Source organism: Streptomyces sp. NBC_00872 (assembly GCF_045161915.1).
In the GTDB taxonomy this organism is placed as follows: Bacteria; Actinomycetota; Actinomycetes; order Streptomycetales; family Streptomycetaceae; genus Streptomyces.
The window spans coordinates 8,801,974-8,917,075 of the sequence record NZ_CP108806.1 but is presented as its reverse complement, the minus strand read 5'-3'; the positions used below and the strand labels follow the sequence as shown (position 1 = coordinate 8,917,075).

Below are 115,102 nucleotides of genomic sequence, written 5' to 3'. Positions count from 1 at the left end.
TCCTTTGGGGGTTCATCCACAGTCAGGCAGTTCTCTGCGACCGTCGCGGCTGGGAAACTGCTGTCAGCAAGAGCAAGAGCAGGGGAAGTTCGACTGTCCGCGGCTCAGAACAAGTGCTCGGAGACGGGTACGTAGGCAACGGCCGTGGTGATGGCGTTTTCGATGTAGGCACGGCCGTCCGCGTCTTCTTCTTTGCTGGCTTGCGCGGTGAGGGCGGGTACGGTGCGGGGATCGTTGGCCCAGCAGGTGCTCAGCAAGTGGGTGGCTGTCAGCCGGACGACACGGTGGGGTGAGTGCTGTAGCTGTTCAAGGCATGGTCGAAGCAGGCGTGCGACGCGTCTTCCAGGACGCGGCGGCGAAGGGCCGCTGCGCGCGTGTGGGGTGTGGGCTGTGTCGGCCAGTAATGAGCGAGGCAGTTACGGGCGGCTGCACGGGAATTGTTGTTGGGGCCGGTGACGGGCCGTGTTTCGACGAACGAGCGCACGTCCCCGTTGTGCTTCCACTGCCGGCTCAAGCTCTCAAGAGCCGCCGCGCGGCACTGTTCATCCCGGTCTCCGATGGCGCTGCGCTGAAGAACGCGCAGCAGGGCTGTGTCGTTCTGGCCGATGTGGACAAGCCTTTGCAGCAGCAGCAGCACGCGACGCAGAGTCGTACTGGGGTCACGGGACAGGCGGGTGACCATGAAGTCGCGGGCTTCTGCGTTATCGCTGTGGTGGAGACGTAACTCGACGAGCACCGCGGCCCGTGTACTGGTGCCAGGATCTTCGGAGCCCCATGTGCGGATCACCGCGCGGGCGTCTGGAGAACACCGGGGTGAAGTTCATGCCCGGCACCCGCGACGGCCTGATGGTCAACGGTGGCGGCTTCCAGGGCAAGACCGAGACCGCGTGCTCTGCCGCGGCGATCTTCGAGGACCTGCGGCGCATTGTCCACCGGCAGGTCCTCCCGGACCAGCTCCAACTCCATGGAACTCGTGATGTTTTCGTCCCGGTCGCCTACTGCCGACTACCGGTGCGAGCGACCTCGAAGGCATTGTGCAAAACCATCCTGGACATCTACGGCGACCCCCACCCCAAGAACCTGGACGACCTCATCCACTCGGTCCGAGACGCCGTCAGGGACCACAACACCACCGCCTTGCTCATCGAGGATGTGAACAGGCTCCGGCTCCACTGCGGCGACGACGAGGACACTCTGGACCTGATCCGCGAGCTGATGGGCCAGAACATGACGCTGGTGCTGATCGGCGTCGACTTCACGCATTCGGGACTCCTGCGCGGCGCTTACATCGACTCGCGCACCAAGCAGTGGATTTTCCCCGACGTCAAACGCGGCAAGAGCCACAACGAGGCGGCCTCCACCTAGACCGAGCGGCGCTTCGACCCGTTCGACTACACCACCCCGATGGGGATCGCCGACTTCCTGGACCACCTTGCCGGGATTGAGGACCAACTGCGGCTATTCCGCTCCTTCGACGGGATGCTCGCCACGGGCGAGATGCCCGGGTACCTGTTCCGGCGCACACACGGCATCGTGGGCCTGCTGCGGCGGCTGATCGAGGACGGCTGCGCCGAGGCAATCACCAGCCGTAAGGAGAGGCTGACTTCGGAACTGCTGGCCCGGACCTCCATCCGCCTGGGCAACCTTGCCGACCTCGACCCCGAGGCTGGCGAGGTTCCCGAGATCCCCCAGAACGTTCAGCCGCCGAAGAAGCTCAGGCGGCGACGCAACACGGTCTTCGACGACCACGGCAAACAGCAGGCCGCCGATGGCTGAGCATCCCTAGCTCGCCCGGCCTCTGGGGCGGAGCCTGGATCCCCTGCCTGAGGAGTCCCTCGGCGGCTATCTGCTGCGGCCGGCCCACCCACCAGGTCTTCCCCCAGCATGACTGCCCGCAGCCGCACAACCTCCGACGAACGCTTCCCCACTTGATCGCCCAAGCAGCGGACAGCACCCTTCACCCAGCCCAGTGCCGATTCCCGGTCCCTGCCGAGAGCTCGAACACAGCCTTGCGCAAAAGCCGCAGAGCCCGCCCCTGCGGAGCCCGCCTGGACCAGTCCGACCACGCCGGACAACCTCACCCCATCGCCAGCATGCTCAAAGCCCAGCGACAACTACTCGACCTCATCAGCCCCGACCGGTCCGCCGAGGAATCCTCCTCCCGCTTCACCGACCTGCGCGTGCTCACCTCCTTCCTGAGTACCACCTGGTCGGCCAGCAGGGACATGATCGCCCCCAGCGTCCACGATGCAGTCGCCGAACACGTCCTGGACCTCGACGAGGAAGAGGCACTCGACACGCGACAGGTCATCGAGGGCCCCGATTGCGGCGGCCTGGCTGCTGACCGCCGCCTCCGCCCTGCTCGACGCCCCCGACCTCGAAGAAGAACTGGCCTTGCACGCGAGAGATCCGGGAACGGAAGCCCCAGCAGAACCCCCTGGACCCAGGTCCTCGACCGGCACAGGTCCTCGTGCTCGGAGAGGATGAGAGAGCCGGCCGCGCCGAGCACCCGCTCCTACCGACGCGTCAGCCCCCGTGGGCTCAGAATCTCCGACCGCATTGACGGCTACCGCCCTGAGCACGTTGTCGCATTCCTGGAACAGGACTGGTTCGAGAAGCACTTGGCACCGCTTGGGCTCGGCCTCTACGTCAAGCCCATGTGCCGCTCGGGGCCGTCCTCCTCGTCCAGTGGGGAGGTGGCGGAACCATGGGTGACGCGGCCGACTTCCTCGGCATCGACCCCAAAGGCGGCCAATACAGCACGACAACCGGGCTCCACCGGTGGCTCCACGACCACGGGTCGACGGACTTTCACCAGGGCCCTGCGCAACCTGGCCCGCGACCTGGACACTGCCGCCGCCCCGATCAACTACCGCAGGCGCCGAGAGGCACTCCACCGCTGGGCTCTGACCCCCGACACCTGGCAAGAGATCACCGACCGCCTACCACACGTCCCCGGCCACATCCAGCCCAACGTGGACGACCGAAAGCGCCAAGAGGCATCCGCATTCATCTGGACGCAGGTCACACACGGCGAGCCCCTCTTCGAGCCGCGCACGATCGAGGAAGAACAGCACGAAACACTGCGCAGAACGTGGCTCGACCAGCGCAGCAGCACCTGGGCCAAACTTGCCCGACCAGGCCGGATCCACCACTTCACAGCACTACGCGGACTCCTACTCCAGCACGGCGACACCCTCATCAAGAAAATCGATTCCAGTACCAGCCGGTCCTCCGACTAGAAACCGCCCTCTCCGTCAGCAGCGCACAGCCGCACTCGGTGACGCTGAAGATCGACCTCGGCGACCCTCACTGTGATCAGCTCGCCTTCGTCAACAAGTCGATCGGAGGTCTCACCTGGCTCGTCGGTCAACTCCGAGAGGTGAAGGAACCCCTCAACCCCTGGGGCGAGTTGCACGAACACACCGAAGGGAATGATCTTGGTGATCGGCCCGGTGAGAACCCGGCCGATCTGATCCGCAAACCGAATGAGCGGATCTTCCCGCAGAGCCTTCAACGAGAGCGTGACCTGCCCGGAGCGCGTCTCGGCAATGATCACCTCAGCGGTGATCCGATGTCCTGGTGCGACGACTTCGGAGGGGTGGTTCATCCGAGTCCACGTCAGGTCCGGCACTCGGATGAAGCCGGTGCACAGACCGTCCGGTTCGCCGTCGAGATGAACAAAGACCCCGAAGTTATGAACCTCCGAGACCGTCCCAGTGACGATCTGCCTTCGTTCAATCGAGAGGAGAAATGACCGCAAGGCCGGAATCTCACAAGCCCTGGCGGAGAGGTGAAGCTGACCTTCACGCCAGCGCCCGATCTCTTCGGCGCTGATCTCCTGCCCGAGCTCGAACAGCTCGGACGGATTATCCATCCGACGCATCGACGCCTCGTACAGAGGAATCCGACCGATCTCAGCTTCCTCCCCTTCGGCGTCCATGAGCTGCACCAGGACATCCACCCCGTCGAACCCGATGACCTTCACTTTTCTCACGGGGCCCGGCTGGAGCTGGTTGATCAAGGACTTCAGGCGAGGATCACGGGCTGGCTCAGGCACGAAGCGGGAGCCTAGTCGGAGCCGACCTGCCGCGCTTCCCCTGGCCTCAAGATGTTCAACCAGTCGTTCGCCGAACGATCGAGGACGCTTCACCAACGGCCGCCAGCACTTGCAGCGGCCATTCCGGATCCGCCTGGCCAATGGCCAAGCCGATCCATCGCTCCGAGTTCGGCAAGCGCCACACCTGCACGCTGCTGGCAACACCACACAGGAAGTCGAGCGGCTCGCGAGCCCCGACCTCTGGGCCGAGGTCGTCGAACCCGAGATACGGTCCCAGATCAACCGCCTCCGGAGCACCCCAGCGTCCCGCGAGGATGTCAGTCAGAGCTGCGACGCCGGCTTCCAGCTCTCGTTCCGCAGCCTCGACAGCCTCAGTGCTTCGATCCTCCCAGAAGTCCGGGCTCTCTCGGAGTATGACCAGGTGGAACCCAGGCCCGCTCCAGCTCCTGCCCGTTCCCGGCCTTCCTTCTTCCCCAGGGAAGGGCAGCGCGCTCAAGGTGTCGATGATCGACAACTGCTCAGTTGTCGATTCCGCTGACGGGTACACTGGGGCAGCATGGCCGGAGCCTAGTAGGGCTGGTCAGGTTGATCTCGCCGTGGGTATGTCGCGGTGACAGGTGGGGCAGGCGCCGGTCCAGATGGCGAGGAGGAACTGCATGTCGTGGACGACCTGGTAGAGGGTCGGGCTGGCGCCGTTTCTTTGGGGGCCAGGACCAGCCGCTGGACTGTGCAGAAGGCGTGGGCTGCGGAGACGAGGGTGACGTGGTGGTGCCAGCCGTTCCCAGTGCGGCCCTCGAAGTGGGCTAGGGCCTGTTTCATCTCACGGTAGTGGTGCTCGATCCGCCGACGGAGCTTGGCCGGCCGCACGAGCGTGGTGAGCGGGGTGTCGTCGGGCAGATTGGAGAGCCAGAACTGGACCGGCCCCGGCTCGGTGGCGGGCCACTCGGCCGGCAGCACCTCGTGCAGCCGGTGCCGGACACCTGCCTCGTTCCAGTCCCGCAGCCGTCTGCAGCAGGTCATGCCCGAGCCGAAACCGAGCTCCTGGGGCAAATGTTCCCATTGGATGCCGGTGTGCAGCACGAAGAGGATCCCGCGCAGCACCTGCCGGTCCGGTATCGGCCTGCAGCCCGGGTACCTGAACCGTCGCTCCCTCTTCGGCAACAGCGGCTCGATCCGCTCCCACATGTCATCCGACACGATCCACGGTGAAGCCCCCATGGTTTGGACAACCCAAGCCGCCTTCCTCGGCCCCGCCGCCACCCTCTGCTGCTACAAACGACTCATCAAACTCACCACATAGGACACGGCCTTACTGATCGTTTCAGAATGAGTTGAGTCGTAAGTCTTGTGCCCGGTGATCTTCGTGGGCAGGGTGTCCGCGTGCGTGCTGATCTTGTTCCAGATGACCTGTGGGAGCGCGTAGCTCCGCTGCTGCCACCTGCTCCTGCGCGGCGCCGCCGCTACCCCGGGCGACTGCGCGTTCCCGACCGGACGGCACTCGCCGGGATCATGTACGTACTGCGGACCGGAGTCGCATGGCGTGATGTCCCGGCCGAAACGGTGGGCTGCTCAGGGGTGACGGCCTGGCGTCGGCTTCGGGACCGGACCGAGGCCGGCGTCTGGCCGCGCCTGCACGCGGCCTTGCTGGCCGAGCTGCGCCGCGCCGACCTTCTGGACGTGGATCACTGCGCTGTTGACGGCTCGCATGTCCGGGCACTCAAAGGGGGGATCACGTCGGCCCCTCGCCGGTCGACCGCGCCCGTCCTGGTTCCAAGCACCACCTGATAGTTGACCGGCACGGAACCCCGCTCGCCGTCACCCTCACCGGCGGCAACCGCCACGACGTCACCCAGCTCCTGCCGCTGCTCGATGCGGTTCCGCCGATCCGGGGGCTGCGAGGGCGACCTCGCCGTAAGCCGCGGCACTTGTATGCCGACCGGGGCTACGACTTCGACAAGTACCGCCGCCTGCTGTGGAAGCGCGGCATCAGACCGATGATCGCCCGACGTGGCGTGGCCCACGGTTCGGGGCTCGGCAAGGTCCGTTGGGTGGTAGAGCGAGCCTTTGCTTGGCTGCACCAGTTCAAACGGCTCCGGATCCGCTACGAACGACGCGCCGACCTCCATCAGGGCCTGCTCGAACTGGCCTGAAGCCTCATCTGCCTCCGTCGTCTGCGCACCGTACGGTGAACGAGTGGTCAGACGAGGGTGATCGGATTGGTGAGTGCGGCGACGTCCCCGTTGGGATGGCGGACCTCGATGCGGACGAACATTGACTCCTCCGCCGTCGTGTCCCACTGCACCCCACCTGCCCCGTCGCCGGGGAGAGATGCCCGGTGGACCTTTCCTCGATCGGTGTGGAAGCTGACAGTGCCCACCGGCACGCCTCGCACTGCTGCCTGCACTTCGACCTGCCTACCATGAGTTGTGAGCTTTTCTCCCACCCCGGCAAGGTGACCATCGGCATGGGCAGTGAACGTCACTTTCACGTCCGTCGACTCGGCGATCCAACTGCGGCCGGCACGGATTCCGGCGAGGATCGCCTCGGTGTTCAGGTCCTGGGCGAAGACCATGGTGTGAGGGATGCCGATCTGCCCTTCCAGGTGGGTGTCGCTGTTGCCCATCGCCGGCCGCCACGATCCCGTGTGAATGTCCGCTGCGAGGCTCCGCCCCCACTCCGCCAAGGCGGCCTCGTTGTCGGCGTTCCAAGGTCGGTCCGAAGTCCACAGTCCGTTCCAGACCTCCACCACGTCGAAGCCCCGGAAGGGGAACATGAAGTCGCCCGACGGATAGGGCGCATGCGGGTGTGCGGCCACGCACAGCCCTCCGACTTGATGGACCTGGTGTAGGCACTGATCGATCAACCCGTCCCTGACCTGGTGGTTCCAGTCGATGACATCGCCGGGTTTGATGCCGAGCGCGAGCCAGTGCCCGGTCTTCGTGGTCACTTCCTCACCGAGAATGATCAAGAAGTCATCGGCGGCCAGATGCCCCCACACACCGGATTCCGCAGCTGAGTTGTGCTCCGTCGTCGCCATGAAGTCGAGCCCGGCAGCGCGCCCCCGAACGGCCAACTCTTCAGGAGTGAGTTCCCCGTCCGAGTGGACCGAGTGGACATGGCAGTCCCCGCGGTACCAGGCCGCCCCGCGTCCGACCGCCCGCGTCGGCGGGAAACTCAAGTTCGACAAGGTTCTCCCCCAAAGTCCTGTCGAGCCAACGCGCAACCAGAGCTACCAGTTCCGCCGCACCACTGAGCGCCGTCTCAGCCGAGAGGTCAGATCGCATTCTGAAACGATCAGTTAGTGCATTCCATCGAGTACTTCGTCAGTCGAGAGCACGGCATGGGCGAAGAAGCGGTAGTTGATGATCGCTGCCTGATAGCCGTCGCCCCAGACCGAGTGTCGGGGTCCAGCTGTCGCATGACCACGGCGACCTCGAATCCCTCCTCGATGAGGTGACGCATATGGGACTCGACACACATGTTCGCCAGCATCCCGCCAAGAATAATTCTTTGCATTCCCCGCTTGCGTAGTTGCAGTACCAAGTCGTTGGTTTCCGGCCCGAATACCTTGTGCGGGCTGGCGACCACCGTTCTTCCGTCTTCAATATAGGGCTTGAAGCGGTCCAGCCGGTCGGCCCCGGAGTTTCGGAAACCCGTCAGATCGAGCTGTCCTGCCCGTGCGAACGTGTGAGTCTCTAGCTCGCTTGTCTCGAGCGGTCCATCCATTCGCCATCCGTTGTCGGTCGGGTAGAAATAGTGGGGCGATATGAAGACCTCGTATCCGTCCGCCTTCGCCACCTCGAAGATTCTCTCCATATTCTCGACGGTCCTGTTCTCTGTGACGCTCGCTCCTACCGCATCCCAGTTTGCTCCGTCCTCGCTCAACACGTCGTTCTGCGGGTCAATGAACACAACCGCCGTGTCGATCTTCTTGAGTTCCACCTGACGCTCCTCACGCGATAACAGACCACTGGCGTGATAGATATTGGCTACAGTGGATGTCCTTCCGAAGCAAATTCCAGTCCGGTGGCACGAGCTCTCTCCCTGAGCCGCGTGTGCCGTGTGCGGATTGCTTCGGCCAAGCGGCATCACTCGAGTGCCGTGCTCACCTTCGGGGTATGTGCCCTGAGGAAGCGTTGGCCCGGTCATTCGGCCCACTGTTCCAGCTTGCCCCATCGCGGGGCGTTCTGCATCGGTGAACTGCTGCACCTCGGTCGCCGTCCCTGCGGGGCCGTCGGTGGTCTGCATGGCGTGACACTCTGCACAGGTGCGCGGAGTGCTCGGTTTCTGGCCGAAGGAAGAAGAGAGTCTGCTCAGCGCCGAACTTTTGCCTCTTCGAACGTGTTAACTGCAACCAAGGAGCAATGCCGAGCACCGACCTCTGGTTCGACATCGGTCACGACGCCGCCGATTTGAGGTCGGCCTGCTGGCGCAACGTATACGACGAGATCACAGATATCCAGGGGGATGGTCCCGCTACGAGCACACGAAAGGGCCGCGTCACTGCGGACGCTCGCCGACTATTCGATGACCCGATCGGTACTCGGGCTCGGATTACACCGGGAGCGTCAACCGTTACGCCAATGGCGCGGACGACGCGGACCTGGCCGGCAGCGCGGTCGGTGACGGCAGGGTGAATGCGGTCGACTTCTCCTGCTGAGATCCGCCGCCCCGGGCGGCTTGCACCGGACCCGGGGGCGGGGATCGCCGAGCGCCTGATGGGTGTGGTGCTCGGAAGCGCTCAGGAGCGGGACCTGGACGTGTGGGACGAGGTGTACGGGAGGACCTCGGGCACCCTGCACGGCCGTCGGCGCGGACCCGGCCCGCGCCGAGGACGCGGGCGCCGAGGTTACGCCCTCGTGCTGCAGCGCCTCGTGGAGGCCGACCCGGCAGCCTGGACCGCCGAGGCCCCCGGGTGCTCGCTGCCCTGGCCCGGCCGGCGCTCGGCGCGTTCTATCTCGCCGCGGTGCCGCGGTGCCTTCCCCGCCGGTCCGGTCCCGGCCGTCCTCGCCGCACTCACGCTGCGCCGCACTCTGCCCCGCCCTGCGGCCGGCCAACAGCCCTCCACCGCGGTGGTGTTCGCCGACCGGGCGGTGTTCGACCTGCTCAGGGTCGTGTGGCGCACCGGCGCCGACCTGGTCGGCGACACGCCGGGCCGTCCTGGACCACCTGCGCACCCTCGCCGAGCCCCTCACCCGCCCCGTCGGCCTGCCACCGCCTGCGGACAGTCCGTACGCGCCCGTCCCCGCCTGTGCAGACGCCAGCCCCACTGGCGCCCCACTGGCGACGGTGTGGACGGGAAGGAGGAGTCGGCCGCTGACCTGCCGGACACCCACCCGGCAGTACGCGCGCTGGGCTGCCTGCTCGAGTACGCGGTCAGCCAGGCCCCACGGACGGCGAGATGCCCGGCGTCGTCCTTCACCTGGGCGCCGGCGTCCTGGCCGCCCGCCCCGGCGACGAGGCGGGCGCCACCGAGATTGGCGCGCGGCTGCCGGTCCTGCAACGCCGCGCCACCGCCTTCACCGCCGCCCACCCCGAGCTGTACGCCCTCGACCCCCTACCGGCCTCCCCGGCCGTCGCGTGGCTGCACCAACTCGTAAGGGCCGACAGCTTGCGACGCAAGCTATGAAGCTGCCTGGCCCCTGGCAACAGGAAGCTGCTGCCCGCGCATTGTCCGGCACTGACCAAGACGTTCTGGACTACCCGTGCACCCGCTGGAAAGAGGCCAATCCGAGCGATATCCGTCAGCTGGCCGTCAGCCTCAGCACCCAGAGCCCGTTCGAATCCGTCCGTACTGCGGCCACCGAAGTTCTCGTCGGCAGCCCGGAAGGGATCGAAGCCTTCTTCACTACCGGCCAATACGAAGCTGGCAACATAGAAATTCGAGTCGAGGTCGCTCACCTGGCCACAGTGGGCGACACCTACGTCAGTGAGGCCGCAACGGCCGCTCCCTAAAGACGAAACCCCCAAGGCACTCGCCACGTTCCTGCAAGTCGGGTAGTACGGCGGGCAGCTTCAGGATGAACGGATTCTCACCGCTCGGCTGGCCACCGAGGGAGGACCGGAGCTCAAGTCCGCTGCCATGATCGCATTGGCCGGCCCCGCCGAACTCATCCAGGAGTTCATCGCCGCCAGCCAGTACATGGCGCAGCGCAAGGACGACCTCGCCACCACCCATAACCATCATCTCCAAGGCCTTCTGGCCGAAGGATCGATGATCGCGGCCAAGGCCAACGAGCACGCCTGGCGTGCCGCCGAAGCCGCTGCCAAGGCTGTAAACGCAGCGGCGGAAGCGGCAGAGGCCTCCGGCAAGGCACAGAAGTCTGCTCGGCAGGCAACAGAGCACGCTGCTGCCGCTGATGCCTCCGCCGACGCCGCCGAGGACAGCGTCGCCAAAGCGGCAGCCTCTGCCGTCACCGCACGGGCCGCCGCCAAACGGGCCGATGCGGATGCCGAAGCCGCCGAAGACTCCTCAGCCAACGCAGAATTTTCCGCCGCTTACGCCCGCGAATCGGCGAGAAAGGCGGACAGAGCAGAGGACGCTGCTCACGCCTCCGCAGTTGCCGCGGGTAAGAGTGCACAGGAAGTCGAGGCTGAGGCCAGCGCAGCCTGGGAACGGACGCGCGATATCTCGGAAGCAGAGCTGGAAGAAGCGTGCCGGCAGGCGGAGGAGGACCGCAAGGCGCAAGAGGGCGCACGGAAGAAGACATACGTTCCAGGTCGGTTCTTTCCGACGCCTTGCGAGCTGCTCATGTTCCGGTGGATCTACGACGCCTCGCAACCCGGCACCACCGCACACGCCGTGGTGTGGGAAATAACCGGCCTCGCCGACATCGAAAAGTGCATTGCAGATCCTGCAACCACAGACTGTGCGATGGCTGCCCTCAGCCTGGTCCCGTTGGGCAAGCTCAAAACTTCTCACAAAGATCGACGACCGCCCGGGCCGGTATCCAAAGGAATCTTGGTGGAAAACAGGCTCCACCCTTAGCATCAGATGCCTGGCCACCACGGTCTGGGCCACACGGTCGGCGACTGCGGGAATGCCGAGCATTCTCATGCCGCCGCCATGAGGCTTTGGAATCTCCACCGCACGCACGGGAGGGGGGAAGTATGAGCCCGATGACATCCGGTTCCAGACCTTGTAGAGGTTGTTCTTCAGGTCCTTCTCGAAGTCGTCGATGCTCTGCCCATCCACTCCGTGTGCGCCCTTGTTCGCTCTGACTTCCTCCCACGCCTCCTTGACTTCCCACTTCGAGATATCGAACGGTTTGACTGGTGACTTCAACTGGTCCATCGGACTCCTCCCGGATAGCTCCGGTTGATACGACACACTCAGTCACGAACGACCCGGTCCCTTCGCTCCACCCCCGTTACAGGGGCTTCACCACTACTACGGACCGGTCCGCCGGCATGTCCCGCCTCGGTACTCAACCCCTCACGGTTTCGGCCGCTTGGAGCTCTCCCTGTCGCCCGCCCAGAAAGGCGGACAGTGTCGGGACATGCCTTCTCCTGTTCCGTGCGAAAGCAGCAGACTGGGCTCACGTCACCTGCATGCCGGACACCACCTGGCCAATAGACGGGCACCCGCCAGGCTTATCCCGGAGCTGGGTATACACCCCGGTTTTGATGCCATCTGAAGGTCTTACGACACGTCAGCGGTAAATCGTTTGCACTCGTCTTCCCAGTCCCCACCTGACACCTCTTGGATGCCTTTTCCTCATCGCTCACCACGACGGTCTTCAGCCAACGCAGCATGAGGCGGTTTGAAGCCTCCCCCCGCAGGGCGACTTCGAAGGGCCACACCTTCATCTCTCGCACAGCATCGCTTCTGGGAGCTGCCCTACAAACAGATCCCTTTCGCGTTCAGGACACAAACACCCAAAGCCTTCCCCAATGCCTGACGCGCCGGGGTAGCGGCCTCCGTCGGGTCGGACGAGCCTGCCGACGGGGGCCGGACCAGTACCGGCCGCCCGGGGCGAAGGACAGTGGGCCGCGCACCGGACGGTGTGCGGCCCTGGGCGGGATCAGACGTCGATGTTCGACCCCTGGGGAATGAAGTTGAGCACGATGTCACTCAGGCGGACGTTCTTGCCCCAATCGAAGGCGTACTTCTCGAACGCGCGGCCGGTGATTCCTCTCTTGAGGCCGTTCGTGATCAGCCAGACCGTGGCCGTGGCCGTGGCCAGGATGGCGCCCTCCGACAGGGGACCGCCGTCGGTGATGCTCTCGATGTCGATCACATGCTGCACGCCCTCGTAGGAGTTGAACAGGTTGAGGAACGTGGCCCCGCTGGGGATCGCCCGGCGCTTGCCATCGATGACGACGTAGATCGTGGCGCCGGTGACCGACTTGATGCGGTAGCCGTTGAGTTCCGGCCGGTCGGCCACCGCGGCCGTCGTCGCTCGGACAGGCGCTTCGGCGGCGCTCGCCGTGAGCGACGCTCCGACTCCGAGCGGGACGGCGAGTATCAGGCTGACCGCGCCGAGTAGTACGCGTCGGCCGAGGCTGCTGGGCAGCGCCAGGCCCCGAAGTCGTCCGTCTCGTCGCCCGCCGCGTACTGGAGGCGGTAGCGGCCCACGCCATCTCCGAGCCGTGGCCGCCGGGGCCGGACGCCGGCCGATTCCGGCAAACCGGTTAGGCAGCGGTCGGACCGGGCCGGCAACGGGGGTTACGGCGGGGCTGCCGAACACCGCGGACACCGCTGCGGCCGTACCCGGCGGCCGCTAGTGCCGCATCAGGCAACGTTTGCCCTGTTTACGACCTCGCGTAGGCGTTCGTCGGTGGCGTGCTTGTTCCGCCGGATGATGTATCGGCGGATCATGCTGCCCTGCTCCCTGTGGCTGGCATGGTCGGTGCCGTCGAGGGTGAAGTAGCGCAGGGCGGTGAACTGGGCTTCGATGCGGTTGAGCCAAGAGGAGTTCGTCGGGGTGTAGGCGATCTCGACGTTGTTCGCGTCAGCCCAGGTGGCAACCCGCTGGCAGCGTTTCGTGGTCAGGTGCGGGGAGTAGTTGTCGCAGACGATGGCGATCCTTACCGTCGCGGGATGGAGGCTGCGCAGGTAGCGGCAGAATTCCAGGAACTTGGAACGGTTCTTGGTCTTCTTGATGTGGCCGTAGAGCTGGTCTTTGCCCAGGTCGTAGGCCGCGAACAGGTGGCGGACGCCGTGCGGGCGGGTGTAGGTGGCCCGCCGTCTGGGCCTGGGGTCCCGGTCGGGGTCCTTGTGCCGGCCGCTGCGTTCGGCCCACTGGCGTCCGGGGTGCGGCTGGAGGTTGAGCGGGCCGAACTCGTCCATGCAGTAGATGACCTCGGGCTCGCCCGGCTCGGGTACGACCTCACGGTCGGCGATGGCGTAGAGGTGCTCGACGCGGGCCTTCTTCGCGGTGTAGTCGGGGTCGTTGGAGGTTTTCCAGGTCTTCACGCTTTGAAAGGTGACGCCTTCCTCGCGGAGCAGGATGCGCAGGCCCTCGTGGCTGATGTCGTCGACCACCCCCTCGGCGACCAGGAAGTCGGCCAGCTTGACCAGGCTCCAGGTCGAAAACGGCAGGCTGTGCTCGGTCGGCCTGGACTTGGCGATCTTCTTGATCTCCCTGCGCTCGGGCAGGGTGAAAGTCTTCGGCCGTCCGCCCTTGTACTTCGGGTAGAGCGATGCGAAGCCGTCGGTGTTGAAGTTGTGGATGACATCCCGGACTCGGTCCGCACTGGTGAACGTGACCTCGGCGATCTTCGCCACGGCCATGCCCTGCGCGGACAGCAGCACCATCTGGGCCCGGCGCCAGGTCACAACCGACCCGGTGCCGCGGCGGATGATCCGCAGCAACCGCCGGCCCTCGTCATCATCAATCTCACGAATTCGTACCCGCTCGGCCATGCGCACAGCCTGCCAGCGTCCTGGACCCTGGCTGCTGGTATCCCGGCCGTGTCACACCATTCGGCGTTTCCTCAGCTCAGCGAGCCAACCCCGTACTTGCTCGTCGTCGTGCAGGTAGCCGCCGCCCTCATCCGCGGGCAGGTCAATTCCACACAGGAGGTTCAGCGCCCACCACGAGAGGTCGTCCCAAGCAAGCCGGTCGTCGGCCACCCACCGCGCAGCCCAGCGGTCAGCCTCATCCCTCGTCAGCCGACCCTCGATGAGCGACGCGAAGCAATCCTCAACCTCATCAAGCGTCGGCTGGTGCCCTGCATCCATGTCCTGACCGTACAGGCAGGGCAAACGTTGCCTGATGCGGCACTAGGTGTATTGATCACGAGCGTTGTTGACACTGGCCGGGCTTGATCATGGCGAAGACCTCCGGTGTGGTGGAGCTGTCTAGGACTGCACCACACGGAGGTCTTCGTGTCCCACCGTAATGCCCGGCTGACCGTTCATGGCAGGCGGCTGCTGGTCGAACGCGTCTGCGCAGGCCGCCCGGTCGCCCATGTGGCGGCCGAGATGGGTATCTCGCGCGCCACGGCCCACAAGTGGATCCGCCGTTGGCGGGCCGAGGGCGACCAGGGCCTGCACGACCGGTCCAGCCGGCCCAGGACGACACCGCACCGCACCCCGCAGGAGACGGAAGCCCGGGTGTGCAGGCTGCGCCGGGAACGCAAACTCGGTCCCGCCCGCCTCGGCCCGGCCCTGGGCCTGCCCGCCTCGACCGTCCACCGCATCCTGACCCGACACGGCCTGAACCGCCTGGCACTCCTGGACCGGCCCACCGGCCAGGTCATCCGCCGCTACGAACGCGACAGGCCCGGCGAACTGGTCCACGTCGACGTCAAGAAACTCGGCCGGATTCCCGACGGAGGCGGCCACAGGGTCCTGGGCCGCCAGGCCGGCCGCGCCACCCGCGCCGGCATGGGCTACGACTACGTCCACTCCGCCGTCGACGACCACAGCCGGCTCGCCTACAGCGAAATCCACGACGACGAGAAGGCCGCCACCTGCGCCGCCTTTCTCCGCCGGGCGGCAGCCTTCTTCCACACCGCGGGCATCGACCGGATCGAACGCGTCCTGACCGACAACGCCTGGCCCTACCGCAAGAGCTTTGCCTCGCAGCAGGCGCTCGCCGACCTCGGTGCGGCCGGCAAGCTCACCCGCGCCTACCGGCCCCAGACCAACGGCAAGGTCGAACGCTTCAACCGCACCCTGCTCGACGAATGGGCCTACATCCGGCCCTACACCAGCAACCACGAGCGAACCCAGGCCCTGACAGACTTCCTCCACACCTACAACCACCACCGCTGCCACACCGCACTCGGAGGCCACCCACCCATCACCCGAGTCAACAACCCTGCGGATCAATACATCTAGGCCCTGTCCGGGCGGTCTTCGTGGACCCGGACGGGACCTAGAGGTCGATCAGCGCTCGCCGGTCGCCGCGACCGTGCCGCAGTTGCTCAGCGCCCCGAAACCGTAGAACGCGGTGACGGCGGGGTTGCGGCAGAGCCGCGAACTCGCCCCGACGAAGGCGGCGTTGATGTCCGTGTTCACGAGGCGTGCGGTGTCTACGACGACGTAGACCAGATGGATGTAGGGGAAGTGGGTGTTGAACGTGCCCTGACCGGTGATGGGCGCCACACCGTCCACCGGCGCGAGCACGACTCTGCCACGGGTGTCCGTTTGCACCCCGTTCATCTGGGCGATGTAGCTGGAGATCGAGAACGGCACGATGTGACCGGCGGCGGTCAGCACCGTGCCGTTGTTCTCGGGGACGGGGCCGCCGACACAGGCGCCGAGCTGGGCCTCGCTGATACCCAGCGTCGAGAGCCACTCGCTCCGGGTGGCCGAGCCCGGCTGCGGCAGCAGCGGGTTCACCCTGATGCCGGCCACCTGGGTGGTCTGGCACGTGTAGATCTGCCGAAGCCCCGTCAGCGTGAGGGGCTGACCTCTGAGCGGGCTGTCGCCGCAGACGGCCGCGGTCACCCCCTCCGCGCCGAACTGGATCCAGCTGAGATCCTGTGTGGAGGTGTCGAGGGGCCCGCGGGTGACCCCGGCGAAGTCCAGGCAGCCCGCTTTGGTGTCGATTGCCCTGCGCAGGGCGTCAATGCCGGCCGAGGACCCGTTCGGGCGGGCAATCTGGCAGTTGGCTGGACGGGGCTCGATGATCGGCGAACCGCTCGACCCGTAGCAGGCGAAGTTCCCCTGGCCGAGGGCATCGAGCACGGGCGTGACCCTGTCCGCGCAGACCCCGACGATCGGGGGGTAAGTCCCGGTCGGCGGGTCGGCCTGGGCCGGCGCGGCGATGGTCAGGCCCAGGCCCAGAGCCAGGCCCAGGGCCATGCCCAGGGCCATAGTGAACGCCACTCCGGCCGCCTTCGTCACGCGTCCGACGTTCCTCAGGAAGTTCACGTGGTGCCTCCTTGTCTTGGGGTGCGCCGAAGTCGTGGGGCACTGCGCGGCTGACGCGGTGCGTACGGTGTTGAAACCCCCGCGTGACGTCGGAACGCACCAGGCGAAAACACGTGCCCCACGACCTTTCAGGGGCGCGGCCTACAGGCGCGGAAGCGAATGTGGCCGAGGCGCGGCCGAGGCGGCAATTCCGTCCGATGAGAGCGACGACGTGGCCGACCGCGCTCCCGTGGCACCACTCTGATGAGACTGCACGGCTGGCGTCGGTCGCGCTGGATCCGTACACGCCGGTAATCGTCCGAATCAATGGGCTTGGCCCTTGACCACGATCGTGGTCAAGGGCCAACCCCGTACCTGCATGGCCACGACAGCGGGCCGACGCCCGGCCGGGCTCAGCGCTCACCGCTCACCGCTCAGTACTCCGTGCTTAGCGCTCAGCGCTCAGCGCTCAGCGCTTGGACACGAAGACGTGCGCGGCTGTCTGCGTGGGGAGTTCGGCGGCCTTCCCGCCGCTGCCGACCATCACACCGCCGGGCGACGACGTCACGCTCACGACCGCGCCGGGCCGCACCCCGGCGCGCCGCAGGGTGTACATCAACTGCGGGTCGGTCTGGATCAGCTCCCCGATGCGCCGTACGACCGCGCTCGCGCCGTTCGGCACGGGCTTTAGCTCGCTGAGGCTGACCATGCTCCCGTCGGGGAACGCATCCACGGTGTCCACGGTGCTCTTCCCGCCGAGTTCCTCCAGGCCCGGGATGGGGTTGCCGTAGGGCGACTGAGTCGGGTGCCGCAGCAGTTCCAGGACGCGGCGTTCGACGGCCTCGCTCATCACATGCTCCCAGCGGCAGGCTTCGGCGTGGACCTGCTCCCATTCCAGCCCGATCACGTCGACGAGCAGGCACTCCGCGAGCCGGTGCTTGCGCATCACACGCGTGGCGATCCGCCGGCCCTCCCCCGTCAGCTCCAGGTGCCGGTCGCCGGCGACGCGCAGCAGGCCGTCGCGCTCCATGCGGGCGACGGTCTGGCTGACGGTCGGGCCGCTCTGGTCCAGGCGCTCGGCGATGCGGGCGCGCATGGGGACCACGCCTTCCTCCTCAAGCTCCAGGACGGTGCGTAGATACATCTCCGTGGTGTCGATGAGTCCGGACATGATGAGTCCGGACATGCTGTTCGTCGTCAGGCAGGGGTTTCGGCGGTGGCGGTCAGGACCGCACGGCCGAGGATGTGGCCGGCCATGGTGAAGCCGAGGACGGCCGGGGTGGCGTCGGTCTGGACGCCGATGGACTCGACGTCGAGGGCGTGTACCACGACGAAGTAGCGGTGCGGGCCGTGTCCGGCGGGCGGGGCGGCGCCTATGAAGCGGGCGGCGCGGGCGTCGTTGGGCAGTTGGAAGGCGCCCTCGGGCAGGGCAGAGCCGCTGTCGTCGCCCGCGCCCTCAGGCAGTTCGGTGACGGTGGCGGGGATGTCGGCGACCGCCCAGTGCCAGAACCCGGACCCGGTGGGGGCGTCGGGGTCGTAGACGGTGACGGCGTAGCTCTTGGTGCCCTCCGGTGCGTCGCTCCAGGACAGCTGCGGGGAGACGTCCTTCCCGCCGGGGACACCGGACAGGCCGGAGAGTTGCTCGGGCGACCAGGCGGCGCCGTCGGTGATGGTGGTGCTGGTAACGGTGAAGGAGGCCGCCTCGGGGAGGCGGGCGAAGGGGTCGTTGGCGCTCATCGCGTCGTTCCTTTCAGGCCGTGCTGCGGGGTGGCGGTGATACGGCCGACGGAGGGCCGCGCGGCATCGCGTAGAGGCACCGTCGCCGCCTTTCAACGCCAGTAGATCGACCATAACATGGATAATCGATTATTTGCTGGATCATCTATGCTGAGGACATGACTCAGACGGTCCGCACCTCGACCTCGCCGGCGAAGCAGATGCTCTCCGAGCAGATCTACGCACACCTGCGGAACGCGATCATGCGCGGGGACTTCGCCCCCGGTGACGCCCTCAAACCGCAGGACCTCGCCAGGGAACAGGGCGTGAGCCTGGCCGTCGTGCGCGAGGCGCTCGTGCGGTTGGCCGGCGAGGGCCTCGCCGACCGGCTGCCCAACCGCGGCTTCACCGTCCCGGCCTTCTCCGACCGCCGCTGGCAGGAGATCGCGGAGGCACGCCGGACCGTCGAACCGGTCATGCTGCGCATGTCCATCGAGCGCGGCGACCTCGACTGGGAGGCCCGCGTACGCGCCACCCACCACCGTCTGACCCGCACCCCGGTGTACGTGCCGGAGGAGGGCGAGCACTACAGCGGCGCATGGTCCGAAGCTCACCGGGTCTTCCACCGCACCCTGTTGGAGGGGGGCGGCAACCCCGTCCTGCTGGAGACCTTCGACCGGATGTGGACCGCGAGCGAGCTGGCTCGCCGCTGGTCGGCGCAGCGCAACCCCGACCGCGACGGCATCGACGAACACCGCCGACTGGAGGAGGCGGCGCTGGCCCGCGACGCCGACACCGCGGCCGAGGTACTGGCCCAGCACCTCACCCTGACCGCAGCCGGACTGACCGGCTGCACCCATCACGAACCCACGAGGAAAGCCTGACGCGCCTCGCCGGCCTGCCCGTCGACCGCGGCCCCGGCCCGCGCCGCACACCGCCAGGGCTGCCAGGACCGCCTCCAGCCGACCGTCGGTTCCGAGGTGACGAGGTGACGGGGGGCGAGGTGGCGAGGTGGCGAGGTGGCGAGGTGACGACCAGGTCGGCCGCTGCCCGGCGGCAGGCGCCCGGGGCGGCAGCTGCTCTACGGCGGCCGAGGGCCACGAGTGCCACGCCGACGTCGGGTCACGCCAACGTCGGTGAGCCGGACGGCAGGGGCGCCGTTGGTGCCGCCTCCGGTCATGGCGACAGCGCGGCCGACATGCTGGAACGCCTGGACAACACGGACCTTGCACGCGGGGGCGCCACGGGCCACGGCGCCGACGTGCGGCAGGAGTTCGTCGAAAGGGCGTCGAAGGCGTCGTCACCCCGCTGTTGATGTCTTCAGCGCCCCGCGCGGTCGAGGGCGGCGACCTCGCGTACGGCCTCGGCGACGGCCGGGTAGTCCTTCTTCAGGATCGCACCGTGGTTGCTGGCAACCTTCGCGCTGAGCTGTATGTTCGGCTTGCGCCCGAACACCGGATCGAGACCTTTGCGAATGAGCTCTTGCTCATCCCCCTTGCTTCCGAAGGACGCCCCCGAAGCCAGTACATACCGCACGGGGACGGTGATGTTGTCCAGAACGGGGCCCAGCTCGCGCTCGCGGGCGAGCTTGCCGACCTCGATGTTGCTGTTCGCCATCTGTTCGGCGGTCATCCGCGGGGTCAGGCCCGTCGGGCACAGCAGCGGCATGAACCAGCCCATCCGCCGGAAAAGCTTCCGGATCCGCTGCTCAAGAGCCTCGTCCAGCCAGTCGTACGGCTGCGCGCCGTCGACCAGGACCGCGCCCACGGTACGGTCCGGATTCCGACCGGCCCAGTGTGCTCCGACGAACGCTCCGTAGGACCAGCCCACCACCAGTGCCCGGTCCACACCCCTGGCCGCGAGAACGGCGTCGACGTCCCGGACGGCCGCCTCGAAGGAATAGTCCGCCGAACGCTTCGACTTCTTGCCGCGGGCCCGCTCGTCGTACGTGATGTGCCGCCAATCCGTCCCCAGTTCGGCGATGACCCGCCGCCAGTACCCCTGAGTGGCGAACTGGCCGTTGAGGTAGACCACCGGGATACCGGGACCGCCGGTGTCGGTGACCGCCAGGGCCGTATCGTCAACCGGCACCATGCCGGTCCACTTCGATTCGGTCGAAGAAGTGCTGTTCTTCGTCATGCGTTCCCCCCTGGTCGCGTTGGGCGTCTTGTACGACTTCCCCAGGCCCTGCACGCGGACCGCAGGCCCTGGACCTGATGGGCCGCGGTGGTGTCACTCGCAGTACACCCGCATCTGGTTCTCGGGGTCGTCCATGTCGATGGCGATGTCGTCGAGGTGCTCGATGAGCTCCTCCAGGTGCTGCGGCTTGAGCTCGTTGAGGTCGATGGGAATCCCTGCCTTGCCCAGCTCCGCGTTGATCTTGGTGAGCGCCTGCGGAGGGATGAGGGTCGTGAGCCGGACCCCGGCGCGCAGCAGTTGCAGTGGGACACGGACGTTGAGCCGGAACTGCCCGTCGCCGCCGGAATCGTCCGCCGCGTTCATCACCACGCGCAGGTACTTGGGGCGGGATTTCGGGCGGGACGCGGGTCCCGGTCCCGGCGGCGACTCGGGCTGTACTCGTTCGAGGGCGTCGATCAGCCGCTCGGCCTCGTCCGCGGTGATCTTGCCCTCGGCCAGCATCTGCAGGATCTGGCGGCGCTGCTCGTTCATGGGTTCTCCTTGCTCTGATTCATCTGACGGCTTTGATTTATCTGACGGCTCTGATTCACCTGATGGCTCTGATTCATCTGACGCTGACCAGCACGGCCGTACGGCCCTGTTCGAACTCGAACCGGGTGCCGGGCAGCGCCCACAGCACCTGCCCTACGCCGCGCAGCGCGCCCACCGGGCTGACCCGGGTGGCGAGGCATGCGACCACGCCGCCCAGCACGGCGAGCAGCAGCAGCGGCGACAGCACCAGCACCACCGGCAGGACCGGGACGTACAGCCGCCGTCGGCGGCCGTCGGCGCGGCGGTGGCGTACCGTCACCAGCTGCGGGATCACCGGAACCCCTCCAGCTCGGCCAGCGCCTCCTGGGCGTTGATCTCCCCACGCCGCAGGCGGTCGACGACTTCGGTGGCGCCGGTGGGTGCCGGGTCGGTGTCGACGAAGTCGAGTTGCCCGGCGATCCGGTTCAGCCGGGACTTGACCGTCGGGTAGCTCACCCCGAAGATCCGCTCCATCTCCTTGATCGAACCGTGCGACCGCACGAACGCGGCAACGAACACCTGGTCGTCGACGCCGAGCTGAGCCAACTGCGGCGGCTCGAACCGGCCCTCGATCGCGACGTCGCTGTCCGCGAGGCGGACCCGCTCGACCACGAACGGCTGTCCGCGCGTCAGATCCGTCAGTTCCTGCCAGTCCACGCTCGGCTCCCTTACTCTCGGCGATGCGCCCGCCATTCATTTGTATCTTGATTTTCTTAAGACCACAACGCGCGAACCTTAATTTTTTCAAGTTGATCTTCAGTGATCAAGACTGTGACCTCCGTCGTCTGCGATCCACCATGTCCCCGTGGCGGCCGGCAACGCAGTCGTCCCATCCGGCAGGGCCGTACGGGCGGGGGCGTCGGCCTCGGACCCGATGAGACGGCAGTCGTACGGCCGACGGGCGGTCAGGCCAGGAGTAACGGGGCCGCGCCCACAAGAGCATCGTGCTACCGATCCCGCTTGACCTGAAGCTCGATTGAGGTCTTAACGTCACGGCGTGTTGATCACCGACTGATGACAGGGGAAGACCTCTTGATCCTCGTGACCGGAGCCACCGGAAATATCGGAAGTACCCTCTTGCAAGAGCTCCAGGCGTTCGGCGCCGGACCGTTGAGGGGTCTCACCCGTGACATCGCACGGGCCGCGTTCCCGGAAGGGGTCGAAGCCGTTGCGGGTGACTTCGCTGACACAGCGTCGCTGAAGCCCGCGTTGGAGGGGGTCCGCTCACTGTTTCTTGTGTCACGCATCGGTTCGGACGCCGAGATCATCGAGGCGGCCCGGCGGGCGGGCGTGAAACACGTGGTGCTGGTCTCGTCCATTACGGTTCAGACCCATCCGCACCTGGGCCCCGCCGGCGAGAACCTGACTGTCGAGCAGCTGCTCAAGGAGAGCGGCATGACGTGGACGATCCTGCGGCCGACGCAGTTCGCCTCGAACACCCTGTGGTGGGCGGGAACGATCCGCGAGCAGGAAACGGTCCGCGTGCCCTATGCGGACATCGGCCTCCCCACGATCCACCCCGCGGACATCGCATCGGTGGCCCGGGTGGCACTGACCGAGTCCGGTCACGAAGGGCGGACCTATGCGCTGACCGGTCCGGAGCGGATCACGGCCCGGCGGCAGATCGAGACCATCGCGACGGTACTGGGGCGAGAAGTGCCGTTCGCCGAGATCAGCCGCCAGGAAGCCCATCGTCAGATGGCCGTCTTCCTGGGCGACGAAGCCGCAGACGCGGTGCTCGATCTGACGGGAGGCGACGTCAACGACGAGCTGCTCACGGTGCACGACACCGTTCCCCAGATCATCGGCGCCCCGGCCAGGACGTTTCGGCAATGGGCCTCGGAGAACGCCACCGCCTTCCGCTGAGCCGCCCAATCCTGAGCACGTTCATCCTGCCCCGACAGCGTGACGGCCGGCCGTCGGGGCAGGGGGTGGGGCAGAGATCAGCCAATCTCGGCGGGGCCGGCCTCACCGTTGAGGACGTTCATCCGTACGCGGTCGGGGAGCCAAGGGCCGCACTCCGACATCCGGTCGTACGGCGTGGGCGTCGGCGTCGGCGTCGGCGTCGGCGTCGGCGTCGTACGACAGCGACGTCAGGCGTTCACCGTCGCAGGAGGCCGAACGGGATTCCTCGCCACAGCGCGCGTACGTCGGAGGTACCGTCGTCGGTCACGTAGTCGCCCGGAACGGCCCAGGCCTTCACGGGGGTGGTATCAGCGGTGACCGGAGGCCATCCCGGGTCACCGCAGGCCGCGAAGTCGGCCCATGCGCGAAGCATTCGGCGCGACAGCGCACGGTCCTGCTCGTCGGGGGTGCCATCGGGGGTGCCACCGATGAGGAAGGCGGCGCCCTCCGCGTCCAGGTTGCCGAACGCGAACGGTATGTCGGCGGTGTGCCACGGCCTGGCCTCGCCGCCCGGAGTCTTGCGTCTGCGGGCGAAACGGGAGAGATACGCTCGTCCGCCGGCGCTCGCGTGGTACTCGGCGAGCCGACTGCCGTACTCGCCGAACCGCGCGTCGCCGAAGAGCGCGAGGTATCGGTCAAGCACCGGAGCGTCGGGCGTCAGCGCGCGGTAACCGGCGGCCAAACGGGCGGGGAGACCGAGAGCGTTGACGAAGTCCACGAGTTCCGGCTCCGAGGTGACCTCCCGCACGCCTCCGATCTCGTGCAGGAACCAGTACTCCTCCAGGGTGTGGCACACCAGGAGGTCCACGTCGCGGGAAGCACCGGCAGCGAGCGCGCGGAGCGGATCCACGGGCAGCACATCACCGCCGACGACAGGCTGGAAGACCACCGGATCGTACGCCTGGACCGCCACCACGGGATCGTCCGCGCACTGTCCGGCGACCCTGTCGGAGGCGGCGACCAGTCGCCCCGGCGAGGCGGAGAGCAGCCCGTCGCCCGTCGGGGCGACACCCGCCTCGGCCGCGATCCTCGATGCGATCGCCGCGGCGACCTCGACGGTGAAGAAGGCGTTGGGCGCGCTGTGGGTGATGGCCCTCCGGAACAACCCGCGCGCCTCTTCCATGGCCATCAGACAGGCGACGGATCCCGCTCCGGCGGAGTGCCCCGCGACCGTGACTCTGTCGGGGTCTCCGCCGAACACGGCGATGTTCTCCCGAACCCAGCGCAGAGCGGCGACCTGGTCGAGCAGTCCGCGGTTGTCGGGGAAACCCGGCACATGGCCGAAGCCCTCGAAGCCGACCCGGTAATTGCAGCTGACCACGACCACTCCGGCACGGGCCAGCGCGGCGCCGTCGAAGTCGGGCTGCGCGGAGGAGCCGAAAGTGTAGGCGCCGCCGTGGATCCAGAACAGCACCGGCAGCGGGCCGCCGTCCCGTCGCTCCTGTACCCACACGTTGACGGTGAGGATGTCCTCGTCCCCGGGGCGCCACACCGGTGAGCCGGGCAGCACGGCCGACTGCGGCGCGACGGGCCCGAAGTTCCCGCAGTCACGCGTCGCGCTCGGGTCGGCGACAGGCCGCGGCCGGCGGAAGCGTTGGGAGCCGAAAGGCAGAGCCGCGTACGGGATACCGAGCACAGCTGTGACGCCGTCGACCGATCGCCTGCCGCGTAGCCGGCCACTCGTCGTCCGGAAAACCGACCTCGCCCGTGACTTGTCCCCCATACGTCACAAGCCTCGCACAGCCTCCCGCGGCGCAGAGCCGTCGCCCAACGCGGCGCGGCGCGGTGCCAGGGCACGCGAGCCGAGCCAGACCCAAACGAGAGACCCTAGGCTTTACTGGCGAGCAGTTGGATCTCCCGGAACTGCCGTCGGTCCGTTGGCTGAGGCTCGCGAACCATCCGTCCCACCTCGGCCAACCCGAACTCGCGCAGCATCGTGGCGAGATGATCAGGCCACCACCGATAGGCCGGCGCGACTGTGTGATCGAAGACCTGCGTCGGATGGGACGGACCGGCGCTTGCGGAGAAGCCGACCAGAAGGTGGCCGCCAGGTGCCAGCACACGGTGGAACTCCGCAAGGACGACGGGGAGTTCTCGCGGCGGAGTGTGGATGATGGACCAACGTGAGAGTACGCCGCCCAGTTCACCGTCAGCGATGTTCAACGCGGCCATCGAGCCCACGTCGAACCGCAGGCCCGGGTAAGCCTGTCGAGCCAGCTTGATCATCTCAGGAGAGGCATCGACACCGAACGCCGTCAGCCCCAGCTCGTCCAGATAAGCGGTGACATGACCTGGCCCACACCCCAGGTCAGCGACCTGGCCTCCCCCGTCACCACTCGCGCTGACGACCTCGGCGAAGCCACCCAGGATCGCGCGGTCCAGGGGTCTGTCACCCAGCGAGTCGCGGAACAGTTGTGCATAGGTGGGGGCAGCGGCGTCGTAAGCCTCGCGGGTGGCACTGAGGGCATCGTGTTCGACCATGCTCGCGAGAGTAGTTCCTGCCCCCGAGTAACCGTCCGTCGATCCGGCCAGGACGTTCGAAGACGCGGCGGCGTTCAGCGCGGAATCACCCAGCCCGGCACCCAGGTCCCGGCAGCGTCGTGGCCGGTCGCTGTGGCGGCGAGGTGGGCGCGGAGGGTGGCCAGCGCTGGGTGGGGGTTGTCGCGGTGCCAGAGGAGCGAGTGCGGGTAGACGGAGGTCGGGTCGGTCACCGGGATGCGGCGCAGGCCGTGGCCGGCGGGCCAGACGAGGCGGGTGTGCTCGCCCATGAAGGTGGCCAGGGCCGGGGTGTCGGCGATGGTGTCGAGGAGCGCGTCGGAGCCGAAGTTGGGGCCGGTCGCCTCGATGGTGAGGCCGAACTCGGCGACGAGGTCGTCGTAGTAGGCGGCCCACTCGGTACCGGGGATGATGCCGGGCATCCAGATCCGGTGCCCGGCGAGCTGAGCGAGGGGCACCGACCGGGCGCCCGCCAGCGCGTGGGCGGGGCCGGTGAGGAGCTGGAGCGGCTCGTCGAGCACCCGGACGGACTCGATGTCCGTGGGAAGGGGCCGGCCGGGCACGGCGACGGCGCGGAAGGACGCGTCGATCGCACCGGACCGGATGGCGGCGACGGCCGTCTCGATGTCGAACAGCATCACCACGTCCAGGTCGATCCCGGGGTGTGCGCGGTGGAAGCCTCGCAGCAGTCCCGCCGCCGCGCCGCGCGAGGCGATCACATCGACACGCAGCGGACGCCGGCCGGCGCGCACGGACGCGACCGCGCGCTCGGCGACGCGCAGCAGCTCGCGCGCGTGGGGCAGGAACGCCTGTCCGTCGATGGTGAGTTCGGCGCCGCGCGCGGTGCGGGTGAACAACCGCACACCGAGATTGCGCTCCAGCGCGGCGATGCGTTTGGAGACGGCTTGCTGCGTGACCGCCAGCTCGGCGGCGGCCTCCTGGAACTGCCCCGCGTCTGCGGCGGCGACGAAGGTCCGGACGGTGTCGAGGTCCATATCGAAACCCTATGGGTACAACCGTTGGTTGTGGCCAGGCGGTCCTTCGGTTGTTTGATCCCAGCGTGGGGTGCTCGCTTTGATGCTTCCGATCGCGGATCGGTTGTGCGGGTGAGTGGCGAGGGGGGCGGCGGGCATGAGGAGCGGGCACCGGCTGGGAGAGCTGCTCGGCCATCGGCTGGGACATCGGCTGGGGCATCGGCTCGGAGAGTTGCTCGGACATCGGCTGGGGCGGCGGTTCGGGTGGCTCTGGGGCGCGTACGGGACCAGCGCGCTCGGCACGTGGCTCGCCTTCGGCGCGTTCCCGCTGATCGCCATCCAGGTGCTGCACGCCGGACCCGCCGAGGTCGCCGCGCTCTCCTCCGTGGGGGCCGCGGTGGGTGCGGCCGTGGCGGTGCCGCTCGGCCCCTGGGTGGAGTTCCGCCGCAAGCGGCCGGTGCTGATCACGATGGACCTGACGCGGTTCGCGGCGCTGCTGACGATCCCCGTCGCATTCGCGCTCGGCGTGCTCACCTTCCTTCAGCTCCTGCTGGTCTCGGTCGTCGTCGCGGCGGCCGACATCACCTTCCGCGCCGCCTCCGGCGCGTATCTGAAGACGCTGCTGCCGGCCGAGGACCTGCTCGTCGCCAACGCCCGGTTCGAGTCCACGGCCTGGACGACCACGATCATCGGACCACCGCTGGGCGGCGCGGCGATCGGGCTCCTCGGTCCGGTGGCGACGGTGGTGGCCGACGCGGTCAGCTACCTGCTCTCGGCTCTGGGTATCCGCGCGATGGGCGGGCACGAGCCGCGGCCCGAGCGCCGGGAGGCCGCGCGCGTACGGGCCGGGGACCTGCTCGACGGCTGGCGGTACATCCTCGCCGACGCGGCGCTGCGTCCGCTGTTCTTCAACACCGCCTTGTTCAACGGCCTGGTGATGGCCGCCTCGCCGCTGCTGGCCGTCCTGATGCTCGGCCGACTCGGCTTCGCACCGTGGCAGTACGGTCTCGCCTTCGCCGCGCCCTCGATCGGCGGGCTGCTCGGTTCGCGGCTGGCCGGGCCGCTCGTCACCCGGTTCGGGCAGCACCAGGTCCTGGTCGTGACCGGGGCGCTGCGCGCGATCTGGCCCGTCGGCCTGGCCTTCCTGGGGCCGGGCACCGGAGGGCTGCTGCTGGTGATGGGCGTCGAGTTCGGGCTCATCTTCTGCTGCGGGATCTTCAACCCCGTCCACGCCACCTACCACCTCGAACGCACCGCGAGCGACCGGGTCACCCGTACGTTGTCCGCCTGGGCGGTGACGACCAAGGCCTCGACCGCGCTCCTGACGGCTGTCTGGGGCGTGCTGGGCGGCCTGCTCGGCCCGCGTACGGCCATCGGCCTCGCCGGTGTGCTCCTGCTGGCGACCCCACTGCTGCTCCCCCGCCGCGCGACGGCGCATCCCTCCGAACCGGAACCGGCACCGACCCGCATCTGACGGGCCGCCGGGGGGCGCCGTAGCGGAGGTCATGGCGGGCATGACCCGGCGTGGACATGACCCGGTATGGAGGCCGGTTGTCCAAAACTCGCCTGCCGGGAGGCGTCCCATCGAGCTCATGTGTTCGCCGCGTGATACCCCAGCTCCGCGTGATACCCCAGCTCATGGGGTCAGCGGTTCCAGATAGCCGACTTCGAATCTGTCCGCCACGACCACCGCCGTGACCTCACCTGTGTCGTCGCGTCCCACCCAGACCGGGTGGACGCCGTCTCCGCCCAGCATGAAGGTGACCAGCTCGGCCCCGGTGGCGTCATCGGTGACCTTGATGTAGCCCTCGTCGGTGTCGTGGACGTCTTCGCCGCCGCCGACGGTGAGGGCCCGCATGTAGCGGCTGCCCAGTTCGGTTCGAGCGGTGGAGTCGACGAAGCATCCGGTGGCGGAGTCGACGCCGAAGCCGAAGTACTCGCCGTCACGCAGCAACCTCACGTCCTCGCCCGGCGGGACCGCCATGGTCCAGTTGGCAGTCCGCTTCTCGCTCACCAGCAGACGCACGGCATAGGTGTCGCGGACAGTGAAGCGGTCACCGAACATTTCGTCTTCGTAGCTGGCGCCAGTCTCCTGCACCGGGTAGACGCCGGGCGGAACTTCGATCACCAGTGGGTCGCGCTCGGCGCCGTTGGGCAGATAGGAGGGGTCACTGACCGACAACTGTCCGGTGGGCAAGGCGATGTCGGTCACCGTTCGAACCTGCTCGATGGTGAGCGGCTCCGACCGGTGCCGGTGCGCGAACCTGGATCCGGGACTGAACAACTCGTCAGGCCAGGGCGCGGCCGCCGGCACCGGTGGCCGCCAGCCGAAAGGCTCCGCCGCACCAGTGGTCGGCCGCAGCGCGATGTCTGAAGTCTCCTCGACGAGCTTGAACGTTCCCCGCGACCCGAACTGGGGTGCTGTCAGCAGGCTCTCCCAGCAACCGAATTTCGGAACCGGCAGCCACCACAGGTCGCGCGGCAGGTCGACCAGAGTGTGCGTTGAGCCGCCGAGCCTGCCACGCGGGTACAGGCCCTGGCTGTTCTTCCCGTCCGGGTACAGATCGATGGTCCGTTTCCAGGTCTCGTCCGCGAGATCTGGGAGATCAGGGAGATCAGGGAGATCCTGCTGCTCGTATCGCCACTCGGCCAGATGGCGCAGGAACAGCCGCCCCGGCTCCAGCCTGCGCAGGTCGGCTTCGAACACTCGGCGGCCCAGGGAGTCGAACCGCCAGATTCCCAGGTAGTGCTCGGTCCAGGCGACATGCAGCACAGCGACAGGAAGCCCCTGCCCGAGGGCGGCGAGCACGACGGCGTACGGCTCGCCCGCCGCGTCTCGGCGAGCGGCTTCCTCTCGAGAGATCGGGCGGACTGTCGAACGCTTCGAGGAGTCCCATCCGTCGCCGTAGAACGCCTCGACGAGCACGTCGCTCCGCACTTCGGTCATCACTGCCTCCCACTACGCCGTCCGCTCCGTGGATCACCCTAGTGACCGCCTCCGACAGAGGGTCTGCCGTAGGCGAGCCGGGCAGGACACCCCGATGGCGGAGGGCGAGGCCTGGCTCCGTTCGTGATCTGCCGGGGCAGTGCCTAGTGGGTCCCCGGTTCCGGCTTCCGGTCACCGGTACCGGTTCTGGTTCTGGTACCGGTTCTGGTTCTGGACGCCTCCGTGAGCACCTCCCCGGCCGCCGTCCGCACGTACAGCACCGACCGCCCGGCCCGCCGCCGCTCCACCAGCCCCGCGTCCAGCAGCACCCGCAGATGCCTGCCCACCGACCCCAGCACCTGCCCGGTCACGGCGACCAGCTGGGTCGTGCTCATGGGAGTCCCGAGCAGCATCAGCAGTCCGGCCCGCGAGGACCCGATGAGCGCCCCGAGCCCGGCCGGGGCGGGCCGCCGGTCGTGGTCCTCGGCGAGCACCCCGAGACACGGGTAGACGACGGCGTACCGCTCCCGTCCCTCCCACGACACCCACCCGTTCTTCGGCGTCACCGGCATGAACAGCAGCTCGGCCCCGGCGGCGATCTTCCGCGGCGGATACGCGTTCACGTTGACCTGGAACCGGCTCTCCCCGAGCCAACGCGTCCCCGGTTGCAGGGAGTCCAGCACGGCCGCCCAGCCGCCCTGGCTCACCCGCGCGGTCCGCGCGGCCATGTCGGCCTCCAAGACGCGCCGCCGACGCTCCCAGTACGGCCGTACGGTCTCCTCCCAGACATACGTCAGAAGCGCGGTCGCCCGCTCGGGCAGGTCGTCCCGCTCCAGGGCGGCGGGGAGCGGGCCCCGGAGGCATACGCGGAGGTTGGCCCGCGCCTCCTCGGGTCCGGTCGCCCGCACCCGGGCCACGGTCTCCTCGAAGCTCTCCCCCTCGCACGAGGTGGGGCAGAAGAAGTCGGCGATCCAGGAGGTGCCGAGCGCCACCCGCGCGACCAGCGCGGCCACCGGGTCGGCCGCGAGGCGCGCGCGGTAGCCGGACAGGTGCGCCCGCAGCCAGGCCTCCTCGCCCGGATGGGCACCGGTCCCCGCGTGCAGCAGCTTCAGGCTCGCGAAGGTCTCGGCGAACGGCGAGAGCACGAACCGGCTGCGGGCGAGGGTGTCGGTGTCGATCTGCCACAAGCCCATGGGTACGACCTTCGGGTACGACCTTTCGCGTGTCGGCGAAACAATACACAAGGCCACCGGCCCGCTCCGAGACTCCTACGCATGCGCAGCTACCGAACCCTGTTCCGCACCCCGGAGTTCACCCCGTTCCTGTTCTCCTTCGCCACTGTCGCCGCGGCCCAGACGATCGGCGGTCTGGCCCTCGGCACGCTGGTCTTCCGGGCCACCGGCTCGCCGTTCCTGTCGGCGGTGAGCATGTTCGGCCCGCAGCTGGCGCAGTTGCTGGGCGGCGCGTTCCTGCTCTCGGGCGCCGACCGCCTGCCCCCGCGCGCCCTCCTGTCCGCCCTCGCCCTCGCCTTCGCGGCCGGCACGGCGGTGCTGGCGCTGCCCGGCCTGCCCGTCTGGGCGGTCTTCGCCGTCGTACTCCTCCAGGGCCTGGTCGCGTCGCTGGGCGGAGGCGTGCGCGGGGGACTGCTGAACGAGATCCTGACCAAGGACGGCTACGTCCTGGGCCGTTCGGTGTACAACATGCTCTGGGGCCTGACGCAGATGGCCGGTTTCGCGACGGGCGGCGCACTGCTGGCGCACCTGTCCCCACGGACCTGTCTGCTCCTGGCGGCCGCGCTGTACGTGATGTCGGCCCTCGTCACCCGCCTGGGCCTCACGGCCCGCCCGCCGCGCTCCTCCGGCCGCCCGTCCTTCTCGGCGACCTGGCGCACCAACGCCCTCCTGTGGTCCTCACGCCCCCGCCGTCTGACGTACCTGGGTCTGTGGATCCCCAACGGCCTGATCGTCGGCAGCGATTCGCTCTACGTCTCGTACGCCCCCGATTCCGCCGGCACGCTGTACGCGTTCGGGGCACTGGGCATGTTCGTGGGTGACATGGCGGTGGGCCGCCTGGTACCGCCCGCGTCGCGCCCCCGTCTCGCGACCCCGCTGCGCCTGCTGCTGGCGGTTCCCTATCTGTTCTTCGTCCTGCGGCCGGGAGTTGCGCTGTCGGCCGTGGCCGTCACCGTCGCCTCCGTCGGCTTCGCCGCGAGCCTGGTCCTGCAGGAACGCCTGATGTCCCTCACCCCTGACGACCTCGCGGGCCAAGCCCTCGGTCTGCACGCCACCGGTATGGCCGCCATGCAGGGCGTAGGCGCTGTCCTCGCGGGCACGCTGGCCCAACTGACGTCCCCGGCCACGGCGATGACGCTGATCGCGGCCGGATCGGTCACCGTGACCCTGACCCTCGCGGCGCTGGGAAGGCACGACGAACGACAGCGGGCCGCCCCCGGCACGCACCCGGGCGCCCCCGGCACGCACCCGGACGTCCCCGGCACTCACCCGGGCGTCCTGTCGGAACCCACCACCACGGACTAGCCTCGGGCTTCATGAGGCAAACTGTCCGACAGGTGGCCAGCTCCGCAGAAAGCGTCTCTGACCAGCGAGAACGAGAATTTTCCAGATCCTTGTTCCCGCCCCGTCGGAGGCACTTTAACCACGTGACGCGCGGCGCCCGATCGTCGATAATCCACGCGTGGCCACCATGAACATCGACAGGAATGAACGCGGCCCGTCCCCCCGCTTCTCCGTGACCGCGCTGACCGCGCTGACCGGACGTACCTTCGGCGCGATCCCGCCAACTGCGCTGGTACTGCTCGGCATCGTCAGCGTTCAGGTGGGCTCGGCGTTGGCCAAGAGCCTGTTCAGCGCGGTGGGCAGCTTCGGGACAGTCGCGTTACGACTGTTCTTCGCGGCGGCGGTGCTGATGCTGTTGTGGCGGCCGTCACTGCGCATGGATCGTCGCACGTGGACGGTAGTGCTCAGCTACGGCGTGATTCTCGGCGCGATGAACCTGTGCTTCTACGAGGCGCTGGCCCGGCTCCCGCTGGGGATCGCGGTAACCATCGAGTTCCTCGGGCCGCTGACAGTGGCCCTGGCCGGGTCGAGACGATGGCTGGACGCTTTCTGGGCCGTGCTCGCGGCAGGCGGTGTGGTCCTGCTGCTGGAGGGACGCGGCGACCTCAACCTTGTCGGTTTTCTGTTCGCCCTCGCCGCGGGAACGTGCTGGGGCCTGTACATCCTGGTCGGCGCGGCGCTGGGCCGCCACACCACGGAAGGCAACGGTCTGGCTCTGGGAATGGCCGTCGCGGCACTGGTGGCCGTGCCATTCGGTGTGGCCGACAGCGGAACGGCGCTGATTCAGCCGTGGGTCCTGGTCGCGGGGCTGGGCGTGGCACTGTTGTCGTCGGTGATCCCGTACTCGCTGGATCTGGAGGCACTGCGCAGGATCCCACCGCGCGTGTTCGGCATCCTGATGAGCCTCGAACCAGCAATGGCGGCACTCATCGGTCTCATAGTGCTCCAGGAGTCACTGCACTGGTCGCAGTGGATCGCGGTGCTGTGCGTGGTGGCGGCATCGGTGGGCGCCACACGCGGCGCCCGCGCGGACGTCTGACCTCGGGCTTCATGAGTCGGGCCGTCCGACAGATGGTCCCCCGCGCCGCTCCGACGGGTCGACGCTTCAGCGGGTCGACGGGTCGGCAGGTTGACGCTTCGGCGGGTCGGCAGGTCGGCGGGTCGGCGCTCCGACGGGTGGCAACAGCGAGGTGGCAATGGATCAACAGCGAGTGACAACAGACAGAGTGGCTGCTGCGTCTCCCGGACGGCACCCCACGGTCCACCAGCAATTCGCGGTTCCTGAAGACGTGCGGTCGGTTCAGGATCTTTCACCTCGTGTGAGACGGCGAGTCGTCAGAGGGCGATATGAAAGTTGATGTCTGATTCGTGACTGGGTTGAGTGAGGCTGGCGGGTCGGGTGTCCGCGTGAGGGGTCAGGGGCGCCACGATCTGGCAGCCGGTAGGCAGATCAGGGATGGACGGGACGCGCCACGTCGCCGAAAACGCCGCGGAGCACCCGGATGAAGGCCGCCACCGCGACCGGTACCGTCACGAGGCCGTCCAGCATCAGGACTGCGGACACAAGCCCCCTGAGGAGGAGGAGCCTGCCGTCTCCCGCGTCCTCCTCGGCACCCGCGGCCCTCCCCATGAGCCAGAGGAAGTTCGCGATCACGGTCCCCGTCAACAGGAGCCAGAAGCACCCGATGGCCACATTCCAGCTCCGGGTGACGGCCACCGGATACTGCTCAAGCCGGGCGCGGAAGTACTGCAGCACGATCAGCATGACGATGAGGAGCAGTGTCAACGGCAGCCGCCATCCGTCGTCCGTCATCGCCCACTCGGTCAGGTCCTTCCAGCCCCCCAGCTCCAGCGAACTACTCGTGTGATCATGAGCGATCGCCTTCAGGCTGGACCCAGTCACCAGCAGAACGGTCGCGGGCGCCAGTCCGAACAGGCTCAGCAGCGGGTGGCTCAGCGGTCCGCGCCGCACCCACGGGTTCACCCACACTTGTTGCCGTGGCCCGGGATGAGCCGGCACGGCCCTCGGTCCTGCCGGGCGGGGCTGTGCGGGTGGCTGGTACGCGGGAGGCGCGTACGAGCGCGGTGTGGCGGAGCCCGACAGGTACGCGCTCCGCCCGGATGGGGGCGGGATGGACGAGGGCTGGGCGGACGACGGCGGAGTCCAGGGCCGGGAACCGGAGTCGGCCTCGGTGATCACTGCTGTACTAGGCGGTGGCCCGCCGCCTGTCCCCGCCCTTGTGGCGTCGTCCTCAGCCTCGACGCTGAGGAGCTGCTCTGCTTTCCGGGCGATCGCCAGGACAAGAGGGCCGGGCAGCCAGGGCTCGTCTGTACGGTGTTCCTCTGCCCGGGCCAGCAGGTCTTCTGGAGAGGGACGGTCCGCCGGCCCCTTGGCCAGACAGTCGCCCACCACTGCGGCGTAGTCCTCCGGCATGCCGTTCAGGTTCGGTTCATCGTGGACAGCCCGGTACAGCAGTTCCGGTGGCGAGCCGTTCCCAAACGGGCCGCTCCCCAAGGCCGCAAAGGTCAGCACCGCCCCGAGCGAGAAGATGTCACTCGCGGGGCCCACCTGCTCCCCATGTGCCTGTTCTGGTGACATGTAGCCGGCGGAACCCACCACCGAGCCTGTTGCGGTGAAGGCCGTGTCGTCGGCTGCCCGGGCGATCCCGAAATCGATCAGCAACGGCCCGTCCGAGGACAACAGAACGTTCGTCGGCTTGAGATCGCGGTGTACCAGAGCGCACCCATGCACCGTGCTCAGGGCTCGGGCCAGCCCGGCAAGCAGCCGCCAAAGGGACGGCTCGGGTAGCGGTCCGTGGTCGTGGACGGCTTCGGCGAGGGACGGACCTGGAACATAGGCGGAGGCCAGCCACGGAATCGGGGCATCCGCGGCGGCGGCCAGCACCGGCACCGTTCCTGGCCCGGAGACCTCCCGGGACACACGGACCTCCCGCGCGAACCTTTCCCTGAAGCCCGGCGCACTGGCCATTCCCGCATGCACCATCTTGACCGCCACCGTCTGACCGCCCGGCGACCGGCCGAGGTACACCCGCCCCATGCCGCCCTCACCAAGGCGGTACAGCAGCCGGTACGCACCTACCCGCCGCGGATCCTCAGCCGTCAGCGACTGCACCCAACACCCCCACTTAATAGTGCACTTGGACGGTCAGAGAATCTTGGCAGTTGCGGGCCCATGCGGCCACAGGTACACAGCCGCCTGTGCGAGGCGTCGCGGTACCAGGCGCCGAATTTCCAACGCGCTGCACCTGCCCGCCGCCCGCCGCAAGCTCCGCTTCCAGCTCTCACGCCTCGACTACGGGTCTATCAAGAATTAGGCTCTTCCAAGATTTTCGTAGCTGGTGATCACGTCAACTTGCCTGTGCTATCGGCTGGTTGGAGCGGGGCTGGGTGAACATGTCCCGGATCCGGAGTGAGTCTGGTCAGTGTGAGCCCGTCGAGGTGTTGTGGCACCATCCCCGTTGTGGATGACCGTACGGATGACGTGGACTGGTCCGGCCTCTTCCATGCCTCGGGCCCCGCCGGCGACACGCCGCGGCATCTGGCAGCTCTCCTCGGCGACGATGCGGAGGCTTTCGTCGACGGGTACTCACACCTGTGGTCGGAGACGCTTCGCCGCGAGGGCAAGGCCTGGCCTGCGACGGCGCCCACCGCGATGCTTGTCGCCGAGCTACTGGACAATCCGCTGCTGGGGCCGGATGATCCCTCGCTGCCCGACGCCATGCTCGCCTATCTGTACCAGATCGGCGTCGCCGCCGACTTCGGAGACCGGGCTGCGGAGATCCGTGCTCGGGTCAAGGACCGCACACCGGAGCTGCGGGCCTGGACTGCCGAGTACGTGTCGACCGATGCGGATGGCAGGGCCCGGATGTGGCGGGACGGCACGGGTCTGGGTGAACTCGTCCTCGATCAGGCGGCGCTCGCCTGCTTCGACCTGGTTCCCGCGCTCCTGTGGCGAACACTGCCGCACCTCGCGTCGGAACGTGCCAGGCGCAGGACCTGCGCCGCCGCAGCTGTCGGGTCACTGGCGCGGCATCCCGCGGCCTCCGCGCAACGTCCGGAGCTGCTGAAACTGTTGACGTCGATGGCCCGGGCCGCCGATTCCTCGCACGACCTGGCGACGATTGTGATCGCCATTGGCCACCTCGACGGCGACACGCGCCCCTGGCTGGCTGACCCGCATGCAGGCGTTCGGGCCTGCGCGGCCCTGGCGCCCAACCTTGCCGGCGACGACGCAGCGGACCAGGTGCTGATGGAACTGGCGCGGTCGCCGCAAGCCTTCGGCAAGTCCTTTGGCGACCTGGCTCCACCCCTGCAGCTCCAGTCCAAGTCGTACCAGGACCTGCTCACAGGGCGACGCGCGAGCTGATGCCCGGTGCCCGGGACGGGGGTTACGGTCGCGGCAGGGTGAACAGCCCCTGCTCGGTCTCGGCCAGGATTCCCCGCTCGGCGAGCCGCTTGAGCTTCAGGCGGACGTTGTTGATGCTGTTGGGCGCGCGATCTCCACGCCCATCGCCTCACACACCGCCCGCGCCCGCAGCGGGGCATTGGCCGCGGCGAAGACCGCCATGATCTGCTGGTAGGCCGGATGGTCCGGCAGTTTCGCGGCCGGCGGCTCGGACGGGGGTGGATCGGGCAGTTCCAGCAGTGTCTTGCGGGTGTCCCGGATCTCCTCGGCGGCTGTGTCGAACCCGTCCAACAATGCTGTCAGCTCCGCGATCTTCTCCCGAGCCGCCTCAGCCTGCGCGGCGATCTCACGCTCCCGCTCCTCCAGCCGAACAAGTACCGCCCCCAAAGTCAGCTCTCCACCGGTCATGCTCCACGCCAGGCAGGGGTGGAGGGGCCGGTCAGCATCCTCGACACCGGTCGCTTATCGCCCAGTACACCCTGGACTCGGCCGAGGCGGTCCGGTGCTCGTAGTCGCGCACCAGCCGGCGGTGCAGCATCAAGATCCCGTTCGTTTGCTCCACGATCCACCGCTTGGACTGCGGGACGAACCCGACATCGGCCGGGTTCCGCGCGACGACTTCGACCTCGATGCCCACCTGCTGCCCGTGGTCCACGACGGTCTTCTTGAACCCCTGGTCCACAAGGGCCTTCGTCACGGTGCCGGTGTTCGCTGCGACCTTGTCGAGCAGGACGGTGCCGAAGGCGTTGTCGTGGACGGAGGCGGCGAGCACCACCACCGCGATCACCAGGCCCAGGACGTCGACGGCAAGGCCCCGCTTGCGACCAGGCACCTTCTTGTTCGCGTCTCGTCCGGTCGTGCCGGCCGGGACCCCCGCGGCGGCGTGCAGGCTCTGGGTGTCGAGCACCACCAGGCTGGGGTCGGCTAATCGGCCCCTCTTCTCCCGGACCTGCCAGCGCAGCAGGTCGTGGATGGTCTGGTCGGTGCCGTCGTCGCGCCATTTGTAGAAGTAGTACTTCACCGCGCCGGCGGGCGGCAGGTCGTGAGGGAGGTAGTCCCACTGGCAACCGGTCCGGGACTGCGGGACTGGTAGAGCAGGGCGTTGACGATCTCCCGCATGTCGTAGTTGCCCTGGTGGCCGCTGACTGAGGGGTGCCGGGCCTTCCACGAGGTCACCACGGGCTTGATCAGGGCCCGGCGCTCGTCGGATAAGTCGCTCTTGTAGGACTGGCGGTCGCTCACGGGTGACACTCCAGCGCTCCCGAGCCTCCCGAGCAGCGGAGATGCCGCGATGCCACACGTTCCAGCGACGACAGATGCGACATCACGTCACATACCACCCGCTCAGTGTGACGGCGGTCCAGGCAGCGGAAGATCCCCAGCTCAGCGTAGGTAAAGCCAGCAGTGCGGGAGGCCGCTGTCCTGAGTGGCCACTGCCCGGTGTTGTGTCTAGCGTTGGGGTGTGGCAGTCCGGGCCCGCGGCCTGGAGGGCATTGCGGAGCCGCAGCGGCTCGGCCCCTCGGCTTGCCCGGGATGTCACGCGGAAGCACCATACGCTCGGGGAATTCCCCGGAGGTCGACATGCCCCCCACCCACCACCGCACGGCGACAATCGGCGGCCAGCAGGTGTTCTACCGTGAAGCCGGTCCCGCCGACGCGCCGGTCATCCTGCTCCTGCACGGATTCCCCAGCAGTTCCCATATGTTCCGCCACCTCATCCCCGCACTCGCCGACCGCTATCACGTGATCGCCACCGATCACATCGGATACGGCGAGTCGTCCATGCCCAAGCCCGACGAGTTCGCGTACACCTTCGACAACCTGGCCAAGATCACCGCCGGCCTGCTCGACAAGCTAGGGATCAGCCGTTTCTCGATCTACGTCCACGACTACGGAGCCCCCATCGGCTGGCGACTGGCCCTCAACCCCGCCTACGACGTCACCGCGATCATCACCCAGAGCGGCAACGCCTACATGGAAGGCTTCGCCCAACCCTTCTGGGACGACCTGTTCGCCTACGCCTCCTCTCCGGGACCGGACACCGAACGCGGCGCACGAGCGAAATTCAGCGCCGAGACCACCCGCTGGCAGTACGAGAACGGAGCCGAAGACACCAGTCTGGTCAGCCCGGACAACTGGCGGCACGACCAGGCCCTGCTGGACCGGCCCGGCAACGACGAGGTCCAGTTGGCGCTCTTCCGGAACTACCCGAGCAACATCGACGGCTACCCCCAGCTCCAGGAGTACTTCCGCACCAGCCAGGTGCCCACACTCGCGGTCTGGGGCGAGCGGGACGAGATCTTCGGGCCGGACGGCGCCCGAGCCTTCTCCCGCGACCTCCCCGACGCGGAAGTCCACCTCCTGCCCGCAGGCCACTTCGCCCTGGAGACACATCTCGACGCGATCAGCGGCTACATCCACGGATTCCTCGGCCGCGTCCTCACCTGAGAGCGCAGCAGGGGTTCAGGCCTGAAGGAGGCCGCCGCGCTGTGAGCGCGCGCCCCCGGACGAGTCATGACAGCCGTACGGTTCGGCGAGACGCTCGGCGGAAAGCGGAAAGTCGAGAACACCACAGACCACCGCGGAGCCCGGTCGCGTGGGCCGGGCCGGGCCGGGCCCGCGCCGTGCGGTGGCGTGGCCGTACGACGGCGGCCGTACCAGCAGGCGGCCGGTGTCCCAAGTACGGGAAGATCAGGGGCTGTCGCCGGACCAGTCCCAGCGGGCCGGGTCGCCGGGGCGCGAATCGTACAACGCACGCCCCGTCGGCGCGGAGGTGCCCGAGTTCTGTCTGGAAGGAGGCGCTAGTGTCGATCTCGTCCGGCGTCCAGCCGATGAGGTCAAGGAGCAGGCCGTCCCAGTGGCCCGCCGACCAGTTCGGCGTAGGCACGGCCGGATCGCGGCGCAGGGTCGGGATCGGCGTCAGGGTCCGTAGCAGTCGTCCTTGTCGAAACTGAGATCCCAAGTGATCAGGCCCTTGGCGCACCAGTCCGAGTCCGCCGCCGTATAGGGTCGATCAACTGTCGCCACGTCCAGGTCGGTGGCTGACCCGCCATCCTGCCGAACGGCAGCAACCCCTCAAGCCGAGCCCGCTGACTGGCCGTCAGATCATCCCGTCCCACGAGACATGACCATCCACAACCGTGATCAACTTTCGCGGCAGATCAGTTCCGTTGATCCGGGCATATTCGAGCAAGGTCACCCCCAGGTGATGATCTGGACTGGCCGCCGGCCTGGGAAATGGCATTGTTTCCCAGCCCAAGGGCCAGTCCCCCTCGCGGTGCTCTGAGTGGGCGGTTCGTGAGTCTTTGAGTGGTTCTGCTGTCGCCTGATGGTGTGGCAGCGGGGCGGAATCTGCCGGTCCGCGGTTGTTGATCTGGTGATGTGTTCGGGTGAGTGAACGCAAGCCGTATCCGAGTGACTTATCGGACGAGCAGTGGTCGTTGATCGAGCCGGTGATCACCGCGTGGAAGGGCCGGCACCGCTCGGTCAGCGGCCACCAGGGCGCGTACGACATGCGGGAGATCGTGAACGCGATCCTCTACCAGGGGCGGACCGGCTGCCAGTGGGCCTATCTCCCGCACGACCTGCCGCAGAAGAGCGCGACGTACTACTACTTCGCCGCCTGGCGGGACGACGGGACCGACCAGGTCATCCATGAACTCCTGCGCTGCCAGGTCCGCGAACGCGCCCGACGATTAGAGGACCCGACCTTGGTGGTGCTGGACACCCAGAGTGTCCATGTGGCCGCCGGGGTCCCCGTCTCCACGAGTGGCCATGATCCGGCCAAGCGGGTGCCCGGCCGCAAGCGGGGCCTTGCCGTGGACGTCCTCGGCCTGGTCATCGCGGTCGTCGTCCTCGCTGCGAACACCCACGACAACGCCGCGGGAAATCTCCTGCTGGACCAGGTCGCCGAGCACGCCGGCGGAAGTGTCCGCAAAGCCCTGGTCGACCAGGGCTTCAAGAACCAGGTCGTCGCGCACGGCGCCGGCCTGGGGATCGACGTCGAGATCGTCCAACGCAACCCGCAGGTCAAGGGGTTCGTGCCGCAGCCGAAGCGGTGGAGGGTCGAGCAGACCTACGGGATCCTGATACTGCACCGGCGCCTGGTCCGCGACTACGAGCACCGCCCGTCCTCCTCCGTCTCCCGCGTCTACTGGGCGATGACCCACGTCATGACCCGGCGCCTCACCGGCGCGAACGCCCCCACCTGGCGCGAGACGGCGGCGGTGGCGGCGTGAACCTCCGGCCCCTGCTCGATGCCCTGGACCTGCAGGAAGACGCCGCCCGGGCCCTGGCCGACGACCTTCGTGCGCAGATCGACGGCCTGCAGACCCGGTTGCGGGAGGCCGAGATGCACCTGGAGCACCTCGCGATCACCCGCAAGACCGTCACCAGCCTTGCCGACCGGCTCCCGGCCGTCGCGCCGGACCTGCCCGAGCATCCGGACTACCCCCGCATCCTTGCCGCCTTCAACCACACGACCGGGCCGCTACGGGCCAAGGACGTCTGCGAAGCCCTCGGCCACGAACTGCTGCCGAAGAACGTCGAAGGCACCCGCGCCAAACTGAAACGCCTGGTCAAACTCGGCATCCTCACCGAGGCCGACACCGGCAACTTCGCTCGAAAGCAATAGCCGACCGAACCTCCACCAGCGTCCTTGCTCCCACCTCAGCCAGAAAAGGACATCACCTTACGAACCGCCCACTGAGGCCTCGACCTCCAGGCGACGGGGAACCCGCCGGGCCCACCACCCAGCCCCGTCCTCAGGTCAGCCAGGCCAGGGAACTGTGGCCTGGCGATATCGCTCGTCGATGCGGTCGAGTTCGGGCTGTCTGATCGACTGGACGCGCAGGGGCAGCAGCGGCCAGATCCTCGCGAGGGCGCTTCGGCACCAGATGCTGTTGTGGAACTCGGGTGCGCAGTCCGAGTAGCCTTCCTGTTCCAGCTCCGCAACGATGTCGCTCCACTGTTCGAGCAGAGAGTTGAGCGTGGGCTGCTGTCCGCCGGCCCGGGGGCGAGCGACGGCGGTGATGGCTGCACGTACTGCGTCGTATTCTTCGGCGCTCAGAACGACCGCGTCCGGGTGATCGTCTGCTGGGTTCATGCGTCGACTTTCTCTGAACTTACGCGGAGAGGTGATCAAGTCAGGGGTGTCGTCGCTCGCGGTTGAGTTCGTGGTACGCACGGAAGTCGCAGAAGTGCAGACCGTCGTTCGCTGCGCCAGACTCGATTTCCTGCAGGGGCTGGCCTACGTCGATTCCCCGCGTCGCCCCGGCCCTGGCCATGCTCCCGCTTGGGCCCGCCGTTTCTGATTGGAGTGCGGATCTGCCGCTCCACGGGGCAGACGCGAGGAGACGGCCCCGTAGAGCGGCCGCGATCAACACGATCGATCAACACGAACAAATGAACGGAGGACTTGTCATGGACTGGCGTCACAACGCGATCTGCCGGGAGGAAGACCCCGAGCTGTTCTTCCCTGTTGGCAATACGGGTCCGGCCCTCCTCCAGATCGAGGAAGCCAAGGCCGTCTGCCGCCGCTGCCCGGTCATGGAACAGTGCCTTCAGTGGGCACTGGAGGCCGGGCAGAACGAGGGTGTCTGGGGAGGGCTGTCCGAGGACGAGCGGCGAGCGCTGAAGCGTCGTACAGCCCGCCGCCGTCAGACGGTTGCCGCCAACTGATTTTTCCGGTCTGCCCGTTGCCTGCTCAGCCCGTACCATTCCCTCCGGTACGGGCTGAGTCGCCCACGCCCAAAGAGCGCCCCGAGTCTCACTTCCGCCCCCGTCTGACTGGAGCACTGGGCGATTTCGCGCCCACCCCACAGCACCACCCCGCTGGTGTCCGAGACTGGAGCGCCGGGCCTTCTCGCGATCAGTGGTGCGGGTCTTTCACGGCTTCGATCGGGACGCCGTGCCTGCTCAGATACCGCCGTATGCGCATGTCCCAGGTGTAGCCGCTCAGAAACACCACGAAGCCCAAGGCGAGGCCGCCGCCAAGAATGACGATCTGTCCGTTACCACTGTGGAACGTCCAGATGGCCACCGCGGCACCCAGAACGGCCAGCACGATCCCCCAGATCATCCGTCCCCGCGCTTGGGCGAGATCTGATCTGATCTCCACCCGCAGAGCTGGGGTCATCGGATGCGGACCGTCCGGACCTTCATTTGACCACCGTCTCATCTGTCCCCCCTGGAGTGATGGCGAGGGGACAGTACACCCTGCGGCGGCCATGCTCCAGCGCGCTGACCGGCGATGGGACTTCCACCTTGCGGCCTGGACCGCTACGCCGCAGGGGCGCTTCTCTCCCCACTCATGGGGATCACCGACCGGTAGTCAACCGCCTCCCGGCAACGCTGGTTCGCCGCCGACCTGGCCGCCGGTCGACGCACCGTCAACGGCTGATCCAGCAGGACGACCGACTGGGAGAGCAGTGGCCTGGAGCCAAAACGACTCCCCGACTGGTCCACACTCCCGGCCGGTGGTGGTGAGCCGGATCTCACCCTCGCGCCAGCCGCGCAGCGGGCGCAGATCCCGGCGGCGGATGCGCCCCCGTCCGCGCCCCGCCTGCGCTCCGCCGTTACGGGCATATCGGCCGTAAAGGAACGTTCACGCAGGCCGCGGGGGCATCCAGGACACCTAGCTCGGGAAACCCTTGCCACGGGAAACCGACCTTCGGTTCCCCGGAAAGGCCACCATGGGCAAGTTCACCCCAATCACCGCACTCGTCCTCGCCCCCACGGCAGCCCTCGCTCTCTACGCCGGAACCACCGCTGCCGCAGCGGCGCCCGCCGCCCTGCCCACTCAGGCGAGCACCCCCTCGGCGACAGCACCCGCGACCACGGCCCAAAACGGCGCGGTACGGACAGTCACCGCGTTCTTCGACCAGTACAAGAGCGCGGTCGGGGGCACCAACCCCAGCACGAACCCGCGCGAGGTTCGCAACAAATTCCTCACCGCCCAACTCAACGCGCGGCTCGACGCATGGGCCGACGAACACTCCGCCGACCCCGTCTTCCGCGCCCAGAACATCCCGCGGGACCGGTCCGTCTCGCTCGAAGCAAGCAACCCCCGCACGACCACGGTGATCGTCACCCAGTACTGGCGCGGCAGCGATCCGACGAAGGTCCGCTACACCGTCCCCACCCCCGGTGGCAAGATCATCGATATCCAGGACGCGTAGAAACAACCCGAAGAACCCCGAAACCGGACCGGAACCACCCCACCCCTTCTTTCCCGCCCACCGTGCCGCCCGCCTTCTCACCGTATGAGGAGGCGGGCGCACGCAGGAGGTTGCGACAGCGTCGGCGTGGCCCAGCATGTCGGGCACGGCCACGTCGAAAGACGGGTTGCTCCAACGCAGTGGGACAGCGACAGCTGAGCCACGTTCGCCCGTACTCTGCCAAGCACTTCGAGCAGTACGCCGGCACCAGGTCGCGGCCGGCCAGGATTTGGCCGATGCCGAACGCCACCGTCTCGGCGCTCCCCTCCATCTGCTCGTTGAACTTCGTCTGCGCCGTGCCGGTCGCGCCCTTTCGCATACCGTCCCTGCACCTCACACCCAGAAACGGACAGCGAGCGTAAGCAGCCCAGAGACGCCTCACGGTGCCAACTCGTCAAGGCGTCTGGATGAGACCTCCGAACACCGCCCGGTTGTAGAGCCGGTGATGCCACTCGTTGCCATCCGGGTCCGGCTGAGTCGTCAGTACGGGGTTCGGTCCTGTCTCGATGAGATGCAGAAGTGTCCAGGCGGCGCCGTAGCAGTCGTCCGGACCAAAGCAAGGGACCAGCGCCTTGGCCTCCTCTGCCGTCACCGGCCCGCAAATCGCGTGGAGCTGTTCCACGCGCCTGTCGATCTCCTCTTCGCCGGCATCCACGTCAGGAAGCGGGCCGGTGTGAACGAATGCTTGGACCTCGGGTCTCATCTGCGAATCGTCAGCCACTGAGACCGGTCTCGGCAAGCGATCTGAGCACGTTACGCTGCCGCTTTCTCCATTGGGACGGATGAGGAAGGGAAGGCGACCAGTTCGTCGAAGAGCGTGTGCTGCTGCACGCAGCGACAGAGCTGTCCGAGTATCCGATTGAAGAGGTTGCGCGGGGCGGCCGCGTACCAGTCCCGGTGTTCGTCACGACGTCGCCGGCAGTGGTCCTTGACCCCGGGGGATCCATTTCGCAGCGCGTCGCCGGCCCGGACCGATGACGGTGCGACGGTACGCCGCCGCTTATCTATCCGTCGACGCTATTCACAGGCCTTTCCTCCGGCGTGTACATTCTCCCTGTCGTAGCGTCAACAGTCGCCGAATAGTATGTCTTCTCGGTCTTCAGCGCGAGAAGCCAGTTTACCCGCCATGAGCCATCTCTCTGCTGAGCAAGAAGTGCGGGCTCCATCCTTTCAAATTTTTCACCCTTCAGCGAGAAGTGTTCCTCCAGAGAATTCCAAGCCTCCTTTTCGGAGCGTTTCACAGGAGGCAATTCGGGGTCAGGGATGTTCCTCGTCATCAGATCGGTAAGTTTTCCGCTGGGCTCAATCAGAACGTCAAGCCTCATCGGGAGAAGAACCTTCCCATTCCACCTGCGCCAGCTCACCATCCAGCCGGAATCCTGGTCTTGGTCAACCGGCTCGACCGTGATTTCAGAATTATCCAGACCCCATGATGCGTGGCGCTCGGCGTACTTCGTTGCCATACGTTCGGCGTCTTCCTTCTTATCCGCCCTCGCCGGTATTCCATCCACCGAGTATCCATGGCCTTCCTCCACGCGGCTCGGGATCAGATTGACATTGAACTCCTCCTTTCCTGGCCACTTCAGCTCTGCCACCCCGTCGCCTCCGCTCCCAGTTCTAGCGAGGGAAGCCATAATGGTCCCTGCCTGGCCATCTTCGCCGGGCGTGAACTGCACCGAACCAACGGCATACTCGTTTCCAAATGTGTGTCGCACGGCGGAGGCAATAGCTTCTTCCTGAGCCTGCGACGCGCCTATATCGCTCACCGTACGTTCCACCACTCTCGGTGAAACAAACAGTCCCCATGCTCCGCCAAGGACAACTGCACCAAGACCTACTGCGACCATTGCTCCTCGCGTACTGCGGCCCGAAAGAGGTTGCTGATCCTTGCCCAGTCCATTGAGGGCAGCACCAATCAGCACTCCTACGACCACCCCGGCAGAGTTCGCCACCAGATCGGAGGTGTCGCAGAGTCGCCCGACGAGTGAAACAGTTCCCTGCATGGTCTCAATTCCCGCAGAAAGCAGGAGACCGAGACCCAGCGTCACCGCGGGACGCCGGGTTGCCATTACTCCGAACAGTCCGAAGGGAACGAACATTCCGGCATTGAGCCTGCCTTGAATTGTCCGGAACGGCTCCATGACGTCTTTGTTGACTACACATTCAGAAATTCCCGTTCCTCCTCCCGTCGTCCACATGGTCAGGGCCACCAGACTGACGACAGAAGACATCCAGCACGCATATGTAACTGGTCGCCGGCTTCGGGAACGTGCCATGCGGTAGGCGATCCACCCACCGAGAATGGTGAGCAGTAAGCCCACCACAATAAATCCTTCATGGCCGCGGAAGACTGCTGTGAGCAACGTTCTTCTCTCCAGTGTGCGGTGAGGGATCGCCGCACACTTACAGCGCGACGAGCCCCACGGTTCAACTTGTTAACTTATCGAGGTTTGGACATGGCGCGTGCCCAGCTGCGTGCCCTTCAAGAGCAGTCGACGCGGCAGCGCTGTGATGAGGGGCTCGGGTTGAGGGGTGAGCTGGCGCTCGGGGCTGTTGATGCCCAGCGGTTGCGCGCTCTCGTGCGCCCGTACGGGATCAGCGTGGAGGAATCTCGCTCGCCAGTTCCTCCACCAGGTCGCCGTTGGCCCCGCCGGTGACCTGCACGTGCCCGCCACAAACGGCCGGTACGCCCTGACCGGCCGGCCCGAAAATCTCGTGCTCTGCGAACGGCTGGTGAATGCCCCGCACCCCGGGACGCCTCGTGTTCGCATAGGGTGCCCGTCACCGCCGGTGAGGCCCCGGAGAGTTGACGGACCGGCCGCACGGGATTCTCTGTGCGGTCCGTCGCCGTGGCGGTTCGACGGTGTCACGGCAGGTCTTCCCATCGGCCGAGCAAGTCCGCGGCGGTGGCGACGGTCGCGACCGCGTCAGCGCGGGTCCAGTGCCCCCGTCCGTTTGACTTATCCGATCACCACCGCCGACTCTGCTGCGGGAAACCGCCGGTCTCGGCCGGGTGGAAGCCTGCCGATTCGAGGGCTCGGCGGGCCGTGAAGTCGTCCTCGTAGCCGGTGGCGAACCGCCCGAGGGTACTGATGAACAGCTCGCTCTCACCGAACTCGATCACGTGGTACGTCCCATCGCCCTGCTGGTTGTGCTCGCCACAGGAGACAGGGTGCTTCGGCGCGAGGCCCGCCGCGGTCAGCGCGCCTGTCGCCCGGCAGAGTTGCTCGTCCTGATCGGGGCGCGTGGGTGGCTCGGTGCAGAGGGCTTCGATACGCCACCGGGGATCGCTCTGTCGTTCGCAGCCGCTCGCGTACTCATGCACGATCGCGCTGCGAAGTTCCTCGTCCAGACCAGCTACCTCGACCCGGGGGGCGCCCCAGGGTGTCGTATATCGCCCGGGTCTCCGCCGCGTCGCCGGTGAGGCGATGCAGCGCGTACGCGGTCCAGAGCTTCGCCTCGGTCGTCGGTGCTTCATCGAGGTAGCCGCGGAGTCGGTGCGGATCCGACAGGAGAGACTGGGCCAGGTGCGCGACGCCACGATCGGGGTCCGCCAGTGCCCCGGTCACATCCGCTCCGGTGCGATGCCGCATCCGGAGGTGGAAGACGCGGTCCTCCGGCCGCGCGTCGCCGAGGTCAACCAGGACCACCTCCGAACCGTAACGCGTGACCAGCGCGTCCAGTCCGGCGCCGAAGCCACTGCGAGTCGGTCGGGCGGCGGACTGCCGGCCCTGGTTGTCGAGGTGGCAGCGGGCGGTCAGGCGTCAGGGTCGACTTCGGGGTGCGTGAACCGCACGGGCCTGCCCAGCGACCGGGCGTAGGCGATTTCGGCTCGGGTGCTGTCTCCGATGTAGTCGCCGACTACGAGCACCTCATCAGCGAGCCGGATCTTCGCCCGGTGCAGATCGTCGAGTCGAACCTTCAGCGCCTCGGCCTCGACAGGATCGGACCAGAGTTCGTGCGGCGACTTCATGTCACAGCCCGGTTTGACGACAATCTTTCCGGCTCTGGTCTCCCGCAGATCGACCTCGGTCATCTCGGTCATGAAGCGGGTGGAGCCGCAGATCACGACGATACGCGGGAGGCTCAACAGCTTCTTCGCGTCGGCGAGCTTCTCCTCGGGGGTGAGCAGTTGCGTGTATGACACTGGTTCCTCCTGGTGGTGTGGTCCAAGGGGTGCCTGCGGAGACGAGAACGAGGCTGTCCAAGAACGTTTTGTGACGAACGACGTGGACACCCTCGCGACAGCACTCTATGCAACGACCGACGACATGCTGAAGGAGCATCCCGACCTGGCGCCGTGGCGCCAGCCGGTCGGCATTACGCCCCGCCTGAGCGATGCCGAACTGGTCACCCCCGCCACGATGCAGGCCATACTCGGCTACACCTCCGAGGCCAAATGGCTCCGCCATGCCCGTGCCCACCTATGCCAAGGGCGAGGAAGCCCGATGCCGGAAGGGCGACCCACCCTCGTGCGCGGGGCAGGCAGGCCAGCAGCCACGCGCCGAGTGACGGGCGAAGGGTGACGGTCCAGTCCAGGCTGGATGTCACGCCGCCCCCGGCACCGACACTGGCACTGGCACTGGCACCAGCGCCGACAAAGCGCACCACCCCGCAGAGCGTGGTGCCGCACTGCGATCGTTGGGCGGCGAACTTCTCCGCAGACGACGAGCCTCAACGGGCTGATATCCGCCAGTGCCTACGCAGGACGCACAGCCACGGACGCCGCAGGCCCGACGAGTTCAAGCACGTGCTCGTAGCTGCCGCTGCCCCGGACGGTCGCCACCCGTAACGCGCCATCAGCTCCCAGGGAAAGGTTCCCACAAGGCCGCCCGGTCTGGGTCCGGCGGTGGCCCCCACACCAAGGCACGAAGGTCGAGCAGCCCTGGCTTCTCGCCCTCCGTCAACGACGGTGCCTCCAGCCGGTCCGCCATCTCCTCCAGATAGGTCGTCAGCGACTCATACCGCGGAGTGCGATCCCGGTACCGGTCCCAGTGGCAGATCCGTCCGGTCTCGGCATCCAAGAACAAGCCCGAGGAGTTGTCGTGGGCTCCGTAGGAGCAAATGGGGATCCAGGCAGGCCGCCAGGTCGGGTACTCCTCGTTGCCGTCTCTACGCTGGATGTCCGTCATCATCTCGTACACGGAGACCACCGCGTCGAAGTCCATCAGAGCCCAGTCGCCGAGCATGAACGAGGCCCATGGCACGTCGTACACCCCGGCGTGTTCGCACCACAGAGCCCTCAGCCCCGGGGGTATCCGCACACCGATCCTGTCTTGCATCCCGGTGATCTCCCCTCCGATCGCGCCCCGCCGCAGCGCGGCCAGCGTCCCTGGCGCGTGCCGAACGAGCCACGCCTCGATACGCTGCCACGCGTCGGCGACCTGTCGTGCTTCAACCGCCGCCCGCTGCGCCTCCATCAGGCCACGCCGTACCTCATCGTCCATGGTGGTCACCGTACCGATCGCTTGACCGGCTCCTGAGTTGGCTCCACTCCGGATCCGCCGCGAGGGGTGCCCCTATCTCTTTGGTCAAGGTGGATGGGCGCTGGTTCGGGCGTCTGAAACGATCTGCCTGCGCATGCTGATCGTTCGCGGTGTGTAGGGGCGGGGCCGCTTGTGCTTCGTGCCGGTCGCGGCGAGCGCCTCGGACCAGGTCCGGGAGCGGTAGCACGCCCCGTTGCCGGTCAGGACGCGGCGGATCGAGGGCGGCGATGTCCTCCGCAGTGCGGGCCGGGCTCGTAACCGGGCGCGAGGAACGGACTGGCAGGCCGTCCTCGCCGTGCGTTCGCCATCGGCCGTACCACTTCGCCAGGCAGCGTCGGGAGATCCCCGGCTTCCGCCGCGACGTGTGCGATCGGCCGTCCGGCGTCGATCCGCGTGCACAACCGCAGACGCCCCTCGGGGGTTAGCGGTGCGTTGCGGTGCCCCCTTTTGTTGGCGCCCCGGGGCTCGCCGGAGGCGTTCTCCGCAGGCGTTCAGCAGAGGCGTTCAGCAGAGGCGCCCGCGCGGGAGCCCTGGCATCCCCGGGCTCCCGCGCGGGCGGCTGCGTCTGGCGTCAACGAGCGAACTTCGCGATGGCCGCCGGGGTGACCGGGGTGAAGAAGTTGACGAGGTTGCCGTCGGGGTCGCGGAACAGCAGCGATCGATTGCCCCAGGGCATCGTGGTGGGCTCGTTGACGAAGTCGGTCAGGTTCCCGTGCACGCGGTCCACGTCGTCGACGAGGAACTCGATGATCACGCTGTGGTTGTCGGCCGGGCGAGCGGCGCCCGGCGCGAACAGCGGCACAGTGCGGGTGCTGCCGATGGCGAGGGTGGCGCCGGGGGTCTTGAGTTCGGCGAAATCCTCGGTGGCCCAGGCCGCCTGCACCCCGGTGGCCTTCTCGTAGAACTCGACGAGGCGCGTGATGTCGCCGGTGATGATCCGGATCGAGACGAAGTCCATGGTGTTCTCCCTAGATACGTGGAGCCGTTGCACTTCGCACGCTAGAACGAATAGAGGACAGAATCGGTCCAGTATTGTCGCTAGGCTCTGGGTATGTCTCGACCTACTGGCCGCGTGCTCACCCTCCTGGAGCTGCTGCAATCGGGGGGCATCCGGACGGTTGCCGAACTGGCCGACCGGCTCGGCGTCGACGGCCGCACCGTGCGGCGGTATGTGGACCATTTGATCGACCTCGACGTGCCTGTCGAGGCGGTGCGCGGCCGCTACGGTGGCTACCGGCTCGGCCCCGGCTACCGCTTGCCTCCGCTCATGCTCAGCAACGACGAGGCGCTCGCCGTACTCCTCGGCCTGGTCGCCGGCCGCCGAGCGGGGTTGATGACGACGGCGGACACGGCGGGCGAGACGGCTGCGGCCAAGATCCGCAGGGTGCTGCCCGAGCGCGTCGCCCGCCGACTCGACACGGTCCTGGAATCCCTCGCCTTCACGGCTTCGCCCGGCGAGTTCGCCACCCCCGACGCCGAGGTCCTGCTCACCGTCGCCGACGCGGTACGCCATCGCCGGCCGGTCTCCATCAGGTACACCAACCGCGACGGCCGGCGCAGCGAACGCAGGCTGCACCCGTACGGGATCGTCGCCCATTCGGGCCGGTGGTACGTCACGGGCACGGACCCCGAGATCGGCGAGGACCGGACCTTCCGGCTCGATCGCATCGCAGACGCGAGGACCTTGCCCGGCTCGTTCGAGGCGCCCGAGGGCCCCGGTCCGGCACAGCGCGTCCTGTCCGGGTTCGCCACGGCTGAGTACCGGCATCAGGTGACCTTGCGGATCCACGGGACGGCCGAGCAGATCCGCGCCCGGCTTCCCGCCGGCGTCGCGATCGTGGAAGAGTCCGTGCCCGCGGCGGGCGCGGATCCGGAGACCGAGCGCTGGCTGCGTGTCGAGCTGCGGGCGGAGCGGCTCGACTGGTTGCCTCCGGTACTCGCCTCGCTCGACCGGCCGTTTGTCGTCGAACGCCCAGATGAACTGCGCGCCCTCGGCATCGCGTTCGCCGACCGCCTCGCCGCCTACGCCCGCCAGGTCTGACAGCGGGGAACCAATGTCATGAGGCCCAAGACCTGGTGGCCGGGATCATGGGGTCGGTCCGGTGCGGCCCGAGTGGGCGAACCACTTCGTATCCGGCGCGGCAGCCGCGTCTACTTCCGGGAGACGGTGGGCAAGAAGGGCGAGCTGAAACCCGGACGGGGGGAAACCCGGCTCACCGCAGCCGACCTGGAGCTGGAGGCAAGGGCGGATGTCGAACGTCCGCGTGAACCGGCGAGAGCGAAACCCGCACACCGTGATCGGCGCCGAGAGAAGCATTGACCGTATCGGTGGTGTCAGCGGCTCGTCGTAGGGTCCTGCCAAAGGTCCCCAGCCCTTCGGAGTCCCTGTGCCACACCCTGCTCGACTCGTGACCACGCTCGCCGCCCCTTGGGCCTTCTCCGGAGCTGACGCCGCCCCCCGTCTGGAGTCCTGGCCCACGTCGCGGCTCCTCGTGCAGCAAGGGGACACGGAGCTGATCGTGCGGAAACTCACGCCGCGGGCCCCAATCTCGCCCGTCCGCTTTCCGGCGCCCTGGCCGCGCCGGTTCGGCTCATGCGCGGTGTCACCTGCCGCTGATCTGGCTGTCTTCGCAGGACCACACGCGCTCCGGGCCGTCGACCGGTCCGGAAACGTGTGCTGGGAACTGCGGCACCGCTGCTGGGCAGGCTGCGCGGGGCATACGGACTTCACCGAGTACGCGGACGACCGGGATCACCGATACACCGGCAGTGGCTCGACCGGCTTCTCCGCAGACGGGAAGATCGTGTGGGCCCATGTCAGAGGCCCCCTGGCGGGCGAGGCCCCGGAGCACGACCGCGGGGAAGAATGGCTGGTCATCGACGCCGGGGACGGCACGGTGCCGGCACGTACGCAGACACGGACGGCGGCGGCGGGTTCCGTCCACGTTCCCCACCCGGACCCCGGGCAGATGGGTCTGACCATCGGAGAGGGCCAGGACGGCTCCCCGCTGAGATGGGGACGGTGGGACGGCCACACTCTCACCGTCGACAGCTTCGACGACGAGGACCGTGTCCTGCTGGCGGTGAGCCCCAGCGGAGACCGCCTGCTCATCGTGACCCATGACCAGGCGCCGTCCACGACGGCCACGGGTTGCGGCCCGGTGGCTCGTTCGTCGCACGGTGCGAGGCAACGGAAGGGAAGCCGACCTGGCCCGGCTGGCGGCAAGCGATCTGATTGGGGCCATCGCGTCCAACGCTGGCTCACCCAGAGCATTGTCGCGATTGAACGCGCGGATCAGCTCGGGACAGCGACCCGAGCGCAGGCGCTGCGCTACGGGCGGGAGGGGGTTGTTCCGACCAACTGGTGTTCCCCTCCCGCCGGCAGTCCTCACGTCGGGACTCGGCCGCTTGTCAGGAGACCGTCGCCGGGGTGTCCCGCAGGGTGACGTTGGCGTGGCTCTCCTGGAAGCTCTGGTCTGAAACGAGGGTCAGCCGGGCCGTGGACTGGAACTCCGGCAGGGTGGTGGAGCCGCAGGAGACCATCGTGGTCTTGAGCTTGGCGATGGTCAGGGCGAGCCCTTCGTTGAGGTCGCCCGCGTAGGGGACGTAACCGTCCACGCCTTCCTCGAAGACCAGCCCCTGGCCTCCCTGGCCGTAGCGCTGCCAGTTGCGGGCCCGGTTCGAGCCCTCACCCCAGTACTCCTTCACGAAGCCGTCACGGGTGGGCAGCTTCGCGCCGGCCGCCTGGTCGAAGCGGGCGAAGTAACGCCCCATCATGACGAAGTCGGCCCCCATCGCCAGCGCCAGGGCCACGTGGTAGTCGTGCACCAGCCCGCCATCGGAGCAGATCGGCACGTACTCGCCGGTGCGTTCGCGGAAGGCGTCCCGGGCCGCCGCGACGTCCAGCACCGCGCTGGCCTGGCCGCGGCCGATGCCCTTCTGGTCCCGGGTGATGCAGATGGAGCCGCCGCCCACCCCGACCTTGACGAAGTCCGCTCCCGCCTCGGCGAGAAAGGTGAACGCCTCGCCGTCGACCACGTTGCCGCCGCCGACCGGGATCTCCGGATAGTGCTTCTTCACCCAGGACAGAGCCTGCGCCTGCCAGTCGCTGTAACCGTCGGACGAGTCGAAGCACAACGCGTCCGCGCCTGCCTCCAGCAGGGCCGGGACGCGCTCCTGATAGTCGTGGGTGTTGATACCCGCGCCCACACGCAGACGCTTGGCGGCGTCCACGACCTGGTTCGGGAAGCGCTTGTTGTCCGCGTAGTCCGAACGGAACACCAGATGCTGCAGGTGACCGTCGGTATCCAACACCGGGAGGCAGTCCAGCCGTTCGTCCCACAGCCGCGCGTTGGCTTCGGAAAGCGTGATGTCGGGCCCGGCATGGGCCAGGTCGGCGACAGCGGTCATCCGGCCGCTGACCGGTCCGTCCAGACCATGACGCTGGGGATGGAAGTCCCGGGAGGTCACCAGGCCGAGCAGGCGGCCGGTGGCGGTCCCGTCGTGGGTGACCGCGGCGGTGCTGTGACCGGTGCGGCGCATGACATCGCCCAGGAGGCCGAGGCTGTCGTCGGGGCGGACGTTGGTATCGCTGGTGACGAACCCGGCCTTGAAGTTCTTCACCTGGCGGACCGCCGCGGCCTGGTCCTGGATCGGCTGATTGTGGTGCAGGAAGCTGAAACCGCCGTTTCGCGCGAGTGCGATCGCGAGATCGGGCGTGCTGACGGCCTGCATGATCGCGGACGTGAACGGGGACCGCAGCTCGATCGCCGACGCCTCGCCCGCGATGTGCCGCACCAGGGGCGTGCGCAAGTCGACCGTCGCAGCAGAGCAGTTGGTCCGCGTCCGGTTCGGCAGGAGCAGAAACTCGTTGAACGTCCGTGAGACTTCGGCGATGATCTGTGCCACTCGTTCCTCCTGACCCGTCGGCCGGGGCCCGACTGCCCCGCCGCGAGGATCGCCCCCGTATCGCAGGGCCCGGGCAGGCAGAGATCAGCACGGCAGCCGTGGAGGTGCCACCAACTGCGGCAGAGCCCTGACCGGCCCGTGGATCGAACGGGGTGCGGTCGTGAGCTGGCACCCTATCGATCAACTCGGCCGCCGCACGAATCGTGGCCGTCACCGGCGGCCGGCACCCCCGGGGGGCTGCTTCAGGTGCTCGGCCCGGCGCCGCGGGTGCCCCCGTGTGGCGATTGAGCAGGCGCGTAGCGCGGACCACGTTCGCGACGCGGGCAGTTGGAGGTGTTGCGTTCCGAGACCGTCGATGTGATGCGTATCACTGCCTGGGTGCTTCGGGTCAGGCGTGCGCGATCATGATCGGAATGGACACTCGTTTCCTTGGCATCGCTGAGCTGGTCGAAGTCCCGTCCGTGGCGGTCGTGGTCGACGTCATGCGCGCTTTCACCGTGGCTGCCTGGGCCTTTGCCCAGGGGGCGGAAAAGATCGTTCTTGCTGAGTCGCTGGACGAAGCCCTGGCGCTCAAGGCCTCCCATCCGGATTGGGTGGCGCTCAAAGACGGTCCGCCCGCGTCCGGGTTCGACATGGTCAACTCGCCGGGCCTGCTGCGGTTTGTTGACCTTGGCGGACGGACCGTCGTGCAGAAGACCACGGCAGGCACGGTCGGCGCCCTTGCCGTCAAGGAGGCGTCGCTGGTGCTGTGCGCCGGCTTCGTGGTGGCGGAGGCAACGGCTCGGCTCTTGCGGACACACAGGAGTGACGGTGTCACGTTCGTAGTCACTGGCGACGACGGACAGGCCGATGAAGATCTGGCGTGCGCTCAGTACATCGCTCGGAGAGCGGCCGAGGCTGCGACGGATGCTGCTGAATTCCTCCGCCGCGCTGCCGCGTCACGCGCCGCCGCCGAGCTGGCGGAGGGTGTGCGTCAAGGAGTTCATCCTGATGACGTAGCACTCTGTCTTGAGCTCGACCGGTTCCCCTTTGCCATGGTGGCGACCTTGGAAGGCTCGCTCATGGTCCTGCGTCCGTGTGCCGTGCCTTCGCTGACCGAGGACGCCTCGATCTGATCGCTTCGGGCCGTGCGAGCCGGAGAGCCGAACGCCGCGGGCGGCAGTGAACACATCCCGCTGGCCGCCGATGAGTTCGGGGATCACGTCGTCGTCCGGCTGGAAGGTCCGCCACCAGCCACGGATCGCCCTCGGCCAGTGCGGCGGCCTCCTCAGCGGAGCCGGCCGGAGCTGGCCCCTGGTCATGGTCCAGGTCGCCAATCTCACCTGGCCTCGCAGCTCGACTCCTGCGGGCAGCTCTCTTCCGGTGACGGCTGAGGGGCCGGGTGAGAGAGTTGTCGGCACTTCCGGGTCGGAAGCGAGCGACGGCCTGGGCGTGACTGGCTGCGGTCAGCGCAGGCCTAGGCAGGCGAGCCAGCTGCGGTCGCCGCCGGTGGTGGTGAGGAGGGCGGCCAGGACGCCGTAGACGCTGGACAGCAGGCTGGTGGGCTGGGGGGCGGGGGTGTGGAGGTCTTCGTCGTGGGTGGCGAGGTAGGTGAGCAAGCGGGTGCGGAGGGCAGGGGCGGCCGGGTGGTGGGCGTGGCGGTGGAAGGCGTCGGCGATCAGGAGGACGCCCGCAGCCCCGTGGCACAGGCCGAGACGGTCGCCGATGTGGTCGCCGTAGAGGTGGTAGTCGGTGTCGTAGGCGTGGGCGAGGGTGGTGAACGCGTGGCCGGCCCAGGTGGCGGCGCCGGTGTCGCCGAGGACGGTCGCTGTCTCCCATAAGGCCCAGGCGATGCCGGGAGTGCCGTAGCACCAGGCCTGCCGGGCGCGTGCTCCGGGGATTGCGGGATGGGGCCAGGGGCCCGCGCCGTCCCAGGTGCGCAGGGAGCGCTGGTCGTCGAAGGCCTCCTGCCTGAACCAGTGCTGGAGGTGCCCGAGGGCGGATCGGGCGTGGTCGGGCACGGTGGTGGGGTCGTGTCGGTGAAGGCGGCGTACAGCGGCTGCCAGGGCGGTCATCACGCCGGCGGCGCCGTGTCCCATGCCGGTGTTGATGTGCCCGTGGAGCCATCCCAGCTGGGGATGGCCGGGGTAGTGGGCGCGCAGTCCGGCCAGAGTGTCGCTGTCGCACAGGTCGCTCAGGTGCTGGATGAGGGGCAGCAGGGCGCGGGGGTCGAGGGTGTCGTCGTCGGCCAGGGCCAGCAGGAGTCCTGCCGGGCCGGTGATGAGGTCGTAGTCGGGAAAGGTGACGTGCCCGTGGTGGCCGGGGTGGGGGTGGGTGAGGAGTCTGGTGCGCAGCCGTGTGGCGGGCGCGGCCAGTGCGGGGTGGAGGTGGGTGGCGTGCTGGAGACCCATGAGGGTGCCGGTCAGGCCGCCGTTGAACAGGCCTGGATGGTGGGGGCCCTTGCCCGCGGTGCGGGCCCACACGGCCGCGGCATGCACGGCACTCGCACGGGCGGCGCTCGCACAGGCGGTACTCGCACGGGCGGCGCTCGTGGCCGGGTCCGGTGTGGCGGTAATCAGCCGACACAGGAAGGGGATGGCGGGGTCGCCGGGTGTCTGCCGGGCGATGTCGCGTGGGGTGGGTGGGTGCGCGGCCCAGTGATCGAGGGCGTGGGTGGCCAGGTCCAGGGCACGGGCGTGCAGGTCGGCTTCGGCGAGCGCCGGGTGGGGGCTGGGCACGGGCGTTGTCCCTCACGGTGGGGAGCCGCCCGGCACGAGAGTCCGGGCGGCCGGTGGACAGGTGCCTGCTCAGCAGACGATGAGCGTACAGATGATGATGGTGCACAGGCCGCTGCACACCTGGGTCGCCATCTGGGCGTTGGGCAGTTCGGTGTCGGTGATCTGCGCCTCCAGATCGTCGATCAGGGTGTCGAGGTCGATGGCTTCGAGAGTGTCGGACATGGTCGCTTCCTTTCTCATGGGTGGGTGGTGTCCGCCCCGGGGACGCGCGTGTTGGTCACGGCGGGGACCCGGGGAGGTCTGGGCGGCCGATCAGGGCCGTATGAGCACGGGCGGCGAGGTCGCCGGGGGTGGTGTCGCAGGGCATGCGCAGCAGCAACTGGGCCGCCACCGCTGCCTCCACCACGGCCTGTTCCCGGCGCGCGGGGCCGCGCGGGCCGGGTGCGGAGGCGGCGTGGCGAGGATCGCGCAACGGAAGGTGGTCCGGGCCGGGCAGTGCCTCCTCGGCCCACAGGTCGTCGCCGTCGTGGTGGCAGAGCCGCTCGATGGCCTGAAGGGCGGGCAGGGCCGTCAGGTCGGTGGGGATCGGCTTGCCCGCGGGCCGGGAGCGGAGGAAGACGAAGCGGGGCATACCGGTACGGTGTCGCAGGGCGGCGAGTCGGCGTACCTTGACGGGTTCCGGGTCGGTCGCCTGCCACAGGGCCGCACGGGGAACGCGCCACCCGGCGGGGCTGATGACGAGGTGGCCGCCGAGGGTCAGCCTGGGAACCCGGGGGGCGTCGGGGAAGGCCGCGGCCAGGCCGTCCAGTTGGACGAGGTGGCGGGTGGCGGGGTGGCCGGCGGTCATCAGCAGCCGTAGCAACCTGTCGTAGGGCGGATGGGCGGTGCGCGTGGAGTGATGGATGGGGTAGACGCGCCGGCCTGCTGCTTCCGCGATGAGGTCGTCGCCGTGTCGGCGCAGGGTGATCTCCTCCAGCGGCAGGTGCCGGGCCTCACCGGCGCGCTGGGGGTCGGGCGAGCCGCTGAAGTAGAGGGCGATGCCGGCGTCGCCGGTGGACCAGCGGGTCAGACGGGGCCGTCGTACGGCGTTGGCCGCCTGCTCCGCGAGCGGGGGCAGGAGCACCTCGACGAACCTCGCCCCGCTCAGGTGCTCAAGCGTGGTAAGGAAGGCACGGTAGGCGTCGGCGTTGGGGTATCCGCCGTGCAGATCGCGCAGCGCGCCGACGAAGCGGGCGTCGAGCAGGCCGGCGGGAGAGGAAGACTCCAGGACTGCGAGCGGCCCCGGCGGGGGAAGCGGCCGTAACAGCAGGTCCGAGGGCCAACTGTCCACCAACGGGGCCACCGCGGGTGCGCCCACCCTGTCCAGCAGAGCCTCATCGATGTCGATGTGGTCCTGGCCGAGGCGAGAGGCGAGATGCGCGTGCAGCACGGCATACCCGGAGTCAGGGATACGCGGGGGGTGCCATCCGGTGTAACGGGCCGGCCCTGCGGGCGCCCGATCCGAAGGGGACGTGGAAGAGCGGGCAAGGAGGATGTCGAGGACACTGCGAGGTTCGCGGTCGATCAACGCGGCTTCCGCCACCCGCTGCCAGACAGGTTCGTCGCCGCCGCCGTCCAGCGATCGCAGACTGGTCAGACGGCGGGCAAGCCGCAGCCCTCCGGCGACGCGATCCATCCCGCCCGCGGGCACCTCTGCGCGCAACCGACGGTAGGAGTCGACAAACCCCTCCCCCATCCCCTCTTCCGTGCCCGTGCCCGTGCTCGTACGCGTCAACAGCACCGGCACCGGCACCGGCACCGACGCGTCAGGAGACGCGCCCGGCTCGCTCTCGCCGTGAGCCTGACCGGGCACCCGCCCGTTGGCAAGAGAGGCGACGACATTCGCCGCGAACCCACCCAAACCGTCGGGAAGGCGTGTCCATCCCTGCCACGACTCGCGGAGCCCGGCGGGCCCGGCGCATACCTGGAGAAGGCCGACGCGTAGAAGGTGAGCGAGAAAGCCGCGCAGCACGTCCGCGTCGAGCCGCCGCGGGAGAACGGCCGCCAACTCACCTTCGATCTCGTCCAGGGTGAGCGGTCCGTCGGCCAGCAGCCCCAAGGCCGCGTCAAGGATCCCGGTTCGCCGTAGCGTGATCCGCCGCAGCCGTGCGCCCGCCGGACCGCTCTCCACCACGTAGCACACGGCCTCGCCCTCGGGGGCGCTGATGAGCTGGTGCAGTGGCGTCAGAGCGATCACCGTGCACCCGCCGGCGGCCGTCAGGTCGGTGTCTCGCAGCGCACGCCACAGCGTGTGAACGTTCTGCGTCTGCCAAGCGGCTGCCTCCTCCAGGCGGACGGGCGGCCACGGCAACAGCCGCGGCACAGCGCGATCGGCACAATCAGCCCGCTCAGCGCAATCAGGGCGATCTGCGCAATCAGCGTGATCAGTGGTGTGCGTCTGTCCGATGACGGGGATGGCGGCGAGTTGTCCCACCCAGCCGCGTGGAGTGGTCTTGGCCGACGCCCTGGCCAACGCCCGCCACAGATAGCCGGTGGTCTTACGCATCCGCTTACCGCTCCACGGCTCACCGCCCGCGGCCTTCTGCTCCGCATCCACCAGCAGACGCGGCCAGGTACCCGTGACAAAGTCCGCCAGTACGGCATCGGCGGTACACACCCGCAGGAGCAGCCTGCCCACCCGCTCACGCTCGGCCTCCACTTCCCGCGCGAACTCCTCGTCCCCGCAGGTCAGGGAAGCGGCTCCGCTTGTCCATGCACGGAGCCGTTGGGCAAGAGAGGGGGCGACAGGTGCCACGGCCTGGCTGATGACGCTCTCGACGTCCGCCGGCACCCGGCCGCCGTGCAGACGGCGCCGCATCTCCAGCACCGCCCGGCGCTGCCCACCGGTAAGCCGTTCATCAGGCACCACATCGCGCCCCAGCTCCTGCGCCAGCTCACGAGCCAGCTCCGCCTTCTCCCCGGCTTCCTCCTCCAGCTGTGCCGCGCGCGCGAACAGCGCGGGATTTCCCGCCTGCGCCCACGCCTGCCACGGCATCCCGGCCGCCCTCACCAACGCCACCGATCCGACACGGCTGTGGCCTGTCAGATCAACGGCCGCGGCCGACTCAGATACGAGCGGCATCCCGGCTCCCTTCCGCGACCAGCGCCTCAGCGATCAAGCTCTGGCGGGCCCAGGAGACCAAGCCGCGATTCCAGTGGAAGACCGTGACGTAAGCGACGGCCTGCCGCGGCCCCAGCGGGACCGGCTGCTCCGCCGCCGCACCCGCCTCGAACCAGCCCGTACGCCAGCGCCGCGCCGCCTCCCCCACCGCCTCAAGGTGCCGTACCAGCGCCCCGACCCGCTCCGCCGGAAAAACGGCGAGCGCCTCGGCCCGGGGCATCACCCACTGGGCACGGATGCCCTCCGCGGCACGCTGTACCCGCGCGTCCGCCACCTGCTGTCCGCCCAGCCGACGACCGGTGTCCGACCGCACCGTCTCCCATACACCCCGGTGCTCCCAACCCGCGATCCCCAGCCCGGCGAACATCTCCCGCAGCACCAGCAGTGACCAGCGCCACCCCGCCACGGCGTGGGTGCCGGCATCGGTATCGGCATCGACATCGGCATCGGCCGTATCAACGTGGTGATCCAGCCAGGCCAGCGAGTCCAGCGTGAACAGGTCATGCGCGAACGGCATCGAACCCGGCCCGCCGAACAGGTAGGACTCCGGTTCGTAAACCGCACCCACCGGCGCCGCCCGCAGACCCGGAAGCCGCGACACCCGACGCCCCAACGCCTCCCGAGCCGCCTCCGCCCGGGTCTGAGACAGCTGGAACCGCACCCGCAGCCCCGGCTCCTTGTGCATGAAGAAGACGTTGCGCACCCCACCCTCGGCAAGGAACTCCCGCGCGGTCACCGCCAGATCGGCATACAGGTCACGGCGCTCGCCTTCCGCGGGACTGAGGTTGAACTGCACCCATCCCTCCCCGCGGCCGTAGGCACGCACCGCCGCGCGTCCCGCGGAATAGAAGACCCGCCTACGCTCCAGAACACGGCCGAAACCCCCGCCCCGGCAGCTCGGCAACCACGACAGCTCACGCACGCCGCCCACCTCCCTCCTCAGTTGAAGAAGCCGCAAACCCGTCGACCGCGACCATCGAGCGCGAGACCATCGACCGCGGGAACGTCGAACCGGCAGGCCCCGAGACCGTCTGAACCGACAGGCCCGGCAAGGACCTTGGATGACGAGCAGAGACGCAGCTCGGCGTCCGCGGTGGAACGTGCCGGTCAAAGGTCGCCGGTCGCCGGTGAACGGACGGGACTCCGTCCATCAATGCACACGCCGTAATCGACCGATTACTCAGAGCATCCCCGGAGTGGCAAGCTTGAACCTGCGGTCATCACTACGAGGTACCGGCGCACGGGTGTCAGAGCCCGCGCGTTCAGCGCTCATGAAGCGCGTTACCGGCGCGATCCGCATTCGCCCGCAGGTCCGTTCACTGATGATCCGTATCGGATTGCCGGTGATTTTTTGGCGCGAAAGTGTCGGTTTGGCGGACCGTGAACCGGGCGGGTAGGGCCCGACAACGCGGGCGCTGCTCCTGGCCGTGCTCCCGTTCGACGGCGGCACCGCGCGGGTGCGAGCGGTGGGCAGGACGGAAGCGCGGTCCCGCCCCGCTGTCGCAAGGTGCTCGGCATGGCACCGGTACTGCGACGCAAGGTGCTCGGCACGGCACCGGTACCGGTACTGGTACCGCGACTGCGCCTGCCCTGCCAGTCGGTCCCATGCCGATGCGGTCGGCTCCCGTAAAGGCGGGTGTCGGCGTAAAGGCGGGTGTCGGCGACCGTGACGGCCTGCTCGGTGCCCCGGGTGGTGAAGTCGCCGTAGACGAACTCACTGCCTCACTGCCGTGCTTGGCCGGCCGGTCGGCCATGGGGTCGTAGACGTACGGCTACAAGACCGGCGGACCTTGCTCGATGCGCCGCAGCACCGGTGTGAGCCGGTCGAGCGCCTCGCTGGTCTGGATCTGCCGCTCGTCCCACCAGGTGGCTCCCGCCTCCGCCAACGGGCCGATCAGATCGCGGGTCTTGGCGGCGTCGCCGCCCGGCGTGGCACCGCCGAGGACGATCTCGAAGGGGGTGCCGGACCGGTCCTCGCGCTGCTTGCGCAGGTATGCGACCAGGTCGCGGACCTGGTCGGCGGGCGGCACATGGCCGTGCCTGGCGTCGGTGAACAGCGGGACCGCGCCGTCCCAGCGGGCGGCCCGCCTCATCGGTGGGCGGTTCGGCCAGAAGCCGGCGACCCAGACCGGCGGCCGGGGGCGCTGCACCGTGGCGGGCAGCAGAGTCACGTCCCGTACCTGGTAGTGCCGCCCGTCGTGGTTCACCGGCTCACCCGACCAGTAACGCTGGAGCAGGTCCAGGCCCTCGTCCAGCCGCTCGGCCAGCACCTTCGGGTCCGTGGTGTCACCGAAACTCGCGTACTCGTCCTCGACGGGCCCGCCCAGCCCCGCCGCGAAGGTGACCCGCCCGCCGCTCACGGCGTCCAGGGTCGCCACCTGGCGGGCGAGCTGCTGCGGGCGCCGCCGCGCGACCGGGGTGACCAGTGTGCCCAGCCGGATTCGGGAGGTCGCCAGCGCGGCGGCGGTCAGCAGCATCCACGGGTCCCCGAAGGGCCTGCCCTGGTGCTTGCGATGCAGCACGTGATCCCAGACGAACAGCCCGTCCCACCCTGCCTGTTCCGCAGCCGTGGCCACCTTCGCCACGGTCCTGGGATCGGCGAAGTCGCCGAAGTTCGGAATGTTGACCGAGAAACGCATCCCCGCATCCTGCTGCACGGCACCGGGGCCGGCAACCGATTAAGGTCCTGTCCGGGTCCTGTCCGGTCACCTTTGTGCTTCGTGGACCAGGCCGGGGCCTCTGGTGGAGGGGGTACCTCCCGTGCCGTTCAGGCCACGGGGGAGCATCGCAAGGCGGAGAAGCGGGTGACGGGCAGCGCGGCCTCCGCAGGCGCGCCGCCCCGGTTCCCGGTCAGCTGGTGGCGAGAAGTTCGAGCGTATCGATCACGCGGTTCGAGAAGCCCCACTCGTTGTCGTACCAGGCGACCACCTTGATGTGGCGGCCGTCGACGCGGGTGAGAGCCGAGTCGAAGATCGACGAGGCGGGATTGCCCGTGATGTCGGACGACACGAGCGGGTCGTCCGAGTATTCGAGTACGCCCGCGAGCGACCCCTGAGCCGCGTCGCGGTACGCCGCCAGCACCTCCTCGCGCGTCACGTCACGAGCGACGGTCGTATTGAGTTCGACGATCGATCCCACCGGAACCGGCACGCGGATCGAGTCGCCCGACAGCTTGCCTTCGAGGTTCGGCAGCACGAGGCCGATCGCCTTGGCGGCGCCTGTCGTGGTCGGCACGATGTTGACCGCGGCCGCGCGGGCGCGGCGGGCGTCACGGTGCGGACCGTCCTGCAGGTTCTGTTCCTGCGTGTAGGCGTGCACCGTCGTCATGAAGCCGTGCTCGATGCCGGCAAGACCGTCGAGCACCGCGGCCAGCGGCGCGAGCGCGTTGGTCGTGCACGAGGCGTTCGAGACGATCGTGTGCCCGGCCGGGTCGTACGCGTCGGTGTTGACCCCGAACGCGAGTGTGACATCGGCGCCGTCGGCCGGCGCGCTGATGAGTACCCTGCCGGCGCCCGCGTCGATGTGGGCGCGGGCGGCCGTGGCCGAGGTGAAGCGGCCGGTCGCCTCCAGCACGATGTCGACGCCGAGCTCGGCCCACGGCAACTGCGCAGGTTCACGCTCGGCGAGGACGGTGATGCGACGGCCGTCGACGACGAGGGCGTCGCCGTCGACAGTCACCGGGCGGCCGAGCCGGCCCGCCGTGGTGTCGTAGGCGAGCAGCCGCGCGAGGGTGGCGGGCTCCGTGAGGTCGTTGACGGCGACGACCTCCAGGTCGCTGTCGCGTTCGAGCAGCGCGCGCAGCACATTGCGTCCGATACGGCCGAATCCGTTGATGGCGATGCGAGTCATGAGTGGTGTCCCTTCGTGTTCGCCGTCAGACTCTCGCGCGGCGTCCGCCGGTGACAGCGGCGTGATCGCCAGGGTCCAAAAGGATCACGCCACAGGGCGGTGGGTTACTGCCCCTGGGTGAACGGGTCACTGCCCCTGGGTGAAGGTGCGCCGGTACTCGCTCGGCGTGGTGCCGAGAATGCGCTGGAAGTGCAGCCGCAGATTCGCACCGGTGCCGAGACCGACGTCGGCGGCGATCTGCTCGATGCCCCGCTGCGAACGCTCGAGCAGCTCACGGGCCACGTCGATGCGGGCTCGCATGACCCACTGCATCGGCGTGTACCCCGTGTCCTCGACAAAGCGCCGCGAGAACGTGCGCGGCGACACCGCCGCATGCCGGGCGAGCGCTTCAAGGGTGAGGGGCTCGCCGAGCCGGTGCAGCGCCCACTCCCGGGTGGCGGCGAACCGCTCGCCGAGCGTCTCGGGCACACTGCGCGGCACGTACTGTGCCTGACCGCCGCTGCGGTACGGGGCGGCCACGAGGCGCCGCGCCGCGTGGTTCGACGCGGCCACCCCCAGATCGCCGCGCAGAATGTGCAGGCACAGGTCGATGCCCGAGGCGGCGCCGGCCGACGTCAGCACGCTGCCCTCGTCGACAAACAGAACGTTGGCGTCGACCTGAACGAGTGGACGCTTCGCCGCGAGTGCCCGCGTGTAGTGCCAGTGGGTCGTGGCGCGCTTGCCGTCGAGCAGGCCCGTGGCGGCGAGCGCGAAGGCACCCGTCGAGATGGCGGCGAGCCGCGCGCCCCGATGGTGGGCGGCGATCAGCGCGTCGACGACGGCCTGCGGCGGGTCGTCACGGTCCGGGTGCCGGTAGCCGGGAACGAAGACGATGTCAGCCCACGCGAGTGCTTCGAGGCCATGGGCGACGTAGTACGACAGGCCGTCGCCGCCGGCCACCAGACCCGGCGCCGCGCCGCACACCCGTACCTCGTACGGCATGCTCGCGCGGGTCGTGAACACCTGCGCGGGAATACCGACGTCGAGAGGCTTCGCACCTTCGAGCACGAGGACGGCGACGTGATGCAGGGGCGGGGCTGGCACGGGGAAGAGGATACGTGGGAGTGCGGGGCCGGGGGCGCATCAGCCCAGTTCCCGAAGCCGCGCGGGTCCGCCGGGAACTGCGCCGACATGGGCGCCGACATGGGCGCGGGCACAGGCGCGGACATCGCCCGGTTCCCGCACGCGTGGCCGGGTGGCCGGGTTCCGATCGGATGCCCCGGCTCACCGCACAGCCTCCGTGGCGCACCAGGGGCCGGTTAGGTTGGGCGCATGACGAGCCTCGATCATCCGCGACTGTCCGGGCTTGGACGCAACCCAGCGGCCCCTCAGGATGTACTGGTGCGTTTGGCCGCACACGCGGTCGGCCGACATGGGATATCGCTGCGTCGCGGGCGGCTGGCGGACGCGGTCGTCGAGGCTCTGCTGACGCACGGCGACAAGGAAACCGCAGTGAGCCTCCACGGGGAGCGGCTCTCCCCGGCGATGCGCCGCAGGTTCGCCGAGCATCCCGATCCGGCGATCCGTGACGCGTACCCGGACTTCGTCCGAGACATGGTGGACCTTGGGGTACCGATCGGCATCGCCGCCCTGGAGGAAGCCTACGGCCGGCCTCGGACAGCACTCGCCGGCGCACCGAGTCCGAGGCTGCGTGCCGCGGTCGCGCGAACCTGGTACGACCGGCCTCTCGCCGCGCAAGTGGGACTACTAGCCGACCCGGATCGCCAGGTCCGTGCAGCCGCCACCGAACACAGTCAACCGGGTGTCCCGCCCGAGTGGACGGACCGTTGCCTCGCCGACCCCGCCGTGCGCGTCAACGTGGCTCGCTACGTCCCGCTCACGTCGGACCAGTTCGCGCGGCTCATACGGAGCGGGGACGAGGGAGTCCATCAGGCCGTCGCCGAAAACCCGTATCTGTCGGCGGAGATGGTTGCCCGGCTACTGGACATCGACGACCCGCTCGTGCGGATCGCGGTGACGCACAGCCGCCATGTGGACGCCGAAACCCGCGACCGGCTGTACGCGCTCGTAGAAGCCGAACGCGCGGACGGAAGCATCGACGCCGAGGTGGCTCTGAACTGGGACTTCGCCGAACCGGACTGGCTGCGCGATGCGCCACTCGACGAGCGGATGACCTACCTGGACTGCCGGTACGCGACGTTCCGGCGTGTACTGGCCTCCTGCTACGACCTTCCTGAAGAGGCATGGCGTCTGCTGGACAACGACCGGGAACTCAAGGTCCGCCGTGCTGCCGCCCGTCGGCCGGACGCACCACCGGAGGTCCTGGAACGGCTTGTCCGCGCCCACGGCGACGTGTTCCACATCCGGCCGCTGCTCGTCGACCACCCCAACTTCCCCCGTCACACGCTGCGTACGTTCGTCGACGAACCGAGCCCGAACGTCCGCTACGTCGCCCTGCAAGACCCGGAACTGCCCGTGGCATCCCTCCAGCAACTCGCCGTCGACGCCGAGCCCTTCCTGCGCCGCGGGGTCGCCCGCCACCCCAACATCACGGAAGCGCTGCTGGAGCAACTGCTATCAGACGCGGACCCCGAGGTCGCCGACGATGCCGCTGCCAACTCCGCGCTGCGGCCCTCATCGATGTATCGAATCCTCACCGCCGCCGGCTTGTGATCACTTCCCGCACCACTGGCCTTGAATTCCGACCAGTTCGGCCTTCTTACGGGTACGGCTTCGCCCACGACCAGTCGCTGCCGCGCCTGTCGGCCAGGAGACGGCCGGTTGCGTACTGCCGTCCCCCAACACGCCTTCATATGCTCCTGGTCGGCCTGTCTTCCTGGCCTCGACTCCGGGGTGATTGCTATGGACAGCGAAACCGTTATCGCGGCGTCAGCCGTAGTGATCGCCGTCGCTTCACTCGTCGTCTCAGTCCTCCAGGGACGCGCGGCACGCCGACACAACCGCAACTCCGTCCGTCCTCTCCTGGTACTGCAGCGCACCCTGGTGCCCGGCCCCGTGGCAGGGCTGAGACTCACCAACTCCGGACTCGGCCCAGCTGTGGTGACCAGCACTGTCGTAATGGTCGACGGAGAGAAGATCGGCCCCTGGAGCAAAGCCAGCGCGGACCGGATCCGCACCGCCCTCGGCCTGTGGCCCACCGTCATGACCTTCCGCGAGCCGCAGTACCTGGCCACCGGATATGACGAGTACCTGCTGAGACTCTCCGACTACCGCAGAGACCATGTCGAATTCACCGAGTTGATCAACCACCGGCTCTACCTGGAGATCCGCTACGAGTCGCTGTACGGCGGCGAGAACTTCCGGGCAATCCTCACTCCCGGAGTGCTGTAGGTGCAACAGGATCCCGACTTGGCCAGAACTCGTGACAGATCACTTGTGCCAACAGAACGGCGAGTCGATCAAAATCAACTTCGCCGATGTGACTGTCCTGTCGACCGACCGACCGACGCAGGCGCGAGCGAAATCGGCGAGAGATCCCGGCATGGTGGCTGAGAACGGCCGGACCGCATATCGGCCACCTCTCGAAATACCTAAGGGGGCGAATAATGATCAAGACGATATTCCGGAGTGAGGATCTGCCACCGGAGGAGCGCCTGGCCCGCTTCGATGATCTTCAGGTGAACAGCGTGCACCCCATGCGGGTGAGAAGTGATGCCGCGGAAGACTTCCGTGCCACCGCGCGGGCGCTGGACCTCGGGGCCGTGAATGTCGTGGAGTTGACGTGCTCGCCGTCCGATGTGCAGCGGACACCGAAGCTGATCCGGAAGTCCGATCCGGAGTTGTACTCGGTCGTGTTCGCCCTGTGCGGGCAGCTCGGGGTATCCCAGGCCGGTCACGACACGGCGCTGGGGACGAACAACTTCGCGGTGTACGACAGTTCACAGCCCTTTCACATCCGGATAGCCCCTGGCCATGACACCACCACGCTGGTGCGCGCCCATGTGCCACGGGCACTCCTGGCGCTGCCGGCGGGTGGTGCCGACCGGCTGCTGGCGGTGCGTCTGCCCGGCAGCGCGGGGGTGGGGGCGCTGCTCACCCAGTTCCTCACCAGTCTGACCAGCGACAGCGGCTCCTACCGGCCGGCAGACGTCAGCCGGTTGAGTACCGTCGCCCTCGACCTGCTGACGGCGACACTCGCCCATCATCTCGATGCCGACACCCTCGTACCCCCCGACTCCCACCGGCACGTCCTGCTCCTGAGCATCCAGGCGTTCGTCCAGCAGCACCTGCCCGAACCGCGGCTGACCCCGGGTTTCATCGCAGCCGCACACCACATCTCCGTCAGCTACCTGCACCGCCTCTTCGAAGCGCACGACACCACCGTCTCGGCGTGGATCCGCCGCCAGCGACTGGAACGCTCTCTCCGCGACCTCACCGACCCGGCACAACGAGCAGTCCCCATCCACCGCATCGCCACCCGCTGGGGATTCAACGACCACACAGCCTTCACCCGTGCCTTCCGCGCCACCTACGGCATCCCACCCAAGGACTACCGGCACCACGCCCTCGGCACCTCGACGTAGATCCCTCGCTCGGGCCAGGAGGAACCGGACACGCTCCGCAGCAGGTGGCCCGTTCCTGTCCTCCGCCGCGCTCACGCGTCGCGGTCCGTCGGGTCCAGGTCCGACAGGGCCGGGTGTCCGGGCGAGAGCGCCAACGACGAGTCTCGTGTTCGCGCATCTTCCAGCAGCCGAGAACAGCGCTCCCCAGGACGCAGCCCGAATCTCGTCCGGCGTGGATCGAGCAGATCGAGGAGCCTTTCGACTCATCGATAGGCTGCGTCATCATGACGCGCACCTGGATCCTGCCGATACTGCTAGCGCTCTGCGGCTCAGTCGTTGCGACCGGCCTGATCTTCCAGGGGCGCCCCGGCACAGCTGTGGTACTCCTGCTGGTGTTCGTGCTGCTCACAGGCATGAACTCGCCTCTGATCTTCCCGAGGTCGATCGGTGCGCTGGAGGCACAACGCCGCAGCGCGGCCGACGGCCGGCCGATCGTCTTCTGGCGGTCGGGCTGCAAGTACTGTCTGCGACTGCGCATCCGGTTGGGCCGTAGCGCCCGCCAGTTGCACTGGGTCGACATCTGGCGTGACCCGGCTGGAGCGGCAGTGGTGAGGGCAGCCAACGAAGGCAACGAGACCGTACCGACCGTCCTCGTGGCGGGCCGGCCGCACGTCAACCCCGATCCTGAATGGGTGCGCCGACAGCTCTCGCCTTCCGCGTGACCGGGGGCGGTGGAGAGACATCCGCAATCCGTACGCCCCTGTCCCGCGAGGTGCGTGATGCGCGAACCTGGGAGGCCCAGTACCAGATGACGATGGCCCTCTGTTCCCGCAGCAGGCTGGACGGGGCAGGGGGTGCACGACTTCCTCACCTCATGTGTCTCCAGCCCCCGCCCCGATGTCGCCGAAGCCGCCACCGCCTCCCTCGCAGGGAACTACGGCACCTACCGACCTCTGGAACCGGCCTCGCACCCCCGGTTGATCTGCTCATCGACACGCAAGCCGGGCTCTCGACACACGATCTTCCACGAGTGGCTCACCGGGATCACCGCAGGTTCTGTGAAGCGGCTGCCGCGGACGGAGACCTCGTCAGGTTCAATGCCCAGCACCGCGGTCATCTCCGCCACGGAGGTGTGCTTGCTGAACAAGGCGAAGTAGACGAACTGGCGAAGAGGCATCCGGGGACGATATCTCTGCGGCTGCCATAGGGTGCTGATCGACCGTCGCGGGTTCGATCAGACGAAAGCCAAAAGGCCACAAGGCGAGCAAAGTTGGCCGGTGCCCCGTCGCCTCACCCGAAGACACCGGACCGTTCCCGAGCTCCGTGAGACTCATGCGCCTCCGTTGAGACGGGACACCCGACCAGCTCAAGTGTCCCGTCTCAGCGCATCTGTCGGATGAGGGGTTTCGGACCGGCTGAGTAGCCATGTCGTTTGAGGACGCTGGTGGCTCGGGTTCGCAAACGACCAGGGCTTTGGCGGAAGCAAGATCAAAACCCACCGTCGGAGCATCCGGGCGCGCAACTCGCGTGCGTGACTTCTGGTCGGAGGTTCACACTGCAGGCATGAACGGACATGTCTTCGAGCCCGCAGGAGCCGCATCCTCAGTTCAGTCGAGCGAGTTGCTGGGATTCCGCCCTGGGACCCGGGTACTCATCGTCAATTGCGACGACCTCGGGATGTACCCCGCAATCAATGCCGCGGTGGTCGACTCGATCGAAAAGGGGATTGCCACGTCGTGCAGCCTGATGGTGCCGTGCCCCTCGGCACCGGACGCCATGCGGCTTCTCGGCCAACGGCCGGAGATCCCGTTCGGGATCCATCTCACGTTGGTCTGCGAAATGCCCCACTACCGGTGGGGGCCCCTGACCAGGAAGGAGAAGGTGCCCTCGTTGCTCGACGACGCAGGCGAACTGTTCGTCCCCTCGCCCGCCGGGCGTTCCGAGCTCCTCGCCCGGGCCCGTCTCGATGAGGTCGAGCTTGAGTTCCGTGCGCAGATCAACGCCGTGGCCGACGCGGGGCTCACACCGACCCACCTGGACTTCCACTGTCTCGCCGACGGCGGACGCGACGACATCCTCGACTTGACCGTGGCGCTGGCCGCGGAGTACGGCCTGGCCGTGCGGGTCTGGCTCGAACCTGGGCGCCGGAAGATGCGGCAGCGGGGCTTCCCGGTCACCGACAACGAATTCCTCGACAGCTTCTCCCTCGACATCGACGGCAAGGCGGGCCGTTACACCCAACTGCTGGCCGGCCTGCCTCCCGGTCTCAGCGAGTGGGCGGTGCATCCCAGCCTCGGCAGCGAGGAATCACGGGCGATCGACAGCAGCTGGCGCGTGCGCCAGAGCGACTACGAGTACTTGATATCGCCACAGGCCCGCGAGCTCCTCCAAAGGGAACACATCGTTGTGATCGACTACAGCACCATCCAGCAAGCCTGGTCCCAGATCAGCGCCCTCCGGTAGGTCGGCAGTACGCCTCCCCCTCAGAGCTCCACCGGTGAGAATCTGCCATCCATGTTCAGTGGCGGGACATCCGCTGGTCGCAGAACTGTGGCGACATGACATGCCGTGGTGGCTGCCGCGAGAGCAGGGCCGGCGAGGTCAACCACGTTCTGGGCGCCTGATCAACAGGTTGTGGCCCCTACCTCCCGCGCAGCCGCAAGGTAGGCGAGAACCAGCGTCCGTTTGTCGTCCTGGCAGGCTGCCACCGCCAGTTGAGACGGGGAAATACCCCGGACCGGGACGGCGATCACCTCGTCCCGGACGACCAGCGGGGCGTTGCCGGTGGCCAGCAGTGCCACCCCCTGGCCGCTGACGACCGCCTCATGGGTCTCCTCGGCGCTGGCCACCACCCCGCCGATCCGCGGCTGTCGACCGTCCCGGGCGTCCAGGGCGAGCCAGTGGTCCCGCAGCGGGCCGGCCTCTGGGGGAAGGGCGAGAAAGGGCTCCTCCAGCAGGTCGGTGAAGTCCACCTTTCCCTCGGGGTCGGACGCGGCCCGCGCCGCCAAGGGGTGTCCGTCCGGGAGCGCGACCAGCCGGGGTTCGCGGGCTACCACCGCGTACTGGTAACGGTCATCGTCCGGCAGAGGCAACCAGACGAAGGCGACGTCGCTGGATCCATCCGCCAACCCGGCGCTGGGATCCGCCCAGTTGACCTGGCGCAGGACGGGCCGCGCGTCCGGATGCCGGGAGAGAAGGCGGGCCCGCAGAGCAGGCAGCAGCCCGCGGCCCGGACTGGTGGACATGCCGATCACCAGAGTGCGCCGCTCGGCGGTCTTCGCCTCCTCCACCGCCGCCTCCGCGGCCTGCCAGGCGGCCACCACCGCGCGGGCGTGCGGCAACAGGGCTTCCCCCACCGCGGTCAACCGCACCGTCCGCCGGTCACGTTCGAACAGGACTACGCCGAGTTGCCTCTCCAGCATCCGAATCTGCTTGCTCAGCGCGGGCTGGGAGACGAACAACCGCTCGGCGGCGCGGGTGAAGCTCAGTTCCTCGGCGACCGAGATGAAGTAGCGCAGATCACGCCCATGGACGTCCATAACCCATGGCTATCACAACGGGTCTTGGACGCCGCCCTGGTGCCTGGCGAAGGATCGGACCTGTCGACGGGGGAGGCCCGAACGGCAGTTGACGAGGGAGATGACGATGAGCGAGAACGCCAAGGTCTGGCTGGTCACCGGCGCGAGCAGCGGTTTCGGGCGGGCCATCGCGAAGGCCGCGGTCGCCGCCGGTGACACGGTGATCGGCACCGCCCGGCGGACCGAGGCGCTGGACGACCTGGTCGCCGCGTACCCGGACCGTGTCGAGGCGATCAGCCTGGACGTCACCGACGGCGCGCGGATCGATGTGGTGGCCGCCGACGTCCTGGCCCGCTACGGCAGGGTGAACGTGCTGGTGAACAACGCCGGCCGCACCCAGGTAGGGGCGTTCGAGGAGACCACCGACCGGGAGCTGCGTGACCTGTTCGAGCTGCACGTCTTCGGCCCCGCGCGTCTGACCCGGGCGCTGCTGCCGCAGATGAGGGAGCGGGGCAGTGGATCGGTCGTGAACATCAGCAGCTTCGGCGGACAACTGTCCTTCGCCGGGTTCTCCGCGTACAGCGCGACCAAGGCGGCGCTGGAGCAGCTGTCGGAGGGCTTGGCCGACGAGGTGGCGCCGTTCGGCATCAAGGTGCTGATCGTGGAGCCCGGCGCGTTCCGTACCAACCTGTTCGGCAAGGGCGCCGCGTACTTCTCCGAGGAGAACCCGGCGTACGTGGAGAAGGTCGGCGCGACCCGGCAGATGGTGCAGGGCGGTGACGGCAGCCAGCCCGGCGACCCGGCGAAGGCCGCGGCGGCGATCCGGCTGGCTCTGGACGCCGAGAAGACCCCGCTCCGCCTTGCCCTCGGCGGCGACGCGGTCGGCTTCCTGACCGCACACCTGGACTCCGTGCGGGCCGAGCTCACCGAGTGGGAGGACGTCTCCCGGGGGACGGACTTCGACAGGGAGTGACAGCCGGGCAGGAAGAGGAGAGGACGTCATCTGCGTCGTGCTCCGGCGAGGACAGGTGTCCCGGCCTGCCGCCTCTGCCCGGCCATGGGCCCCTCCCCCGGTCGGCAGCCCTTGCCCCGTACACGCGAAGACTGAGCCGGAACAGGTCTGCCGTCCTGACACCGGGGCACACGCATACCAACTGCCGGACGAGCTGGACGAGCTGGACGAGCTGGACGAGCCCGTCATGCCACGGCCCGCTCCGGTGCGGCAAGGATGCAAAGGGCACGAAGGACACACACGCCGATCGCGGTTCCGTCTCGGGCGACCGCGCCGAAGGAGACATCATGATGACCCCGCTCACCACGACCGTAGCCGCCGACGCCACCGCCGCCCCCGCATGGTTACACGTGCTGGTCATGGCAGCGGCAGTGCTGATCCTCGTCTACAGCCTCACCCGGCACAGCAATTGACCCGTACCCGTACCCGGAACCGCACGAAGTCCACACCGTGCCCCACCTCGAAACGCGTGCCTTCCGGACCTGCCCCAACCCGCCGCGCCCCGCCCCGCCCCGCCCCGCTCGGTGCAACGAGCCGGTAGCGGCCCGTCCGAACCCTGGGCGCGTTCAGCCCTCGGTGTTTTGGCGTGGTCGAGGTGTGGTGCCGCGCGGGTGAGCCCCGGCAGGTGGCACCGAGGCTCACTCGGAGTGGTGTGTCAACGGTCCATCAGTACGAACACGCCCCACCCGAGGTATTCGCGCTGATACCTGGCGTGCTTGACGGGTGCCGCGGTGAGTTCCGCACGCATCTCGTCGGCGAGCTCGTCGTCGGGGTTGGCCTCCAGCCAGCGGCGGATGTTGAGCCACTGTGCCGCGACGTACCGGTCCCAGCTGTCCTGGTCGGCGAGAACCATTTCGACGACATCACAGCCCAGGGCGCCGAACCGTTCGAGCAGTTCCGGCAACGGAAGCAGGTCGTCCTCGCGGGCCATGTGGCAGCCCTCGACGGTGGCCTGGTCCTGAGGCTCGCGACGCCAGTACGGTTCGCCGATCAGCATCATGCCGCCGGGAATGAGGCTGCGCCGCAGAAGTTCGACGGTGCCCGCCACGCCGGAGCCGATCCAGGTGGCGCCGACGCAAGCGGCGATGCCGACGGGATCGTCGGCGACATACCCCGAGGCGTCCGCGTGCACGAAGCCGACCCGGTCGGCCACGCCCACCTCCACGGCCCGCGCGCGGGCGGCGCCGATGAAGACGGTGCTGATGTCCACCCCGGTGCCGGTCACACCATGCTCGCGGGACCAGGTGCACAGCAGCTCGCCCTTGCCGCAGGCAAGGTCGAGCACGCGGGTGCCCGGGGACGGGCTGATGGCCTGCCCCAGGATGGCCAGTTTCTCGCTGGTGAACGGGTTGCAGAGGCGATGGCTGCTCTCGCGGATGGTGAAACTACGTGGCAGATCCACTACTGGGATTCCTTCGGTCCGAGGCGGTCACAACGGTTGGGGAAGGCGGCCGGCGAAAGTTGGCCGCGATTACCTGGACCGTCATCAAATGCACCTCTTCGGACGCGTGAAGGCTTGGGCGGGTCGAAGGTACGACCGCTGAGATCCCGCTGTCCATCGCATTTCACGTCCTGTCAGGACACGCTTCATGCGATGCGGATCGCCGGAGGCCCGACGAGCTGACGGCGTTCGGAACGAGCTCCGCTGAGGTCGATCTCTAGCCGACCAGGCGGCGGCGCCACTTCATGGGGGTGACGGTGATGGCCCGGCCGGGGTCACCGTCCCAATCGGCGCGGAGGCCGACTGCTTCCATGGCGGCCACGACCTCGTGGCCGACGGCTGCGGTGGTCTCGGACGAGCCGTCGAAGCCGCCGTACAGGAGCATCAGTCCATGGCCAGCTGCGGCGGAGTCCGTGCACTGGGAATGGAAATAGACGAAGCCACGGGCGTCGGGCCCGCCTTCGCCGCCGATCTCGGACTGGCCGCAACCGCGGCAACAGGTGAAGTTCTCGCGGGCGGTGATACCGACCTCCTGAAGGGCGGCGAACGCGCGGGTGAGCCGCTCAGGGTCGGTCTCGCCCTGCCAATGGGCCTGCTCCGCGACGCGCTCCAGCCACATCCGGTCGGCCAGCGCCTCCGCCTGCTCGCGCGACACGGGCCGGCGGTCCGCGGTGACCAGGTACTCCTCGGCGAGCTCCGCCAGTTCGGCGCGGTCGGCGTACCCACCGACCAGCACCTCGCGAACACGCTTCTCCAACTCCTCGCGCTCGCCTTCGTCCAGATCGAGCGGTGGCACCTCGCGGCTGGGTCCCATGTCCAGCGGCGACCAGGCCAGTCCGGCGTCCCAACCGGACTCCTCGCGGGCCCAGCCGGTCATCGCCGCTATCACCGCCTCGGAACCGTCGGCCATCACCCGGAAGTGCCGGTCGGCGGCGCCGTCGCGGTGTTCCAGCGTGTAGTCCCCGCCGGTCCTGTGCCAGACCTGGGCGAAGACGTCGGGCAGATCGGGTATCCGGTGGACCACCAGGAACTGATCACCGTCACCGCCGATTCGCCGGACCAGCCTGGCCAGTTCCTCGGCGGACACGCGAACGTGCCGCTCCCCGTTCTCCGTCTTCACCACGATCTCGAGCATGCGCAGACTTTGACACACCCCTCTGACAACAGACCTCCGGGAACCCGCGACCGACCCGCCGACCGACCCGCCGGGCGGCCCGCCCTGCCTGGCGCCGGAGGTTGAACGACAAGTGCGGAACGTGTTTCTGAACTCAGACAGCCGAACGCCACCATATCCGGCGTTATGATCATGATCATGACGGCATCGGAACCAACCATCGTCGCCACCTCCGGCGGACTCCGCGTCGGAGAGCGCACCAGTGTCATGTTCGACGCCCTGGCGCATCACGCTGTCGACCTCTCAGGCGTGCACGGCCGGCGGCCGCGTGTCATGTACGTCGGCACCGCGATCGGAGACGCCGAGCACTTCACCGCCCGGATCACGGAAGCCGCGCGGATAGCAGGATTCGAGCTGACACCACTGCACCTGTTCCCCATGCCGAACGTGGAGGACATCGAGGAAACGGTGCTCGCGCAGGATGTCGTCTGGGTCATGGGCGGCTCGGTGGCCAATCTGCTGGCGGTATGGCGGGTCCACCGCCTGGACCACATACTGCGCCGCGCCTGGCAGGCCGGTGTCGTACTGAGCGGGGTCAGCGCGGGATCCATCTGCTGGTTCGAAGGAGGCACGACCGACTCCTTCGGGCCGGAACTGCGTCCGGTCACGAACGCTCTCGGTTTCCTGCCCTACGGCAACGGTGTGCATTACGACGTGGATGAAGGCCGACGGCCGTTGATCCACCGCCTTGTCGCGGACGGCACCTTGCCGACAGCTCATTGCACCGACGACGGAGTCGGCCTGGTCTACCGCGGAACGGAACTGGTGGAGGCGGTGACAGAGGCTCCGGGCAAGGGCGCCTATCTGGTCAGACGCGAAGGCGACAGAGCTGTGGAGGATCGCGTCGAGCCCCGCAGGCTGCCCTCGGTCCCACGCTGAGACCGCCGTAGATCGGCCTCACGCTGAGACCGCCGTAAAACGGTCGGGCCGCCACGCCGATCGCAGTCGCACGATCGCCCGGACAGGACCTACGCGGTCCCGGACAGGTGGTTCCTGAAGAAATCGGTCAGCTTCGCGACCGCCGGCGTGACGTACTCGATCTTGTCGTAGAGGTCGTTGTGCACGGCGCCCTCGATCCAGTGGAATTCCTTCGGGCCGAGCGCCTTCTGGAACGCGTCCACACTCATCCAGGAGGTCACCGCCTCGCGGCCGGCGATCACGAGCAGCGGGCGCGGCGCGATCAGGCCGACGGAGCTGAAGGCGTCGAAGGCGGTGATGCGGTCGACGCTGCTCCAGGTCAACGACTTCGCCGAGCGGGGGTGCCCGGCACGCGGGGTGCAGTAGTACTCCCAGCCTTCGTAGACATGCGGTCCGCCCGCGCGCGCCTCCTCCTCGGTGTCGGGGAAGATCTTGAAGGTCTGGACACCCTCGCCGCGGGCCTCGGCGGTCCGCGCCGCGGCGGCCGCGGCGAGCATGCCCTGGATGACGGCGGGGCTCTGGGTGCCGTCGGCGCCGAGCCGGAACTGGCGGGAGATGTCGACGGCGCTGACCGTGCCGACGGCCTTGATGCGGTGTTCGGTCGCGGTGGCGGCGAGACCGTACCCGCCGGAGGCGCAGATACCGAGCATCCCGATGCGGTCGGGATCGACCTCGTCCCGGGTGGTGAGGAACGAGACCGCGGCCCTGATGTCCTCGACCCGCTGGGCCGGGTCCTCCAGGCCGCGCGGTTCGCCTTCGCTCTCGCCCTGGTGGGCGGCGTCGAACGCGAGGGTGACGAAGCCCTGCTCCGCCAGCCGCCGTGCGTACAGGCCCGCGGCCTGCTCCTTGACACCGCTGCCCGGGTGGCCGACGACGAGAGCCGCGCGCGGAGCGGTGGCGTCCTCGGGGGTGTACAGATGTCCGGCGATCTTCAGGCCGTCGCTGAGGAAGGTGACGTCTGTCCTCATGTGTGGTGCTCTCCAGTCTTCCGAAGTGGTGGTCCGACGGCTTCCACCGTCGTGCCACCCGGTGCGGGGTACCAGGGAGAAACCTGCCTATGCAGGCCAGTACCAGGCGGGCTGCCGCGATCTCCGGGAGACTGGCTCCGTGGCTACCGAGGGCAACGAACTGGGCGAATTCCTGCGCGCCCGCCGCGCCGCGCTGGACCCGCGTGAGGCGGGCATGGCCGACGACGGCAGACCGCGCCGTGTCCCCGGCCTGCGCCGGGAGGAGCTGGCCCAGCTCGCGCATGTGAGCGTCGACTACATCGTCCGGCTGGAACAGGGGCGCACCCGCCGGGTCTCCCGCTCGGTCCTCGACGCGCTCGCCGACGCGCTACGGCTCGCCCCGGACGAATGCGACTACCTCTTCACCGTGGCCGACGTGGCCCCCGCGGCTCCCGTCCGGCACGCCGGCCGGCCGGAGGTGGCGCCGCGACTGCGGCAGCTGCTGGACACGATGCCCGACATCCCCGCGATGGTCCTCAACCGCCGTATGGACGTGATCGCCTGGAACCGCGGCGCCGCGGCCCTGCTGACCGACTTCGGGGTGCTGCCCCCTGCCGAGCGCAACCTGATCCGGCTGACCTTCCTCGACAGAGCGTTCCGATCCCTCTACGCGGACTGGCCTCGCGCCGCCCGCGACTGCGTCGCGGTCCTCCGTATGGAAGCAGGCCGCAACCCCCACGACCCCGCCCTGAGCGCGCTGGTCGGCGAGCTGAGTGTCCGCGACCCGGACTTCCGTACGTGGTGGGCCAGCCACCAGGTACGCGGCCCACAACAGCTCGCCAAGACCTACCACCACCCGATGGCGGGCACCCTCGACCTGAACGTCCAGCAGTTCTCCGTCGACTCCCAGCCCGACCAGCAGCTGGTCGCCTTCACCGCGGAACCCGGCACCAGCTCCCAGGAAGCCCTGCGCTTCCTCCTGCAGTGGTCCGCGGGCCCCGTCGCCGATCAGGATGACGACCGCACCCGCGACCCCGGCAAGCGTCACTAGACGGCAGCCACGGCGCACCGAGGGACCGGGCGCCGGGGCACCGAGGTACCGAGCCGCCGCGCCGAGCATGCCGGACACGAGGCCCCGCCGCGCGGGGTGCTCGGCGGTCTGGCTATCACGGGCGCCGCCACCGTCGCCGTCGGTCCCGCCATCGGCGGACTGCTGGTCGGCTCGCTGGGCAGGACCCGGGCCACCTTCTGGATCAACATCCCGGTCGCGGCGGTCGCCCTGATCCTGGCGCTGGCCGGGATCGCACGGGACCCCGAGCGGGTACGTTCCGGCTCTCCGCGCGCTCTTGCCTCCCGCATCGATCCGCTCGGCATGGTGGGCTTCGGCGGCTCGCTCACCGCGCTGATGATCTTTCTCTCCGGCTTGCCGCGCCCGGACTGGCCGGCGCTCGCCGCCGCCCTCGTCCCCGCCGCTCTGCTGGTCGGCTGGGAGCTGCGCGCCGCCCACCCCTTCCTCGACGTCCGCCTGCTGGCCTCCAACGGAGCCCTGACCCGCACCTATGCGCGCAACGGCCTGACGCTGATGGGCACGTACGTGATCCTTTACGGACTCACCCAGTGGCTGGAGGCCGCCCGCGGCCTGTCCGCCTACCAGGCTGGGCTGGCGCTGATGCCGATGGGCGTCCTGACCGCCGTGACCGCCCGGATGGTCTCGAAGCGAACGGGGGTGCGCCGGCCGCTCACCGTCTGCGCGGTACTGCTGCTCGTCGGGGCGGTGGCCGTGCTGTTCGTGGGCAGCGGCACCCCGATGGCGGTGGTCGTCGCAGTGAGCGCGGTGTTCGGCCTGACCTCCGGTACCGGGACGGTCGCCAACCAGACCGTCCTCTACCAGGAGGCCCCCGCCGCCACGGTCGGCACCGCCCCCGGACTGCTGCACACCTTCGGCTACATCGGGTCGATCGCCTCGGCGGCGATCACCGGCACGGCCTTCCACAGCAGCGTCGACGACAGCGGTCTGCATCTCATCGCGTGGGTGCTGGTCGTCATCTCCGCGCTCGTCCTCGTCATGACCGTCTTCGACCGCCAGTTGGCCAAGGCCGACCGGCGACACGCGAACTGACACCACACCGTCCGGGGCCCGGACCAGGGTCCCGTACACGGCCGGACCACCCGCCCCGTTCGCAGAGAGCCGATCCGTAGAGAGCCGATCCATCGACATGACCACTGGTACGAACACCACCGCCGCCATCGACCCGGAGGTGCACCGGGTGCTCACCGAGAAGGTCTTCCCGCGCCAGGCCGAGATCGTCACCACCGCGGACCTCGCCACACTGTGCACGGCCGGGGAGACGGCGACACAACAGGCGTCACAACACTAGAGCCCGGAGTCCGCCAGACGATTCATGATCGCTGCGGCCTTGTCGAGCGTCCGGCGCTCGTCGGCCCGGAGCGAGGCCCCGATCACGCCGGCCAGCCACGCCTGCCGCGCCGCCGGGATCCGCTCACACAGCGTCCGCCCGGCGGGGGGCGCGCTCACCAGGGACTTGCGCCCGTCGTTCGGGTCCTTGGCGGTGGTGACCATCCCGCCGGTCCGTAGCGCGGCCAAGGTCTCCCCCATCGACTGCCGCCGCACGTGCTCGGCCTGGGCGAGCTCGGTCGCGGTCACCGGACTGTCCTGCACAATCCGGTGCAGCGTGGTCAGATGCGACCAGTTCCACGGCAGGTCGTCGATCGGGGCCTCGGTGCGCAGCCGCGCCCGCAGCCGTGTCATGGCCCGCATCAGCTGAACTGCCGTGTCCTCGGGCGAAACCGGTTCGCTACTCACCGGTCCAGAATATGACGTCGCCGAGGCCGGTCGTCTCCGTGCTCACCGTCATCGTCGTCCCCCGCACGGACCAGTGGTTGCCGGGCCGGTCAACCCCCTGGCTCGTTATTGGGCTCGTTATTGACTACATGGCGTGCTGAATTGATTTCACCATGTAGTGTCCCGGCGGGTTCGGTGACCGCCATCCCTCAGCAGCGGAAAAGGAGTTGGCGCGATGACCCAGGAACGAGCGGCCGTACCAGTACCGGGCTTCAAGGTCGACGGCTCGGAGGAGGCGGCCCGTCCCTTCGACACGCTCGGCCTGACGTACGAGGAAACGTACGCGGGCCTGCCCGAACAGCTCGCGGCGATCGACTGGCTGCTGGCCCAACTGCCCCCGGCGGCGAGGGTGCTGGACATCGGCTCGGGCACCGGACGGCCGACCGCGGCGCGGATCGCGGCGGCCGGCCACCATGTCTCGGGATACGACGTCTCGCAGACCATGGTGGGCCTGGCCCGCGCCCAGGTGCCCGCCGCCCGCTTCGAACTGGCTGACGTACGCGCCCTGCCCGACACCCCGGGGGCCTGGGACGCGGTCACCGCGTTCTTCTCGCTGTTGCAGATGCCACGCGCCGATCTGGACGTCACCCTCGCCCGGATCGCGAACTGGCTGGCTCCCGGGGGTCTGTTCGTCCTCGCCGCCGTTCCCCTGGACGTGGACGACACCGAGATCGAGTGGATGGGACAGACCATCCGCGCCACCAGCTACCCCGCGGAGGTCTACTCCGAACTGCTGCGCACGGCCGGACTGGAGGTCGTCCACAACCAGCTCAGTGTCTTCCATCCCGACTTCCCCGGCATGGGGGCGGAAGAGCATCTGTTCCTGTACGCCCGCAGGCCCGGAGGTCCTGCCGTGCCCGCGCACACCCCGGCCGGTCCCTGACCACCCCGGCCGGTCCCTGACCACCTACCACCGTCGCCTGCCTCTCCCCGATCCCTGCCGTTGCCGTCGGCGCGCCGACGCCGGACCTTGGGCGAATTATCTTCGCGGGAAAGTGGGGCGTATCGTGGCTTTGTGGCGCTTACGCCCTATTTCGGAGTTCCTTGTCCGGACCGATCGAAGAGAGTCGGGCACGAGGTTAACGCTACGGCGATATGCCGTCGAGTCGCCGCCCGCCCGAACTGTCGGCGGTCCCGGGGGGCGTTTCCGGCTGTGCAACGCCCGGCCGCACCAGCGCCACTCGTATACAGACTGCTAGCGCCGGGCCGCGGTCCGGTGGTGGCCGGGGTCGGTGGTCACCGGGCCGGTGGCCGCCGGGCCAGGCCGGGAGGCGATTTCGATGGCGAAGATCCTTTTTGTTGTCACCGGGGCGAGTTACTGGACGTTGAAGGACGGCCACAGGCACCCCACAGGCTTCTGGGCCGAGGAGTTCGTGGCCCCGTACACAGCGTTCACGGAGGCCGGTTACGAGGTCACGGTGGCGGCGCCCGGCGGCGTGGTACCGCGGGTCGACACCATGAGCCTGTGGCCTGAGCTGGTCGGCGGCGCGGAGATCGCCCGCCAGGAGGAGACGGTGATCGAGCGTGCCGACGAACTGAGGTTCCCGATCCCCTTGCAGGACATCCGCGTGGAGGACTACGACGCCGTCTACTACCCGGGAGGCCACGGTCCGATGGAGGACCTGGCCTTCGACAAGGACTCGGCCAGGATCCTGACGGAGGCCCTCGCCTCGGGCAGGCCTCTGGGAGTGGTCTGCCACGCGCCGGCCGCGCTGCTGGCCACCAGGCGTGCCGACGGTACATCGCCGTTCGACGGGTATCGGGTCACCGGCTTCACCAATGACGAGGAAGACGCCGTGGGTTTCCTGTCCGAGGCCAAGTGGACCATGGAGGACGAGGTCAGGAAGCTCTCCGTGGACTTCTCACGCGGCCCGGTCTGGGAGCCGTACACCGTGGTCGACCGCAACCTCCACACCGGCCAGAACCCGGCTTCGGCCGGACCGGTCTCCCGGGAAATCCTCAAAGTCCTCGGAAGGTGAGCCAAGGGAACAGCCTGGACCGGTCGGCCCATCTCTCGCGGCCTGGAACGCCTGGCACGACACTTCGCCGCGTCGCCGGGCTGTCGCTCACTGACGTACCGCTCCGGCGGCGGGTGCTCCAGCGGAGGCGGGGCGGCGGGCGGCGGGGAGACCCAGGTCACATTCGACCATGTCACAGGTGGGCGGGCTTCCTCGTCTCAGGGGGTGTAGCCACCGACGACCACCGGCGACCCGCTGAGGAGCAGACCATGGACGCGCGACTGAACTACTTCGGCAACCCGACCGCCGGCAAGACCCTCAAACACATGATGTCGGCGGGCAAGACGATCAAGGAATCGCCGCTGCCGGCCGCGACTCAGGAACTGGTGGCGCTGCGCGTGAGCCAGATCAACGGCTGCGCGGTCTGCGTCGACATGCACACCAAGGAAGCCGCCGCCGCCGGTGAGACCTCGGTGCGGCTGAACCTGGTGGCGGTGTGGCGGGAGGCCACGGTCTTCACCGAGGCCGAGCGTGCCGCGCTGGAGCTGGCGGAGCAGGGGACCCGGATCGCGGACGCGGCGGGCGGGGTCACTGACGAGGTATGGGCGTCTGCCGCCAAGCACTACGACGAGGAGCAGCTCACCGCCCTGGTGGTCCTGGTCTCCTTCATGAACACGGTGAACCGACTGAACGTCATCACCCAGCAGCCGGCAGGCGACTACGAACCCGGGCAGTTCCACTGAACGTCACGGGCACGAACACGAGTACGGACACGGGTAACTGGCCAGGGACCTGGGTGCGGGCAACTGGTCCGGGACCTGGCTGCTTCAGAGGGAGGGACGTCGGCGTGAGCAAGGTCGAGGACTTCGAGGAGCTGCGGCCGCTGCTGTTCTCGATCGCCTACCGGATTCTGGGCAGTGTGAGTGAGGCCGAGGACGCGGTGCAGGAAACATGGCTGCGTTTTGACGCCTCGACGACCCGGCCCGCGTCGACCAAGGCATTCCTGTCGGCCGCGGTGACACGGATCTCGATCGATGTGCTGCGTTCCGCGCGGGTGCGGCGGGAGAAGTATGTCGGGCCGTGGCTTCCCGAGCCGCTGCTGAGCGATCCGTATCAGGATCCGGCGCGATCGGCGGAGCTGGCCGACTCGGTGTCGATGGCCGCGCTCCTGCTGCTGGAGCGGCTCAGCCCCCTGGAGCGGGCGGTCTTCTTGCTGAGGGAAGTGTTCGCCTTCGGATTCGACGAGGTCGCCGCGGCGGTGGGGCGTTCGGAGGCGGCGTGCCGACAGTTGCTGGTGCGGGCGCGGCAGCATATGGAGGCCGGGCGGCCGCGGTTCGCGGCGGACCCTGAGGAACGGCGGGAGCTGGCGACGCGGTTCTTCGACGCGCTGAAGAACGGCGATGTGGGCGGGCTGCGGAATCTGCTGGCCGCCGACGTGCGGTTGGTCGGGGACGGCGGCGGAAAGGCCCCGCAGCTGGCCAAGGCCGTCATGGGCGCGGAGAACGTGGCCCGGTTGCTGGGTACGGTCTTCCCCTGGCTGATCCGGATCGACGTGACGTTCGAGCCGCACGAGGTCAACGGCCAGTCCGGCGCGATCTTCCGCGACAGGGAGGGCAGGGTGCTGTACATCCTGGTCCTGGAGGTGCTCGGCGGGCGGATTCAGACCATCCGCGGGGTGATCAACCCTGACAAGCTCGGCCACCTCGGGCCGGTGGCCGACGCCTGGGCCATCGACCGCGAGGTGAAGCTGGCCCGTCGGCGGATGAACTGACCTCGACCGTGGTGCAGGCCGATTTCGAACCCGCTGCCCGAACCCCGCCGACCGACCCACTCGCCGTAACAACCTCATGGCTCGTGGTCTTGCCGCGGCGGGGTGGGCGCAGTGGCCCCGCGAGCAGGCCCGGTCCGTCGCCGGTTTCCTTGAGGCGTGGTGGGCGCGGACCCTGCGGGAGGAGTCTCCGCCGACCTCGGCGTGCGAGGTTTTCGAGTGCTGTGTGATCGCGAGCTCCTCCGTCACCCCGTGGCTCGCCCGCTGGGAGGCGGAGACAAGCCCGACCGCTCGTCAGCATCTGGACGAGAGCGTCAGCTGTTGGCGGGAGGAACTAATGTCCGAGACCTCGCCCTTCACCTGGTGGTAGGACACCGAGGCGGTGGAGCGGGCCGCCTGGCACGAGCTGAAGGTCTGGCTGGCCGGTCAGCGGTGACACCGGACGATCCACGGCCGGACAGGTAGCCGAGAAGAGGCGAGACCCCACCAGGCGACGGTCTCTCCCCGCGTCTCCCCCAGCGTCTCCCTCAGCGTCTCCCGTCGGCCCTCCGCCGCCCTCCGCCGCCCTCCGCAGAGCGCGGCGGAGCTCACCGTCACCGACGCCACCACCCATCAGGCCACCGTGCCGCTCACATCGAGCAGGCCGAGCGCGTGTGAATCGGCACGGGTGTGTCAGCGCCCTGAGGTGGGGTTGATCCGGATCGGGCCGAGGACGGCCGGGGCTGTGCTGCTGACATCTTTGACGAAGAGCCAGGACGGTTTGCCGGCGGTCGGTATCACGGTTCGGTGTTTCCCCTGGTCGCGGGCGGTGGGTTCATGGGCGGCACACCGTCCCACCCGGCCGAGGGTCAGCTGTACTGCCAGGTTTGTACCGCGAGGTCATTGCAGTTCCACTGCTGAAGGGCCGCGCCCGCACCGCCCCAGTCCTTGACGTCCACACAGAGACCGTTCTTGAGGTTTCTGATGGTCAAGGAGCTGGTGCCGGCTCTGTACAGTGCCCACTGCTGCATGTCGCCGCTCCAGCACGTCCACTGCTGCAGTTCGACGCCCGGGGTCGTGCTGCCCCCTGGGACATCGAGGCACTTGCCGCTGTTCATGTTGACGAACGCGTAGTAGTTCACGCCGTTGATGGTGCTGATCACGTCCAGGCGCCACTTCTCCGCCGGGCCGCCGTAGCAGTCCCATTGCTGAATGCGGGCACCGTCGGCCTTTGAGCCATTGGCCACATCCATGCACAGATGGCTGTAATCATTCTTGAACTGATAAGGGCCGTACGAGACGGCGGGCGCCGCCTGCGCCGGCGTTGTGGCCAGCGCCATTCCCATGGCCACGGCGGCCACTGATACCGACGCGATGCTACGAATGCGCATTGTTTCCTCCCTCGGTCCGACTCCTGCCGGACCAGTCGGTCCGGCGGTCTCCACCATGACGCCGCGCCCTGCTCACGAACCTTGCGGCGACCTTGCGGATCGGCCAGCATCGAGACTCGGGCCGCCTTTCACTCGCAATCGATCACTTGGGGGGAACACGTGGAATTCCGGATGTTCGGCGAGATGGAGGTACGGTCCGCAGGCCAGTCGCTCGACGTGGGGACGCCACGGCAGCAAACGGTATTGGCTGCCCTGATCGTCGACGCGCGACGCCCGGTCGCGATCGAGACACTCGTCAACCGGGTCTGGGACCACACCCCGCCCGCCGATCCCCGAGCCGTGCTGTATTCGCATCTGAGCCGCATCCGGCGGCTGTTGGCACAGGCCGCCGCTCTCGCCGACGGGACAACGGCGCGGATCGAACGTCGGCACGCCGGCTATGTACTGAACGCCGACCCGGATCTGACAGATTTACACCGATTCCGACGATTAGCCGAACAAGGCAGTGACCGACAGCGTGGCGACGACGTTCGGGCCGCCGCGCTCGCCGAGGCGTTGGGCTTGTGGCGGGGATCGCCCCTCGCCGGTCTTCCTGGAGAATGGGCCGCGCAGGTCCGGGACAGCTGGCACCAGCGCCGGTTGGACGCGGTGGTGCGGTGGGCACAGATCGAGCTTCGGCTCGGCCATCCCGCCTTGGTGATCGCCACATTGCCCGACCTTGCCGCCGAGTATCCGCTGGTCGAGCCCTTCGAAACCCTGCTCATGCGAGCGCTGCACGCGACCGGGCGGGGCGCGGAAGCCCTCGATCGCTACTCCGCCGTCCGGCAACGGCTGGCCGACAAGCTGGGCACCGACCCCGGTCCCGAGTTACGTGCCCTGCATCAGGCCGTCCTGCACGGCGAACTGCCGCCCGCACCAAGGGATCCCGTCACCACGGTAAGACCCGTCACTCCGCCGGCCCCGCGCCCGCGACCCACGGCCTCGGTCTCCGTAGTAGCCCCACACTGGCCCGATCTCGCTCCCCCGGACGGCAACGAGTCACCCACCACACCGTCCGAGAACGGCCCCCTGAACGGCCCCCTGGCGCCGGATCACAGCGCCGCCCTCAAACCCGTCGAACCCGGCTCCGCCGAAGAGCCGCAGCCGCCCAAGACGTCGTCCGGGCGCGTCGATGCGGTCGGGACGGACACACCCGCGACCGACCCACTCGCGACCGGCACACCGCCGATACGGGTGCGGTTACGACTGACACCCCGGCGCACCATGCTGGCCGCTCTGACCGCGGTCGTCCTGCCCGCAGCGATCGGGTCGGTGCGCGTCTTCCAGCGCGATGAGGGCAATGAATTATCCTCCGTCACGCCCTCGGCCCCGGCCTCGATCCCGCCCTCGGTCGAAAGCGCCCAAGCGCTCTTTGCCACCGCCCAGAAGTTGGACCAGGGTGGAAGAGCGAAAGAAGCACAGGCGGCAATCGTCGACGCGGTGCGACTCTACGACGAACTCATCAAGTTGGACCCGGACCGGAACGCGCCGCCACTCGCCCCCGCTGTCATTCGGGCGCTGGGCAGAGCCGGCGTGGACTTCAGCGTCTCAGAGGCCGTATTGCGTACCTGGCTCGTCAATCCCGTCTATACGCCCTACCCGGCGATTTCCCAGATGCTTCTGCTTCGGGGATGGCAACTCAAAGCGCCGGTCTACCTGGACGTCATCGTCTCGAACTATGAGCGTGCGCCCGGTATCACGTCTCCACGTAATGTCGCGGACGTAAGAGTTGATGTTCTGAAGGCGGCCACACTGGAGGGCTCGAACACGCGCTACGGGACACAGGTGAGAGATTTCGAGCAACTCCTTGAGCCCTAATACCGTGTCCTGTGCGGTGAGGTGGAGGAGTCGTTCGGAAGGCGGTCAGTGCACGCGTTCACCGCACTCCGCCGGAAACAGGACGGCGCCCGGCGGCAGTTCACCCGGATACCGTCCGGCGACCCGCAGGCAGGCTTCGGTGGAGCCCTTCACGGGCGGGTATTCGAGAGCGACCTCGCCCAGTACGGTGTTCTCCCCCGGGATGTGCAGTTCCGCAGCGTGCACGCCGTCCGGGAAACGGCCGGCCAGGGTCCCGAAGGCGGCCGTACCGCCGCCGTCGGCGACGCACTCCCGGATCTCGAAGCGCCAGTGTCCGGCCGCGTCGGCGAGGAGGGATCTGCCTCTTCTGCCCAGCCCGGCGAGCCAGTCAGCGCGGGCCCGCAGGTGATGGGCGAGGGCGCAGCAGACCGGGACGGCTGTGCCGTGGGGCGTCGTCACCCGTGTGTAGTCGGCGTGCGGAAAGGAGGACAGAGCCTCGTCCAGCAGCCCGAGAGCGGTGTCCCGTACCGTCGGGTGACCCGTCCGGGCGATGTCCAGCAGCAGAGGGGCCGCGGTCACAGCCGCTGGGAACACCGCGGCACTGTGTCCGTGCGTGAGTCCGCCGCCGCCGAGCAGGGAGTGCGCCTCCGCGGCCTCCACCAGGTTCGCCGCGCGGGCCAGGGCGCGCAGACCGCCGGCCGCACGAGCCGGTTCGTACCAGCCGGGACGGCCCGGCACGGCGCCCCAGTCCACCGCGTCGATCGCTTCGATCACGTCCAGCACGACAGCATCATCACATCCGGCTCTGCCCACCGGTCCATCAGCCCGGCGGCGGGAGGTTATCCGTCAGTTCCCGGAGCTCCGGGGTGGGGGACGACATGGAGCTGGGCGGGGCCGTTGAGGGAGAGCGAGGGGACAGGGGCGGGCGGCTGGTCGGGATGGGCGAGAGTGAGGTGGGGCAGGCGGGCGAACAGGGTGGTCAGAGCGATATGGGTCTCCGCTCGGGCGAGGTGGGCTCCGAGACAGAAGTGGGGGCCGTGGCCGAAGGCGAGGTGTTCTTTGCCGCTTCGGGTGGGATCGAACGTGTCCGGGCTGTCCGGGTGGATCTCGGGGTCGCGTCCGGCGGCCGCGAAGGCGATGATGACCGGTTCGCCCCCGCGGATGAGAACACCTTCACCGAGGTCGATGTCCTCGATGGCGTAGCGCATCGGGTGGTGCATGATCGGGCCGTTGTGGCGGAGTGTCTCTTCGATGACGTCGTCCCAGCTGACCGTGGTCAGCCGGAGCTGGACGAGGTGTTCGGGCCGGGAGAGCAGCGCGTGGACGGCGCTGGTGATGAGGTTGACGGCCGTCTCGTACCCCGCGGCGAGCATCAGGAAGAGATGGTCGAGCAGTTCCTTGTCGGTCAGGGGTGCCTCGCTCTCCGTGGGCGGGGTGAGGAGGTCGCTGGTGAAGTCGGCCCCGGGGTGCGCCCTTTTGTGCTCCAGCAACTCGACGAGCCGTGCGTACAGTTCGGCCATGCGGGCCTGCCCTTGCTCGGGGCTCGCCGTGGTGTCCATCAGCGCGTCGATGGAGGCACCGAGCTTTTCCCGGAGGGCCTCGGGGACACCGAACAGGTCACAGATGACCGTCATGGTCAGGGGCAGGGACAGCGCGCGTCGGATGTCGGCGCTCCGGCCGGGCGGCAGGGAGTGGAGCGCTTCGACCAGCCTGTCCGCGGTCGCCTGGATCTGCGGGCGCATCGCCTCCACCCGCCGCGGTGAGAACGACGGGGCCATCCTGCGGCGTAGCCTGCGGTGCTCCTCGCCGTAGGCGTTGAGGAAGTTCTGCATGAGGGCGGAGACCGCGAGGGGCCAGCCCTCGGGTACGTCGGCGAGGCCGGGCCAGTGCCGGGGATCGCGGGAGACGCGGGGGTCGCTGGTCAGTTTCTGGATGACACTGTGGCGTGTGACCGACCAGGCGCGGACACCTCCCGGGAGTTCGACCGGGGTTGCCGGGCCCATGGCACGCAGAACAGCCGCGTCGGCATGGGCCGCACGGGCGGTGGGATCCAGCACAGGACACCGAGAATCGGATAAAGCGGACATATAGCGCTCCTCTCGACCGCCGTGCTCCGGGGGCATATCGCGGCCGTCGATGTCGGTTTCGGCAGGGCCCGGACCCGGATCGCCGGCCCGCACGGCGTCGGGCTTGTCCTCTTCTTCTACGCGCCGATCCGGAGCCTGGCAACGGTGGCGAACGCGCCACACATATGTGCTGAACAGGGCATCGAGCGAATGGCCGACGCCCGCAAACAGTTTCGGGCGGCGGCGACCCCTACGGCTTCCCTGGCGCGGTCACCCGACTTCGCCGGCGCGGTCACCGTCACCGAGATCCGTGAGCGGCGGCACGCGCGCGGCCGTGGTCCGCTGAGCCTGGAGGTCAGGTCCGCGAAAACACCGGGCATCGCGCTGCCGCGCCCGGCACAGGCATACTCAGCCCTGCGAGCACGCGGGTGCCCGCGAGCAGCGGGAGGTGCGCGATGGTGTCGTCGTCAGGGACGGAACCCCGGAGGATCACGATCCATGACGTCGCCCGGTCCGCCGGAGTGTCCCGTCAGACCGTGTCGCGGGCGCTCAACGACAAGGACGAGATCGACGGCTCCACCAAACAGCGTGTGCTCGACGCCGCCCGCGAGCTGGGCTACCGGCCGAGCCGGTTCGCCCGCGGTCTGGTCCGGCAGGACACCACCACCATCGGCCTGGTGATCCCCGACCTGCTCAACCCGTTCTTCACCGAGGTCGCCGCGGCGGCGCTGGAGGCGGCCCGGGCCCGCGGCTGGCATGTCGTCGTATACGACACCGCGGACAGGGCCGAGGAGGAACTCGGCACACTGCAGGTGATCGCCTCCCAGGTGGACGCGGTCGTCGGCTACTTCAGCTGCTCCGAGGACGATCTGGAGCGGTTCACCCGCGGCGCCCCGGTGGTGCTCATCGGCCGCGAACACCACACGGCGCGGTTCAGCTCGATCCGGATCGACGGCGAGGAGGGCGTCCACGCCGCGGTCGCGCACCTGGTGGCGCGGGGGCACCGCCGGATCGGCATGCTCGACCACGACGGCCGCGCCGAGCCGAGCATCCGGCGCGAGTGGTTCACGAAGGCCGCCGCGGCGTACGGGATCGACGCCGGTCTGGCGGTCGGTGCGGAGCAGTCGGCCGACGGCGGCGGAGCGGCGCTCCAGGCCCTGCTCACCGCCCATCCCGATGTCACCGCGGTCTTCACCTTCAACGACATCATCGCGATCGGCGCCCTGCGCGAGGCGCGCCGGCTGGGCAGGAGCGTCCCCCGGGATCTCGCCGTGATCGGCTTCGACGGCCTCCAGCTGGGGACCCTCGTCGAGCCCCCGCTCTCCAGCGTCGCCCTCGACACGCGAAAGCTCGGCGCGCTCGCCATCGACCAGGCCGCGAGGCTGCTGACCGGGGTGAACCCGCTGGGGGCCGACGATCTCGTGGTCCGGGCCGAACTGCGGCTGGGCGGGTCCGCTTAACCTGCCGGACTCGTGCGCGACTCCAAAGTCTTGACACTCGACCGCACCGGAGCGCACACTTCCGAACAATTCACAGCTCCCGTGAGCGCTCCCGTGAACGTTCACGTGAACGTTCACGTGAACGCTCACGGGCGGAATGCATGGTTTTCCCATGTCTGCCACGGTGCTCGGCGCTGAACCGACCCCGTTGTGTCCTGTCCATTCCAACCAGAAGGCATCCCCCGCCTGAGTGTCAACGTCGACCCGTCTAGCGCCGCCGCTAGTCGTCCTCTGGAACGGAAAATATGAGCAGCACCGTCACGCGCATCCGCCTCGCCGCCATCGCCGCGGCGGCCAGTATCGCCGTACTCGCCGGGTGCTCGTCGCCCGCTCCGTCGGGTGACGCGTCCGCGTCCTCCTGCGCGCCAGCGAAGGGCAAAGTCACCCTCCAGTACTGGAACACCGTTCCGGGCATGGACCAGGTCGTCGCCCTGTGGAACAAGAAGAACCCGGACATCCAGGTGGAGATGAAGAACATCTCCAACGACCAGTACGGCACCCTCGGCAACGCCCTCAAGGCCGACAAGGCGCCGGATCTCGCCCAGGTCGGTTACGACGAACTTCCCAACCTGCGCACCCAGAACGCCTTCGTGGACGTCTCGGCCTGCTCGGCGGCCACCGCCGCCAAGTCGAAGTTCGTGCCGTGGACCTGGTCGCAGGCCAGTTTCGGGGACACCGGTGTGTTCGCCTTCCCTCAGGACACCGGTCCGATGGCCCTCTACGTGCGCAGCGACATCTTCAAGCAGCACGGCCTCACGGTCCCGAAGACCTGGGACGAGTACGCGGCGGACGCGCAGAAGCTGCACAAGGCCGACTCCGACCTCAGCATCACGTTCTTCGACCCGAACAACGCCGAGTGGTTCAACGGACTCCTCTGGCAGAACAACGCCGAGATGTACAGCTACGCCGGTGACAAGTGGCACGTCACCGTCGCGTCCGACCAGAGCAAGCAGGTCGCCGAGTACTGGCAGAAGCTGATCGACGCCAAGCTCGTCCGCACCGACCTCGCCCACGGTTCGACCCAGATGTACGCCGCGTACCAGAAGGACCAGATAGCCAGCTACGTCGGCGCCGCCTGGGGCTACAGCATGTTCCGTGACAACCTGCCCGACCAGGCCGGCAAGTGGTCGATCGTCCCGATGCCCACCTGGGGCTCGAACGCCGCCTCCGGCGACTGGGGCGGATCCACCGTCGCGTTCATGAAGGGCAGCAAGCATCTGTACGAGTCGGTCAAGTTCAACTCCTGGCTGAACACCGACCCGGAAGCCCTCGCGCTGGAGAACAAGCTCGGCGGCCTCTACCCGGCGGCCACCGCCGGTCTGGACCTTCCCGCACTCTCGCAGGGCGTCCCCTACTACAACAACGAGAAGATCTTCGACGTCTTCGCCGACTCGTCCAAGAACATCGACACCGGCTTCACCTGGGGTCCCACCCAGAAGACGGTGAACCTGGCACTCCAGGACGCGGTGGCCAAGGCGGCGGCCGGCAGCGGCACGCTCACCGACGCGCTCTCGGCCGCCCAGGCGGCCGCGCTGAAGTCGATGGATGACCAGGCGATCCCGGCCACAGCGGGCAAGTGACCGCAGCATGACAGATATCGCACCCCGCGCGAGCCGCGTGGCGGTGACGCCCGGGAGCCGTCGCCGCCACCGCGGCGGCGGCCCCCGGGCGGGCACCATCGCCGCGTTCCTGACCCCGTTCTTCCTCCCGTTCGTGCTCTTCTATCTGGTGCCGGTCGGCTACGCGATCTGGCAGAGCTTCCTCGTCGTGCGCCGTAGCGGCGGCCAGTACGGCACGTCGTACACGACCTTCGGCGGTTTCGAGCAGTACGCGCAGGTGTTCCAGAACACCGAGTTCTGGAACAGCATCGGGCGCATCGGACTGTTCGGCATCGTGCAGGTGCCGGTCATGCTGTTCGTCGCGCTGATCATGGCGCTGCTGCTCGACACTCCCCTGCTGAAGCTCAAGTCGTTCTTCCGCATCGCGGCGTTCATGCCGTACGCCGTGCCCGGCGTCATCGCCGCGATCATGTGGTCGTATCTCTACTCGCCGCAGCTCAGCCCGCTGGTCGACCTGCTGAAAGGCATCGGCCTCCAGCCCGACTTCCTCGGGCCGGGCGCCGTGCTGTGGTCGGCGGCGAACGTCTCCACCTGGCTCTGGACCGGCTACAACATGCTGATCATGTACTCGGCACTCCAGTCGATCCCGCAGGAGCTCTACGAGGCCGCCAAGCTCGACGGCGCGAACAACTGGGCGATCGCGTGGCGGATCAAGGTCCCGATCATCGCCCCGTCGATCGTCCTCACCACGGTGTTCTCGATCATCGGCACACTGCAGCTCTACGCCGAGCCGGCCGTACTGCGCCAGATCTCCTCGAACATCTCGAGCACCTACACACCGAACATGCTCGCCTACGCGGTGGCCTCCGGGAACAACTACCAGCAGGCCGCGGCGATCTCCGTGGTCATCGCCGTCATCACCTTCGTCCTGAGCTTCGGTTTCATGCGACTGACCTCGAAGAAGGCCGGACTGTGAGCAATCAGCCCCTGATCCGTGAAAGCCGTGTCAGCCGCACGGTCGCCATCGCCCTGATGTTCCTCCTGGCGATCTACTTCCTGCTGCCGATCTACTTCCTGATCGTCGCGGCGACAAAGCCGCAGGGCGACCTCGCCTCCACCAACGGGCTGGCGTTCTCGCACTTCAATCTGTTCGACAACCTGGGCACCCTGTTCAGCCGCAGCGACGGCATCTTCGGCCGGTGGGCTCTGAACAGTGTGATCTACGCGGTGCTGGGCGCGGCCGTCGGAACCCTGATCTCCGCGCTGTGCGGCTACGCGCTCGCCAAGTTCACCTTCCGTGGCCGGGAGTTCCTGTTCTCGGTCATCCTCGGCGGTGTCCTCGTCCCCACCACCGCGCTCGCCCTCCCGCTGTTCCTGCTGTTCTCGGCGACCGGGATCGTCAACACGTACTTCGCGGTGTTCCTGCCCAGCATCGTCAGCCCGTTCGGCGTCTACCTCGCCCGTATCTTCGCCTCCGCCGCCGTGCCCCAGGAGATCATCGAGTCGGCGCGCCTGGACGGCGCCGGCGAGTTCCGTACGTTCTTCTCGGTGGCGATGAGGCTGATGACCCCGTCGCTGGTGACCATCTTCCTGTTCCAGTTCGTCGCCATCTGGAACAACTTCTTCCTGCCGATGGTGATGCTGCAGAAGGAATCGCTCTTCCCGATCACGCTCGGCCTCTACCAGTGGAACGGCCAGACCGCCCGTGCACCGCTCCTCCAGGAATCGGTGATCACCGGTTCGCTGGTCTCGATCGTGCCCGTGATCATCGTATTCATCCTCCTCCAGCGGTTCTGGCGCACCGGGCTCGCCACCGGCTCCCTCAAGTGACCTCGTACCACCGCTCCGCTGTCTCCCCCGTTGCCCCGCCGACACAGAAGGTTCCTTTCCCCATGCAGAACTCCGCGGTCTTCGTGCCCCATTTCCACTGGGACCGGGAGTGGTACGAGCCTTTCCAGGTGTTCCGGCACCGGCTTGTCGCCGCTCTCGACACCGTGCTGGAGACGGCCGAGGCGAACCCGGACTTCCGGTTCACCGTCGACGGGCAGATGGCCGCGATCGAGGACTATCTGGAGATGCGGCCGGAGAACCGCGACCGCGTCGTGGCACTGGTCGCCGGCGGCCGGCTCGCCATCGGACCGTGGCTCATCCTGCTCGACGAGTTCCTCTGCTCCGGCGAGACCATCGTGCGCAATCTGCAGATGGGATGGGCGTCCGCGGCGGCCCTCGGCGGCTCGATGCCCATCGGCTATCTGCCGGACATGTTCGGCCATGTCGCGCAGATGCCGCAGATCCTGGCGCGCGCCGGAATCGCGCATGCGGCGCTGTGGCGCGGTGTTCCCGGCTCCGTCGACGGCCACGCCTTCCGCTGGCGCGCTCCCGACGGCTCCGAGGTGCGCACCGAGTTCCTCTTCGACGGCTACGACAACGGCCTCGACATCCTGCTGGTGCCCGACCGGATCGGGCGCGCGCTCGACGACTACGCGCGGATGACGGCCGAGCGGTGGGGTGACGATCCGCTGCTCGCGATGGCCGGCACCGATCACAACGCGCCCGACCCGCGACTCGCGGCCTGGCTGCGGCAAGCGTCCGGCGACGAGCGTGCCATCACCATCGCCACACTCGACGAGTACATCCGCGAGCACGTACGTGACGAGGTCTCCGCCGTCGTCACCGGTGAGCTGCGCAGCCATGTGCGCGGCAACATCCTCCCCGGTGTGCTCTCCGTACGGCTCGCGCTCAAGCAGCGGATGGCCGTCGCCGAGCGCACCGTCGACCACGCCGAGCGGATGAACGCCCTGTGGTCCCAGCGCGACGACTCGCCCTTCCTCTCGCTCGCGTGGCACAAGATCATCGAGTCGAGCGCGCACGACTCGGTCGTCGGCTCCGGCACCGACGAGACCGCCGAGCAGGTCGAGGCGCGGCTCGCCGAAGCCGCGCACACCGCGCGCGCGGTCCGGGACACGGCCCTCGCCGAGCCCGCCGCCCGGGTACCGAGCGACGGCTATCTGGTCGCCAACCCGCTGCCGTTCCCGCGCACGGCACTGGTCGAGGTGGATGTCGCGGCCCCGACCGAGGGAGCCGTTCTGACCGCGACCGCCGCCGACGGCTCGACGCATCCTGTGCAGCTGGTCTCGAAGGCCCCGACCGTGCTCAGCGACGAGCGTATGGACGCCTCGCAGCTCGAACGTGTGCTGCGCCGCATCCATCGCCGTGAGCTCTTCGGCCGTCTGATCGACCACTACGAACTCACCCCGGGCTCGCTCGTCTTCCATCTCGCCGAGGTACCGGCCGGCGGACCGTTCGACCTGCTGATCCTGCGTCAGGAGGTCGCTGCCGCGGCCGCCGCGCATCCGGGTGAGTGGACGGTGCTGACGCTGGAGGAGGCCCGCGCGACCGCGCTGGTGCCCGTGGACGTCCCCGCCTCCGGGCTGGCGAGTTTCCGGGTCGGAGCGAGCGACCGGACCGACGCGCGGCCGACGGCGTTCGCACCCGCGACGGCGACGGCCCGCACACTGTCGAACGGACTGGTCGAGGTCGTGGTCGCCGCCGACGGCACGCTGGACGTGACCGGGGCCGACGGCACCGTACTGCGCGGAGTCGGCCGCCTCGTCGACGGCGGTGACCGCGGCGACAGTTACAACTACGCCCCGCCGGCACACGATGTGCTCGTGTCGCGGCCGGTCACGACCGCCGTCGAACTCCTGGAGAACGGTCCGCTGCGTTCGAGGGTACGGGTCACCCGCGTCTACGAATGGCCCACCGCGCTCTCCTCCGAGCGCGACCTGCGCGGCGACCGGACCGCGCCGACCCCGGTGGAGATGCTCGTGGAGGTGCGCGCGGGTGAGCCGTTCGTGCGTGTCTCCACAGCGTTCCTGAACCAGTCCGCCGACCACCGGCTGCGTTTCCATGTGCCGCTGCCCGAGCCGGCGGCCGTGTCCGCGTCCGCCGGACAGTTCGCCGTCACCGAACGGGGACTCACCGCCGAGGGCGGCTGGGGCGAATATCCGATCCCGACCTTCCCCGCGAGTTCGTTCGTGTCGGCCGGCGCCGCCAACGTACTGCTCGACCACGCCACCGAGTACGAACTCGTCGGCGACGGCTCCGAACTCGCCATCACCCTGCTGCGCGCGATCGGCTCGATCAGTGTCAACATCCATCCGCTCCGTGACGAGCCTGCGGCGACCGAGATCCCCGCACCGGGCGCGCAGGATCTCGGCGTACGTATCGAGAACCGTTTCGCGGTCGTGCCCTCGGCGACCGGCTGGCAGGGCGCGAACGCGGTCGCTCTCGCCGAGGACTTCCGCAACGACGTGCTGGTCGCCCGCGGGACCGCACCAGCCGGAGACCAACTGCCCCCCGACGCCACCGGGGTGGGAGTCGACGGCGCGGACATCCTCGTCTCCAGCATCCGCCGTGTCACCGACGACGCTCTCGGTGCCGGCACCGAGGTGCGGCTCGTCGCGATGAGCGACACGGGATCGACCGCCCGCGTGACGGGCGCGTTCACCCGGGCCACCACGGTCGACCTGCTCGGCCGGCCGCTCTCCTCGACGCCGGCCGCCGACGGCCTCGAACTCACCCTCGGCCCATGGGAGATCCGAACGGTCGTGATCCGGTAGACGACGGCAGCGGCGACGCACACGAAGGACGAGCCCAACCCCCCGATCGCTCACGGCGGCGCACCCGGCCGGCGTTCGGATCCTCCTGTCACTCGGATCCTCCTGTCACCAAGAAAGAGTCGTGACCTCTTGCCCTCCGCACTTTCCGCGTACGTTTCGGACACCACACCAGGGCGTGGCGCGCTGCGCGCGGCGCGCTCGTGGCTGCACTCCGACGCCCCCTCACGTTCGCTGAACGGGCCTTGGCGTTTCCGTCTCTCCCCGACGGTGCCGGCGGCCGAGGATTGCGCGGCCGAAGGCTTCGACGACAGCGGCTGGGACAGCATCCCGGTGCCCTCCCACTGGGTGCTCCAGGGTGACGGAGCCTATGGGCGGCCGATCTACACGAATGTGCGGTTCCCGTTCCCGATCGACCCGCCTCATGTACCGGACGAGAACCCCACCGGCGACTACCGCCGCCATTTCGACATGCCCTCCGACTGGTCGGAAGCGGAGCGCGTCGTGCTGCGGTTCGACGGTGTCGAATCGGTCTTCAAGGTGTGGGTGAACGGCGACGAGATCGGCAGCGCCGGCGGCAGTCGGCTCGCCCACGAATTCGACGTGACCTCGTCCGTACACCCGGGCGACAACGTCGTCGCTGTCCGGGTGCACCAGTGGTCCGCGGCCAGCTATGTCGAGGACCAGGACCAGTGGTGGCTTCCCGGCATCTTCCGCGATGTCACCGTGATCGCACGGCCCGCCGGGGGTATCGAGGACGTCTGGCTGCGAACCGCGTTCGACAACGGACGCGGACGGATCGAGACGGAGATCACCGCCGACGCGGCGGCGTTCCCGGTCACCCTTCGCCTCCCCGAACTCGGCGTCGAGCGGGTCTGGGCGACAGCGGCCGACGTAGCACCTCTCGACATCGACGGCGTGGAGCCCTGGTCCGCCGAGCGGCCCCGCCTGTACGACGTCACCGTGTCGACGGCCGCGGAGAGCATCGCCATACGGACGGGTTTCCGCACGGTCGAGATCCGCGGCGACCGGTTCCTGGTCAACGGCCGCCGTGTCGTGTTCCACGGGATGAACCGCCACGAGACCCACCCCGAGCGCGGGCGCGTCTTCGACGAGGAGCACGCCCGCGAAGACCTGGCCCGTATGAAGCGGTTCAATGTGAACGCGATCCGCACCAGCCACTACCCGCCGCATCCACGTCTGCTCGACCTCGCCGACGAACTCGGATTCTGGGTCATCCTCGAATGCGATCTCGAAACGCACGGCTTCGCCGCACTCGACTGGGCCGGCAATCCGAGCGATGACCCGGCGTGGCGTGCCGCGTACCTCGACCGCGTCCAGCGCACCGTCGAACGGGACAAGAACCATCCCAGTATCGTGATCTGGTCGCTCGGCAACGAAGCGGGAACCGGCAGCAACCTCGCCGCGATGTCGGCGTGGGTCCATGCCCGCGACACCGGACGGCCTGTGCACTACGAAGGTGACCACACCGGCGAATACACCGACATCTACTCGCGCATGTACGCGTCGGTGCCGGAGACCGAGCAGATCGGGACCGACGGTTCACGCTCCCCGCTGCTGAACTGCACACCCGCGCAGGGCGCCCGGCAGCGCACCAAACCGTTCCTGCTCTGCGAGTACGCCCACGCGATGGGCAACGGGCCGGGAGCGCTCGACCAGTACGAGGCGCTCGTGCACGAGCATCCGCGGCTGCACGGCGGTTTCGTCTGGGAATGGCGCGATCACGGCATCCTGACGACGGCCCCGGACGGCACGCCCTACTACGCGTACGGTGGCGACTTCGGAGAGGTCGTCCACGACGGGAACTTCGTGATGGACGGCATGCTGCTGAGCGACGACGTCCCGACCCCCGGTCTCCACGAGTTCAAGGCGGTCGTGCAGCCGGTCCGCTTCACCTTCGACGGCGACCACGTCGCGATCACCAATCTGCGGCACTCCGCCGACACCTCCGACCTGCGCTTCCGCTGGCGCGTCGAGCACGACGGGACGCCCGTGGATTCCGGGGACATGGAGGTCCCCGTCGTCGCGGCGGGCGAGTCGGAGCGCGTACCCCTGCCGCCGATTCCGGTGTCGCACGACGCGGAGACATGGCTCACCATCGACGCGGTGCTGGCGGCAGGGACCGCTTGGGCGAGCGAGGGGCATGTGATCGCGACCGCCCAGCTGGACCGTTCTGCACGCCGTCCCACGCCGGCTGTCCGGCCCCAGGCCTCTTGGCGGCAGGGCGCCGGAACACTCACCCTCGGAATCGCCGAGTTCACCGACGGGTCCCTGGTGCGCCTCGCCGGCCGCGCTGTGGCGGGCCCGCGGCTGGAACTCTTCCGTGCCCCGACCGACAACGACGAAGGCACATCCGAAGAGGTCGAGGAGAGCGACGCCAGTGTCGCCGGGGTCTCTCACGCTCAACTGTGGCGCCGCGACGGTCTCGACCGGCTGACCGCACGGCGGATATCCGTGGAGCACACCGCGAAAGCCCTGCGAACCCTCGACAGGGTCTCCGCGGCCGACTCCGCCTTGTCGGTGATGGTGGAGTCCGTCTGGTCGGTCGAGGGCGACGAACTCGAACTGCGTGTGGAGATCGAGCCCTCAAGGGGGTGGCCGACGGTGTGGCCGCGGATCGGGATCCGTTTCGATCTGCCCGACGGCGCGGCTCCCGTGGACGGCGCCGAGTGGTTCGGCCTCGGCCCGCTGGAGTCCTACCCCGACAGCCTCCGCGCGGCACGCACCGGCCGTTTCTCCTCCACCGTCCGCGGTCTCTCCGTCGACTACGCGCGCCCCCAGGAGACGGGTCACCGCTCCCAGCTACGGCAGCTGACACTGACGAGCGGCGGCGCCAGGGTGCTTCGCGTCACCACCATCCCCGACACACAAGGACGCCGCCCCGGCTTCACACTCAGCCGCCACACCCCACAGCAGATAGCCCGAGCCGGACACCCCTTCGAACTCCCGGAGTCGACGACGAGTCACCTGATCGTCGACGCGGCCCAGCACGGACTCGGCTCACGGGCCTGCGGACCGGACGTATGGCCCGAATTCGCACTGCGCCCTCAATCCCGCACGATCAGGCTCCGCATCACGGCAGGCGACTGAGCTTGCCCGGGTGACACAGGCTGTTCCTTGGACGGCGCGAACAGGCGGATTCCAGCGGTCGTTGCAACAGGTTGAGTGCCACAACGGTTTCGGTTGCGGCGATGATCAGTGTTGCCAGTCGGTCTCGCCGCCTGGGCCAACTAGGACGGGATCGATTCCTGAGCCGGTGAGGTTCCACGACTCGTAGTCGGGGTCTGGCTCGATGCTGAGCCGAGTTCCGTCGTCGAAGCCGAGAGACAGGGTGCCTTGCCCGGTGACCTCGATTTCGGTGACGCACTTGGCGAACAGGTCGAGTACCGGCGCCAAGAACGGTCCAGTCGCTGGCATCAGTAGGACCTGGTGGCCCGAGGAGTCCGTGAGGGTGAACGGTGTCTCGATGACGAGCTCGCCCTCGATGCGGATGCGACTGTCTGGGGCGTGATCGGTGAAACCGATCCGGACCTGGTGATCGAAGGCCGTGCGTGTGACACGGCTGCCGACCAGCTCCGCAGGTACTCTCACAGCTCCCCCTGCCACGGTTGTGCCGCGTGTCGCCGGAAAGCCGACGACCGGCCCTGTTGGGCCTTGAGCAGTGTAGACAGGCGCTCGGTCGGCGTTTCCCAGCCAAGCGTCTTGCGGGGCCTGCTGTTCAGTTCGGAGGCGACCGCGTTCAGGTGTTCGCGAGTGTGGACGGACAGGTCGGTGCCTTTGGGAAAGTACTGCCGGAGCAGGCCGTTGGCGTTTTCGTTCGAGCCGCGCTGCCACGGGCTGCCGGGGTCGCAGAAGTAGACCGGGACGTTGGTGGCCATGCTGAAGCCGCGGTGAGCGGCCATTTCGGTGCCTTGATCCCAGGTCAGAGATCGCTTCAGATCGGGTGGCAGGGGGTTGATCGTGGCGATGAGGGCATCGCGCACGGCTGCGGAGTTGTAGCCGTCGGGCAGGTGGACCAGCAGCAGGTATCGGGTGCTGCGGTCGACCAGGGTGGCGATCGCGGAGTGCTTCTTGCGGCCGAGGATCAGGTCACCTTCCCAGCGCCCGGGGACGGCCCGGTCGGCTGCCTCGGGCGGCCGTTGGCTGATCATGACCTTGTTCTTGACTGCCCGGAAACGTCGGCGGTCGGCAAGGCGGCGAGGGAGCCGTCTGACACGTCCGGTGCGCAGAGTTTGGGTCAGTTCACGGCGGAGTTCTGTGCGGCCTTGGGTGTAAAGGGCCTGGTAGATGGTCTCGTGGCTCACGTGCATGTCTGGCCGCTGATCGAAGCATCTGCGCAGCGCGTGGCAGATCTGCTCGGGGCTCCAGCGCAGGGTCAGGTGCGACTGGATGAAGTCGTGCAGTTCCGGGTTCTGGCCGATCTTCCCGGGCTTGGGGCGAGGCCGGCGGGCGTCAGCACGGCGCTGGGCGGTGTAGGGACGGTAGTGCCAGCGGCCGTCGGCCAGGACGGTGCCGTTGCGGCGGACTTCGCGGCTGATCGTCGATGGGCTTCGGCCCAGTTCGGCAGCGATCGCCCGGATGGTGGCCTTCTCGAGTAGCCGGTCGGCTATGTGGACGCGGTCGGCCTCGCGGAGATAGCGCGAGGGATCGCTCGATTCATCGACGGGTGTCGCGTTGAGCGGTGGATAGGCCTTGATCCGACCCGAGGCACCTCGTCCGTTGCGCCATCGTTCGCCGGTGCGGGTGCTGATTCCGACGGTCCTGGCAGCCTCGGCAAAGCTCATTCCTTGATCCACAAGTAGGAAGTATGTCTCCCGCTCTTGGACCAACGGCCTGTTGCCCTGGGGCCTCCGGCTCCCACGAAATTCGACGTCCATCGCCACCTCTGAGCTGAGGTGTTGCAACGATCACTAGAACCCAGAACAACGCCCCGACCACGGATCGCGCAGACACGGCCCGCCGGATGCGCGCGCCACGACGAAGCCCGCTCGCGCGCACACCGACCGACTGCCCCGACGCTCCTGCGCATACGACTCCGCACGCTGCCTCACGCCGCGTGCGGAGTCGTGAACGAGGACCGTAAGCGCCTGTCACGTCACGTATATCGGGTGCACCCGTTCGGACCCCACGCGCATAATGCCGTGACGTGTGTCCGGACAGCTCACCTCGGCCAGGCCTTGCCGGCTCGTCACCGACACCGGTCGCCGACCCCGGAATAGCCGACCCCGGAATAGGAGTTCCCGCGGATGCCAGAGGATGATCTTCCTTACGCCGCGGCGGATACGGAGTGCTGTCCAAGTGGCCATGCGTCCGGAAGGGGTTCGTCCACGACCGTCTGCCTCCTCATCTCCAAGTACGACGAGGCCAGACGTCGCGGTGAGGTCGACGACTGGACGTCCTACGACGATATCGGCGCGTCGTTCAACGGCTGTGTCCTCACCGCCGAGGAGTACCAGCGGGCCGAAGACCGCTACATCGCGGCGGCCAACCTCCTGGCCAGGGCTGTCGGTACGGATCGCTTCATCTTGCGGCATGTCTTCCTGCCTCAGCCCGCGCCGTCGTGGCTGGGCGAGGTCTACGACGGCCGGACCGTCGGTCTGGAGACTGCCCTGCGACTGCTCAGAGAGAATCTACGCGGCGGCTCGCCCTCGGTCCTGCTTGAGAGCGGGCAGTTGCAGATAGCAGTGGAGACGGACTTCTATCTTTCGGCGCAGATTCCGGAGAGTGCCGTCGGGGCTCTGGTGGAGATCGAGAAGATGGGGCTGTACCCGATACGGGTTCCTTGGGAACAGGATGAGGAACAGCCCGTCTCCCGCCCCGCGGATGACCGGTTCTGGGCCGAGGTCGCCACACGCGCCGCCTCGACGGAGGGCCGCACGCGCACGCTCGTCCTGGAACGCTGGGCGCATGGGGACCACGGTCACCGGTGGTATCTCGTGGGGGAAGGCGGCCTCCCCTCGGTCGCACGATCAGTCAGGAGCCAGAGCCTGGTCACCGCCTTCTTCGACGCGGAGATCCGGTGGGCCCCCCGGGGCGAAATCGCGCGGGCGGTGGACTTGTTGCGCGCGGACAACGATGATCCGTGTGTCGTGGTCTTCCCGCTGTCCGGCAGCGGGGCGCTCCGCACACTGACGTGCGGGGAGGGAACTCCGCTGCCGGGCGAGGCCGAACTGCCGCCGGGTTCGGAGTTCGGTTTCTTCGTGTGGCCGTACGAGGACGTCGTATTCACGCAGGAGGTCGTGCCTGGCGAAGACGGCCGCATCGTCGCCGAATGGCCGGCCCCATGGACCTCATGAAGACGCGCCTTCGCGAGCCTCCCGACACGGAGCCCTCGTACCGGCGCCGGCTGTTCGCGGCTCAAGGAAATGATCAGGATGCCAGGACCGGCGCGAAGCTGTGCGGGCGCAGGGCGAGGCTTTCGATGAGGCGGCGGGGGAAAGCGTCATGCAGGTAACCGTCCAATGGATACGGACGTCCTGGACGAAGCGGTCTCGGGGAGGGCCGGCCGCGGCTCGCAGGAACGCGGTCCCGGTCGGTTTTCGTGTCCCGCGTATGCCGCCTTCGGTCGCGCATGTAGTGCGCATGCGTGAGCAAGACGGCTTTGACCCGTATGACTGCCAGGAAGACCTGCGCGAGGTTGACGTCCGGCTCCGAGAAGACGACGGTCGGTTGGGCGTCCTTCCCCGAGTCCAGCCACTGTTTGCCATACCTCCCCGGCCACGACGGCCCCCGGCCGTGCGCCTCGTTCCCGGGCAGTGGGTCCGCTGGCAGCTCAACTACCGTTTCAGCAGCGCGGCGGGGGTGCGGGACTGGTCGTACTGGCTCGACACCTTCAACATCGCCTACGGTCCGGTAGGAACCGATGTGTTCTTGTCTCCGCCCACGGTGCTCGTCGACGAGCGAGGACCGGTCCGGTAGCGCACCGATGAGTGATCACGCCCGGCCCGCGGAGGCGGTTTCCGGGCGGTCTTCACTCGTCCTGGGCGTAGTTGGGGCATTCGGGTGCGCGGAGGCTGCCGGGGGCGCGATCGTGGCTGTGTCGGTTCTGGGGAGGGAATCATGACCGAGCGTCTGCTCGCGCCGCACGAGGCGGCCATCGCCGCGGCCGGTGTCCGGGTCGTGCTGCACAGCGTGGTCGAGGGGGAGCTGGATGAGGGCATTCTGACGCAGGCACTGGTTCATCTGCGCGCCTGCTATCCGCTGATCGCGGGGAAGATCGTCACTGGGGAGGGAGAGGGCCGGCCACTGGTCCGGGTGGAGGAGGCGGCCGCGGGGCCCACCCTCCATCACGGTGTTGATCTGGGCAAGGAGATCAACGCGCCCCTCGCGTGGGACCGCGGCCCGCTGCTGCGGCTGGCCGTGGTGCGCGAGCCCGGTCGTACCCGGGTCGTGATGACGCTGCCGCGCGCATTCGTCGACGGTATGAGCTACCTGGCCGTCCACCGGCGTCTGTGGGAGCTCTACACCGCGGTCGCCGAGGGCCGGTCCCTGCCCGCCGATCCCGTCCGGCCGGTGCTGGGACCGGCACTCGACGACCTCCTCGCCGCCCGTTTCACACCGCAGCGGCTACGGGACTTCGTCGCCGAACGCGCACGGCTGGATGCCGAGGCCCCGCCCGCGCTCCTGCCCGCCCTGGCGGCACGTGACGGCGGCCCCGGTCCCGACATGACCTTCGCGATCACCGGCGTCGGAGCCGACATCGATCAGTGCGCGCGGCTGGTCGAGCGCGCCCGCGACGCCGGGCTGACTCTCAACGCGTTGGTCTCCGGTGTCCTGCTGACCAGCCTGCGGTCACTGTTTCCCGTTCAGGACGGGCCGGTGCGGATGCTGTGCACAACGGCGGCGGACATGCGCCGCAGACTCTCCCCGCCACTGCCCGCCGAGGTTCTGCAGTCCGCGGCGACCACCACCTCCATCCGGCTCCGGATCACCGACCACGCCCACCCTGCCGAGGTCGGACAAGAGCTGGCCGCCCAGTTGCGCGCCGATCTGGAGAGCGGGGCGGCGGCGATGGAACTGGCGGCTTTCCCCTACATGCTCGACCAGCACCCGCCCAGTCTGGTCATCACCAACGTCGGCACCATCGCCGAACCGGTCCTCCCGGACGGCCTCAGGATCAGCGATGTCCGCCTGGCCCCCCTCGGCCATGTGCCGATGGTCTTCGCGGTCGTCAGCCGCTACCAGGGCCGACTCGCCATCGATCTCACCTACAGCAGGGCCTGGTATACCGACGCCCAGATCAGGGAACTGAGCAACCGACTGTCCGCCGCCGTCGACAGCCTGACCACATAGCGGTGGTTCGGATGCCGGGCGTGATGCCAGGACCTTCGGAGGGCCTGCCAGGCACTGGACTTCGAGGCTGTCTTCGCCCGCCCGTAGACGTGGCAGAACAGCCGGTCCGGCGAGCACGGCGCGTCCGACGCGTCCGACCGCAGCCACGGTGAAACGTCCACGGCCACGACCAGGCGTCCGTCCGGGAAGCGGGGCAGCGGTAGGCCGACCGGACGTGACTATAGCCGCGCGGTGTCGATCCGCCCCTGGTTGAGGCCTCCATACATCGCACCGTGCCCGCGTCGGCGCTCGGGCAGGAGCGTCGGCTCCACGGCCGCCAAGTTCGAAGCGCGTTTCGGAGCCGGTCCAACCGATGCCAGCCTGCCGGTAGCGTGACCGGCATGACAGTTGAGGGCGGGGCGGCGCAGGGCGAAGCGCTGAACGGCGGGATGGTGAACGCGGGTGCGGTCTTCCGCCGCGGTTCCCTGGTGGAACGCCCGGCGCCGCCTACCGCGCGCGCCCTTCACAGCCACCTCCGCGCGCTCAAGGAGCACGGCTTCGACGCGGCTCCGACCCCGGTCCAGCTCACCACGGACGGCCGCGAGCAGCTGACCTACATTCCCGGTGACGTCGCTTTGCCGCCGTTTCCCCGCTGGGTGATGACGGAGGCCGCTCTGAGTTCGGTGGGAAGCCTGCTACGGCGCCTGCACGACGCCAGCTCGGCCGTCACCGTGGACACCCGCGCCGCGTGGCCCCAGGCTCTGGCCGACCCTGAGGGAGGAACGATGCTGTGCCACAACGACGTGTGCCCGGACAATGTCGTCTTCCGCGACGGTCGAGCCACAGCCTTGATCGATTTCGACCTGGCGGCACCAGGACGACCACTGTGGGATGTCGCCATGACCGCCCGCTACTGGGTCCCGATGCTCGATCCCGAGTCTGCGGCAGCCCTCTACCCGGCCGGGCTGGACGTCCCGAAGCGACTGCGACTCCTCGCCGACAGCTACGGCCTCTCCCCGCAGCAGCGCGCTGAACTGCCCGGAGTCATTGAACAGGCCACCGCGTCCTGCCGGGCCTTCGTCGCCGACCGCGTGGCCGACGGTGACCCTGTCTACACACAGGTGCTGTCCGAGCGCGGTGGTTGGCAACGGTGGGACCGCGTTCAGGAGTGGCTCGTGGCCCACCGCGAGGTGTTCACGACCACCCTGCTGGACTGACCGGCCCGGAGGTTGAAGAACAAGCTCAGCTTGTCAGGTTGTAGGCCCATACCCACCCGTGCCGGGTCTCGGTCTGCAGCCACAGACGGACGCCGAAGTACGGGTCTGTGGCCAGCTCGTACCGGTCCCGGTGCAAGGCCACACATCCACGGCTCCATTCCTTCGTGACAGTCGGACTCATCGGACCAGCATGCGAGCCAGGCACCAAAGGCTTCTACGGGTTGAATCTCAAGCTCGGGGCTGAGCGAAGTCGCCCTTGTGGACCGGCATTACGCCGAGAACAAGATTCTCCATGGCCTCGGGCATACGGCCGAACCGGGCCGGCCAGTCGGCCACGGCGTACAGTTCGCCCTGTTCGTCCAGGCCGAGAAACGCGCGACCGTGGTCGAGCTCCCCCACAGGAAACAGGCGATGGCCGATCTCCTCACTCCACTCGCCGAAGTAGTCGCCCTCACCCACCGCGAGCAGCGGGTCGAATTCGATCGCCTCCCGCGCACGCGTGATGCCGGGACCACGGTCGCCAACCCTCAGCCCGCCGAAATCCCGCAGAAACTCCTAGAGGCGCCGCCCCATCAAACGGGACAACGTGCCCGGCGCGGTGGAGGCTGTCGGCTGGCACCTCATAGCCTGGGCCGACGAACCAGACACCCGATGAATCTGTACCTGTGGGCAGTTCAGGTGGCGCTGTAAGCGTGCGGTGGCGACGGCGTGCTCAACACCGTTACCGGAACAAAGCGTTGGTGCGGGCCGTTTGCGCAGACCCTTGACAGGAACGGGCGGCAGCTCGACTATTCACCAAACATAGGATGTAAGTGCGGTCCAGGCCCTCGGCCCACCGGAAGCACCTCTCAGACGCATACATGCGCGCTGCCCGACCCGCCACGTCAATCGTCCGGTCACTCAGAACGTCTCGTCTCCGTACATGGGAAGGACCCGCCCGTGTCACCACAAGGTTCGATCACGCGGAGGCTGCTGCGCCGCGTCGGCCCGATCGCAGCGGCCCTCGGTCTGATTCTGACGGCGCCCGTAGTTCAATCCGCCGCTGCCGCGCCCTCCGTGACGCTCTACGCGTCGCCGTCCGGGGCGGGTTCGGCCTGTTCTTCCTCGGCCCCGTGTTCTCTGTCCGGTGCCCAGGAGGCGGTTCGAACTCATCTCGCCGCAGACGGTTCCGCGGACGTCAGCGTACTGCTGGCCGACGGTGTGTACCGCTTGTCGAGGACCTGGTCCCTCGGCCCGGCGGACTCGGGCACGCCGGGCCACCCGGTGGTATGGAGGTCCGCGCCAGGGGCTCATCCGGTGATCTCGGGGGCCTCACAGGTCACCGGATGGACGCAGCGCGGATCGAGCGGGGTGTGGTCCGCTCCGGTACCCAGCTCCAGCAACAGCCGCCAGCTGTACATCGACGGCCACAAGGCCCCGATAGCGCAGGCGACCCCGGCGAGCCTGGGATTCCGGGGCTCGTGGACCGGGACGTCGACGGGCTACACGATCTCCGGCGATCCGGCGGCGATGGCGTGGTTCGGCTCGCTGACCGCGAGCCAGGTGGCGGGAGTCGAGTTCGGCTACCCCGGTGGCAACGGGCCGTGGACCGAGTCGAGGTGCCGCGTGGCAAGCTTCTCCGCGGCGGCCGGAACGCTGAGGATGAGCCAGCCGTGCTGGACCAATGTGACGGCTCGGGCGTCCTACGCCCAAGCCAGCGGTGGCCTGCCGTCCATGTCGCCCCACACGATGCCCGCGCGGATCGAGAACGCGCAGGCCCTGCTCGGTTCCGGGCAGTGGTTCCTGGACGGCGCCGGCGGCACGTTGTACTACAAGCCTTCCGCGGGCCAGCAGATGTCCGCCCTCGACGTGGAACTGCCGCGCCTCGAGACCCTGGTCCAGGGTGCCGGTACTCTCGCGGCGCCCATCCATGACATCACCTTCAGCGGTCTTCAGTTCTCGTTCGCGACCTGGAACGCTCCGTCCACCGGCTCCGGGTTCGCCGACGTGCAGAGCAATCTGCGGATGACCGGCGCGAACAACCAGGGCATGTGCACGTTCTCCAATCCCGCGGGAAGCTGCCCCTGGGGATCGCTGACCCAGCCGCTGGCGAACGTCTCGTTCACCGCCTCCAAGAACGTCACGCTCACCGGCAACCGGTTCACCCAACTCGGCGGAGCCGGACTGGGCGTGATGTACGGAGCGACCGACACCCTCATCCAGGGCAACGAGTTCACCGACATCGCCTCGACCGCGATCCTCCTCGGCTGCACCTACGACCCGCTGCCGACCAACCCGTCCGACGCTGCGGGGATCAAGCAGAACTGCACCCCCAATGGAGCGAATGAAACCGCTGCGATCGGCACCAACGAGATCCTGACCGGTACCACCGTGGCGGACAACGTCATCCATCACATCGGTACCGACTACTCCTCGGCCAGCGGCATCACCCTGCTGTTCTCGCAGCACACGACCATCACCCGGAACAACCTGTACGACCTGCCCTACACCGGCATCACGGCCGGAGTCATCCAGGGCCATGTCAATCAGGCGAGCACCCCGCAGAACACCACGAACATCAACAGCTCGAACACCATCAGCAACAACATCCTCCATGACTATCTGTCCGTCCGCAGCGACGGCGGCGCCGTCTACGTCGAGGGACACCAGGCGCAGTACGTGTACCAGGCGGACGGGACGACGATCGACCCGGTGCGGACTCTGGCCAAGGGCCTTCAGGTCACCGGCAACATCGCCTACAACGGCCCCACGACCAACTTCACCTACTACAACGACGCCGGCTCGGAATGGATCAACTGGCAGGGGAACATCGCCTTCCGCGCCGGTGACAAAGCACACGGCGGCTGTAGCCCGACGGGCCACTTCTGGATCACCGGCAATTACTTCTCCGCCGGCATCCAGTCCTACCCGTGCGCCCAGCCGGTCGACACCCACGCGAGTGGGAACACGACCATCCCGGCGACCCCCAGGCCGACCGACCTTCCCAACGCCCTGCTGCGCGCCGCGGGCACGGGCTCCGGCTCCTTCACACCGGCCCTCTCCGTCCCCGCGAGAATCTTCTACGTGTCGCCCACGGCCAACGCGACGGAGGTCCTCGTCGCCGGCGAGGGCTTCGGCCCGGCGACGCCGGTGTACATCGGCACCACCCCGGTCGCCGGAGTGACCCACCTGTCCAGCGGATTCATGATCGTCCCCGTTCCGGCCGGCACCTCGGCCGGGCAGATCTCCGTCACTCCACAGGTCCCTGGATCCATCCGGCTCAACGACGACGACAGCACAATCACCTACAGCGGATACGCGTACGCGGGCGGCCGCTCGTACGGCGACCACCAGAACGACGTCCACTACGCGACGGCGAACGGGGCGACCGCGTCGCTCACCTTCACCGGCACCAAAGTCACGGTCTACGGGGAGCAGAACACCGACCAGGGAAACATCGGCATCAGCATCGACGGCGGACCGCAGCAGGTCGTCAGCACACTGCCGAGCGACGGCGTACGACATGCGAACGTCGCGGTGTACACGTCCGGTCTGCTCTCCTCGGGCAGACACACCATCGTGGTGACCAAGCTGTCCGGGCAGTACAGCACCCTCGACGGATTCACCGTGTGAAGGCGAGCGAACCGGTTTCGACGCAGCACTGACCGGAGGAACCGCTGCCCCCTTGCCGCGCGGCGAGGGGGCGGCGGAAGGCCACCCGGCTTCGACGAAGAGCGGTACAGGAAACGTGACACCGTCGAGCGCGCCATCAATCGGTCCAAGCAGGCACGAGCCGTCGCCACTCGCCACAACATGCGCGGCTACGTCTTCCTCGGCACCGTCACCCGCCGCAACCCTCGTCATCTGGCTGTCGACCGGGGACGTCAGCGGTGGACCGGCAGCCAGGTGACGATGGTCAGAAGAGGGTCACCTTTCGCATCCAGTGGCGCACAGCCCCAGCCACGGTGGCCACCCCTCGTGCCCCAGAAGACCACGACCCCACCGCTCAGTCGGGGGGATGCCGGCATCGGTGAGCGCTTCGGCCACGGCTGTGCGGTATCGGCGCCGCTCGGCGTGGTCAACGGTTGGCTCCTCGACGGTACCGTCGGCGTTCACCGATGATCCTTGTGCTGGGCCAGAACGCGGTCACGGTATGCGCGCCAGGTGTCGAACGCGGAGTGTGCCGACTCCTTGGTGAGGAAGTCTCCCGATCCGATGTCGAAGGCACGTGCGTCCAGCGCGTCGGCGAGGGCGAGCGCGGCGTGAGCTGCTGCGTCGCTGTCGCCATGGATGAACAGACCGACTCCGCCGACCGACTCGCCGTCTGCTTCGTCGATGGGTGTGCTGATGGAGAAACCGGGTCCCTCGTAGTCGCCCCAACCATTGGTTGTGTACTCGATACCGGGCAGGAGATCGGTGAGGAGAGTGCGGATCTCCCGTCCGGTTCCCAGACTCGGCGGGTCCCAGTCGTCGGCGATCTGATCTATCGACTCGGCCTCGGGCGGAGAGCGCATGATGAAGACGTCCCAGCTCATACGGTCAGCGTAACCGCCGATGATCCCGACAGCCCGGTGGGCGGCAGGCAGGGTTTCGTGAACGTGCCAGTGAGCGCCACCACTTGTGTTCCCGCCCTGCGACCGGATGCCTGGTCTCGGGCCGTCCGTCCGGGGTGGTCAGGCGACCGGGTGGGCGTGGTGATGGGGCATGTGGGGCCGTACCCGCGGCTTCGTGCGCCGCACGGCGCTGACCTACCCGGCTCCCGTTCCCGCCGGGCGTGGCCGATCGAAGCTTCCCCGTCCTTGTCAGCCCCGGCAGGGACGGGCCCTCACATGTGTGCCGTGCTCATGAGCATGGAGTTGGGGCCTCAGCCACAGAAAGCCAGCCGCGCTGAGGCGTAGTCCGGGGTCATCGTCGTCCCACGAACGCTTCATCTCCCTCATCGGGCAGGCCCGCGCAATTACCGCGCGGTCAGACCGACTTGACCTCGCCGCCGTCCATGCGGACGACCGATCCGGTCATCCAGCGAGCCGCCGGTGAGACGAGGAACGCCATCAGTTCGGCGATCTCCTCCGGGCGGCCGAAGCGTCCGATGTCGACCTTCTGCGGAAAGTCGGCGGTGGCCTCCTCTACGGTCATGCCGTGGGCGGGCGCCCAGTGTTCGAGATAGGAACGGCGGCGGCCCGTCATGACGGCGCCGGGCATGACGCTGTTGACCTGGACGCCGTCATCGATGCCGCGGTCGGCGAATGCCTTCGCGAGGGCGGCGATCGCGGCGTTGGTCGTGCCGACAGCCGCGTAGAGCGCCTTGGGGAAGATGGCGGAGTTGCCCGACATCAGCACCACGGAACCCTTGGCCTCGGTCAGTGCCGGCCATGCCTCGATCGTCAGGCGCCGGGCACCGTGGAGCTTGAGGGCCATACCCGCGTCCCACTGCTCGTCCGTCATCTCGAACAGATCGATCTGGGGCACCGCGCCGGCGATGTTGAGCAGGGCGTCGATACGCCCGAACGCCCCCAGCGTTTCCTCGACCACCGTCCTGGCCGCCGAGGGCTCGGAGAGGTCCAGACCGACAACATGGGTCTCGGCCCCGGCCGCCCGCACCTGGGAGGCGGTGTCCTCCAGATTGGACCGGTTGCGTGCGACGAGCACGATCGAGGGAAAGTCCCGGGCCAACCGGATCGCCGTGGAGCGACCGATACCCTGGCTGGCCCCGGTGACCACCGCTACGGGGTTGGGCATTGCACTTCTCCTTCGCTGTTGACGAGTTGCCGGCCCACGAAGATCGACCGGACAGGGCCTGGGCGGGCGCGATCCGCACACCGCCGGGTGCGATGCCTACGCGGTGGGGAATTCGCGGATCGCCGTGGCGATCTCCTCGACATGGGTCTCCAGGGCGAAGTGGCCGGTGTCGAGAAAAAGCGGACGTCGGCGTTGGGGATGTCGCGCTTGAAACTTTCGGCCCCGGCCGGCAGGAAGAAGGGATCGCTCCTGCCCCACACCGCGAGCAGCCGCGGCCTGCTGGTCCGGAAGTACTCCTGGAACCTCGGGTACAGCGCGTACGGAACCTCGGGTACAGCGCGTCCGGATCGCTTGCCGGTTGGCCTTCGACGGCGACGGGAGCGTCTGAGGGGTTGTCCATCGCATGGGCCTCCCGGTGGGTCCCGCTGAGCCGTCACCGACCGGATCCGGCCTCGCGCACCGCTTCCATCACGATGGCGACGACCTCGGCCGGCGCTGTGAGCATGGGCAGATGGTCGGTGGGAGCCGTACGCGTCCGTGCATTCATCCGTCCGGCCATGAAGCGCTGGTTCTCCGCGGGGATCATGCGGTCCTCCTCGGCCACGAGGAACCAGCTCGGCCGGTCCCTCCACGCCGGACGCCCCACCGGGACCCCGATGCACCCGGCGGCGAGCGGCCGCTGCGTGGCGGCCAGCAGTACCTGCTCCCGCGCTGACGCCTGTTGGGCGAAGGCGCCGGCGAAGGCATCCTCGGGCAGCCAGATCAGATCGTGGCGGTCGGGTCCGAGCTCGGGAGCCCGCGGATGCCGTTCGCCCCGGTAGAACACGTCAGCCACCGTCTCGCCCTCATCCGGGGCAAGCGCGGTGACATACACCAGCGAAGCGGCCTTCTCGTCGCTGGTCGACGCGATGACCGCGCCGGAGTAGGCGTGTCCCACCACGACCACCGGGCCGTCGACCCGCTCCAGCGTCCGTTCGAGCGCCGCGACATCGTCGGCGAGAGAGGTCAGCGGCAGTGGCGCGGCGACCGACTTCACTCCTTCGGACCGCAGCCCGGCGATCACCTTGTTCCAGCTCGATCCATCGGCCCAGGCAGCGTGCGCCATCACCACCCCGACCGTGTTCTCGTGCATTCCCGCTCCTTCGAAGCCCCCACGTTCGGACATGGTCAGACGCGTTCAGGCAGCAGAAGTCCAGCACGCTCCGGCTCTGTTCCTCGCAGACACGCTCGGTCCGGGCTTCGTCAACTCGATCGCCACACTGTTCGACACGGAGATCGACCGGATCGAGGACGGCGACGACGGAGATGGAGATGGTGCGCCATGGCGATCTGTGGCAGCCGCGCGAAACAGGCCGCACACCGGAACCGGCGCAAGAACGGCCGGGACACCGGCTGAGCCCGCAACAGTACGGCCTTCGGCACCCGCGGCGAAGGCCGTTCAGGCGGTTGCTTGCCAGCCGAGCGCCGGGCCGAGTTCGGTGGCGATGTCGGTGAGGATCTGGACGTAGTCGTCGTGTTCGAAGGTGAAGGGCAGCGCGAACGCGACCTCGTCGATCTCACGGAAAGCGGCGTGTGAGTAGAGCCGTTCGGCGATCTCCGCGGACGTTCCGACGAGATCGAGCGCGAACATCATGCGCGCCGGCCCCTGCGGCGTGGCGGTACGCGGTGTCCGCTTCCGGGCGTATTCCTCGTACTTCTCGCGCTGCGCGGGCGAAGCGGTGTCGGTGGGGATGACGACGAGCCCTTGGGAGACGCGGGCACGGTCGCCGTCGGGATGGTGGGCGCGGAATGTCCGTATGTGCGAAAGCTGGATCTCGGCGAACTCCTCGGACTCCTCCGCCTTCACAACGCTGCTGGTCAGGAAGTTCATCCCGTGCTCACCGGCCCACTGGGCCGACCGCAGACTCGCTCCGCCGTACCACATACGGCGGCTCAGACCATGGGAGTGGGGCTGGACGCGGTCGGAGAACACTTCGAAGCCGTCGACACCGCTGAAACGGCTGACCGGTTCGCCGCGTACGAAGTCCAGGAGCCGCCGCACGCGTTCGTAGCTGAAATCCTCGGCATCCGCGCTGTCGGGGTAGAGCTCGTGTTTGATCTGGTCGTAGTGGATCGGCGGACCGACGCTGACGCCCGGATTGAGGCGGCCCCCGGACAGGATGTCGACCGTCGCCAGGTCCTCCGCCAGCCGCAGCGGGTTCTCCCATCCCATGGGTATGACCGCTGTGCCCAGTTCGATGCGACTGGTGCGCTGCGAGGCCGCCGCCAGAACGGCGACGGGAGAGGCGATACCGTACTGCAGATGGCGGTGGCGCATCCACGCGCTGTCAAAACCGAGCCGTTCACCCAGTTCGATGATCTCAAGTGTCGACTCGTGGCCCCGCCGGGGGTCGGCCTCGTCGAACAATCCGATGGTCAGGAAACCCAGCTTCCGCAAGGGTTCCGAGGGCAGCGGCACAGGGATCCTCCATGGTCTTGCGGCATGCTCCACCGCACACCAGCACCCTCCGATTGTGGCAGGCGGCCGTCTCACGCAAACCCGCGGACCTGGTGCGCGGCACCCGTACCGCCCTCGGAGCCGCTTCCGCTTGTACGAGTGGGTCGGATGGTCCCGGCGCAGGCCGTGACACCGGGGGCCGGCGGTCGTTGAAGGAGGCAGTGGTTGGCGGGCCCCGGACGTGGTGACGTCCGGGGCCCGCTGCCGTCCGCACCACCGGTACGGCCGGTACAGGCCGTGAGTACGCGGCAGGCGGTCGGCCGGACAGGCCCTAGGGAACTCGGTAGACGAAGGACGGGAACGGGTCTGTCGTGGCGTCCCGCCAGGCCTGTTCGATCTCGTCGGGGGCCTGTTCCCGGGCTCGGGCGAAGGCCGATACGCAGGCGGCGTGGACGTCGGTCTGGTCGGCACGGCGGGTGAGGGCGAGCAGGTGGCGCAGGGCGTCGACGGCCTTGTCGGGGTGGCCGTCGGTGAGATGGGTCCCGGCCGCCGTGCGGAGGGTGGCGGCGAGGGCGGAGTAGGTGGCGGTGAGCGCGGCCTCATGGATCCGCGGGTCGGTGTGTTCCATGAGCCGCCGCAGGATGGTCTCCGCCTCCTCGTAGCAGGTCAGTGCCTCGGTGTCGTTCCCGGTGCGGCGCAGCGCGCGGGCGAGGATGCGCAGGCGGTCGGCGACCAGAGGCTGGTACGTGTCCCCGTCGGACTCGGCCAGCCGGCGTGTGATGGCCAGGGACTCGCGGCCGTTGGTCACGGCGGCCGCGTGGCGGCCTGTGGAGCGCTGCCGGACGCTGAGGTTGGCGAGCGCGCGGGCCAGTTCCGGTTCGTACGTGCGGGGATCGAACGCGGCGGCGCGACGGTACGCGTCCGCGCTCCCCTCG

General features: G+C 68.3%; 102 protein-coding genes and 7 pseudogenes (1 of these 109 cut by a window edge). 49 read left to right on the top strand and 60 right to left on the bottom strand.

Annotation, left to right across the window (positions count from 1 at the left end; genetic code table 11):
• Positions 1-268: 268 nt before the first annotated feature.
• The gene (locus tag OG214_RS37550) at positions 269-736 is read right to left on the bottom strand and encodes a hypothetical protein (protein WP_405987352.1); all 468 of its coding nucleotides are present in this window, start codon (positions 734-736) and stop codon (positions 269-271) included.
• Between the two features lie 38 nt (positions 737-774).
• Between OG214_RS37550 and OG214_RS37545 the strand changes: the two genes are divergently transcribed.
• The 3 genes from OG214_RS37545 to OG214_RS37535 all read left to right on the top strand — a co-directional run bounded on the left by OG214_RS37545 (position 775) and on the right by OG214_RS37535 (position 3,242).
• The gene (locus OG214_RS37545) at positions 775-1,365 is read left to right on the top strand and encodes an AAA family ATPase (RefSeq protein ID WP_405987351.1); all 591 of its coding nucleotides are present in this window, start codon (positions 775-777) and stop codon (positions 1,363-1,365) included.
• 39 nt (positions 1,366-1,404) lie between these two features.
• Positions 1,405-1,776, top strand: a complete 372-nt coding sequence (locus OG214_RS37540) for a hypothetical protein (RefSeq protein WP_405987350.1) — start codon at positions 1,405-1,407, stop codon at positions 1,774-1,776.
• A 317-nt stretch (positions 1,777-2,093) separates the two neighbouring features.
• On the top strand, positions 2,094-3,242 hold the full coding sequence (locus tag OG214_RS37535) for a hypothetical protein (protein ID WP_405987349.1): 1,149 nt from the start codon (positions 2,094-2,096) through the stop codon (positions 3,240-3,242).
• Here the strand turns inward: OG214_RS37535 and OG214_RS37530 are convergent.
• From OG214_RS37530 to OG214_RS37515, 4 genes and pseudogenes are all read right to left on the bottom strand, one after another.
• Positions 3,239-4,060: a S1 RNA-binding domain-containing protein gene (locus OG214_RS37530; protein WP_405987348.1), complete on the bottom strand. Its 822-nt coding sequence runs from the start codon at positions 4,058-4,060 to the stop codon at positions 3,239-3,241. The genes OG214_RS37535 and OG214_RS37530 overlap by 4 nt on opposite strands.
• 55 nt (positions 4,061-4,115) lie before the next feature.
• Positions 4,116-4,574, bottom strand: a complete 459-nt coding sequence (locus tag OG214_RS37525) for a hypothetical protein (protein WP_405987347.1) — start codon at positions 4,572-4,574, stop codon at positions 4,116-4,118.
• Positions 4,575-4,720: 146 nt separating this feature from the next.
• A pseudogene (locus OG214_RS37520) lies at positions 4,721-5,014 on the bottom strand (IS701 family transposase); the annotation flags it as partial.
• Positions 5,003-5,278, bottom strand: a pseudogene (locus OG214_RS37515) (transposase); the annotation flags it as partial. The pseudogenes OG214_RS37515 and OG214_RS37520, both read right to left, overlap by 12 nt.
• 162 nt (positions 5,279-5,440) lie before the next feature.
• On the opposite strand from OG214_RS37515, the gene OG214_RS37510 reads away from it, so the two are divergent.
• A protein-coding gene (locus tag OG214_RS37510) for an IS5 family transposase (protein WP_405987346.1) occupies positions 5,441-6,210 on the top strand; the annotation gives its coding sequence in 2 pieces (ribosomal slippage) (positions 5,441-5,783 and positions 5,783-6,210; 771 coding nt in all).
• Between the two features lie 47 nt (positions 6,211-6,257).
• Here OG214_RS37510 and OG214_RS37505 read toward each other — a convergent pair.
• Positions 6,258-7,238 carry a CehA/McbA family metallohydrolase gene (locus tag OG214_RS37505; protein ID WP_405987712.1) on the bottom strand — a complete coding sequence of 327 codons (981 nt, stop codon included), beginning with the start codon at positions 7,236-7,238 and terminating at the stop codon, positions 6,258-6,260.
• Positions 7,239-7,354: 116 nt separating this feature from the next.
• Positions 7,355-8,002, bottom strand: coding sequence for an isochorismatase family protein (locus OG214_RS37500; RefSeq protein ID WP_405987345.1), 648 nt, complete (start codon positions 8,000-8,002; stop codon positions 7,355-7,357).
• 1,459 nt (positions 8,003-9,461) lie between these two features.
• On the opposite strand from OG214_RS37500, the gene OG214_RS37495 reads away from it, so the two are divergent.
• The 3 genes from OG214_RS37495 to OG214_RS37485 all read left to right on the top strand — a co-directional run bounded on the left by OG214_RS37495 (position 9,462) and on the right by OG214_RS37485 (position 11,048).
• Positions 9,462-9,689: a hypothetical protein gene (locus OG214_RS37495; protein ID WP_405987344.1), complete on the top strand. Its 228-nt coding sequence runs from the start codon at positions 9,462-9,464 to the stop codon at positions 9,687-9,689.
• The gene (locus OG214_RS37490) at positions 9,686-10,015 is read left to right on the top strand and encodes an ALF repeat-containing protein (protein ID WP_405987343.1); all 330 of its coding nucleotides are present in this window, start codon (positions 9,686-9,688) and stop codon (positions 10,013-10,015) included. Before OG214_RS37495 ends, OG214_RS37490 begins: the two co-directional genes overlap by 4 nt.
• A gap of 127 nt (positions 10,016-10,142) precedes the next feature.
• Positions 10,143-11,048 carry a hypothetical protein gene (locus OG214_RS37485; protein WP_405987342.1) on the top strand — a complete coding sequence of 302 codons (906 nt, stop codon included), beginning with the start codon at positions 10,143-10,145 and terminating at the stop codon, positions 11,046-11,048.
• Positions 11,049-12,084: 1,036 nt separating this feature from the next.
• Here the strand turns inward: OG214_RS37485 and OG214_RS37480 are convergent.
• The 3 genes from OG214_RS37480 to OG214_RS37470 all read right to left on the bottom strand — a co-directional run bounded on the left by OG214_RS37480 (position 12,085) and on the right by OG214_RS37470 (position 14,246).
• Positions 12,085-12,447 carry a hypothetical protein gene (locus OG214_RS37480; RefSeq protein ID WP_405987341.1) on the bottom strand — a complete coding sequence of 121 codons (363 nt, stop codon included), beginning with the start codon at positions 12,445-12,447 and terminating at the stop codon, positions 12,085-12,087.
• A gap of 347 nt (positions 12,448-12,794) precedes the next feature.
• Positions 12,795-13,928, bottom strand: a complete 1,134-nt coding sequence (locus tag OG214_RS37475; protein WP_331745869.1) for an IS630 family transposase — start codon at positions 13,926-13,928, stop codon at positions 12,795-12,797.
• Between the two features lie 51 nt (positions 13,929-13,979).
• A complete protein-coding gene (locus tag OG214_RS37470; protein ID WP_363086384.1) occupies positions 13,980-14,246 on the bottom strand; it encodes a hypothetical protein in 267 nt (88 codons plus the stop codon).
• Positions 14,247-14,393: 147 nt separating this feature from the next.
• Between OG214_RS37470 and OG214_RS37465 the strand changes: the two genes are divergently transcribed.
• Positions 14,394-15,350, top strand: coding sequence for an IS481 family transposase (locus tag OG214_RS37465; protein WP_405987340.1), 957 nt, complete (start codon positions 14,394-14,396; stop codon positions 15,348-15,350).
• 48 nt (positions 15,351-15,398) lie between these two features.
• Here the strand turns inward: OG214_RS37465 and OG214_RS37460 are convergent, their stop codons facing one another.
• The 3 genes from OG214_RS37460 to OG214_RS37450 form a co-directional block, all read right to left on the bottom strand.
• A complete protein-coding gene (locus OG214_RS37460; protein WP_405987339.1) occupies positions 15,399-16,388 on the bottom strand; it encodes a hypothetical protein in 990 nt (329 codons plus the stop codon).
• Between the two features lie 448 nt (positions 16,389-16,836).
• A complete protein-coding gene (locus OG214_RS37455) occupies positions 16,837-17,538 on the bottom strand; it encodes a metal-dependent transcriptional regulator (protein ID WP_405987711.1) in 702 nt (233 codons plus the stop codon).
• A 26-nt stretch (positions 17,539-17,564) separates the two neighbouring features.
• The gene (locus OG214_RS37450) at positions 17,565-18,104 is read right to left on the bottom strand and encodes a YbhB/YbcL family Raf kinase inhibitor-like protein (RefSeq protein WP_405987338.1); all 540 of its coding nucleotides are present in this window, start codon (positions 18,102-18,104) and stop codon (positions 17,565-17,567) included.
• A gap of 158 nt (positions 18,105-18,262) precedes the next feature.
• On the opposite strand from OG214_RS37450, the gene OG214_RS37445 reads away from it, so the two are divergent.
• Complete coding sequence (locus tag OG214_RS37445; protein WP_405987337.1) at positions 18,263-18,967, top strand: GntR family transcriptional regulator; 705 nt, start codon at positions 18,263-18,265, stop codon at positions 18,965-18,967.
• A gap of 436 nt (positions 18,968-19,403) precedes the next feature.
• Here OG214_RS37445 and OG214_RS37440 read toward each other — a convergent pair whose 3' ends face one another.
• From OG214_RS37440 to OG214_RS37425, 4 genes are all read right to left on the bottom strand, one after another.
• A complete protein-coding gene (locus OG214_RS37440; RefSeq protein ID WP_405987336.1) occupies positions 19,404-20,222 on the bottom strand; it encodes an alpha/beta fold hydrolase in 819 nt (272 codons plus the stop codon).
• A gap of 93 nt (positions 20,223-20,315) precedes the next feature.
• Positions 20,316-20,753 carry an SHOCT-like domain-containing protein gene (locus OG214_RS37435; RefSeq protein WP_382853653.1) on the bottom strand — a complete coding sequence of 146 codons (438 nt, stop codon included), beginning with the start codon at positions 20,751-20,753 and terminating at the stop codon, positions 20,316-20,318.
• 73 nt (positions 20,754-20,826) lie between these two features.
• A complete protein-coding gene (locus OG214_RS37430) occupies positions 20,827-21,087 on the bottom strand; it encodes a hypothetical protein (RefSeq protein WP_405987335.1) in 261 nt (86 codons plus the stop codon).
• On the bottom strand, positions 21,084-21,449 hold the full coding sequence (locus tag OG214_RS37425; protein WP_405987334.1) for a DUF2089 domain-containing protein: 366 nt from the start codon (positions 21,447-21,449) through the stop codon (positions 21,084-21,086). The genes OG214_RS37430 and OG214_RS37425 overlap by 4 nt, the downstream gene beginning before the upstream one ends.
• A 375-nt stretch (positions 21,450-21,824) precedes the next feature.
• Between OG214_RS37425 and OG214_RS37420 the strand changes: the two genes are divergently transcribed.
• A complete protein-coding gene (locus OG214_RS37420; protein WP_363084072.1) occupies positions 21,825-22,658 on the top strand; it encodes an NAD(P)H-binding protein in 834 nt (277 codons plus the stop codon).
• A 235-nt stretch (positions 22,659-22,893) separates the two neighbouring features.
• On the opposite strand, the gene OG214_RS37415 is transcribed toward OG214_RS37420, so the two are convergent.
• The 3 genes from OG214_RS37415 to OG214_RS37405 form a co-directional block, all read right to left on the bottom strand.
• On the bottom strand, positions 22,894-24,420 hold the full coding sequence (locus OG214_RS37415) for a carboxylesterase/lipase family protein (RefSeq protein ID WP_405987333.1): 1,527 nt from the start codon (positions 24,418-24,420) through the stop codon (positions 22,894-22,896).
• Between the two features lie 104 nt (positions 24,421-24,524).
• A complete protein-coding gene (locus tag OG214_RS37410; RefSeq protein WP_405987332.1) occupies positions 24,525-25,178 on the bottom strand; it encodes a class I SAM-dependent methyltransferase in 654 nt (217 codons plus the stop codon).
• 74 nt (positions 25,179-25,252) lie between these two features.
• Positions 25,253-26,188, bottom strand: coding sequence for a LysR family transcriptional regulator (locus OG214_RS37405; protein WP_405987331.1), 936 nt, complete (start codon positions 26,186-26,188; stop codon positions 25,253-25,255).
• Between the two features lie 136 nt (positions 26,189-26,324).
• On the opposite strand from OG214_RS37405, the gene OG214_RS37400 reads away from it, so the two are divergent.
• Positions 26,325-27,641, top strand: coding sequence for an MFS transporter (locus tag OG214_RS37400; RefSeq protein ID WP_405987330.1), 1,317 nt, complete (start codon positions 26,325-26,327; stop codon positions 27,639-27,641).
• 162 nt (positions 27,642-27,803) lie between these two features.
• Here OG214_RS37400 and OG214_RS37395 read toward each other — a convergent pair whose 3' ends face one another.
• Both OG214_RS37395 and OG214_RS37390 read right to left on the bottom strand, forming a co-directional pair.
• Entirely contained in the window at positions 27,804-29,093 is a 1,290-nt protein-coding gene (locus OG214_RS37395; RefSeq protein WP_405987329.1) for a DUF4241 domain-containing protein, read from the bottom strand.
• 164 nt (positions 29,094-29,257) lie between these two features.
• The gene (locus OG214_RS37390) at positions 29,258-30,286 is read right to left on the bottom strand and encodes a winged helix-turn-helix domain-containing protein (RefSeq protein WP_405987328.1); all 1,029 of its coding nucleotides are present in this window, start codon (positions 30,284-30,286) and stop codon (positions 29,258-29,260) included.
• Between the two features lie 81 nt (positions 30,287-30,367).
• On the opposite strand from OG214_RS37390, the gene OG214_RS37385 reads away from it, so the two are divergent.
• Both OG214_RS37385 and OG214_RS37380 read left to right on the top strand, forming a co-directional pair.
• Entirely contained in the window at positions 30,368-31,630 is a 1,263-nt protein-coding gene (locus OG214_RS37385; RefSeq protein ID WP_405987327.1) for an MFS transporter, read from the top strand.
• A 166-nt stretch (positions 31,631-31,796) separates the two neighbouring features.
• Complete coding sequence (locus OG214_RS37380) at positions 31,797-32,708, top strand: EamA family transporter (RefSeq protein ID WP_405987710.1); 912 nt, start codon at positions 31,797-31,799, stop codon at positions 32,706-32,708.
• A gap of 411 nt (positions 32,709-33,119) precedes the next feature.
• On the opposite strand, the gene OG214_RS37375 is transcribed toward OG214_RS37380, so the two are convergent.
• Positions 33,120-34,802 carry a serine/threonine-protein kinase gene (locus tag OG214_RS37375; protein WP_405987326.1) on the bottom strand — a complete coding sequence of 561 codons (1,683 nt, stop codon included), beginning with the start codon at positions 34,800-34,802 and terminating at the stop codon, positions 33,120-33,122.
• A gap of 348 nt (positions 34,803-35,150) precedes the next feature.
• Here OG214_RS37375 and OG214_RS37370 point away from each other — a divergent pair, with 348 nt between their 5' ends.
• The gene (locus tag OG214_RS37370) at positions 35,151-36,056 is read left to right on the top strand and encodes a hypothetical protein (protein WP_405987325.1); all 906 of its coding nucleotides are present in this window, start codon (positions 35,151-35,153) and stop codon (positions 36,054-36,056) included.
• A gap of 96 nt (positions 36,057-36,152) precedes the next feature.
• Here the strand turns inward: OG214_RS37370 and OG214_RS37365 are convergent, their stop codons facing one another.
• Together OG214_RS37365 and OG214_RS37360 are read right to left on the bottom strand one after the other, a co-directional pair.
• Positions 36,153-36,482, bottom strand: a complete 330-nt coding sequence (locus tag OG214_RS37365; RefSeq protein WP_405987324.1) for a hypothetical protein — start codon at positions 36,480-36,482, stop codon at positions 36,153-36,155.
• Positions 36,483-36,499: 17 nt separating this feature from the next.
• Positions 36,500-37,337: pseudogene (locus tag OG214_RS37360) on the bottom strand (IS5 family transposase).
• Positions 37,338-37,676: 339 nt separating this feature from the next.
• On the opposite strand from OG214_RS37360, the gene OG214_RS37355 reads away from it, so the two are divergent.
• The 3 genes from OG214_RS37355 to OG214_RS37345 all read left to right on the top strand — a co-directional run bounded on the left by OG214_RS37355 (position 37,677) and on the right by OG214_RS37345 (position 40,728).
• Positions 37,677-38,543 (top strand): alpha/beta fold hydrolase, encoded by an 867-nt coding sequence (locus tag OG214_RS37355; protein WP_405987323.1) that lies wholly within the window; start codon positions 37,677-37,679, stop codon positions 38,541-38,543.
• A gap of 941 nt (positions 38,544-39,484) precedes the next feature.
• The gene (locus OG214_RS37350; protein ID WP_331746046.1) at positions 39,485-40,333 is read left to right on the top strand and encodes an IS5 family transposase; all 849 of its coding nucleotides are present in this window, start codon (positions 39,485-39,487) and stop codon (positions 40,331-40,333) included.
• The gene (locus OG214_RS37345; protein WP_331746043.1) at positions 40,330-40,728 is read left to right on the top strand and encodes a hypothetical protein; all 399 of its coding nucleotides are present in this window, start codon (positions 40,330-40,332) and stop codon (positions 40,726-40,728) included. The genes OG214_RS37350 and OG214_RS37345 overlap by 4 nt, the downstream gene beginning before the upstream one ends.
• Before the next feature lie 135 nt (positions 40,729-40,863).
• Here the strand turns inward: OG214_RS37345 and OG214_RS37340 are convergent, their stop codons facing one another.
• Positions 40,864-41,199 (bottom strand): hypothetical protein, encoded by a 336-nt coding sequence (locus tag OG214_RS37340; protein ID WP_405987322.1) that lies wholly within the window; start codon positions 41,197-41,199, stop codon positions 40,864-40,866.
• A 317-nt stretch (positions 41,200-41,516) separates the two neighbouring features.
• Here OG214_RS37340 and OG214_RS37335 point away from each other — a divergent pair, with 317 nt between their 5' ends.
• Positions 41,517-41,774, top strand: coding sequence for a WhiB family transcriptional regulator (locus tag OG214_RS37335; RefSeq protein ID WP_363084735.1), 258 nt, complete (start codon positions 41,517-41,519; stop codon positions 41,772-41,774).
• A gap of 190 nt (positions 41,775-41,964) precedes the next feature.
• On the opposite strand, the gene OG214_RS37330 is transcribed toward OG214_RS37335, so the two are convergent.
• On the bottom strand, positions 41,965-42,231 hold the full coding sequence (locus tag OG214_RS37330) for a hypothetical protein (RefSeq protein WP_405987321.1): 267 nt from the start codon (positions 42,229-42,231) through the stop codon (positions 41,965-41,967).
• Positions 42,232-42,787: 556 nt separating this feature from the next.
• On the opposite strand from OG214_RS37330, the gene OG214_RS37325 reads away from it, so the two are divergent.
• Entirely contained in the window at positions 42,788-43,273 is a 486-nt protein-coding gene (locus OG214_RS37325) for a hypothetical protein (protein WP_405987320.1), read from the top strand.
• 433 nt (positions 43,274-43,706) lie between these two features.
• Here the strand turns inward: OG214_RS37325 and OG214_RS37320 are convergent, their stop codons facing one another.
• The 4 genes from OG214_RS37320 to OG214_RS37305 all read right to left on the bottom strand — a co-directional run bounded on the left by OG214_RS37320 (position 43,707) and on the right by OG214_RS37305 (position 47,459).
• Positions 43,707-44,015 (bottom strand): hypothetical protein, encoded by a 309-nt coding sequence (locus OG214_RS37320; protein WP_405987319.1) that lies wholly within the window; start codon positions 44,013-44,015, stop codon positions 43,707-43,709.
• A 301-nt stretch (positions 44,016-44,316) separates the two neighbouring features.
• Positions 44,317-45,543 (bottom strand): VanZ family protein, encoded by a 1,227-nt coding sequence (locus tag OG214_RS37315; protein ID WP_405987318.1) that lies wholly within the window; start codon positions 45,541-45,543, stop codon positions 44,317-44,319.
• Positions 45,544-46,280: 737 nt separating this feature from the next.
• Entirely contained in the window at positions 46,281-46,637 is a 357-nt protein-coding gene (locus OG214_RS37310) for a hypothetical protein (RefSeq protein WP_405987317.1), read from the bottom strand.
• 432 nt (positions 46,638-47,069) lie between these two features.
• Complete coding sequence (locus OG214_RS37305) at positions 47,070-47,459, bottom strand: hypothetical protein (protein WP_405987316.1); 390 nt, start codon at positions 47,457-47,459, stop codon at positions 47,070-47,072.
• A 70-nt stretch (positions 47,460-47,529) separates the two neighbouring features.
• Between OG214_RS37305 and OG214_RS37300 the strand changes: the two are divergent.
• Positions 47,530-47,739 (top strand): annotated as a pseudogene (locus OG214_RS37300) (IS982 family transposase); the annotation flags it as partial.
• A 372-nt stretch (positions 47,740-48,111) separates the two neighbouring features.
• Here OG214_RS37300 and OG214_RS37295 read toward each other — a convergent pair.
• The 3 genes and pseudogenes from OG214_RS37295 to OG214_RS37285 form a co-directional block, all read right to left on the bottom strand.
• A complete protein-coding gene (locus OG214_RS37295; RefSeq protein ID WP_405987315.1) occupies positions 48,112-48,759 on the bottom strand; it encodes an SMI1/KNR4 family protein in 648 nt (215 codons plus the stop codon).
• 259 nt (positions 48,760-49,018) lie between these two features.
• A pseudogene (locus OG214_RS37290) lies at positions 49,019-49,205 on the bottom strand (helix-turn-helix domain-containing protein); the annotation flags it as partial.
• Positions 49,206-49,369: 164 nt separating this feature from the next.
• A complete protein-coding gene (locus OG214_RS37285; protein ID WP_405987314.1) occupies positions 49,370-49,756 on the bottom strand; it encodes a VOC family protein in 387 nt (128 codons plus the stop codon).
• A gap of 93 nt (positions 49,757-49,849) precedes the next feature.
• Between OG214_RS37285 and OG214_RS37280 the strand changes: the two genes are divergently transcribed.
• On the top strand, positions 49,850-50,839 hold the full coding sequence (locus tag OG214_RS37280) for a helix-turn-helix transcriptional regulator (protein WP_405987313.1): 990 nt from the start codon (positions 49,850-49,852) through the stop codon (positions 50,837-50,839).
• A gap of 1,370 nt (positions 50,840-52,209) precedes the next feature.
• On the opposite strand, the gene OG214_RS37275 is transcribed toward OG214_RS37280, so the two are convergent.
• On the bottom strand, positions 52,210-53,706 hold the full coding sequence (locus OG214_RS37275) for an IMP dehydrogenase (protein WP_405987312.1): 1,497 nt from the start codon (positions 53,704-53,706) through the stop codon (positions 52,210-52,212).
• A 413-nt stretch (positions 53,707-54,119) separates the two neighbouring features.
• Here OG214_RS37275 and OG214_RS37270 point away from each other — a divergent pair, with 413 nt between their 5' ends.
• Positions 54,120-54,821: a 2-phosphosulfolactate phosphatase gene (locus OG214_RS37270; RefSeq protein ID WP_405987311.1), complete on the top strand. Its 702-nt coding sequence runs from the start codon at positions 54,120-54,122 to the stop codon at positions 54,819-54,821.
• A 330-nt stretch (positions 54,822-55,151) separates the two neighbouring features.
• Here the strand turns inward: OG214_RS37270 and OG214_RS37265 are convergent, their stop codons facing one another.
• From OG214_RS37265 to OG214_RS37235, 7 genes are all read right to left on the bottom strand, one after another.
• The gene (locus OG214_RS37265) at positions 55,152-56,423 is read right to left on the bottom strand and encodes a lanthionine synthetase LanC family protein (protein WP_405987310.1); all 1,272 of its coding nucleotides are present in this window, start codon (positions 56,421-56,423) and stop codon (positions 55,152-55,154) included.
• Positions 56,424-56,492: 69 nt separating this feature from the next.
• On the bottom strand, positions 56,493-56,645 hold the full coding sequence (locus OG214_RS37260) for a hypothetical protein (RefSeq protein WP_363083349.1): 153 nt from the start codon (positions 56,643-56,645) through the stop codon (positions 56,493-56,495).
• A 55-nt stretch (positions 56,646-56,700) separates the two neighbouring features.
• The gene (locus OG214_RS37255) at positions 56,701-59,544 is read right to left on the bottom strand and encodes a lantibiotic dehydratase (RefSeq protein ID WP_405987309.1); all 2,844 of its coding nucleotides are present in this window, start codon (positions 59,542-59,544) and stop codon (positions 56,701-56,703) included.
• Positions 59,528-60,379 (bottom strand): thiopeptide-type bacteriocin biosynthesis protein, encoded by an 852-nt coding sequence (locus tag OG214_RS37250; RefSeq protein ID WP_405987308.1) that lies wholly within the window; start codon positions 60,377-60,379, stop codon positions 59,528-59,530. Before OG214_RS37250 ends, OG214_RS37255 begins: the two co-directional genes overlap by 17 nt.
• Before the next feature lie 976 nt (positions 60,380-61,355).
• Positions 61,356-62,222, bottom strand: a complete 867-nt coding sequence (locus OG214_RS37245) for an LLM class flavin-dependent oxidoreductase (RefSeq protein ID WP_405987307.1) — start codon at positions 62,220-62,222, stop codon at positions 61,356-61,358.
• 211 nt (positions 62,223-62,433) lie between these two features.
• The gene (gap, locus tag OG214_RS37240) at positions 62,434-63,432 is read right to left on the bottom strand and encodes a type I glyceraldehyde-3-phosphate dehydrogenase (protein WP_405987306.1); all 999 of its coding nucleotides are present in this window, start codon (positions 63,430-63,432) and stop codon (positions 62,434-62,436) included.
• Positions 63,433-63,558: 126 nt separating this feature from the next.
• The gene (locus OG214_RS37235) at positions 63,559-64,515 is read right to left on the bottom strand and encodes a GlxA family transcriptional regulator (protein ID WP_383041126.1); all 957 of its coding nucleotides are present in this window, start codon (positions 64,513-64,515) and stop codon (positions 63,559-63,561) included.
• 297 nt (positions 64,516-64,812) lie between these two features.
• On the opposite strand from OG214_RS37235, the gene OG214_RS37230 reads away from it, so the two are divergent.
• From OG214_RS37230 to OG214_RS37215, 4 genes are all read left to right on the top strand, one after another.
• Positions 64,813-66,105 (top strand): hypothetical protein, encoded by a 1,293-nt coding sequence (locus OG214_RS37230; protein WP_405987305.1) that lies wholly within the window; start codon positions 64,813-64,815, stop codon positions 66,103-66,105.
• A 189-nt stretch (positions 66,106-66,294) separates the two neighbouring features.
• Positions 66,295-66,783 (top strand): hypothetical protein, encoded by a 489-nt coding sequence (locus OG214_RS37225; protein ID WP_405987304.1) that lies wholly within the window; start codon positions 66,295-66,297, stop codon positions 66,781-66,783.
• 215 nt (positions 66,784-66,998) lie between these two features.
• Positions 66,999-67,976 (top strand): helix-turn-helix domain-containing protein, encoded by a 978-nt coding sequence (locus OG214_RS37220; RefSeq protein WP_405987303.1) that lies wholly within the window; start codon positions 66,999-67,001, stop codon positions 67,974-67,976.
• Between the two features lie 263 nt (positions 67,977-68,239).
• The gene (locus OG214_RS37215) at positions 68,240-68,677 is read left to right on the top strand and encodes a glutaredoxin domain-containing protein (RefSeq protein WP_405987302.1); all 438 of its coding nucleotides are present in this window, start codon (positions 68,240-68,242) and stop codon (positions 68,675-68,677) included.
• Between the two features lie 251 nt (positions 68,678-68,928).
• Here OG214_RS37215 and OG214_RS37210 read toward each other — a convergent pair.
• Positions 68,929-69,132, bottom strand: a pseudogene (locus tag OG214_RS37210) (DUF4279 domain-containing protein); the annotation flags it as partial.
• Positions 69,133-69,518: 386 nt separating this feature from the next.
• On the opposite strand from OG214_RS37210, the gene OG214_RS37205 reads away from it, so the two are divergent.
• Positions 69,519-70,418, top strand: a complete 900-nt coding sequence (locus tag OG214_RS37205; RefSeq protein WP_405987301.1) for a polysaccharide deacetylase family protein — start codon at positions 69,519-69,521, stop codon at positions 70,416-70,418.
• Between the two features lie 161 nt (positions 70,419-70,579).
• On the opposite strand, the gene OG214_RS37200 is transcribed toward OG214_RS37205, so the two are convergent.
• Positions 70,580-71,494, bottom strand: a complete 915-nt coding sequence (locus tag OG214_RS37200) for a LysR substrate-binding domain-containing protein (RefSeq protein WP_405987300.1) — start codon at positions 71,492-71,494, stop codon at positions 70,580-70,582.
• A 106-nt stretch (positions 71,495-71,600) separates the two neighbouring features.
• On the opposite strand from OG214_RS37200, the gene OG214_RS37195 reads away from it, so the two are divergent.
• Entirely contained in the window at positions 71,601-72,446 is an 846-nt protein-coding gene (locus OG214_RS37195) for an oxidoreductase (protein ID WP_405987299.1), read from the top strand.
• A gap of 326 nt (positions 72,447-72,772) precedes the next feature.
• Complete coding sequence (locus OG214_RS37190) at positions 72,773-72,898, top strand: hypothetical protein (RefSeq protein ID WP_363082504.1); 126 nt, start codon at positions 72,773-72,775, stop codon at positions 72,896-72,898.
• Positions 72,899-73,140: 242 nt separating this feature from the next.
• Here the strand turns inward: OG214_RS37190 and OG214_RS37185 are convergent, their stop codons facing one another.
• Together OG214_RS37185 and OG214_RS37180 are read right to left on the bottom strand one after the other, a co-directional pair.
• Positions 73,141-73,887 carry an SAM-dependent methyltransferase gene (locus tag OG214_RS37185; protein ID WP_405987298.1) on the bottom strand — a complete coding sequence of 249 codons (747 nt, stop codon included), beginning with the start codon at positions 73,885-73,887 and terminating at the stop codon, positions 73,141-73,143.
• A 256-nt stretch (positions 73,888-74,143) separates the two neighbouring features.
• Positions 74,144-75,061 (bottom strand): DUF6891 domain-containing protein, encoded by a 918-nt coding sequence (locus tag OG214_RS37180; RefSeq protein WP_405987297.1) that lies wholly within the window; start codon positions 75,059-75,061, stop codon positions 74,144-74,146.
• Positions 75,062-75,238: 177 nt separating this feature from the next.
• Here OG214_RS37180 and OG214_RS37175 point away from each other — a divergent pair, with 177 nt between their 5' ends.
• Positions 75,239-75,979 (top strand): Type 1 glutamine amidotransferase-like domain-containing protein, encoded by a 741-nt coding sequence (locus tag OG214_RS37175; protein ID WP_405987296.1) that lies wholly within the window; start codon positions 75,239-75,241, stop codon positions 75,977-75,979.
• 89 nt (positions 75,980-76,068) lie between these two features.
• On the opposite strand, the gene OG214_RS37170 is transcribed toward OG214_RS37175, so the two are convergent.
• A complete protein-coding gene (locus OG214_RS37170) occupies positions 76,069-76,986 on the bottom strand; it encodes an alpha/beta hydrolase (RefSeq protein WP_405987295.1) in 918 nt (305 codons plus the stop codon).
• Positions 76,987-77,125: 139 nt separating this feature from the next.
• Between OG214_RS37170 and OG214_RS37165 the strand changes: the two genes are divergently transcribed.
• From OG214_RS37165 to OG214_RS37155, 3 genes are all read left to right on the top strand, one after another.
• The gene (locus tag OG214_RS37165) at positions 77,126-78,016 is read left to right on the top strand and encodes a helix-turn-helix domain-containing protein (RefSeq protein WP_405987294.1); all 891 of its coding nucleotides are present in this window, start codon (positions 77,126-77,128) and stop codon (positions 78,014-78,016) included.
• Positions 78,017-78,112: 96 nt separating this feature from the next.
• Positions 78,113-79,084 carry an MFS transporter gene (locus tag OG214_RS37160; protein WP_405987293.1) on the top strand — a complete coding sequence of 324 codons (972 nt, stop codon included), beginning with the start codon at positions 78,113-78,115 and terminating at the stop codon, positions 79,082-79,084.
• Between the two features lie 97 nt (positions 79,085-79,181).
• Positions 79,182-79,343 (top strand): hypothetical protein, encoded by a 162-nt coding sequence (locus OG214_RS37155; RefSeq protein WP_363082511.1) that lies wholly within the window; start codon positions 79,182-79,184, stop codon positions 79,341-79,343.
• On the opposite strand, the gene OG214_RS37150 is transcribed toward OG214_RS37155, so the two are convergent.
• The gene (locus OG214_RS37150) at positions 79,340-79,789 is read right to left on the bottom strand and encodes a MarR family winged helix-turn-helix transcriptional regulator (protein ID WP_405987292.1); all 450 of its coding nucleotides are present in this window, start codon (positions 79,787-79,789) and stop codon (positions 79,340-79,342) included. The genes OG214_RS37155 and OG214_RS37150 overlap by 4 nt on opposite strands.
• Positions 79,790-80,003: 214 nt before the next feature.
• Between OG214_RS37150 and OG214_RS37145 the strand changes: the two genes are divergently transcribed.
• From OG214_RS37145 to OG214_RS37130, 4 genes are all read left to right on the top strand, one after another.
• Positions 80,004-80,711, top strand: coding sequence for a class I SAM-dependent methyltransferase (locus OG214_RS37145; RefSeq protein WP_405987291.1), 708 nt, complete (start codon positions 80,004-80,006; stop codon positions 80,709-80,711).
• Between the two features lie 397 nt (positions 80,712-81,108).
• Positions 81,109-81,807 carry a type 1 glutamine amidotransferase domain-containing protein gene (locus OG214_RS37140; RefSeq protein WP_363082515.1) on the top strand — a complete coding sequence of 233 codons (699 nt, stop codon included), beginning with the start codon at positions 81,109-81,111 and terminating at the stop codon, positions 81,805-81,807.
• A gap of 248 nt (positions 81,808-82,055) precedes the next feature.
• Positions 82,056-82,529, top strand: coding sequence for a carboxymuconolactone decarboxylase family protein (locus OG214_RS37135; protein ID WP_405987290.1), 474 nt, complete (start codon positions 82,056-82,058; stop codon positions 82,527-82,529).
• Between the two features lie 104 nt (positions 82,530-82,633).
• Positions 82,634-83,557 (top strand): RNA polymerase sigma-70 factor, encoded by a 924-nt coding sequence (locus tag OG214_RS37130; RefSeq protein WP_363082517.1) that lies wholly within the window; start codon positions 82,634-82,636, stop codon positions 83,555-83,557.
• Positions 83,558-84,402: 845 nt separating this feature from the next.
• On the opposite strand, the gene OG214_RS37125 is transcribed toward OG214_RS37130, so the two are convergent.
• Positions 84,403-84,924 (bottom strand): RICIN domain-containing protein, encoded by a 522-nt coding sequence (locus OG214_RS37125; RefSeq protein ID WP_363082519.1) that lies wholly within the window; start codon positions 84,922-84,924, stop codon positions 84,403-84,405.
• A gap of 171 nt (positions 84,925-85,095) precedes the next feature.
• Here OG214_RS37125 and OG214_RS37120 point away from each other — a divergent pair, with 171 nt between their 5' ends.
• Complete coding sequence (locus tag OG214_RS37120) at positions 85,096-86,781, top strand: BTAD domain-containing putative transcriptional regulator (RefSeq protein WP_405987289.1); 1,686 nt, start codon at positions 85,096-85,098, stop codon at positions 86,779-86,781.
• 45 nt (positions 86,782-86,826) lie between these two features.
• On the opposite strand, the gene OG214_RS37115 is transcribed toward OG214_RS37120, so the two are convergent.
• On the bottom strand, positions 86,827-87,543 hold the full coding sequence (locus tag OG214_RS37115; RefSeq protein ID WP_405987288.1) for a hypothetical protein: 717 nt from the start codon (positions 87,541-87,543) through the stop codon (positions 86,827-86,829).
• A gap of 56 nt (positions 87,544-87,599) precedes the next feature.
• Entirely contained in the window at positions 87,600-88,847 is a 1,248-nt protein-coding gene (locus OG214_RS37110; RefSeq protein WP_405987287.1) for a cytochrome P450, read from the bottom strand.
• Between the two features lie 434 nt (positions 88,848-89,281).
• Here OG214_RS37110 and OG214_RS37105 point away from each other — a divergent pair, with 434 nt between their 5' ends.
• The 6 genes from OG214_RS37105 to OG214_RS37080 all read left to right on the top strand — a co-directional run bounded on the left by OG214_RS37105 (position 89,282) and on the right by OG214_RS37080 (position 99,614).
• Entirely contained in the window at positions 89,282-90,286 is a 1,005-nt protein-coding gene (locus tag OG214_RS37105) for a LacI family DNA-binding transcriptional regulator (RefSeq protein WP_405987286.1), read from the top strand.
• Between the two features lie 284 nt (positions 90,287-90,570).
• Positions 90,571-91,905, top strand: a complete 1,335-nt coding sequence (locus tag OG214_RS37100; RefSeq protein WP_405987285.1) for an ABC transporter substrate-binding protein — start codon at positions 90,571-90,573, stop codon at positions 91,903-91,905.
• 7 nt (positions 91,906-91,912) lie between these two features.
• On the top strand, positions 91,913-92,860 hold the full coding sequence (locus tag OG214_RS37095) for a carbohydrate ABC transporter permease (RefSeq protein ID WP_405987284.1): 948 nt from the start codon (positions 91,913-91,915) through the stop codon (positions 92,858-92,860).
• Positions 92,857-93,714 (top strand): carbohydrate ABC transporter permease, encoded by an 858-nt coding sequence (locus OG214_RS37090; RefSeq protein ID WP_363083324.1) that lies wholly within the window; start codon positions 92,857-92,859, stop codon positions 93,712-93,714. The genes OG214_RS37095 and OG214_RS37090 overlap by 4 nt, the downstream gene beginning before the upstream one ends.
• 62 nt (positions 93,715-93,776) lie before the next feature.
• Positions 93,777-96,506, top strand: coding sequence for an alpha-mannosidase (locus OG214_RS37085; RefSeq protein WP_405987283.1), 2,730 nt, complete (start codon positions 93,777-93,779; stop codon positions 96,504-96,506).
• Between the two features lie 129 nt (positions 96,507-96,635).
• Positions 96,636-99,614, top strand: coding sequence for a glycoside hydrolase family 2 TIM barrel-domain containing protein (locus tag OG214_RS37080; protein ID WP_405987282.1), 2,979 nt, complete (start codon positions 96,636-96,638; stop codon positions 99,612-99,614).
• Between the two features lie 105 nt (positions 99,615-99,719).
• Here OG214_RS37080 and OG214_RS37075 read toward each other — a convergent pair whose 3' ends face one another.
• On the bottom strand, positions 99,720-100,115 hold the full coding sequence (locus OG214_RS37075) for a DUF6188 family protein (protein ID WP_363083321.1): 396 nt from the start codon (positions 100,113-100,115) through the stop codon (positions 99,720-99,722).
• Positions 100,112-101,308 (bottom strand): IS30 family transposase, encoded by a 1,197-nt coding sequence (locus tag OG214_RS37070; protein ID WP_405987281.1) that lies wholly within the window; start codon positions 101,306-101,308, stop codon positions 100,112-100,114. Before OG214_RS37070 ends, OG214_RS37075 begins: the two co-directional genes overlap by 4 nt.
• A 462-nt stretch (positions 101,309-101,770) precedes the next feature.
• Here OG214_RS37070 and OG214_RS37065 point away from each other — a divergent pair, with 462 nt between their 5' ends.
• The 3 genes from OG214_RS37065 to OG214_RS37055 all read left to right on the top strand — a co-directional run bounded on the left by OG214_RS37065 (position 101,771) and on the right by OG214_RS37055 (position 104,816).
• A complete protein-coding gene (locus tag OG214_RS37065) occupies positions 101,771-102,820 on the top strand; it encodes a hypothetical protein (protein WP_405987280.1) in 1,050 nt (349 codons plus the stop codon).
• 148 nt (positions 102,821-102,968) lie between these two features.
• The gene (locus tag OG214_RS37060; RefSeq protein ID WP_405987279.1) at positions 102,969-103,442 is read left to right on the top strand and encodes a hypothetical protein; all 474 of its coding nucleotides are present in this window, start codon (positions 102,969-102,971) and stop codon (positions 103,440-103,442) included.
• 141 nt (positions 103,443-103,583) lie between these two features.
• The gene (locus OG214_RS37055; protein ID WP_405987278.1) at positions 103,584-104,816 is read left to right on the top strand and encodes a phthiocerol/phthiodiolone dimycocerosyl transferase family protein; all 1,233 of its coding nucleotides are present in this window, start codon (positions 103,584-103,586) and stop codon (positions 104,814-104,816) included.
• Positions 104,817-104,842: 26 nt separating this feature from the next.
• On the opposite strand, the pseudogene OG214_RS37050 reads toward OG214_RS37055, so the two are convergent.
• Positions 104,843-105,127, bottom strand: a pseudogene (locus tag OG214_RS37050) (transposase); the annotation flags it as partial.
• A gap of 69 nt (positions 105,128-105,196) precedes the next feature.
• Between OG214_RS37050 and OG214_RS37045 the strand changes: the two are divergent.
• Positions 105,197-106,012, top strand: a complete 816-nt coding sequence (locus OG214_RS37045; RefSeq protein WP_405987277.1) for a phosphotransferase — start codon at positions 105,197-105,199, stop codon at positions 106,010-106,012.
• Positions 106,013-106,240: 228 nt separating this feature from the next.
• Here OG214_RS37045 and OG214_RS37040 read toward each other — a convergent pair whose 3' ends face one another.
• Entirely contained in the window at positions 106,241-106,561 is a 321-nt protein-coding gene (locus OG214_RS37040; protein ID WP_405987709.1) for an SUKH-3 domain-containing protein, read from the bottom strand.
• Between the two features lie 747 nt (positions 106,562-107,308).
• Here OG214_RS37040 and OG214_RS37035 point away from each other — a divergent pair.
• Complete coding sequence (locus tag OG214_RS37035) at positions 107,309-109,624, top strand: hypothetical protein (RefSeq protein WP_405987276.1); 2,316 nt, start codon at positions 107,309-107,311, stop codon at positions 109,622-109,624.
• 479 nt (positions 109,625-110,103) lie between these two features.
• On the opposite strand, the gene OG214_RS37030 is transcribed toward OG214_RS37035, so the two are convergent.
• The 5 genes from OG214_RS37030 to OG214_RS37010 form a co-directional block, all read right to left on the bottom strand.
• Positions 110,104-110,526: a hypothetical protein gene (locus OG214_RS37030; RefSeq protein WP_405987275.1), complete on the bottom strand. Its 423-nt coding sequence runs from the start codon at positions 110,524-110,526 to the stop codon at positions 110,104-110,106.
• A gap of 433 nt (positions 110,527-110,959) precedes the next feature.
• Complete coding sequence (locus OG214_RS37025) at positions 110,960-111,730, bottom strand: SDR family oxidoreductase (RefSeq protein WP_405987274.1); 771 nt, start codon at positions 111,728-111,730, stop codon at positions 110,960-110,962.
• A gap of 433 nt (positions 111,731-112,163) precedes the next feature.
• The gene (locus tag OG214_RS37020; protein WP_405987273.1) at positions 112,164-112,862 is read right to left on the bottom strand and encodes an alpha/beta fold hydrolase; all 699 of its coding nucleotides are present in this window, start codon (positions 112,860-112,862) and stop codon (positions 112,164-112,166) included.
• Positions 112,863-113,168: 306 nt separating this feature from the next.
• Complete coding sequence (locus OG214_RS37015; protein ID WP_405987272.1) at positions 113,169-114,188, bottom strand: LLM class flavin-dependent oxidoreductase; 1,020 nt, start codon at positions 114,186-114,188, stop codon at positions 113,169-113,171.
• Positions 114,189-114,498: 310 nt separating this feature from the next.
• Positions 114,499-115,102: the 3' end of a tetratricopeptide repeat protein gene (locus tag OG214_RS37010; RefSeq protein WP_405987271.1), read on the bottom strand. It continues 1,112 nt past the right edge of the window; only the last 604 of its 1,716 coding nucleotides appear in the window; its start codon lies off the right edge, out of view; it ends in the stop codon at positions 114,499-114,501.

Bases quoted from the DNA above. Each gene is read 5' to 3' on its own strand.
- OG214_RS37400 (WP_405987330.1), top strand. From the start codon at position 26,325: ATGAGGAGCGGGCACCGGCTGGGAGAGCTGCTCGGCCATCGGCTGGGA.
- OG214_RS37495 (WP_405987344.1), top strand. From the start codon at position 9,462: ATGCCCGGCGTCGTCCTTCACCTGGGCGCCGGCGTCCTGGCCGCCCGC.
- OG214_RS37540 (WP_405987350.1), top strand. From the start codon at position 1,405: ATGGGGATCGCCGACTTCCTGGACCACCTTGCCGGGATTGAGGACCAA.
- OG214_RS37135 (WP_405987290.1), top strand. From the start codon at position 82,056: ATGGACGCGCGACTGAACTACTTCGGCAACCCGACCGCCGGCAAGACC.
- OG214_RS37405 (WP_405987331.1), bottom strand. From the start codon at position 26,188: ATGGACCTCGACACCGTCCGGACCTTCGTCGCCGCCGCAGACGCGGGG.
- OG214_RS37485 (WP_405987342.1), top strand. From the start codon at position 10,143: ATGATCGCATTGGCCGGCCCCGCCGAACTCATCCAGGAGTTCATCGCC.
- OG214_RS37145 (WP_405987291.1), top strand. From the start codon at position 80,004: ATGACCCAGGAACGAGCGGCCGTACCAGTACCGGGCTTCAAGGTCGAC.
- OG214_RS37155 (WP_363082511.1), top strand. From the start codon at position 79,182: ATGACCACTGGTACGAACACCACCGCCGCCATCGACCCGGAGGTGCAC.
- OG214_RS37190 (WP_363082504.1), top strand. From the start codon at position 72,773: ATGATGACCCCGCTCACCACGACCGTAGCCGCCGACGCCACCGCCGCC.
- OG214_RS37380 (WP_405987710.1), top strand. From the start codon at position 31,797: ATGAACATCGACAGGAATGAACGCGGCCCGTCCCCCCGCTTCTCCGTG.
- OG214_RS37120 (WP_405987289.1), top strand. From the start codon at position 85,096: ATGTTCGGCGAGATGGAGGTACGGTCCGCAGGCCAGTCGCTCGACGTG.
- OG214_RS37340 (WP_405987322.1), bottom strand. From the start codon at position 41,199: ATGAACCCAGCAGACGATCACCCGGACGCGGTCGTTCTGAGCGCCGAA.
- OG214_RS37200 (WP_405987300.1), bottom strand. From the start codon at position 71,494: ATGGACGTCCATGGGCGTGATCTGCGCTACTTCATCTCGGTCGCCGAG.
- OG214_RS37415 (WP_405987333.1), bottom strand. From the start codon at position 24,420: ATGGGGGACAAGTCACGGGCGAGGTCGGTTTTCCGGACGACGAGTGGC.
- OG214_RS37175 (WP_405987296.1), top strand. From the start codon at position 75,239: ATGACGGCATCGGAACCAACCATCGTCGCCACCTCCGGCGGACTCCGC.
- OG214_RS37490 (WP_405987343.1), top strand. From the start codon at position 9,686: ATGAAGCTGCCTGGCCCCTGGCAACAGGAAGCTGCTGCCCGCGCATTG.
- OG214_RS37335 (WP_363084735.1), top strand. From the start codon at position 41,517: ATGGACTGGCGTCACAACGCGATCTGCCGGGAGGAAGACCCCGAGCTG.
- OG214_RS37220 (WP_405987303.1), top strand. From the start codon at position 66,999: ATGATCAAGACGATATTCCGGAGTGAGGATCTGCCACCGGAGGAGCGC.
- OG214_RS37105 (WP_405987286.1), top strand. From the start codon at position 89,282: ATGGTGTCGTCGTCAGGGACGGAACCCCGGAGGATCACGATCCATGAC.
- OG214_RS37535 (WP_405987349.1), top strand. From the start codon at position 2,094: ATGCTCAAAGCCCAGCGACAACTACTCGACCTCATCAGCCCCGACCGG.
- OG214_RS37100 (WP_405987285.1), top strand. From the start codon at position 90,571: ATGAGCAGCACCGTCACGCGCATCCGCCTCGCCGCCATCGCCGCGGCG.
- OG214_RS37180 (WP_405987297.1), bottom strand. From the start codon at position 75,061: ATGCTCGAGATCGTGGTGAAGACGGAGAACGGGGAGCGGCACGTTCGC.
- OG214_RS37325 (WP_405987320.1), top strand. From the start codon at position 42,788: ATGGGCAAGTTCACCCCAATCACCGCACTCGTCCTCGCCCCCACGGCA.
- OG214_RS37070 (WP_405987281.1), bottom strand. From the start codon at position 101,308: ATGAGCTTTGCCGAGGCTGCCAGGACCGTCGGAATCAGCACCCGCACC.
- gap (WP_405987306.1), bottom strand. From the start codon at position 63,432: ATGACTCGCATCGCCATCAACGGATTCGGCCGTATCGGACGCAATGTG.
- OG214_RS37215 (WP_405987302.1), top strand. From the start codon at position 68,240: ATGACGCGCACCTGGATCCTGCCGATACTGCTAGCGCTCTGCGGCTCA.
- OG214_RS37095 (WP_405987284.1), top strand. From the start codon at position 91,913: ATGACAGATATCGCACCCCGCGCGAGCCGCGTGGCGGTGACGCCCGGG.
- OG214_RS37110 (WP_405987287.1), bottom strand. From the start codon at position 88,847: ATGTCCGCTTTATCCGATTCTCGGTGTCCTGTGCTGGATCCCACCGCC.
- OG214_RS37055 (WP_405987278.1), top strand. From the start codon at position 103,584: ATGACCGAGCGTCTGCTCGCGCCGCACGAGGCGGCCATCGCCGCGGCC.
- OG214_RS37445 (WP_405987337.1), top strand. From the start codon at position 18,263: ATGACTCAGACGGTCCGCACCTCGACCTCGCCGGCGAAGCAGATGCTC.
- OG214_RS37385 (WP_405987327.1), top strand. From the start codon at position 30,368: ATGCGCAGCTACCGAACCCTGTTCCGCACCCCGGAGTTCACCCCGTTC.
- OG214_RS37440 (WP_405987336.1), bottom strand. From the start codon at position 20,222: ATGACGAAGAACAGCACTTCTTCGACCGAATCGAAGTGGACCGGCATG.
- OG214_RS37045 (WP_405987277.1), top strand. From the start codon at position 105,197: ATGACAGTTGAGGGCGGGGCGGCGCAGGGCGAAGCGCTGAACGGCGGG.
- OG214_RS37280 (WP_405987313.1), top strand. From the start codon at position 49,850: ATGTCTCGACCTACTGGCCGCGTGCTCACCCTCCTGGAGCTGCTGCAA.
- OG214_RS37470 (WP_363086384.1), bottom strand. From the start codon at position 14,246: ATGGATGCAGGGCACCAGCCGACGCTTGATGAGGTTGAGGATTGCTTC.
- OG214_RS37475 (WP_331745869.1), bottom strand. From the start codon at position 13,928: ATGGCCGAGCGGGTACGAATTCGTGAGATTGATGATGACGAGGGCCGG.
- OG214_RS37195 (WP_405987299.1), top strand. From the start codon at position 71,601: ATGAGCGAGAACGCCAAGGTCTGGCTGGTCACCGGCGCGAGCAGCGGT.
- OG214_RS37025 (WP_405987274.1), bottom strand. From the start codon at position 111,730: ATGCCCAACCCCGTAGCGGTGGTCACCGGGGCCAGCCAGGGTATCGGT.
- OG214_RS37225 (WP_405987304.1), top strand. From the start codon at position 66,295: ATGGACAGCGAAACCGTTATCGCGGCGTCAGCCGTAGTGATCGCCGTC.
- OG214_RS37065 (WP_405987280.1), top strand. From the start codon at position 101,771: ATGCCAGAGGATGATCTTCCTTACGCCGCGGCGGATACGGAGTGCTGT.
- OG214_RS37260 (WP_363083349.1), bottom strand. From the start codon at position 56,645: ATGTCCGACACTCTCGAAGCCATCGACCTCGACACCCTGATCGACGAT.
- OG214_RS37245 (WP_405987307.1), bottom strand. From the start codon at position 62,222: ATGCGTTTCTCGGTCAACATTCCGAACTTCGGCGACTTCGCCGATCCC.
- OG214_RS37545 (WP_405987351.1), top strand. From the start codon at position 775: ATGTGCGGATCACCGCGCGGGCGTCTGGAGAACACCGGGGTGAAGTTC.
- OG214_RS37060 (WP_405987279.1), top strand. From the start codon at position 102,969: ATGCAGGTAACCGTCCAATGGATACGGACGTCCTGGACGAAGCGGTCT.
- OG214_RS37330 (WP_405987321.1), bottom strand. From the start codon at position 42,231: ATGACCCCAGCTCTGCGGGTGGAGATCAGATCAGATCTCGCCCAAGCG.
- OG214_RS37410 (WP_405987332.1), bottom strand. From the start codon at position 25,178: ATGGTCGAACACGATGCCCTCAGTGCCACCCGCGAGGCTTACGACGCC.
- OG214_RS37320 (WP_405987319.1), bottom strand. From the start codon at position 44,015: ATGAGACCCGAGGTCCAAGCATTCGTTCACACCGGCCCGCTTCCTGAC.
- OG214_RS37020 (WP_405987273.1), bottom strand. From the start codon at position 112,862: ATGCACGAGAACACGGTCGGGGTGGTGATGGCGCACGCTGCCTGGGCC.
- OG214_RS37285 (WP_405987314.1), bottom strand. From the start codon at position 49,756: ATGGACTTCGTCTCGATCCGGATCATCACCGGCGACATCACGCGCCTC.
- OG214_RS37030 (WP_405987275.1), bottom strand. From the start codon at position 110,526: ATGAGCTGGGACGTCTTCATCATGCGCTCTCCGCCCGAGGCCGAGTCG.
- OG214_RS37435 (WP_382853653.1), bottom strand. From the start codon at position 20,753: ATGAACGAGCAGCGCCGCCAGATCCTGCAGATGCTGGCCGAGGGCAAG.
- OG214_RS37450 (WP_405987338.1), bottom strand. From the start codon at position 18,104: ATGAGCGCCAACGACCCCTTCGCCCGCCTCCCCGAGGCGGCCTCCTTC.
- OG214_RS37390 (WP_405987328.1), bottom strand. From the start codon at position 30,286: ATGGGCTTGTGGCAGATCGACACCGACACCCTCGCCCGCAGCCGGTTC.
- OG214_RS37455 (WP_405987711.1), bottom strand. From the start codon at position 17,538: ATGTCCGGACTCATCGACACCACGGAGATGTATCTACGCACCGTCCTG.
- OG214_RS37140 (WP_363082515.1), top strand. From the start codon at position 81,109: ATGGCGAAGATCCTTTTTGTTGTCACCGGGGCGAGTTACTGGACGTTG.
- OG214_RS37255 (WP_405987309.1), bottom strand. From the start codon at position 59,544: ATGCCGCTCGTATCTGAGTCGGCCGCGGCCGTTGATCTGACAGGCCAC.
- OG214_RS37125 (WP_363082519.1), bottom strand. From the start codon at position 84,924: ATGCGCATTCGTAGCATCGCGTCGGTATCAGTGGCCGCCGTGGCCATG.
- OG214_RS37205 (WP_405987301.1), top strand. From the start codon at position 69,519: ATGAACGGACATGTCTTCGAGCCCGCAGGAGCCGCATCCTCAGTTCAG.
- OG214_RS37170 (WP_405987295.1), bottom strand. From the start codon at position 76,986: ATGAGGACAGACGTCACCTTCCTCAGCGACGGCCTGAAGATCGCCGGA.
- OG214_RS37315 (WP_405987318.1), bottom strand. From the start codon at position 45,543: ATGTCTTCTGTCGTCAGTCTGGTGGCCCTGACCATGTGGACGACGGGA.
- OG214_RS37355 (WP_405987323.1), top strand. From the start codon at position 37,677: ATGCCCCCCACCCACCACCGCACGGCGACAATCGGCGGCCAGCAGGTG.
- OG214_RS37295 (WP_405987315.1), bottom strand. From the start codon at position 48,759: ATGGACGATGAGGTACGGCGTGGCCTGATGGAGGCGCAGCGGGCGGCG.
- OG214_RS37270 (WP_405987311.1), top strand. From the start codon at position 54,120: ATGGACACTCGTTTCCTTGGCATCGCTGAGCTGGTCGAAGTCCCGTCC.
- OG214_RS37085 (WP_405987283.1), top strand. From the start codon at position 93,777: ATGCAGAACTCCGCGGTCTTCGTGCCCCATTTCCACTGGGACCGGGAG.